Source organism: Paraburkholderia sp. PREW-6R, from assembly GCF_039621805.1.
Taxonomy (GTDB): Bacteria; Pseudomonadota; Gammaproteobacteria; order Burkholderiales; family Burkholderiaceae; genus Paraburkholderia.
Map to the genome: position 1 here is coordinate 1,723,191 of NZ_CP155073.1, position 115,343 is coordinate 1,838,533.

At 63.6% G+C, this 115,343-nt stretch carries 99 protein-coding genes (2 of these 99 cut by a window edge); 35 read left to right on the top strand and 64 right to left on the bottom strand.

Going from position 1 to position 115,343, the window contains the following annotated elements; all coding sequences use genetic code 11:
* From AAGS40_RS07455 to AAGS40_RS07485, 7 genes are all read left to right on the top strand, one after another.
* Window positions 1-28, top strand: partial view of a DUF1330 domain-containing protein gene (locus AAGS40_RS07455; protein WP_345814211.1) — the final stretch only. Its footprint begins 266 nt before the window's first position; the window shows 28 of its 294 coding nt (coding positions 267-294); its start codon lies beyond the left edge, outside the window; the stop codon is at window positions 26-28.
* 1,060 nt (window positions 29-1,088) lie between these two features.
* Window positions 1,089-1,226 (top strand): hypothetical protein, encoded by a 138-nt coding sequence (locus AAGS40_RS07460; RefSeq protein WP_345814212.1) that lies wholly within the window; start codon window positions 1,089-1,091, stop codon window positions 1,224-1,226.
* 213 nt (window positions 1,227-1,439) lie between these two features.
* Window positions 1,440-3,644, top strand: a complete 2,205-nt coding sequence (locus AAGS40_RS07465) for a cellulose biosynthesis cyclic di-GMP-binding regulatory protein BcsB (protein ID WP_345814213.1) — start codon at window positions 1,440-1,442, stop codon at window positions 3,642-3,644.
* The gene (locus AAGS40_RS07470; RefSeq protein WP_345810652.1) at window positions 3,641-5,809 is read left to right on the top strand and encodes a glycosyl transferase family protein; all 2,169 of its coding nucleotides are present in this window, start codon (window positions 3,641-3,643) and stop codon (window positions 5,807-5,809) included. The genes AAGS40_RS07465 and AAGS40_RS07470 overlap by 4 nt, the downstream gene beginning before the upstream one ends.
* A gap of 388 nt (window positions 5,810-6,197) precedes the next feature.
* Entirely contained in the window at window positions 6,198-6,782 is a 585-nt protein-coding gene (locus AAGS40_RS07475; RefSeq protein WP_345810653.1) for a DUF2760 domain-containing protein, read from the top strand.
* Complete coding sequence (locus tag AAGS40_RS07480; protein WP_345810654.1) at window positions 6,779-8,638, top strand: Hsp70 family protein; 1,860 nt, start codon at window positions 6,779-6,781, stop codon at window positions 8,636-8,638. Before AAGS40_RS07475 ends, AAGS40_RS07480 begins: the two co-directional genes overlap by 4 nt.
* Window positions 8,631-11,555 carry an Hsp70 family protein gene (locus AAGS40_RS07485; RefSeq protein ID WP_345814308.1) on the top strand — a complete coding sequence of 975 codons (2,925 nt, stop codon included), beginning with the start codon at window positions 8,631-8,633 and terminating at the stop codon, window positions 11,553-11,555. The genes AAGS40_RS07480 and AAGS40_RS07485 overlap by 8 nt, the downstream gene beginning before the upstream one ends.
* Window positions 11,556-11,657: 102 nt before the next feature.
* Here the strand turns inward: AAGS40_RS07485 and AAGS40_RS07490 are convergent, their stop codons facing one another.
* The 3 genes from AAGS40_RS07490 to AAGS40_RS07500 form a co-directional block, all read right to left on the bottom strand.
* Complete coding sequence (locus AAGS40_RS07490) at window positions 11,658-12,689, bottom strand: diguanylate cyclase (RefSeq protein ID WP_345810655.1); 1,032 nt, start codon at window positions 12,687-12,689, stop codon at window positions 11,658-11,660.
* Window positions 12,690-12,904: 215 nt separating this feature from the next.
* Window positions 12,905-13,708 carry a phosphonoacetaldehyde hydrolase gene (phnX, locus tag AAGS40_RS07495; protein WP_345810656.1) on the bottom strand — a complete coding sequence of 268 codons (804 nt, stop codon included), beginning with the start codon at window positions 13,706-13,708 and terminating at the stop codon, window positions 12,905-12,907.
* Window positions 13,709-13,731: 23 nt separating this feature from the next.
* Window positions 13,732-15,000: a 2-aminoethylphosphonate--pyruvate transaminase gene (locus AAGS40_RS07500; protein ID WP_345810657.1), complete on the bottom strand. Its 1,269-nt coding sequence runs from the start codon at window positions 14,998-15,000 to the stop codon at window positions 13,732-13,734.
* A 128-nt stretch (window positions 15,001-15,128) separates the two neighbouring features.
* Here AAGS40_RS07500 and AAGS40_RS07505 point away from each other — a divergent pair, with 128 nt between their 5' ends.
* Complete coding sequence (locus AAGS40_RS07505; RefSeq protein ID WP_345810658.1) at window positions 15,129-16,010, top strand: LysR substrate-binding domain-containing protein; 882 nt, start codon at window positions 15,129-15,131, stop codon at window positions 16,008-16,010.
* Between the two features lie 77 nt (window positions 16,011-16,087).
* Here AAGS40_RS07505 and AAGS40_RS07510 read toward each other — a convergent pair whose 3' ends face one another.
* From AAGS40_RS07510 to AAGS40_RS07525, 4 genes are all read right to left on the bottom strand, one after another.
* Complete coding sequence (locus tag AAGS40_RS07510; protein ID WP_345810659.1) at window positions 16,088-16,834, bottom strand: glucose 1-dehydrogenase; 747 nt, start codon at window positions 16,832-16,834, stop codon at window positions 16,088-16,090.
* A 294-nt stretch (window positions 16,835-17,128) separates the two neighbouring features.
* A complete protein-coding gene (locus AAGS40_RS07515) occupies window positions 17,129-17,521 on the bottom strand; it encodes a copper resistance protein CopC (protein WP_345810660.1) in 393 nt (130 codons plus the stop codon).
* A gap of 15 nt (window positions 17,522-17,536) precedes the next feature.
* A complete protein-coding gene (locus tag AAGS40_RS07520; RefSeq protein WP_345810661.1) occupies window positions 17,537-18,433 on the bottom strand; it encodes a hypothetical protein in 897 nt (298 codons plus the stop codon).
* A gap of 116 nt (window positions 18,434-18,549) precedes the next feature.
* Window positions 18,550-19,032 carry a DUF2946 domain-containing protein gene (locus AAGS40_RS07525; protein ID WP_345814310.1) on the bottom strand — a complete coding sequence of 161 codons (483 nt, stop codon included), beginning with the start codon at window positions 19,030-19,032 and terminating at the stop codon, window positions 18,550-18,552.
* A 179-nt stretch (window positions 19,033-19,211) separates the two neighbouring features.
* On the opposite strand from AAGS40_RS07525, the gene AAGS40_RS07530 reads away from it, so the two are divergent.
* On the top strand, window positions 19,212-20,549 hold the full coding sequence (locus AAGS40_RS07530; protein WP_345810662.1) for a TAXI family TRAP transporter solute-binding subunit: 1,338 nt from the start codon (window positions 19,212-19,214) through the stop codon (window positions 20,547-20,549).
* A gap of 39 nt (window positions 20,550-20,588) precedes the next feature.
* On the opposite strand, the gene AAGS40_RS07535 is transcribed toward AAGS40_RS07530, so the two are convergent.
* From AAGS40_RS07535 to AAGS40_RS07560, 6 genes are all read right to left on the bottom strand, one after another.
* Window positions 20,589-21,446: a ProQ/FinO family protein gene (locus AAGS40_RS07535; protein WP_345810663.1), complete on the bottom strand. Its 858-nt coding sequence runs from the start codon at window positions 21,444-21,446 to the stop codon at window positions 20,589-20,591.
* A 144-nt stretch (window positions 21,447-21,590) separates the two neighbouring features.
* Complete coding sequence (locus AAGS40_RS07540) at window positions 21,591-22,952, bottom strand: ATP-binding protein (RefSeq protein ID WP_345810664.1); 1,362 nt, start codon at window positions 22,950-22,952, stop codon at window positions 21,591-21,593.
* Window positions 22,952-23,611, bottom strand: a complete 660-nt coding sequence (locus AAGS40_RS07545; RefSeq protein WP_345810665.1) for a response regulator — start codon at window positions 23,609-23,611, stop codon at window positions 22,952-22,954. Before AAGS40_RS07545 ends, AAGS40_RS07540 begins: the two co-directional genes overlap by 1 nt.
* A 167-nt stretch (window positions 23,612-23,778) precedes the next feature.
* Entirely contained in the window at window positions 23,779-24,603 is an 825-nt protein-coding gene (gene hpnK, locus AAGS40_RS07550) for a hopanoid biosynthesis-associated protein HpnK (RefSeq protein ID WP_345810666.1), read from the bottom strand.
* Window positions 24,593-25,846 carry a bacteriohopanetetrol glucosamine biosynthesis glycosyltransferase HpnI gene (gene hpnI / locus AAGS40_RS07555; RefSeq protein ID WP_345810667.1) on the bottom strand — a complete coding sequence of 418 codons (1,254 nt, stop codon included), beginning with the start codon at window positions 25,844-25,846 and terminating at the stop codon, window positions 24,593-24,595. Before hpnI (AAGS40_RS07555) ends, hpnK begins: the two co-directional genes overlap by 11 nt.
* 13 nt (window positions 25,847-25,859) lie before the next feature.
* The gene (locus AAGS40_RS07560) at window positions 25,860-26,225 is read right to left on the bottom strand and encodes a hypothetical protein (RefSeq protein WP_345810668.1); all 366 of its coding nucleotides are present in this window, start codon (window positions 26,223-26,225) and stop codon (window positions 25,860-25,862) included.
* A gap of 289 nt (window positions 26,226-26,514) precedes the next feature.
* Between AAGS40_RS07560 and AAGS40_RS07565 the strand changes: the two genes are divergently transcribed.
* Window positions 26,515-27,174 (top strand): response regulator, encoded by a 660-nt coding sequence (locus AAGS40_RS07565; RefSeq protein WP_345810669.1) that lies wholly within the window; start codon window positions 26,515-26,517, stop codon window positions 27,172-27,174.
* Window positions 27,171-28,574: an ATP-binding protein gene (locus AAGS40_RS07570; protein WP_345810670.1), complete on the top strand. Its 1,404-nt coding sequence runs from the start codon at window positions 27,171-27,173 to the stop codon at window positions 28,572-28,574. Before AAGS40_RS07565 ends, AAGS40_RS07570 begins: the two co-directional genes overlap by 4 nt.
* A gap of 54 nt (window positions 28,575-28,628) precedes the next feature.
* On the opposite strand, the gene AAGS40_RS07575 is transcribed toward AAGS40_RS07570, so the two are convergent.
* The 4 genes from AAGS40_RS07575 to AAGS40_RS07590 form a co-directional block, all read right to left on the bottom strand.
* Window positions 28,629-29,660, bottom strand: coding sequence for a lysylphosphatidylglycerol synthase domain-containing protein (locus AAGS40_RS07575; RefSeq protein ID WP_345810671.1), 1,032 nt, complete (start codon window positions 29,658-29,660; stop codon window positions 28,629-28,631).
* Between the two features lie 100 nt (window positions 29,661-29,760).
* Window positions 29,761-30,921, bottom strand: coding sequence for a bacteriohopanetetrol glucosamine biosynthesis glycosyltransferase HpnI (hpnI, locus tag AAGS40_RS07580; RefSeq protein WP_345810672.1), 1,161 nt, complete (start codon window positions 30,919-30,921; stop codon window positions 29,761-29,763).
* Complete coding sequence (hpnJ, locus tag AAGS40_RS07585; protein ID WP_345810673.1) at window positions 30,918-32,339, bottom strand: hopanoid biosynthesis associated radical SAM protein HpnJ; 1,422 nt, start codon at window positions 32,337-32,339, stop codon at window positions 30,918-30,920. Before hpnJ ends, hpnI (AAGS40_RS07580) begins: the two co-directional genes overlap by 4 nt.
* 302 nt (window positions 32,340-32,641) lie before the next feature.
* Entirely contained in the window at window positions 32,642-32,845 is a 204-nt protein-coding gene (locus AAGS40_RS07590; RefSeq protein WP_144114068.1) for a cold-shock protein, read from the bottom strand.
* Window positions 32,846-33,328: 483 nt separating this feature from the next.
* On the opposite strand from AAGS40_RS07590, the gene AAGS40_RS07595 reads away from it, so the two are divergent.
* Complete coding sequence (locus AAGS40_RS07595) at window positions 33,329-34,774, top strand: NAD-dependent succinate-semialdehyde dehydrogenase (protein ID WP_345810674.1); 1,446 nt, start codon at window positions 33,329-33,331, stop codon at window positions 34,772-34,774.
* Window positions 34,775-34,881: 107 nt separating this feature from the next.
* Here the strand turns inward: AAGS40_RS07595 and kdgT are convergent, their stop codons facing one another.
* The gene (kdgT, locus tag AAGS40_RS07600; protein WP_345810675.1) at window positions 34,882-35,916 is read right to left on the bottom strand and encodes a 2-keto-3-deoxygluconate transporter; all 1,035 of its coding nucleotides are present in this window, start codon (window positions 35,914-35,916) and stop codon (window positions 34,882-34,884) included.
* Between the two features lie 871 nt (window positions 35,917-36,787).
* On the opposite strand from kdgT, the gene AAGS40_RS07605 reads away from it, so the two are divergent.
* Window positions 36,788-37,195 (top strand): hypothetical protein, encoded by a 408-nt coding sequence (locus AAGS40_RS07605; protein ID WP_345810676.1) that lies wholly within the window; start codon window positions 36,788-36,790, stop codon window positions 37,193-37,195.
* On the top strand, window positions 37,195-37,443 hold the full coding sequence (locus tag AAGS40_RS07610; RefSeq protein WP_345810677.1) for a hypothetical protein: 249 nt from the start codon (window positions 37,195-37,197) through the stop codon (window positions 37,441-37,443). The genes AAGS40_RS07605 and AAGS40_RS07610 overlap by 1 nt, the downstream gene beginning before the upstream one ends.
* Window positions 37,444-37,537: 94 nt before the next feature.
* Here the strand turns inward: AAGS40_RS07610 and AAGS40_RS07615 are convergent, their stop codons facing one another.
* The 5 genes from AAGS40_RS07615 to mprF all read right to left on the bottom strand — a co-directional run bounded on the left by AAGS40_RS07615 (window position 37,538) and on the right by mprF (window position 45,283).
* Window positions 37,538-37,789: a hypothetical protein gene (locus AAGS40_RS07615; RefSeq protein ID WP_345810678.1), complete on the bottom strand. Its 252-nt coding sequence runs from the start codon at window positions 37,787-37,789 to the stop codon at window positions 37,538-37,540.
* A 339-nt stretch (window positions 37,790-38,128) separates the two neighbouring features.
* Window positions 38,129-39,307 (bottom strand): 4-hydroxybenzoate 3-monooxygenase, encoded by a 1,179-nt coding sequence (locus AAGS40_RS07620; protein ID WP_345810679.1) that lies wholly within the window; start codon window positions 39,305-39,307, stop codon window positions 38,129-38,131.
* Between the two features lie 273 nt (window positions 39,308-39,580).
* The gene (gene ilvA, locus AAGS40_RS07625; RefSeq protein WP_345810680.1) at window positions 39,581-41,152 is read right to left on the bottom strand and encodes a threonine ammonia-lyase, biosynthetic; all 1,572 of its coding nucleotides are present in this window, start codon (window positions 41,150-41,152) and stop codon (window positions 39,581-39,583) included.
* A gap of 274 nt (window positions 41,153-41,426) precedes the next feature.
* Window positions 41,427-42,692, bottom strand: coding sequence for an AcvB/VirJ family lysyl-phosphatidylglycerol hydrolase (locus AAGS40_RS07630; RefSeq protein ID WP_345810681.1), 1,266 nt, complete (start codon window positions 42,690-42,692; stop codon window positions 41,427-41,429).
* On the bottom strand, window positions 42,689-45,283 hold the full coding sequence (mprF, locus tag AAGS40_RS07635) for a bifunctional lysylphosphatidylglycerol flippase/synthetase MprF (RefSeq protein ID WP_345810682.1): 2,595 nt from the start codon (window positions 45,281-45,283) through the stop codon (window positions 42,689-42,691). Before mprF ends, AAGS40_RS07630 begins: the two co-directional genes overlap by 4 nt.
* 499 nt (window positions 45,284-45,782) lie before the next feature.
* On the opposite strand from mprF, the gene AAGS40_RS07640 reads away from it, so the two are divergent.
* Complete coding sequence (locus AAGS40_RS07640) at window positions 45,783-45,935, top strand: hypothetical protein (protein ID WP_345814468.1); 153 nt, start codon at window positions 45,783-45,785, stop codon at window positions 45,933-45,935.
* A gap of 104 nt (window positions 45,936-46,039) precedes the next feature.
* Here the strand turns inward: AAGS40_RS07640 and AAGS40_RS07645 are convergent, their stop codons facing one another.
* Complete coding sequence (locus AAGS40_RS07645) at window positions 46,040-46,192, bottom strand: hypothetical protein (protein ID WP_345810683.1); 153 nt, start codon at window positions 46,190-46,192, stop codon at window positions 46,040-46,042.
* 227 nt (window positions 46,193-46,419) lie between these two features.
* Here AAGS40_RS07645 and AAGS40_RS07650 point away from each other — a divergent pair, with 227 nt between their 5' ends.
* Window positions 46,420-47,817, top strand: a complete 1,398-nt coding sequence (locus tag AAGS40_RS07650; RefSeq protein ID WP_345810684.1) for an MFS transporter — start codon at window positions 46,420-46,422, stop codon at window positions 47,815-47,817.
* 17 nt (window positions 47,818-47,834) lie between these two features.
* Here the strand turns inward: AAGS40_RS07650 and AAGS40_RS07655 are convergent, their stop codons facing one another.
* The 4 genes from AAGS40_RS07655 to AAGS40_RS07670 all read right to left on the bottom strand — a co-directional run bounded on the left by AAGS40_RS07655 (window position 47,835) and on the right by AAGS40_RS07670 (window position 52,566).
* Window positions 47,835-48,488 (bottom strand): glycosyltransferase, encoded by a 654-nt coding sequence (locus AAGS40_RS07655; protein WP_345810685.1) that lies wholly within the window; start codon window positions 48,486-48,488, stop codon window positions 47,835-47,837.
* Complete coding sequence (locus tag AAGS40_RS07660) at window positions 48,485-49,117, bottom strand: SAM-dependent methyltransferase (RefSeq protein WP_345810686.1); 633 nt, start codon at window positions 49,115-49,117, stop codon at window positions 48,485-48,487. The genes AAGS40_RS07655 and AAGS40_RS07660 overlap by 4 nt, the downstream gene beginning before the upstream one ends.
* A complete protein-coding gene (locus AAGS40_RS07665) occupies window positions 49,105-50,346 on the bottom strand; it encodes an acyl-CoA dehydrogenase (protein ID WP_345810687.1) in 1,242 nt (413 codons plus the stop codon). Before AAGS40_RS07665 ends, AAGS40_RS07660 begins: the two co-directional genes overlap by 13 nt.
* Window positions 50,347-50,583: 237 nt before the next feature.
* The gene (locus AAGS40_RS07670; protein ID WP_345810688.1) at window positions 50,584-52,566 is read right to left on the bottom strand and encodes a PAS domain S-box protein; all 1,983 of its coding nucleotides are present in this window, start codon (window positions 52,564-52,566) and stop codon (window positions 50,584-50,586) included.
* A gap of 143 nt (window positions 52,567-52,709) precedes the next feature.
* On the opposite strand from AAGS40_RS07670, the gene AAGS40_RS07675 reads away from it, so the two are divergent.
* Window positions 52,710-52,946: a hypothetical protein gene (locus AAGS40_RS07675; protein ID WP_345810689.1), complete on the top strand. Its 237-nt coding sequence runs from the start codon at window positions 52,710-52,712 to the stop codon at window positions 52,944-52,946.
* 146 nt (window positions 52,947-53,092) lie between these two features.
* Here AAGS40_RS07675 and AAGS40_RS07680 read toward each other — a convergent pair whose 3' ends face one another.
* Window positions 53,093-54,163 (bottom strand): NAD(P)/FAD-dependent oxidoreductase, encoded by a 1,071-nt coding sequence (locus AAGS40_RS07680; RefSeq protein ID WP_345810690.1) that lies wholly within the window; start codon window positions 54,161-54,163, stop codon window positions 53,093-53,095.
* Window positions 54,164-54,406: 243 nt separating this feature from the next.
* The gene (locus AAGS40_RS07685; RefSeq protein ID WP_345810691.1) at window positions 54,407-55,267 is read right to left on the bottom strand and encodes a LysR substrate-binding domain-containing protein; all 861 of its coding nucleotides are present in this window, start codon (window positions 55,265-55,267) and stop codon (window positions 54,407-54,409) included.
* A 180-nt stretch (window positions 55,268-55,447) separates the two neighbouring features.
* Between AAGS40_RS07685 and mdtD the strand changes: the two genes are divergently transcribed.
* Window positions 55,448-56,848, top strand: a complete 1,401-nt coding sequence (gene mdtD / locus AAGS40_RS07690) for a multidrug transporter subunit MdtD (protein ID WP_345810693.1) — start codon at window positions 55,448-55,450, stop codon at window positions 56,846-56,848.
* A 44-nt stretch (window positions 56,849-56,892) separates the two neighbouring features.
* Here the strand turns inward: mdtD and AAGS40_RS07695 are convergent, their stop codons facing one another.
* Window positions 56,893-57,663: an SDR family NAD(P)-dependent oxidoreductase gene (locus tag AAGS40_RS07695; RefSeq protein ID WP_345810694.1), complete on the bottom strand. Its 771-nt coding sequence runs from the start codon at window positions 57,661-57,663 to the stop codon at window positions 56,893-56,895.
* Window positions 57,664-57,915: 252 nt separating this feature from the next.
* Between AAGS40_RS07695 and AAGS40_RS07700 the strand changes: the two genes are divergently transcribed.
* Window positions 57,916-58,845 carry a LysR family transcriptional regulator gene (locus AAGS40_RS07700; RefSeq protein WP_345810695.1) on the top strand — a complete coding sequence of 310 codons (930 nt, stop codon included), beginning with the start codon at window positions 57,916-57,918 and terminating at the stop codon, window positions 58,843-58,845.
* Window positions 58,846-59,012: 167 nt separating this feature from the next.
* Here AAGS40_RS07700 and AAGS40_RS07705 read toward each other — a convergent pair whose 3' ends face one another.
* From AAGS40_RS07705 to AAGS40_RS07725, 5 genes are read right to left on the bottom strand one after another with little or no spacing between them, the layout of a single operon-like run.
* Complete coding sequence (locus AAGS40_RS07705; RefSeq protein WP_345810696.1) at window positions 59,013-60,458, bottom strand: amidohydrolase family protein; 1,446 nt, start codon at window positions 60,456-60,458, stop codon at window positions 59,013-59,015.
* Between the two features lie 29 nt (window positions 60,459-60,487).
* On the bottom strand, window positions 60,488-61,399 hold the full coding sequence (locus AAGS40_RS07710) for an ABC transporter permease (protein WP_345810697.1): 912 nt from the start codon (window positions 61,397-61,399) through the stop codon (window positions 60,488-60,490).
* Window positions 61,396-62,229 (bottom strand): ABC transporter ATP-binding protein, encoded by an 834-nt coding sequence (locus tag AAGS40_RS07715; RefSeq protein ID WP_345810698.1) that lies wholly within the window; start codon window positions 62,227-62,229, stop codon window positions 61,396-61,398. The genes AAGS40_RS07710 and AAGS40_RS07715 overlap by 4 nt, the downstream gene beginning before the upstream one ends.
* A 2-nt stretch (window positions 62,230-62,231) precedes the next feature.
* Window positions 62,232-63,278, bottom strand: coding sequence for an aromatic ring-hydroxylating dioxygenase subunit alpha (locus tag AAGS40_RS07720; protein ID WP_345810699.1), 1,047 nt, complete (start codon window positions 63,276-63,278; stop codon window positions 62,232-62,234).
* A 53-nt stretch (window positions 63,279-63,331) separates the two neighbouring features.
* On the bottom strand, window positions 63,332-64,354 hold the full coding sequence (locus AAGS40_RS07725; RefSeq protein WP_345810700.1) for an ABC transporter substrate-binding protein: 1,023 nt from the start codon (window positions 64,352-64,354) through the stop codon (window positions 63,332-63,334).
* A 619-nt stretch (window positions 64,355-64,973) separates the two neighbouring features.
* Here AAGS40_RS07725 and AAGS40_RS07730 point away from each other — a divergent pair.
* Together AAGS40_RS07730 and AAGS40_RS07735 are read left to right on the top strand one after the other, a co-directional pair.
* Window positions 64,974-65,153 (top strand): hypothetical protein, encoded by a 180-nt coding sequence (locus AAGS40_RS07730; protein WP_345810701.1) that lies wholly within the window; start codon window positions 64,974-64,976, stop codon window positions 65,151-65,153.
* A 246-nt stretch (window positions 65,154-65,399) separates the two neighbouring features.
* On the top strand, window positions 65,400-65,621 hold the full coding sequence (locus tag AAGS40_RS07735) for a hypothetical protein (protein WP_345810702.1): 222 nt from the start codon (window positions 65,400-65,402) through the stop codon (window positions 65,619-65,621).
* 107 nt (window positions 65,622-65,728) lie between these two features.
* Here the strand turns inward: AAGS40_RS07735 and AAGS40_RS07740 are convergent, their stop codons facing one another.
* The 11 genes from AAGS40_RS07740 to corA all read right to left on the bottom strand — a co-directional run bounded on the left by AAGS40_RS07740 (window position 65,729) and on the right by corA (window position 82,292).
* Window positions 65,729-67,444, bottom strand: coding sequence for a SpoVR family protein (locus AAGS40_RS07740; RefSeq protein WP_345810703.1), 1,716 nt, complete (start codon window positions 67,442-67,444; stop codon window positions 65,729-65,731).
* Window positions 67,441-68,712, bottom strand: coding sequence for a YeaH/YhbH family protein (locus AAGS40_RS07745; protein WP_345810704.1), 1,272 nt, complete (start codon window positions 68,710-68,712; stop codon window positions 67,441-67,443). Before AAGS40_RS07745 ends, AAGS40_RS07740 begins: the two co-directional genes overlap by 4 nt.
* Window positions 68,713-68,939: 227 nt before the next feature.
* Window positions 68,940-70,862, bottom strand: coding sequence for a PrkA family serine protein kinase (locus AAGS40_RS07750; RefSeq protein ID WP_345810705.1), 1,923 nt, complete (start codon window positions 70,860-70,862; stop codon window positions 68,940-68,942).
* Window positions 70,863-71,590: 728 nt separating this feature from the next.
* Window positions 71,591-72,352 carry a hydratase gene (locus AAGS40_RS07755; RefSeq protein ID WP_345810706.1) on the bottom strand — a complete coding sequence of 254 codons (762 nt, stop codon included), beginning with the start codon at window positions 72,350-72,352 and terminating at the stop codon, window positions 71,591-71,593.
* A 268-nt stretch (window positions 72,353-72,620) separates the two neighbouring features.
* Complete coding sequence (locus AAGS40_RS07760) at window positions 72,621-74,408, bottom strand: methyl-accepting chemotaxis protein (RefSeq protein ID WP_345810707.1); 1,788 nt, start codon at window positions 74,406-74,408, stop codon at window positions 72,621-72,623.
* 450 nt (window positions 74,409-74,858) lie between these two features.
* On the bottom strand, window positions 74,859-75,788 hold the full coding sequence (rbsK, locus tag AAGS40_RS07765) for a ribokinase (protein WP_345810708.1): 930 nt from the start codon (window positions 75,786-75,788) through the stop codon (window positions 74,859-74,861).
* A 32-nt stretch (window positions 75,789-75,820) separates the two neighbouring features.
* Entirely contained in the window at window positions 75,821-76,861 is a 1,041-nt protein-coding gene (locus AAGS40_RS07770; RefSeq protein ID WP_345810709.1) for a LacI family DNA-binding transcriptional regulator, read from the bottom strand.
* Between the two features lie 76 nt (window positions 76,862-76,937).
* A complete protein-coding gene (locus tag AAGS40_RS07775) occupies window positions 76,938-77,981 on the bottom strand; it encodes an ABC transporter permease (RefSeq protein ID WP_345810710.1) in 1,044 nt (347 codons plus the stop codon).
* Window positions 77,981-79,573: a sugar ABC transporter ATP-binding protein gene (locus AAGS40_RS07780; protein WP_345810711.1), complete on the bottom strand. Its 1,593-nt coding sequence runs from the start codon at window positions 79,571-79,573 to the stop codon at window positions 77,981-77,983. Before AAGS40_RS07780 ends, AAGS40_RS07775 begins: the two co-directional genes overlap by 1 nt.
* A gap of 330 nt (window positions 79,574-79,903) precedes the next feature.
* On the bottom strand, window positions 79,904-80,866 hold the full coding sequence (locus tag AAGS40_RS07785; RefSeq protein ID WP_345810712.1) for a sugar ABC transporter substrate-binding protein: 963 nt from the start codon (window positions 80,864-80,866) through the stop codon (window positions 79,904-79,906).
* Window positions 80,867-81,314: 448 nt separating this feature from the next.
* Window positions 81,315-82,292, bottom strand: coding sequence for a magnesium/cobalt transporter CorA (corA, locus tag AAGS40_RS07790; protein ID WP_345810713.1), 978 nt, complete (start codon window positions 82,290-82,292; stop codon window positions 81,315-81,317).
* A 375-nt stretch (window positions 82,293-82,667) separates the two neighbouring features.
* Between corA and cydX the strand changes: the two genes are divergently transcribed.
* Window positions 82,668-82,817 (top strand): cytochrome bd-I oxidase subunit CydX, encoded by a 150-nt coding sequence (gene cydX, locus AAGS40_RS07795; RefSeq protein ID WP_345814312.1) that lies wholly within the window; start codon window positions 82,668-82,670, stop codon window positions 82,815-82,817.
* Window positions 82,814-83,389 (top strand): ATP-binding protein, encoded by a 576-nt coding sequence (locus AAGS40_RS07800; RefSeq protein WP_345810714.1) that lies wholly within the window; start codon window positions 82,814-82,816, stop codon window positions 83,387-83,389. Before cydX ends, AAGS40_RS07800 begins: the two co-directional genes overlap by 4 nt.
* Window positions 83,390-83,587: 198 nt before the next feature.
* Here AAGS40_RS07800 and AAGS40_RS07805 read toward each other — a convergent pair whose 3' ends face one another.
* Window positions 83,588-84,685, bottom strand: coding sequence for a saccharopine dehydrogenase NADP-binding domain-containing protein (locus AAGS40_RS07805; RefSeq protein ID WP_345810715.1), 1,098 nt, complete (start codon window positions 84,683-84,685; stop codon window positions 83,588-83,590).
* Between the two features lie 226 nt (window positions 84,686-84,911).
* Window positions 84,912-85,370, bottom strand: coding sequence for an Lrp/AsnC family transcriptional regulator (locus tag AAGS40_RS07810; protein ID WP_345810716.1), 459 nt, complete (start codon window positions 85,368-85,370; stop codon window positions 84,912-84,914).
* Window positions 85,371-85,821: 451 nt separating this feature from the next.
* On the opposite strand from AAGS40_RS07810, the gene AAGS40_RS07815 reads away from it, so the two are divergent.
* The gene (locus tag AAGS40_RS07815) at window positions 85,822-86,337 is read left to right on the top strand and encodes a Spy/CpxP family protein refolding chaperone (RefSeq protein WP_345810717.1); all 516 of its coding nucleotides are present in this window, start codon (window positions 85,822-85,824) and stop codon (window positions 86,335-86,337) included.
* 150 nt (window positions 86,338-86,487) lie between these two features.
* On the top strand, window positions 86,488-86,925 hold the full coding sequence (locus AAGS40_RS07820; protein ID WP_345810718.1) for a PGDYG domain-containing protein: 438 nt from the start codon (window positions 86,488-86,490) through the stop codon (window positions 86,923-86,925).
* 22 nt (window positions 86,926-86,947) lie between these two features.
* On the opposite strand, the gene AAGS40_RS07825 is transcribed toward AAGS40_RS07820, so the two are convergent.
* From AAGS40_RS07825 to AAGS40_RS07860, 8 genes are all read right to left on the bottom strand, one after another.
* Entirely contained in the window at window positions 86,948-87,316 is a 369-nt protein-coding gene (locus tag AAGS40_RS07825) for a DUF3022 domain-containing protein (RefSeq protein WP_345810719.1), read from the bottom strand.
* A gap of 76 nt (window positions 87,317-87,392) precedes the next feature.
* Window positions 87,393-88,202, bottom strand: a complete 810-nt coding sequence (locus AAGS40_RS07830; protein ID WP_345810720.1) for a YhfC family intramembrane metalloprotease — start codon at window positions 88,200-88,202, stop codon at window positions 87,393-87,395.
* A 138-nt stretch (window positions 88,203-88,340) separates the two neighbouring features.
* Window positions 88,341-89,438 carry a LacI family DNA-binding transcriptional regulator gene (locus AAGS40_RS07835; RefSeq protein WP_345810721.1) on the bottom strand — a complete coding sequence of 366 codons (1,098 nt, stop codon included), beginning with the start codon at window positions 89,436-89,438 and terminating at the stop codon, window positions 88,341-88,343.
* A gap of 7 nt (window positions 89,439-89,445) precedes the next feature.
* Window positions 89,446-90,411 carry a D-glycerate dehydrogenase gene (locus AAGS40_RS07840; RefSeq protein ID WP_345810722.1) on the bottom strand — a complete coding sequence of 322 codons (966 nt, stop codon included), beginning with the start codon at window positions 90,409-90,411 and terminating at the stop codon, window positions 89,446-89,448.
* On the bottom strand, window positions 90,411-91,712 hold the full coding sequence (locus AAGS40_RS07845; protein WP_345810723.1) for an MFS transporter: 1,302 nt from the start codon (window positions 91,710-91,712) through the stop codon (window positions 90,411-90,413). The genes AAGS40_RS07840 and AAGS40_RS07845 overlap by 1 nt, the downstream gene beginning before the upstream one ends.
* A gap of 175 nt (window positions 91,713-91,887) precedes the next feature.
* Window positions 91,888-92,871, bottom strand: coding sequence for a sugar kinase (locus AAGS40_RS07850; RefSeq protein ID WP_345810724.1), 984 nt, complete (start codon window positions 92,869-92,871; stop codon window positions 91,888-91,890).
* Between the two features lie 136 nt (window positions 92,872-93,007).
* Window positions 93,008-93,781 (bottom strand): TIM barrel protein, encoded by a 774-nt coding sequence (locus tag AAGS40_RS07855; protein ID WP_345810725.1) that lies wholly within the window; start codon window positions 93,779-93,781, stop codon window positions 93,008-93,010.
* 165 nt (window positions 93,782-93,946) lie between these two features.
* Window positions 93,947-94,849: a LysR family transcriptional regulator gene (locus AAGS40_RS07860; protein ID WP_345810726.1), complete on the bottom strand. Its 903-nt coding sequence runs from the start codon at window positions 94,847-94,849 to the stop codon at window positions 93,947-93,949.
* Window positions 94,850-94,976: 127 nt separating this feature from the next.
* Here AAGS40_RS07860 and AAGS40_RS07865 point away from each other — a divergent pair, with 127 nt between their 5' ends.
* The 6 genes from AAGS40_RS07865 (at window position 94,977) to AAGS40_RS07890 (ending at window position 101,395) form a co-directional block, all read left to right on the top strand.
* Window positions 94,977-96,056, top strand: a complete 1,080-nt coding sequence (locus tag AAGS40_RS07865) for a YeiH family protein (RefSeq protein WP_345810727.1) — start codon at window positions 94,977-94,979, stop codon at window positions 96,054-96,056.
* Window positions 96,057-96,217: 161 nt separating this feature from the next.
* Window positions 96,218-96,955 (top strand): glutathione S-transferase family protein, encoded by a 738-nt coding sequence (locus AAGS40_RS07870; protein WP_345810728.1) that lies wholly within the window; start codon window positions 96,218-96,220, stop codon window positions 96,953-96,955.
* A gap of 112 nt (window positions 96,956-97,067) precedes the next feature.
* On the top strand, window positions 97,068-98,801 hold the full coding sequence (locus AAGS40_RS07875) for a ClcB-like voltage-gated chloride channel protein (RefSeq protein ID WP_345814314.1): 1,734 nt from the start codon (window positions 97,068-97,070) through the stop codon (window positions 98,799-98,801).
* Between the two features lie 290 nt (window positions 98,802-99,091).
* Entirely contained in the window at window positions 99,092-100,429 is a 1,338-nt protein-coding gene (locus tag AAGS40_RS07880; protein WP_345810729.1) for a C45 family peptidase, read from the top strand.
* A 368-nt stretch (window positions 100,430-100,797) separates the two neighbouring features.
* Window positions 100,798-101,046: a hypothetical protein gene (locus tag AAGS40_RS07885; RefSeq protein ID WP_345810730.1), complete on the top strand. Its 249-nt coding sequence runs from the start codon at window positions 100,798-100,800 to the stop codon at window positions 101,044-101,046.
* Window positions 101,047-101,164: 118 nt separating this feature from the next.
* Window positions 101,165-101,395, top strand: a complete 231-nt coding sequence (locus AAGS40_RS07890) for a DUF2795 domain-containing protein (RefSeq protein ID WP_345810731.1) — start codon at window positions 101,165-101,167, stop codon at window positions 101,393-101,395.
* Window positions 101,396-101,461: 66 nt separating this feature from the next.
* Here the strand turns inward: AAGS40_RS07890 and AAGS40_RS07895 are convergent, their stop codons facing one another.
* Complete coding sequence (locus AAGS40_RS07895) at window positions 101,462-102,541, bottom strand: LysR family transcriptional regulator (protein WP_345810732.1); 1,080 nt, start codon at window positions 102,539-102,541, stop codon at window positions 101,462-101,464.
* A gap of 262 nt (window positions 102,542-102,803) precedes the next feature.
* Here AAGS40_RS07895 and AAGS40_RS07900 point away from each other — a divergent pair, with 262 nt between their 5' ends.
* Window positions 102,804-103,016 (top strand): hypothetical protein, encoded by a 213-nt coding sequence (locus AAGS40_RS07900; RefSeq protein ID WP_345810733.1) that lies wholly within the window; start codon window positions 102,804-102,806, stop codon window positions 103,014-103,016.
* 151 nt (window positions 103,017-103,167) lie between these two features.
* Here AAGS40_RS07900 and AAGS40_RS07905 read toward each other — a convergent pair whose 3' ends face one another.
* Window positions 103,168-103,797: a TetR/AcrR family transcriptional regulator gene (locus tag AAGS40_RS07905; RefSeq protein WP_345810734.1), complete on the bottom strand. Its 630-nt coding sequence runs from the start codon at window positions 103,795-103,797 to the stop codon at window positions 103,168-103,170.
* A 237-nt stretch (window positions 103,798-104,034) separates the two neighbouring features.
* On the opposite strand from AAGS40_RS07905, the gene AAGS40_RS07910 reads away from it, so the two are divergent.
* From AAGS40_RS07910 to AAGS40_RS07920, 3 genes are read left to right on the top strand one after another with little or no spacing between them, the layout of a single operon-like run.
* On the top strand, window positions 104,035-105,165 hold the full coding sequence (locus AAGS40_RS07910) for an efflux RND transporter periplasmic adaptor subunit (RefSeq protein ID WP_345814317.1): 1,131 nt from the start codon (window positions 104,035-104,037) through the stop codon (window positions 105,163-105,165).
* A complete protein-coding gene (locus AAGS40_RS07915) occupies window positions 105,162-108,308 on the top strand; it encodes an efflux RND transporter permease subunit (RefSeq protein WP_345810735.1) in 3,147 nt (1,048 codons plus the stop codon). Before AAGS40_RS07910 ends, AAGS40_RS07915 begins: the two co-directional genes overlap by 4 nt.
* 38 nt (window positions 108,309-108,346) lie before the next feature.
* Complete coding sequence (locus AAGS40_RS07920) at window positions 108,347-109,858, top strand: efflux transporter outer membrane subunit (protein ID WP_345814319.1); 1,512 nt, start codon at window positions 108,347-108,349, stop codon at window positions 109,856-109,858.
* Window positions 109,859-110,237: 379 nt separating this feature from the next.
* Here the strand turns inward: AAGS40_RS07920 and AAGS40_RS07925 are convergent, their stop codons facing one another.
* From AAGS40_RS07925 to AAGS40_RS07945, 5 genes are all read right to left on the bottom strand, one after another.
* Window positions 110,238-111,992, bottom strand: a complete 1,755-nt coding sequence (locus AAGS40_RS07925) for a ShlB/FhaC/HecB family hemolysin secretion/activation protein (protein ID WP_345810736.1) — start codon at window positions 111,990-111,992, stop codon at window positions 110,238-110,240.
* A 408-nt stretch (window positions 111,993-112,400) separates the two neighbouring features.
* The gene (locus AAGS40_RS07930) at window positions 112,401-112,823 is read right to left on the bottom strand and encodes a hypothetical protein (RefSeq protein ID WP_345810737.1); all 423 of its coding nucleotides are present in this window, start codon (window positions 112,821-112,823) and stop codon (window positions 112,401-112,403) included.
* 265 nt (window positions 112,824-113,088) lie between these two features.
* Window positions 113,089-113,463: a hypothetical protein gene (locus AAGS40_RS07935; RefSeq protein WP_345810738.1), complete on the bottom strand. Its 375-nt coding sequence runs from the start codon at window positions 113,461-113,463 to the stop codon at window positions 113,089-113,091.
* Between the two features lie 216 nt (window positions 113,464-113,679).
* On the bottom strand, window positions 113,680-114,300 hold the full coding sequence (locus AAGS40_RS07940) for a hypothetical protein (RefSeq protein ID WP_345810739.1): 621 nt from the start codon (window positions 114,298-114,300) through the stop codon (window positions 113,680-113,682).
* A 755-nt stretch (window positions 114,301-115,055) separates the two neighbouring features.
* A protein-coding gene (locus AAGS40_RS07945; protein WP_345810740.1) for a penicillin-binding protein 1A crosses the window boundary here: on the bottom strand, window positions 115,056-115,343 show its end. Its footprint extends 2,214 nt past the window's final position; the window shows 288 of its 2,502 coding nt (coding positions 2,215-2,502); its start codon lies beyond the right edge, outside the window — the gene reads right to left on this strand; the stop codon is at window positions 115,056-115,058.

Genomic DNA, 115,343 nt, shown 5'->3' on the forward strand with positions numbered 1-115,343 from the left:
TCTGCGCATCGTGCGCGGGACGGAATAAGCGTTCTGCGACGCGGTGCGTTTTGCAGACACGAAGCCGCCGGAAACAGAGCCAGTTGATGTCATGCGTCCGTAAGCGCTTCCGGCATCAACCGTAAGTTTGCGGCGAGCTTTCAACCCGGCCAGCAACCGTGTGATTCGTCGACATCGTGAATCGATTAGCGCACGGGTCACAAGCCGGTCGGCGTGTGCGCACCGCGATTTGCCGGTTACTTGTGAATGCGTCGTTATCAACGCCCGCCCCCTTTTAATGCTTAATGCATAAAATAGCCGGGGCAGGTTGCGTCGGCCCCAGGCTTAAAATCAGCGCGCACAATCGGAGCGGACGTTGCCCATCGCTTCATTCACATGTTCCGCAAACTTGTGCCTCTAGCGTAATCAGCGTGCATATCCGTCAGAACTGATTTATCCGACCCGAGCCAGAGCGGCCGCACGACGTGTTGTTACCGCGTGCCGGCGCACAAACGCGCGTTTATGCAGTTACCCCTCGCGACTGCGGGCTTCTCTTCCCTGAGGGTCCAGAAGCGAGAGCGTCCAGAGTCGGTCTCTCATTGCCAACAAAAGCACCCCATTTAAAAAGATAATCCGCCAGTTGAACGAATCAAGCTGCCTATAGCCTATTTTTAATAATTAAATGAATGGTGTGCATGCGGCATTCATGTGTTGATGTTCATTTGATGATTAAAATGCCATCGGAATTATTAAACTAGTTCCCGATAACGATTTTCCGCAATATACAACATTCTTTTTTGTCGAATCCTGCGCAGCTGAGCGCCTTATTAAACTTGAACCGCTGGCGCCGTGAAAGCTTTCTACCAACGGACACACGTGCAGTCAGAGAGTCGCGAGAGCCGCACCGACTCCTTCGCCAGCTTAACCTTTACACAGTGACTCATTCAACGCTGACGTTCGCCGCCAACGTTCCCCGCTTATTCTGATAAAAAGCCGCGAATACATTAGACGAATAACGGCAATATATTTTTTTACAATTTTCCAGACCATTAGAAGTGGTTATGCCGTTTAAAATCCGCTGCATTGCAAATCATAAGCAGCCACGAGAAATGAATAACAATATCCGGGCGGTAGCCTATACGAGATACACGGTGAATGGCTGGACCTGGTTCGCCACGGGCGCCGCCGCGCTGATGCAAGGCGCGGCTATGCCCGCGAGTGGTGCGACGCGGCAAGCAGGCACGTAACGCTTCTCCAGCCACGCCAGCGCCGGCTCTTCCTGCTGTCAGCGTAACGAGTGCAACCCGCCCGCCTGCACGTCGCGACCCGAAGCGGCTGTTGATCGCATCACGCATGTCACGTTGCTTACGCGCGTTGCTTCCGTGCGTTGCTTCCCAGGCAGCTCAACTCGCGCCGACACCGCTTCCGCACGTCCGACACGCCACTTTCGAGAACCACATTTGACGATCCCGTTTTCCCGGCTGCGCCTGCCGCGCCATACCGTTGCGATTCTGTGCGCGTGCGGCGCGTTGCTTGCGGCGTTCGTGCCCGCCCACGCTTTCGCCGCCGACCTCGCGACGGGCTTTGCGCAATTGAATCAGGGCGTTATTGAAAGCCGCACGGTGTCGCTGAAGGAGCTCGGGCTGCTGACGAGCGTCACCCTGACCGCACCGGACACCCGCCGCGAATTCTTCCTGCCGGTGCCGGCCGATGTGCCGATTACCGACGCCACCCTGCAACTCGACGGCGCGTACGTACGCGGCGACGGCGGCCGCACGACCATGCTGCTGTCGCTCGACGGCTCGCCGGTGGTCGCGCGCTCATTCACGCAGGCCAACGGCGGCGCGTCGATGAGCGTCGGCGTCGACGGCGCGCCGCGCCCTGCGGGTTATGTGCGCATCGGGCTCGGCTTCTCGTCGGTGATCAACGACAACGTTTGTACCGACCAGACCGCGATTGGCAACGTGCTGCGCGTCGATCCGTCGACACGTCTCACCTACCGCTTCAATCCCGCCGACGTGCAGGACTTGCGCACGGCATGGAGCGCACTCCCGTACGCGCCGGTGCTGGCGATTTCCGGCCCACGCCTCGCTGCTGCAACGCTCGATACGGCGTGGCGCACCAACGCGCTGTTGCAACGCGACGGCAAGCGCCCACTGATGCAGGCGCTGCCCGCGCCCGGCGACACTGTCGAGCTCGACGGCGTTCAGGTGCCCGACGCGCTGCATGGCCTCGCGGCCTTCGACGCGCTCGCAGGCGGCGGCGCCCACAGGCTCGCGAACCCGGCCGAACTCGGCGCGCTGATCGCGCTGTCGCCGCGCGGCGTCTTCGGCCCCGACGTGGTGGTCGCGGACGAACCGATGCGCAACGCGATCAACGCCGGTGTCGACGCCCTGCGCGCACAGGTAGCGAGTGCGGACCCGCAGGCGCTTCACGCGTTCGACGCGTGGCGCGCGCGGGCCGTCACGCCGCTCGCCGCGCCGCTCGTGCGCGGTGAAGCGCGTGTCGCGCACCTCGGCGGCCGCGCGATGCTGGTGCTCGGCGACAACGAGGGTGCGGCCGTGCTTGCGCGCGGCTGGCGTCCGATCGACGTATCGAGTCGCGTAGTCGTGCATCAGATCGATCCGGCTGCGCGCACGCAAGGCGACAGGATCGCGCTCGCCGACCTCGGCGGCGAACCGCGCAGCATCGACGTGCACGATACGGCGTCCTGGGAAGCCAGCTTCGATCTGGCCGCGGCGTCCGGCAACGGTCAATTGCCCAGCGTGGTCGTGCTCGATCTCGCCGCTTCGCCGACGATCTCGAATGGCGCGGCAACCGCCACCGTCTATTTCAACGACGTGATGATCGGCGCAAAACTGTTGAACGTCGACGGCCGCCGGCAGCGCCTCGAACTGCAGATTCCGCGTTATGCGCTCGCCCGCACCAACACGCTGCGCGTGTCGTTCCGCCGTCAGCCGGATGCCGGCTGCCAGACTCGCCAGGCGTATCCGGTAGCGGTGCTGCCGGGCAGCTATCTGCAACTCGATCGGGGTACGCCTGATAACGATTTCGTCGGGATGGCCGCGCGCTATGCGTCGTCCGCGACGGTGATCGTGCCGCAGTCGTATCTCGACGACGCGCTTCACAGCGTGCCGCGTCTTGCCACGCTGACGGGTGCGGCCGGCGTCGCGCCGCTGCCCGCGCATTTCGTGGTCGCCGCAAATGGTGCGCATCCGCGGCCTGACGGCCCTTTCCTCGCCGCCGACGTTACGGTGGCCGACGAGAAAGATCACGTCGAGTTTTCGAAGGATCACCTGATGCTGACCTCGGCCGCTGGCGACAGGCTCATCGACGTATCGGGTCTCAGCAAACTCGCCGTGCTGAGCGTGGCGACCTCCGGCGAACAGGCCGGGATCGTCTATCGGTCGACGGGCGACGCCCCGACGCTGACCGACAAGCTGCAACTCGCACGCGGCGATATCGCGGTGGTGGACGCAACCGGCGTGCTCAAACAGTTCGACACCGTGCATCCCGATGATCTGAGTGCGGACGGCACGTCGAGCACGCAATGGGTCACGCAGCATTGGGTGCGCTGGGGTCTGCCCGCGTTGCTGCTCCTGCTTCTGATCGTGCTGATTCTGTCCGCGCAGCGCGCGCGTCGCAAGAACCGGGACAAGAAGTGAGTTTCGCGACGCTCAGGTGGTACGGCGGCTTCCTGCTCGCGGACTACTACCAGATACTCGAACACGTCGCGACGGTGGTCGCCGTGATCATTCTGCTGTCGAGTCTCGATGACCTGTTCATCGACGCGTGGTACTGGATCCGTCAGGCCGTGCGCCGCCTGACGATCGAGCGGCAACACCGGCCGCTCACGATTGCGCAATTGCATGCGCGCGCGGAGCAACCCATCGCGATCATGGTGCCGGCGTGGCATGAACACGACGTCATTGCTGCGATGCTGGAGGACATGGTGCGCGTGCTCGATTACCGCGCGTACACGGTGTTCGTGGGCACCTATCAGAACGACGCGGCGACGATCGCGGAAGTCGAGCGGATGCGGCTGCGTTACAAGCATCTGCACCGCGTCGAAGTCCCGCATGACGGGCCGACGTGCAAGGCGGACTGTCTGAACTGGATCGTGCAGGCAATCCTGCACTACGAGTTCGAAGCGGGCGTCGAGTTCGCCGGCGTCGTGATGCACGACAGCGAAGACGTGCTGCATCCGGTGGAACTGAAGTTCTTCAACTATCTGCTGCCGCGCAAGGACATGATCCAGTTGCCGGTCGCGTCGCTCGAACGCGAGTGGTTCGAACTGGTGGCGGGCACGTATATGGACGAGTTCGCCGAATGGCACGCGAAGGATCTGGTGGTGCGGGAGAGCCTCGCGGGCTCGGTGCCTTCAGCGGGCGTGGGCACCTGCTTCTCGCGCCGCGCGATACTCGCGCTGGTCCAACAGACGCAAAGCCAGCCCTTCAATACCGAGAGTCTCACCGAAGATTACGACGTCGGCACGCGCATCGGCAAACTCGGCATGCAGTCCATTTTTCCGCGCTTTCCGGTGCAGTTTTCGACGCGCCGCCGGGGCTGGTTCGGCCTTGGCGCGGAACGCGAGATCACCATGACGATGCCGCTGTGCGTGCGCGAGTTTTTTCCCGACACGTTGCGCACCGCGTACCGCCAGCGCGCTCGCTGGACGCTTGGCATCGGCCTGCAAGGCTGGCGCCAGACCGGCTGGAGCGGCTCGCTCGCCAACCGCTATCTGCTGCTGCGCGATCGCAAGGGCGTGGTCACGGCGTTTGTCGGCATGCTCGCGTATGTGCTGGTGGTGCAGTTTCTGCTGTTCGCAATGGCATCGTTTCTCGGCATGACACCCGATCTGTTTCCGTCGCCGTTCATCGATTCGACGTGGACGCAGTTACTGCTCGCCGCAAATTTCGTGTCGCTGGCGTTGCGCGTGCTCCAGCGCATGATCTTCACGTCGAGGCTCTATGGTTGGGAGCATGGCCTGCTGGCGGTGCCGCGCATGGTGATCAGCAACTTCATCAATTTTCTCGCGGTGTTTCGCGCATGGCGCCTCTTTCTCGTACATGTGGTGACCGGCAAGCGGCTTGCATGGGACAAAACCATGCACGACTTTCCGAGCGCCGATGGCCTGCGCAATACACGCCAGAATCTCGGCGAACTGCTGCTGTCCTGGCAGGCGATCGACGAGCAGAAACTCGAAATCGCGCTGCGTGACGAGCATGCGCGCCATGCGCCGCTCGGGCGCGTGCTGATGGCGCGTGGCTGGCTCGACGAGGAAACGCTCGCCGAGGCGATTGCATTCCAGAACGACCTGCCGCGTGGCCGCTTCGACGCCGCGCGGCTCGAAAGCGCGCTGCGCGATCTGCCGCCCGAAGTGCTGGTGCGCTATCGCACGTTGCCGCAAGGCGAGGATGTGCACGGTCACGCGCTCTTCGTCGCCGCGAGCCTGCCTGCCGACGAAGTACTCGCCACCCTGCACGAACTGACGGGCCGCACGGTGTCCGTGCATATCGTGCGGGAAAGCGAGGTGGCCGCCGGGTTGCGCGTGTTGAGCAATGCTCGCACGCTCGCCATCGCGCCGCATGACGAGGACGGGTCGACCGATCCGCTCATGACCGGCGTGCCGCTGCTCGGCGATCTGCTGATCGAAATGGGGCTCGTCACACGCGCCGCGTTCGAAGGCGCGTTGGCCGACTATCGTCCCGAGCGCGACGGACGCATCGGCGAATACATGATGTCGAAACAGGTGATTTCGCGCGACGCGTTGAACCGCGCGGTGACCGAGCAGAACCGCCTGCGCCGCGAGCACGTGGCGGGACGCTAACGCGTGTCGACCGCCGGCATGCACGACGACCCCGGCGCGAAGACTGGCTTGAACACCGCGCTCACCACCGCCAGATCACCGAGTGCGCCGCGTGTCCCCGCCAGATCGATCCTGCATGGCACGCCGTTTGCCCGCTAGAATCACCGCCTTTGCCCGCTTCGGGCGCCGCACAGGGCAAAATACGGGTTTTGAGCGCGCATCGCGCCCGCATTCCTTCCATGAGTCAGATGCTGGCGGCCGCGTTGCCGCCGGTCCGCGACCCGGCGTACCCCGCGCCTGTCATGCGATGACAGGCGGCGCGTGCGTCGGCGCGAGGACAGCTCGTCCCTGACAGATCACCTGACAGATCACCTGACAGAGCACCTGAGAGAGCACCTGAGGAGCATTTATGACCGATTCGAACCCATCCTTTGTCGGCCGGATTTCGCTGGCTGTCAGCACGTTTTTCCGCATTCTCGGCGACGGTGAATTCGCCGCCGGCGTCCTGCGTCTGCGCAACGGCACGGGCGCGCGCGTAAGCACGCCTGCGCCGGCCGCTACCCAGACACCGGCACCGGCCCCGGCACCCGCGCCGGCTCCCACGCTGAAAACGGCCAACCCGGACGCCGCATTGCAACTGCTAGGCCTCCTGCAACGCGACGCGCGCTTCATCGACTTCGTCGAAGAAGACATCAAGCGATTCAGCGACGCCGACATCGGGGCCGCCGCCCGCCTTGTTCACGAAGGCTGTCGCGCGACGCTGCGCGAGCATTTCACGATCCGCCCCGTGCGCGACGAAGCCGAAGGCAGCCGCATCACGCTGCAGGACGGCTTCGACGCGAGCGCGATCCGTCTGACCGGCAACGTGGTCGGCAAGGCGCCGTTTAGCGGCAACATCAGCCACCGCGGCTGGCGCGTGGACGATGTGCGTCTGCCGAAGCTCGCGGAAAGCCACAACGCGAAGGTGATCGCGCCGGCCGAGGTGGAGCTATGAGCGACACAAACCAGTCCCGCTATTCCATCGGCATCGATCTGGGCACCACGCATTGCGCGCTGTCCTATGTCGACACGAGCGCGAGCGACGGCGAGCAAACCGCCCAGGGTGTGCTGCCGGTCGCGCAACTCACGGGTCCCGGCGCCATCGACAGTCTCGATCTGTTGCCCTCGTTTCTGTACCTCCCCCATCCCGAAGAACTCGCACCCGGCGACCTGGTTCTGCCGTGGACCGGCGAGCGCCAGTTCGCGGTCGGCGAATTCGCCCGCAGCCGCGGCGCGGCAACGCCGATCCGGCTCGTGTCGAGCGCGAAGAGCTGGTTGTGCCATCCGGGCGTCGACCGCCGCGCGGCGATTCTGCCCAACGATGCGCCGCCCGAGGTCGCGCGCGTGTCGCCGCTCGAAAGCTCGGTGCGCTACCTGACGCATCTGCGCGAAGCATGGGACCACGCGCATCCGGACGCACCGTTTAGCGACCAGGACGTGACGGTGACCATTCCAGCGTCGTTCGATCCGGCCGCGCGTGAACTCACGGCGGAAGCCGCCGAGGCCGCCGGCTATCGCCGCATGACGCTGCTCGAAGAACCGCAGGCGGCGCTCTATAGCTGGATCCAGAAGAGCGGCGGCCAGTGGCGCAAGCAGGTCAGGGTCGGCGACATCATCCTCGTGGTGGACGTGGGCGGCGGCACGACCGACCTCTCGCTGATCGCGGTCGTGGAGCGCGAGGGCAACCTCGAACTGCACCGCGTCGCAGTTGGCGAACACATTCTGCTCGGCGGCGACAACATGGACCTCGCGCTCGCGCACGTGGTCGCACGCAAGCTCGCGGCCCAGGGCACCCAGGCCGACGCGTGGCAATTGCGCGCCCTCACCTACGCGTGCCGCTCCGCGAAAGAAACGCTGCTCAGCGATCCGTCGACGGACACCGTGCCGCTCGTCGTGCCGAGCCGCGGCTCGAAGCTGATCGGCGGCTCGATCCGCACCGAACTCACGCGCGCCGAACTGACGCAGACCATCCTCGACGGTTTCTTCCCGCAAGTGGATAGCGCCGCGCGGCCGGTGAGCCGCGCGCGTGCCGGTCTCACGCAACTCGGTTTGCCATACGCGCAGGACGCGGGCATCACGCGTCATCTGGCGGCCTTCCTCGGCCGGCAGGTCGGCGCGCTCGCCGAACTCGAAGGGCTGCGCGATATCGCGACCGCGCAGAACGCGAGCTTCCTGCATCCCACCGCCGTGCTGTTCAACGGCGGCGTGTTCAAGTCGCCGCTGCTCGTCGAGCGCATCATGGGCACGCTCAACCAGTGGCTCACGGCCGAAGGTGCGCCGCCTGCGCGTCTGCTCGAAGGCGCGGACCTCGATCTCGCCGTCGCGCGCGGGGCGGCCTATTACGGCTATGTGCGGCGCGGTCAGGGCGTGCGGATTCGCGGCGGCACCGCGCGTGCTTACTACATCGCGATCGAATCGGCGATGCCGGCCGTGCCCGGCATGGAGCCGCCCATCCAGGCGCTGTGCGTGGCGCCTTTCGGTATGGAGGAAGGCACCGAGGCCGAACTGCCCGCGCAGGAATTCGGCCTCGTGGTCGGCGAGCCGGTCCACTTCCGCTTCTTCGGATCGTCGGTGCGTCGACAGGATCAGGTGGGCACGCTGCTCGACTTCTGGGGCCCCGAGGAGTTGCAGGAACTGGAGGAGATTCAGGCGACGCTGCCGGCTTCCGGGCGCACCGCGGGCGAAGTCGTGCCGGTGAAGCTGCACGCGCGCGTGACCGAGGCGGGCACGCTGGAACTCGAAGCCGTGCCGCGCGGCACCGACGAGCGCTGGAAGGTCGAGTTCGACGTGCGCGGCAACGCGTCTGAATGAAATGAAGCGGTACAGCGTCGGCATCGATCTGGGCACCAGCAATACGGTGCTTGCGTATGCGCAGGCGGGTTCGGCTGCGGGTTCGGCGCCGGCTTCAGGCACTGAGCCATCGCAGATTCACGTGTTCGAGATCGATCAACTGGTCGGCTTCGGTGAAGTCGGCGCGCAGCCGCTGCTGCCGTCGGTGCGTTATCACGCGGCCCAGGGTGAGCTGAACGCCGATGACCTGCAACTGCCCTGGAGCCATGCGCCACGCGCAGACGACGGACCGCCGGTCGTGGTCGGCCGGCTCGCGCGCGCGCTCGGCGGCCAGGTGCCTGGGCGGCTCGTCGCCAGTGCGAAAAGCTGGCTCTCGCATGCGTCGGTGGATCGGACCGCGCCGATTCTGCCGTGGGGCGCGTCCGACGACGTGCTCAAGGTGTCGCCGGTTCAGGCGAGCGCGAGTTATCTTGCGCATGTTCGCGCCGCGTGGAACCAGCGGTTCCCGCAGGCGCTGCTCGAACATCAGGATGTGGTGCTCACGGTGCCCGCGTCGTTCGATGAAGGCGCTCGCGCGCTCACCGTCGAGGCCGCGCGCACGGCGGGACTGGCGAACCTGCGCCTGCTGGAAGAGCCGCAGGCGGCATTTTACGACTGGCTGTTTCACCACCGCGAACATCTCGCGAGCGAACTGGCGAACACGCGGCTCGTGCTGATCTGCGACGTGGGCGGCGGCACGACCGACCTTACGCTCATCCAGGTCCGGTTGCGTGAAGACGGCGAGCCGGAGCTGACGCGCATCGGCGTGGGCAACCATCTGATGCTCGGCGGCGACAACATGGATCTGGCGCTCGCGCATCGGGTCGAAGCGCGTCTGCCGGATAGCGGCAACGCGGACTCGAATTCGAACCGGAATACGCGCGCGCGTTTGTCGGCGGCAACGCTGTCGCAACTGGTGGAACGCTGCCGGGCCGCGAAGGAGCAACTACTCGGCGCGCACGCGCCCGAATCGACGTCGATCACGCTGCTCGGCGCGGGCTCAAAACTGATCGGCGGCGCGCGCTCCGTGCAGATCACGCGCGACGAAGTCGAGAAGATCATCGTCGACGGTTTTTTTCCGGCGGTGGAATCGGGCGAGCGCCCTGGCCGCCCGCGTGGCGCGATTGTCGAATTCGGTCTGCCGTATGCGTCGGACGCCGGCGTCACGCGTCATATCGCGGCCTTTCTGAGCCGCTTTGCCACGCAGGCGCGCGAGGCGCTCGCCGATGCGGATGCTGATACAGATGCCGATGCCGCGCCAAAGCCGGCCGATGCCGCAACGCTGCCGGTGCCCGACACGCTGCTGCTGAATGGCGGCGTGTTCCGTGCGCCATCGCTCACGACCCGCCTCGCCGATACGCTCGCCCGATGGCGCGGCGCACCGCTTAACGTACTGCACAACGGCAATCCCGACGTCGCGGTGGCGCGCGGCGCGGTCGCCTACAGTCTCGCGCGGGCGGGCGCAGCGCCGAAAATCGGCGGTGGCTCGCCGCGCAGCTATTTTCTCGTTCTCGACGAACCGGCCGGCGAGCCGAATGCGGAATCCGACGCCGCATCGGCACCGCGTGGCATCTGCCTTTTGCCGCGCGGCACGGAAGAAGGTCGCGAAATCCTGATTGCCGAGCGCACGTTCGCGCTGCGGCTGGGTCATCCGGTGCGTTTCCATCTGGTTTCGTCGAGCGCGGAGACCGTGTATCAGCCCGGCGAACTGGTCGAGCTGAGCGGCAGCGATTTCGTGCGCCTGCCGCCCATTGCGACGATCGTTCAGCCACGCGGCGCGAGCACCGCACGCGAAACCACTGTGCAGATCGCGACCGCGCTTACCGAGGTGGGAACGCTCGACGTCCATTGCATCGAACTCGATGATCCCACGCAACGCTGGCTGCTCGAATTCCAGTTGCGCCGCGAAGATGCACAGGTCAACTTATCAACTGACTCGAACGCTGCACGTCATCCGGGACTCGACGAAGCGATCGACCATATCGACCGTTGCTTCGGCTCGCGCGCGCAGAAGGTCGACCCGAAGGAAGTCAGGCGGCTGCGCTCGCAGCTCGAACAGCTACTGGGTCCGCGCGACACCTGGAACAGCGCGTTACTGCGCGAGCTGTTCGGCGCGTTGTGGGAGCGCGCGCGGCGTCGGCGGCGCTCGGCGGATCACGAGCGGCTCTGGCTGAACCTGGCCGGCTATTGCGTGCGCCCGGGCTTTGGCTACCCGCTCGACGAGTGGCGAGTCGAACAACTGTGGTCGCTATTCGACGACGGCATTCAGTACATTCACGACAGTCAGGTCTGGTCCGAATGGTGGACGTTGTGGCGGCGCGCTGCCGGCGGCTTGAACGAAGACGCGCAGTTGCGGGTGCTCGACGCGATGGCGTATCTGCAGAACGCCGCGCAATCGCGTCACAAGCTGCCGTTCGACGTGTCGAAAGCTGGCTTGACCGATATGACGCGGCTGCGCGCATCGCTCGAACGCATTCCGGTGGCGCGCAAGATCGAACTGGGCGAGGCGGTCCTGAACCGCCTGAAGAAACCGGGGGAAAACGCGCAAAGCTGGTGGGCCGTGGGCCGCATCGGCGCTCGGCGGCCGTTTTACGGCAGCGCGCATGGCGTGGTGCCGCCGGACGTGGCCGGTGCATGGCTGGAGACCATTCTCGCGCTCGACTGGAAAAAGGTCGATCCCGCCGCGTTCGCGGCCGTGCAGATCGCGCGCATGACGGGCGACCGTTCACGGGACCTGCCGGACGGCTTGCGGCAAAAGACGCTACGCAAACTCGAAACCGCCAACGCGCCGCGCGCGTGGATCACCATGGTCAGCGAGACTGTGGAACTCGACAATGCGGACGAAGGCCGCGTGTTCGGCGAAGCTTTGCCGGCGGGGCTCAAGTTGATTGCGGGTTAGTCGCGGGGTAGTCGCAAGTTAGTCGCAAGTTAGTCGCGGGCCAGGTGTGAGTCAGTCGCGGCTGGATGCCGGCGCGGTCGCCGCAGCGAGCGTGCCGCGTGCTCAAGCCATGGTCACCTGATTGCGGCCCGCATGTTTCGAGCGATACAGCGCCATGTCGGCGGTGGCAAAACCATCGCGGTGCGCGGGCCGCGACAACTCGTTCATACGCGTCAACGAGGCGCCCACGCTCACCGTGACCTTGCCGAGCGGCGAAGCACGGTGCTCGATCGCCAGATCTTCCACTCCCTGGCGCAGCACGTCGAGGGTATTTTCAAGCGAGCCGCGTTCCGCCTGCAGCACCAGCAGACCAAACTCCTCGCCGCCCATGCGCCCCACGACGATCCGTTCACCATCGGCGACGGTCTGCATCACCGAGGCGACCCTGCGCAGGCAGTGATCGCCGGCCTGGTGCCCGTATGTGTCGTTGTACTGCTTGAACCAGTCCACGTCGACCACGACTGAGCCCATCACGTCGCCGTCGCGCGCTTCCTTCCACCGGCGTGCAATGCTTTCCAGCAGAAAACGCCGGTTATACAGTTGTGTGAGCGGATCGATGGCGGTGGCCGTGCGCATTTTCAGATCGTTCTCGATCATCGAGCGCAGGTGATAAAACACCGCGCGCTGGCCTTCATCGAGCCGGCCCGGCGACGGGTCCATCGCGCACAGCGCACCGACCGTCTCGCCGTTCGGCGCGCGCAGCGCAATGGCCGCGTAAAACCGCACGAACGGGTGACGCTGCACCAGCATGCATTCGCCGAAGCGCACATCGTCATGCGCATCTTCGATCACGAACAGTTCGTCGTCGCGCACCGCGTAGTCCGCGAGCGAGCGCGCACGCGTGATGAGCGGCATCGACATGCCGACTTCAGCACGGTAATGCTGGTACTCCTCGTCGAGCAGTGTGATGGCCGTGATCCCCGCGCCGGTCACCGTTTTCAGGATTTTCGCCGCGTGCGTGAAGCACTCGCGCATGACCTGATCGTCGTGCAACAGCCATTCGATGACCGACGATTCGACTTCCGGTTCGCCAGTGCTGGATGGATCGACCGCCATCCGGCTGGACAAACGGTCATGGCTGTTGGCAAGGTGCACGGCTTGGTTCCCAGAATTGAGTTGCTCGTGTCAACGGCAATCAGGTGGGAAACTTGAGCGTGCGAAGGAAGATGAAAGCGCCGGCAACGCGCGAACGCGCGGCGCCCTGGCTTTTTGCAAGCCGCGCATTCATGTGGTGGTTCGCGAGGCCGTGTGAGTCACGCAACGGAATCTGTGATCAGACAAATGAACGGCCTGGACCGCCGTGCTGCCGTTCAGGGACGCTCGCCGCGCGCGAGCCGCGCCTCGATGTCGTACACCACCGGCATCAGATCGGCGACGCTGTCGATCACATAATGTGCGCCGGCTGCCTGCAACTTGTCGATCGCCGCCTGTCGCCGCCTCGCGTATTCGTCAGGCGCAAGCGCCTTGACATCGCGCTCAGCCATCCCGAACGCGTTGCCGCTGACCGAGACGCCTACCGCCCACGTGCCGCCGTTGATGCCCTCCTCGATGCCGACCTCGGTGTCGTCCACCTTGATCGCATCTCGCGCGCGCCATACGCCCAACGCCGGCAAAGTCTTGTAGATCATGTACGGCGACGGACGCCCTTCCGGCGTATCGCCCGTACACACGATACTGTCCGGCGAAAAGCCCTGCGCCGCCGCACCCGGCACGATCTCAGCCATGATTTCGCGCGTGTAACCGGTAGTCGTTCCAATCCGGATGTCGTCATGGCGCAGCGCGCTCGTCACCTGCGCGACGCCCGGGATCACCGAGCTGTAACTCGCGGCCACCGCGATGTTCTTCGGCACGAACACGTCGTAGACCGCGTCGATGTCGGCTTCGCGAGGCGCGTGGCCGTACTTGTCGGCCCACGCCTGCGCAATGCGTGGCAGCGCCATCAGTGCAGCGATATGGGGACGCTTGGCCATGCCCATCGGGCCGCGGGCCTCGTCGATCGTGATCGAAACGCCGAACTGTTCGAACGTTTCGACAAACGCGCCCATGGGCGCCAATGAACCGTAATCGACCACCGTGCCGGCCCAGTCGAAAATCACTGCTTTGACGTGTTTCATCTGATCACTCTCACAAGGTTCGGTCAGGCCGCCGCGGCTAACGCTTTGCGCTCTTCGAGCGCAGCCGCGGGCGGCGTGGCGCGTTCGACACCCATGGTTCGCAGCGCATTGGCGCAAGCCCCGACGACGCGGCGCATCACGTGTTCGTCTACCTGTCCGATACAACCGATACGGAAGCTGTCCACCACTGTCAGCTTGCCGGGATAGATGATGAAGCCCTGCTCTTTCATCAATTCATAGAAGCGCTCGAAACGGAACGACGGATGCGCCGGTGAGAAGAACGTCACGATGATCGGCGAGCGCCAGCGCGCATTCAGCAACGGCTCGAAACCCAGTTCATGCATGCCTTCGACCAGCACGTCGCGATTGTTCGCGTAGCGTGCGAGGCGGCCTGGCTGTCCGCCTTCGAGGTGATAAAGACGCAAGGCCTCGATAAATGCGGCGACCGCGTGGGTGGGCGGTGTAAAGCGCCACTGACCGGTACGGTTCATCACGTCCCACTGGTCATACACGTCGAGCGCGAGCGAATGACTGCGACCTTTCGCTTCGCGCAGCGCGCGCTTGCGGGCAATCACAAAGCCGAAACCCGGCACACCTTCAATACATTTATTCGCCGACGAGACGAAGGCCTCGCACACGATCTCGCGCACGTCGAGCGGCGCCGCGCCGAATGCGCTCATCGAATCGATCAGCAGCTTGCGGCCTTTCTTCGCGGTCGCGGCGGCAATTTCTTCGATCGGATTCAGGATCCCTGAACTGGTCTCGCAGTGCACGGCGACCACGTGAGTCACGCGCGGATCAGCGTCGAGCATCTGCTCCACTTCGGCGCCGCGCGGCGGCAGATAGTCGCCCTTGTCGAGCACGGTGCAGGCGCGCCCCAGATAACCGAGCGTGGTGGCAATGCGTTTGCCGTACGCGCCGTTGGCGAGCACCAGCGCATGGCCGTCGCGTGGAATCAGACTGCCGAGCATCGCTTCCACGCAATAGCTGCCGCTGCCTTGCAGCGGCACACAGTCGTACTCACCCGCCGTGTCGCCCGCGATTTCCAGCAGGCTGCTGCGCAACTGCGCTGTCATCGCGCGGAAGTCGCCGTCCCATGAGCCCCAGTCACGCAGCATCGCCTGTTTGGTCGAAACCGCCGTCGTCAGCGGACCGGGCGTCAGCAGATACGGTTCGCGTCGATGGTCATGCCCAGCTCGGTGCTGAGGTTCGTTCTCGCGTTCGTGGGCATCCGGCGCTGCGCAGGTCGTGCCGCTGGACATTGTCGGGCGTTGCTCGAGCATGCTTGCCATGTTCGGACTCTCCGGTATTGGTGTTGCACTGATCAGTACAGTACCGAATGCCTGTCCATCGGTAAAATCGATATAATCGATGCCGGCATCGCAAAAACTTATACCTCGAACGCACACATGGGGCATACGTGCAATATGCGCAATTAAGGGCTTTTCACGCGGTCGCGGAACACGGCGGATTTTCGAAGGCGGCGCAGGCGTTATCGCTGACGCAACCCGCGGTGTCGGACCACGTGCGGCGGCTGGAGCAGGATTACGGCGTCAAACTGTTCGAACGCGGACCGCGCGGCGTCGAAACCACGGAACTCGGGCTGCGTCTTTTCAGCGTGACGCGCCACATGCTCAGTTGCGAGCGCGACGCGCGGCAACTGCTCGAATCGGCGGGCGGCCTCGAATCCGGCTCGCTGTCGCTGGTGGCGGACGCGCCCGATCTCGCGGTGGCGCTGATCGGCGCGTTTCGCAAACTACATCCGGGGATTGTCGTCACGCTGTCCATCGCCAATGCGGCGGACTGCATGCAGCGCGTGTTGTCGAGTGCGGTCGACGCCGCGATCACCGCCGCCCCCCAGGTGCATAGCCGGCTGGTAGCGCGCGTGCTGCGGCGCGATCCGCTGGTCGCCATGGTGCCGGCCAGCTCCCCGCTGTCGAAAAAACGCAAGCTGAGCTACGCGGAACTCGTTCAGCAGCCGATGATTTTCCGCGAGCCGCAGTCGGTCACCCAGCAACTGCTCGAAATCGAACTGGTGCGCGAGTCGTTGCAGGTGGAGCCGGTCATGTACGTGGACGGACGCGAGGCGCTCGAAGAAGCGGTCGCGCAGGGAATGGGCGTGGGGGTGATCGCGCGCGCCGAATTCAACGCGTCGCGGCGGATCAGAATGATCCCACTGCACGACTGTCAGGTGCAGATGATCGAATCGTTGACACGGCTTGCCGAGCGGCCGGGATCGAACCTGCTGGATGCATTGTTCGCGGTCCACGTGCCGGGTACGGCGGCGCAGACCGCGCCATAGCTGAAGGTCACAATCAGGCGGCCCGACACATGCAATGCCGGGCCTCTTGTGCTGTTGCTCTCTATGCGTCGGGTCGACTAGCGCGCGCCGCCGCTTGCGATCAGACTTTCGCCAGTCAGCCAGCGTGCGTCGTCGGATGCGAGGAACGTGACGACATCGGCGATTTCGTCAGGCTGGCCGATACGGCCAAGCGGTGTCGTGCTGACCGCCCATGCTTCCAGATCCGAGCCCATGATGCCGGCGGTGTGCGTGCCTTCGGTTGCGACCATGCCGGGGTTCACCGAGTTGACGCGAATCTTCCGCGGGCCGAGCTCACGCGCAAGCACGCCGGTAATGCCGTCCACCGCGCCCTTGGTCGCGGTATAGACCGCGCTGCCCGGAGGCGTGATGCGGCTCACCACCGAACTGATGTTGACGATGCTCGCGCCTTCGCCCATCCGTTTGACAGCGGCCTGCGTGGTCAGCAGCAGCCCCAGCACGTTGACGTTGAAGTGCTTGTGGAAATGCTCTTCGGTGATCTCTTCGATCGGCGCGAATTCATAGACGCCCGAATTGTTCACGAGAATATCGAGGCGGCCAAACGTTTCCACCGCCGCATCAATAATGCGTTGCGCGTCCGTGGCTTTCGACACATCGCCGCCCACCGCCACGGCCTTGCCGCCGCCCGCCGTGATCGCGGCGACGACTTCGTCCGCACCTGCCTTGCTCGACGCATAGTTCACCACCACCGACGCGCCCTGCGCGGCCAGCGCTTTTGCGATCGCCGCGCCGATGCCCTTCGATCCGCCAGTGACGACTGCGACTTTACCTGTGAGCTTGCTCATGTTCGTGTCCTTTAGATGGGTTTCGCGCCGACGGCTGCCCGCGACGATTCGCAGCGGCCGTCAATGAAACGGGTCATGCACTGGCGCTGTCACTGGACACAATGTAGGCATGCCGGCGGCAGGGATAAAGCGGCTGACCGCGAATAGATACGTCGGATCCGCCGAACAATCAGAAATGACGCGTTGCTGCAGCCGTGACGGGCGTAACCGGGCCGCGTCTCGCCGCGGAAACTGCGCGGCCGGATCGAGCCGCGCGTCATGAACCGGGGCGAAAACGCGACCCGTATCCCGACGCTACTTCACGTTGAACGTGTAATCGCCATGCGTGCGATGACCGTCCGACGCTACCGCGACCCAGTGCACCGTGTACCGCCCCGCGCCCAACGACGGCAACGCTACGGTCATTTCGGCTGGCTGCTTGGCGTCCACCGCCGACTTCGCCGTGTTGACCTGTCTGCCGCCGGCATCGCTCACGTTCAGTGAACTGAACGCCGGTTCGAGCGGCCCGTCGAACAGGATGCGGACCTCGGCGGGCGACGCCACCGTGGCTCCGGCGCCCGGTTCCTGTTTTTGCGGAAACACGTGTGCGAAGGCCGCGCCGGCAATCGTCAATCCCGCGATCAGTGCGGCGCATCTGGCTGCCACGCTCGACGGGCGTAGAGCGTGTCTGTCGATTGAATTTTTCATCAGCTTTCTCCTGCGTTACTGGAACAACGGTTTGCCGATCGTGTTCGGCGCAACGTCGTCAAAGAAAATATGCGCCTGGACCAGAATGCCGACATGCGAGCCGCTCGCGTGGTTGACTGGAATCTGCGCTTCCACGCCGAACTGTCCGTAACGGTTGATCCAGATAAAGCCCGGGTTGACCGTGCCGGTAGTCTGCCCCTGGCTGCGTGAGAGCGGAATCTCCACCAGAGGAATGAGATTCGCGAACGGCTGCGGCAGACCCGCGTCATGCACGTGCTGCTGCAGATACGGCAGGCTGTACTGCACCGTGAAGCCGTAGTTGAACGCGTTCGGCTGCCCGGCGCCGGTCGTCAGCGCGGGGCCCGCTTCCGCCGTGATCGCGACAGGGCGCAGATACGCCAGCGCGTCCGGCAGGTCGCCCATCCCTTTGCCCGCGTAGATCGTCGGCGAAATCGTCGAGAAGTTGTCGGCGATCGCGCGGCTGCCCGTGCCGCCGATTTCGGCGTCCACACCGATCGACGTCATGAACTCGTGCGCGTCGTTCACATACAGCAGATATTTCAGGCCGACGCCAAAGTTGTCGAAGCCACGCGCCGTGGGATTGTTCTGCATCACATAAGCACCGTCGACGGAAACCGCGAGGCGCGGCGTAATCAGCTTGTCGTACTCGAAGTCAAAGGTATTGATGCTCTGGTCGCCGCTATCGCCCGGCACGCGCTGGTGGCCGTATTCGAGGTTGGCTTCGTCGCCGACGCCGGGATCGTCGACTGCCATCGTCGACGGAAAGACGCGGTCGCCCGCGATCGCGTGCGCGTGGGCGAGCGACGGCGCACCGAGCAACGCGCCGATCGTGGCCGCGACGAGCGGCGCAGCGCGCAGCAGGCTTTCGCTGCGCTTAAGGGAAGTCTGCATGGTCCATCCTGTTTCATAGGTCGTGGCAATGCCGGCGCGCGCGTCCACACGGACGCGCGCCCATAGCCGCGATGCGTGTCACGCATCGCGCGGCAATGACTGGTTTCGAACTCGATTCAGGCGATGAAAGGCGGGGCGCGCGGTTGCGCGGAGGTCAGCGGCTCGGCGCGGCGAACGCTCTCGAAGCGCGTCGCGACGGTGTGTTCGAGCGCGCGGATGGTGATGACAAAGCGCGCCGCGACGCTCGGCATCACGGGCAGATGCGCAAGCAGGCTGCAGTACCCACAGGCGTCGCCATCGGGCATCGCGGTTTGAGAGCCTGGGTGGGTGTGATGGCCTCGATCGGCACGAGGGATGCCGGAGTCGTCGGGTGGGTCAGATACGGGCGGCGCCTCGTCCACTGATGCTGCTTCCTGCATCGAAGGCATCGAGTCCATTGACGACATCGAACTCATCGACGGCATGTCGCAATGCTCGCCGGCCAGGGCGGCGCATGCATGGAGCGCGGCGAGCGTATGCGAGATCGTCGGCGCGAGCGTGGCCATCAGGATCGCGAACAACCCTAGCCAACTGCCGATCTTCCTGTGGAAACGACTCACGCTGCGCCCGCCGAACCGATGAGAAAAGCCGACGCGAATTATGCCATGCAGGACCGGCGTTTTTCGTACGACAGGTCCGACGTGTTCGCGGGCCGCGCCGTCAATAGAGCAAACTGCCAGAAGCAAGCCGGCGCGCGACAGTGGACAATGCGTGATCCAGCGTCCCGTACGGAGGGTTCATGAAAGCGCAGCGCCCGCGGCCCCCGCACTTCCCGGACGACGCCGCTCACGTGGAGTGGCGCGATCACACGCTGCTGTATGTCGCGGTGGCGGCCCTGATCGTGCTGGGGGTGACGCTGATCGTGTGGATAATCGATCCGGCGCCGCCCAGAACGATCACGATGAGTGCCGGACCGCACGACAGCTCGTTTCTGGTCGCAGCCGAACAATACAAGCGGATCCTGGCCCACAACGGCATCACGCTGAACGTGCTCGAATCCGACGGCTCGGTGCAGAATCTGAAGCGGCTGCTCGACCCCGCCCAACACGTCGACATCGCGTTCGTGCAGGGCGGCGTGGCCGACGGTCTCGACACTTCGACATTGATGTCGCTTGGCAGCGTGTTCTATGTGCCGGTGGTGGTGTTCTATCGCGGCACGGGACTCACCGAGCTGTCCCAGCTCGAAGGCAAACGGATCGCGGTGGGCCGCGAAGGCAGCGGCACACGTCAACTCGCGCTCAAGCTACTCGACGCCAATGGCATTGCGCCTGGTGGCACGACCACGCTGCTGCCGAGCGACGGACTGCAGGCCGCCACGCAGCTCGTCACGGGCGAGGCGGACGCCGCTATCCTGAGCGGCGATTCGGCTACGCGCGGCCTGATGTTGCGCGTACTCCGCGTGCCGGGCATCTCCGTGATGAATTTCGACGAGGCCCGCGCCTACACGCGCCTTTTCCCCTATCTGGACGAGATCGACCTGCCGCCTGGGGTACTGGATCTGCGGCACAGGATTCCACCCGACACCATCCACCTCGTCAGCCCGACTGTCGAACTGGTGGCTCGTGCGAATCTGCATCCGGCTATCTCCGATCTGCTGATCGAAGCTGCCCAGGAAGTGCACGGCTTGCCTGGTCTGCTGCAGCGGGCCGGCGAGTTTCCGAGCCCGGTTGCGCGGGACTACCAGATTAGCGAGGACGCGCAACGCTACTACAAGACCGGGAAGAGTTTCCTGTACCGGACGCTGCCGTTCTGGGTGGCGAGCATCGGCGATCGCGTGCTGGTGCTGCTGCTGCCGATGGCGGTGCTGCTGTTCCCGGCGATGCGGCTCATTCCGGCACTGTACCGCTGGCGTGTGCGCTCCCGCATCTACCGCTATTACGGCGCGCTGATCGCAATCGAGCGCGGCGCGCTCGCCGATTCGACCGCCGAGGAGCGCAAGCGGCTATTCGAAGAGCTGGACCAGATCGAGGCTTCGTTGAACCAGCTGCGAATGCCGCTGGCGTATGCCGACGCGTTCTACGTGCTGCGCGAACACGTCGGCTTCGTGCGCAGCCGGCTGGAAGCCGGTGCGGCCTGACGCCCGCCGCCCCTCGCGGGTGGCCGGGGTGTACGGGTGTCAGGCGTCGGAAGACGGCGCCGATTGGCCGGCGGAGGTGCCATCCGATTCCGCTAGCGTCTCCGCGTTCGCCGCCACGACCTGCGGAGCTGCTGCTGCGTCGCCTTGCGGTTGTGGGGAAGTGTCGGCCGCAGCGTTGTTTTTTGCGTTGGTCTCTGCGTTGGCCGCAGCATTCGCCGGGGCAGCGTCAGCCGCCGCAGGAGCCGCCGCCGGGGCCGCCACATTGGCCGCCGACGTGTCGGCGGACGGCGCCGTTCCCGTTGCACCTGCCGCGGCGGCAGCGGCCTTCTGCGCGCTCCTGCCGGCGCGGTGCGCCTGCAGCCGTTGTGCGCCGGCGGCTTCCTGCGCGGTGACCGTGCCCGCCGCCGCACCCGTCAGATCGACGCGTGCAGCGCCTTCCACGAGGCTTTTCCAGTAGCGGCTGCCACGGCACCAGGTCTTGATCGCGTCGCGCAACTCGGCTTCGCTCAGCGACAGATCTTTCGAGTGGACGACCAGGTCTTCGAAAATGCCGACCTTCAGCGGCAGCTTGGGCGCCGGATTCTTCGGGAACGCGTTCGGAAAGCGCTTTTGCAGCCTGCCGATCGATTTCACCACCGGGTCAACGGGCTTTGCATCCGCCGGCTTCGCTTCCGCCGGTTTCGCCTGCGCGGCGGCGGCCTGCTGGCGAGGCGCACCCTGCTGCGCCTGCGCGTTGCGGCCGCCGGGCGCGCCTTCGCGGCGCGGCGGCCCGGGCTTGCGGGCAGGCCTCGCGCCCGGCTTGCTGCCGGACTTCGCAGCCGGCTTGGCGGCAGGCGCAGCTTCGGCGCGTGCCGCGGCCAGTTGCTTCTTCAGTTCAGCGAGTTGTTCGAAACCCATAGCGCACAATCGATCGAGAAAGTCGAGATTGTAGCAGCGTGCGGCGACGTGCTCGTGACGAGGCTGTGACGCAGGCTGCGCGCGGCTCACCGCCCTTTCCGACGGCTGCGTTTGAACTGCCCGTTTTACACCTGCCCACGCCGCTCAGCGCAGTACCGCCGCTACATCCATTTCGCAGGCTGCCAGTCCTGACACGGACACGCACAAGCCTGGCCGGTCAGTGTTATTACGCAATTCGATCTGGAGTCGATGCCGCTCGGCAATCCGCGCGACGATCGCGAGCCCAAGGCCGCTGCCCTCGCCCCGCGCCTGTTCGCCGCGATAGAAGCGGTCGAAAACCCGCCCCAGCTCCGCAACCGGGATGCCGGCACCGCTGTCCACCACGTCGAAACCCACGTGATCGCCGGTACGCTTCAGAATCACGTCGACGCGGCCGCCGCGCGGCGTGTGGCGGATCGCGTTATTGATCAGGTTGTCCAGCAGAACGCTCATGCCGTGCGGCTCCGCGAGCACGGCGTAAGGATCGCTCTCCGAGCGCGCATTTTCGCATTCGAGCCCGAGGTCGATGTCCTTCGTCTCCGCCAGCAGCGACAGATCGCCCACTGCCTGCTCGCCGATCCGGCGCAGGCTCGTCGGCACCCTTGGCGCCACAGCCTGGGCGTCTTCGCGGGCGAGCGTCAGGAGTTGCTGCACGAGATGGATGGCGCGGTTCACGCGCCCTTCCACGCGCTCGAGTGTCTGCCGTTCGCCCTTGAGCGAACCGTCGCGCGAGGCCGCCTGGATCTGCAGCTTGAGCGCCGCGAGCGGCGAGCGCAGTTCGTGCGCGGCATCGGCAATGAACGTGCGTTGCGCCTGCGACGCCGTGTGCAGCCGCTGCAACAGGTCGTTGAGCGCCTCCACGAGCGGCCTGATTTCAACGGGGACGGTGCCGTCCAGCCGCAACGGTTCGAGCGAATCGAACGAACGGGTGGACAACGCGCGCGACAGGGCCCCGATCGGCGCCAGCCCACGCGCCACCACCAGCAGCACCAGAATGAACGTGACCGGCACCAGCAGTGCGAGCGGCCACAGCGTATGCAACGCGAGTTGCAACGCCAGGTCCTCGCGCACGGAAATGGGCTGCGCCACCTGCACATAGCGCCCCGGCTGCTGCACGCCGAAAGTACGCCAGTGACTTTCGCCGCGCTCGACCGTGTCGAAGCCCGGCGGCTGCCGCGTGAGAAACGGCGCGCGCACCGACCGGTAGGCAATGTTGCCGGCATGATCCCAGATCTCGATGACGACGCGGTCGTCCGCGAGGCCGCCCAGGTCCGGATCACGGTGCTCCCCGTCGCCGGCGCCCGTCAGGTTCGACGGCAAGGACAGCGCGATCGTCCGCAATTCATAGTCGAAGAGTTCGCTGGCTTCCTGGCGCGCGGTGTGGAAGATCGCGAAACCGGCCACGGCCGCCGCAGCCGTCAGCCCGAAAATCAGCCAGCCGAGCACCCAGCGGCGGATCGACGTCATCAGCACCTCTTGAGCCGGTAGCCCACGCCGCGCACGGTGACCACCTGATCCGCGCCGATCTTGCGCCGCAGGCTATGCACGTGGACCTCGATCGTATTGCTGCCCACTTCCTCGCCCCAGCCGTACAGCTTCTCTTCGAGTTCAGCCTTCGTGAACACACGCGTGGGCTCTTCGATCAACGCCTGCAGCAGCGCGAACTCGCGTGGCACGAGGGGCAGCACCGTGCCGGCCTTGGCGACTTCATGCGCGGCGGGGTTGAGCGAGAGCTCGCCATGCGTGTAGACGGGTTGCTTTTGCCCCGTGCGCCGCCGCAGGAGCGCGCGCACGCGTGCCGCCAGTTCGTCGAGGTCGAACGGTTTGATCAGGTAGTCGTCGGCGCCGGCGTCCAGTCCGCGAATCCGCTCGTCGATCGCGTCGCGCGCGGTCAGGATGATGACGGGCGCACCGTCCCCGCTCCTGCGGTACGCGTTGAGCACGGCAATGCCGTCTTTCTTCGGCAAGCCGAGATCGAGCAGCACGAGGTCGTACACGCCGTTGCCCAGCGACAGTTCCGCCGCGCGGCCGTCGTTGGCCCAGTCGATCGCGTAGCCGGCCCGGCGCATCGCGCCGAGGACGGTCTCCGCGATCATGTCGTCGTCTTCGACGAGTAGCAGCCGCATTGCTTAACCCCTCACCTGATTTTTTACGCATTGTCAGGCGAAACAGCTTAACGCGCCCTTATGGATCGCGCGAACCTCGCTGTGCGCGACGCCTCGGCATGGCACGCGAAGGCTTACTCCGCGGATTTGCGTTTCCAAAGCGGCGCTTGCGCTCGGCGAGCGCTCGCCTAGCCGCCCAGTACGTCGGTGAATCCTCCGAGCCTCAGGCCCGCTGCACGGATCGCGTTTGCGACCTTCGCCGACATGAGCGCCCGCAGCTCGTCATCGTGCCGGTATTCGCGCATGCCATCGCTCAGTGCGCGGTCTCCGGCCACGGCCGGGTGGCAGTAAATTTCGCCGACGCCCGGCGGCAAGCCCGCGAGCGCCGCCAGCCAGGCGGCCTCATCCATCCGGCCGCTGCCGGCGATGCCCACCACATAGTCGTTATGTGCGATGCCGGCGCGCTTCAGGCTCGCGCGCACATGCGCAAGCCAGGGCCGCAACCAGAACGGTGCGCCTGCTTCGAAGGGCAGCCGCATCGCCTTCATTCCGTACTCGCGGCCAATATCCAGAATCAGCGCGAGCACCGTGGGATGCAGATGAAAATGCTTGTGCGTGTTGACGTGATCGAGAGCCAGCCCGGTTCTTGCAAAGGCGTCGAACTGTGCGCGGATTTCATACGCGAGTTGCTTGCGCACCTGCGGCAGGAAGAAAAACCTCACGCCGTCGCGCACCATGTTGTCGCCGAAACGGCCGTGCGCGTCGACCAGGGCGGCGATGTCGTGCGACGGCGTCACCGCGTCGCCGTCCGCGAGCACCAGATGCAGACCCACGCGAAGTTGCGGCATCGTGCGCGCCCGCGCCACGGCGTCGCTCGCGGCCGGCGCGCCGATCATCAGGCTCGCCGCGGTCAGCACGCCGCCACGATGCGCGCGTTCCACTGCCATATTCACCCGCGGGTGCAGGCCAAAATCGTCGGCGGTCACGATCAGCGCGCGCGGCCTAACGTCCATCCGACGTCTCCATGACTTCCATTGCCTCCAGCACGTCCACGACGTTAAGCGCACCGTTATGCGAGCCCGACGTTTGCACGGGCATACGGGCGCCGCGCCACACCACGTGCGAGCCGAACGCGGCTGCACACCACTGCAGCGCCAGCAACGCATCACGCAGCGGCACGAGCGGCAGATCGCGCCAGAACGTGCGTTCGTGCCTCGCGGCACGCCAGTGCAGCAACAGCCGCGCCGCGCATCCCACCACCGTGCTGGCTGTACTCAGCGCGACCGGCGACGCCCAGCCGTGCGGATGCACGATGCCCGCGAGCCACGCGCCAGCGAGCAGCCACGGCGACGTGAACGTGACGAACAGGAACGCGAACCCCGCGGGATTCAGCGAGCGGATCGTGCGCAGCCAGCGCGTTTCGCGCTGCCACAGCGCGGCAAACGTCGGCTCGATGACGTCGGTCGCTACCATCACGCGCGACAATACTGTTCGCAGTCCCAACGTGCGCACGTGTTCGGCGAGCCAGTAGTCGTCGGCGAGACAGTTTTTTAGCGCCGCGAAACCGCCAATACGGTCGAGCGTGGCCCGGCGCAGCGCCAGCGTCGCGCCGAATCCGAAGCGTCGCGAGCCGGCCGCGTGCGCGACACGCACTGACGGCGCAAACCACTCGTTGATGAAAAGCGCGCCCACGCGCGGCCAGAATCCGCCGACGCCTTGCGCCACATAGAGACAGGTGACCACGCCCACCTGCGGATCGGCGAGCGGCGCGGCTACGGTGTCCAGATAATCCGGCTCGACGGCAATGTCGCTGTCCGCGATCACGATCACGTCATGCCGCGCGCGCCCGGCCATGTTGATCAGATTGCTGACTTTCAGATTGCTGCCGTGCACACGCGTGTCGATGGCGAGTTCGATATCGTGTCGCGGAAAGGCGGCCTGCAGGCGGCGCACCACGGCAACCGCCGGGTCGTCGGGCGACGACACACCGAGCACGAGCTGGAAATGGCCGTGCCGCTGGTAACAGAAAGTGCGCAGGTTTTCATAGAGACGCGGCTCGACGCCGCACAGCGGCTTGAGCACACTGACCCCTACTTTTGCGAACGCAGGCGCGGTGCGGTGCGGCGCGGTGCGCGCACCATCGCGGCGCGCCGCGAAAAACGGCATGGCGAGCGCCGCCAGGGTCGCGTACAGCGATGCGCCGGCACATCCGGCGAGCAGGACCCATTGGCACAGTGTCAATGTGTGCGCCGCCATCGTCCGGTGTCCGTCAGTGCTCGGCCAGCACGAACGGCCTGCGCGTGAAGCGCAGGTGAAGAATGACGAGCCAGCGGCGCGGACAGTCCGCGCCGACGGCGATGGCGGCCGGCTGGACGGCGTACGCGCCGTGCGACAGCGGCGTGGCATGGCGGCTTTGCATCGCAAGCGCGAACGCCGCGTGCGCAAATCGACGCACCGCGACGACGCTGCTCACGATCACCACGACTGCGAGCACGCGAAACGGGGCGGTAACGAAAGTGGCCTGGGAAACCGGCGAGACCAGCAATGCGACGCACGCCACCGCTTCGGCGGCCATGGCCGTGAACGAGGCAACCATCAGGTGCGCCCGCAGCATGTCGACAGTGGCTGGCTTCATCGTGGGGTCTCGTGATCCGGCAGGCGTGCGGCGCGCCCGAACGTGCATACAGGCGAGCCCTCGCGCTTTGCGTGATTCGTCAGCACAATCCGTCGACATGACCGGCCGACGCATTGCGCGAGCGTCATCCAATGAAGGGCGATGTTATCGATCCAAGCTGAAGGAAACCTTAAGCTTTGGAGCGTATAAAGCGAGGGGTGAACAGGATGGTAAAAGCACGGGATGGCGAGGACCATTGGTGCGAAAAGTGCCACACGTCATACGTTAAAAGGTAAAGGAAGGTCTGCTCATGCGTGTATTGCTCGTAGAAGACGACGACCTGATCGGCAATGGAGTCGAAGCCGGTTTGCGTCAGGCCGGTTTCACCGTCGACTGGACCCGGGACGGCCACAAGGCCGGGCTCGCGCTCGACACCACGCGCTACGCGCTGGTGGTGCTCGACCTCGGTCTGCCTCGCATCTCCGGCATGGACCTGCTCCGGCGTCTGCGCGGCGCGGGCAAGGACGTGCCGGTGCTCGTGCTCACGGCCAAAGGCACGGTCGGCGATCGTGTGACGGGTCTCGAGGCCGGCGCCGACGACTATCTCGGCAAGCCATTCGATCTGACCGAACTGATTGCACGCTGCCGCGCGCTGCTCAGACGCTCGCATGGGCGCAGCGTTGAAGTGATCCGCTACCGGAATCTGACGGTCAATCCGGCGGCGCAAACCGTCGAACTGGACAACGTTCGCGTGCCGCTCACGTCGCGCGAGTGGGCGGTTCTGATTCAACTTCTGACCCATCTGGGCGTGCCGCAGTCGCGTGCGCGCCTCGAGGAGAGCCTGTATGGCTGGCAGGAGGAAATCGAAAGCAACGCGATCGAGGTGCACGTGTCCAATCTGCGCAAGAAACTCGGCGCGAGTTTGATCCGGACCGTGCGCAACATCGGTTACGTGGTGGAAAAAGAATGACGTCCGCGTCCATTCGCCAGCGGCTCGTGCTGCTCGTGCTCGCGAGCATCGTGCTGATCTGGGGCATCGCGCTGATGTCGAGTTATCGTCAGGCCACGCGCGAAGTCGGCGAGTGGGAGGAAGCGCGCCTCGCGGAACTCGCACAGATTCTCGCGCTGCTCGATGAGCGCAATCTGACCACCCTCGCCAATGCGCGCATTGACGTACGGGAAGAAGAAAAAGGCGGCGAAGTGGGCGCGAACGACGCCGACGACGACGATTCGTTGCCGCGCGACGCGCTCTTCCAGGTGCGCGACCGGCACGGCGACGTGCTGGCCGGCAGTCCGCAGTTACGTGCGCTCGGCGCATGGAATCTGCCTCTGCCCGCGCAAAGCGGCGCGGAAGACATGACGCTGGGCAGCCAGATTTATCACACATTCACGCTGCGCAGTCCGTCGCCCGGCAACACCGTGCGCGTGTTCGAACTGGCCAACACGCGCAGCGACCTGGTCAGCGGCGTCGCGAGCCGGATCGCGCGGCCTACGCTGATCGCGCTGCCGGTGCTGGCGTTGCTGGTCTGGTTTGCAATCGGCTGGAGTCTGGCCCCGTTACGCACGCTCTCCGGCGCGATTCGCTCGCGCGACATCCACCGGCTCGAACCGGTCGACATCGGCCGCGCGCCGACCGAGGTGCGCCCGCTCGTGGACGCGATCAATGCGCTGCTATCGCGCCTCGTGCATTCACTGGAGCGCGAGCGCGCTTTTACCACCGACGCCGCGCATGAACTGAAAACGCCGCTGGCCGCGATCAAGGTGCAGGCGCAAGTCGCACTCGCGGAACCGGACAGGTCGTTGCAACGTCTCGCGATGGAACGCGTCGTGCAGGGGGTCGACCGGAGCGCGCGGCTTGCCGAGCAACTGCTGCTGCTTGCACGGCTGGACACGCAGGAAAAGATGGCTACGGCGCCGCTCAAACCGGCGGCGGTCGCCAAAGATGCGTTGCTCGCGACCGCCGGCAACGCGCAGCAGAAGGACATCCGCGTGACGCTGTCGGGCGACCCGCAGGCGCAGATCGACGCTGAGCCCGTGCTGATGGGCATCCTGCTCGACAATCTGCTCGATAACGCGATCAAGTACGGGCGGGTGGGCGGCAACGTCGAAGTCGACGTACGGCAGGCGGGCGACGAGGTGCACCTGATCGTACGAGACGATGGCCCAGGCGTCGCGGCAGACGACCTTGACCGGCTGACCCATCGCTTCTTTCGCGCGACCGGCAATCAGGCCACCGGCAGCGGGCTCGGTCTTTCGATCGTCGCCCGGATTGCCGAGCATTTTGGCGCGAGCCTGCGGCTCACCGGCGGCGACGACGCTCGCGGCCTCACGGTTCGGGTGTCGTTTCCCGCGCATGCAGCCACGCTTTGAGCGGAGACTGATGGTCCGATGGGGACGGCCAGCGACCGCCTGCCGGCCGACGCCTCATTCAGCGACACTCGCCCGCTCGGTCCGCGCCGTCCGCTTACGCTTGTCCGCCTGCCCTGACGCGTCGCGTCTCGCGAATTCCGCGAACTGCCACGCAAGCAGCCCGGGCAAAAAGATCAGCAGGTCGCGGATGCGGCGTGCGCCGGCGAGTGCAAGACAGATCGACGGATCGAGCCCTAATGCGCCGCCAATCAGGATAAAACCGCCCTCCTGCACGCCAAGGCCGCCCGGAACAAAAAACGCGGCGCTACTGATCGCCTGAATCAACGATTCGATGACGACGGCTTCGACGAGCGTGACACGCGCACCGAGGAAAAAGAGCGCAATCCAGATTTCGAGCGACGTGAGGAAACACTGCAACGGTTGCCAGAAAAACAGATACCGCAACACGACGAGGCGCCTGCGCCAGATTACTCTGATCGACTGATCGATCTGCGCGGACTGGCCGACCAGCGTCGCGAGTTTGCCGCTCGTCATGCGATTGAGCGCGCGCATGCTGCGCTCAAATGGGCTCGCATGCTGTACGAGCGCAAACAGCACGAGGAGAGGCGCGAGTACGACGACGCCCCACGCGAGCTGGGACGCCACGCGCAGCGTGCCGGAATGCGCATGGGCGAACAGGAAGCCGATGCCCACCATCGTGAATAGCAGCTGGCTGATGACGGTGAGCTGCATGTCCACGATGAGGCTGCCGACCGCCGTGGAGCCCCGCACGCCCCAACGCCTGAGCATGCGGAACGACACGACCTCGCCACCGATCCGCGCAACCGGCAGCATGCAGTTCACCGATTCGCGCACCCACACCAGATGGAGCATTTTTGCAACAGAAGGCCGGTTCGCGCCGCGAATCAGCGAGCGCCAGTCGCACGCGTTGGCGAGCATCGGCAACACATGCGCGAGCGCCGCCAGCAACAGCCCCATCCCCGCTGTGCGCAATGCGCCGAGCACCGCGACAGGATTGTCGCGACACACCAGCCATAGCGACACCAGCAAGCCGGCGAGCGCGGCCAGGCGCCCAAGGTGTTTCATGACGCCCACCCCGGTGTGCGTGGCACGACGTTGCCGGCGCATGCGCCGACTGTTCCTATCCCATGCCGAGTCGTTGCCGGCTCGCTTCCTGCGTCATTCATCATTCGTCCTGCGCCACCGACAGCAGCCCGTCGCCGTCCACCTTGAAACTGAATCCGCGCCAGATGACTCGCGAGGACCAGAAGCTCGCCACGAAGATCGCAAAGGACACGATATCCCATAAAGGCAGCAGCCATAAATCGCGATGCGGCTGGCGCAACGCGCGATCGGAGATCAGCTTCAGGGTGAGGCGCGCGCACATGGCGACGAACGCGAGGCCGCCTGCCCACGGCGCACCTCCCGAAAACACGAGTGCAAGTAGCGCAAACGCGAGCGGATAAATGAGCGCGGAGCCGAGATGGCCGAGCGGATCGATCCTCCGGATCGTACGGCTCCAGCGCAACTCGTGCGCGATCAGTTGCGTCGCACTGGATTCGACGCACGCATGTGAAATGTGAAATGGCGGGATCACCACTTTTTCGCCGATCATCCGCACGGCTTCGCCAATGGCATGATCTTCCGCGAGGTGCCGTACGAACGGCGTAAAGCCGCCGATTTTTTCAAGCGTATCGCGCCGCATTGCAATCGTCTGCCCGAAACATGGGCGTGCGAGACCCAGCGCGAGGCCGATCACCACGCCAGGAAGAAACTGGTAGTTGGTGGCCTTCGCCGACAGACGCGGCCAGAATCCGGGATCGGGTTGTCCGCGATACACGCAGGTGACAAGCCCCACGTTCGGCTTCTGCAACTCGCCGATCACATTGCGCAGGTAGTCGGGGCCGACGCTCACGTCGCTGTCCGCGAACACGAGCACGTCGTGTTGCGCGTGAGGCAGCATGTTCAGTATGTTGCTGATCTTGCGGTTCGGTCCGTACAGACGCGCATCGGCCACCACGGTGATGTGCGCTTGCGGATGAAGCTGGCGCAGATCCTCGACGGCCTGCAACGCAGGGTCCGCGCAGTCGTGAACTCCGAACAGGAATTGCACCGTTCCTGGGTAGTCCTGCTGACAGAAACTGGACAGATTGCGCAGCAGCGCCCATTCGTCGCCGTGCAGCGGTTTGACGATGGTGACGGCCGGAAAGCTGCTCGGTTCCGACACTTCCCGGGCGAAAAACCGGCCCATGAGCGCGCTGGCGAGCACCGTATAAGCCACACCCAAAACCGCACTTGCCGCACACGCACCGGTCAGCGTGACGGCGAGCAGGTGCGCGGCGCTCACGCCTCGTGCGCGCGCAAGAAGCGGAAGAATTCGACACCTTCGCGCAGGCGCCGCTTCATCATTTCCCAGCTGGTCAGCATTTCGCGCAGGATTTCCCAGATCTTCGACGGACGGAAATAGAAGCGCTTATAGAAGTTTTCGAGCTGATGATAGATCTCGTCGCGCGACAGGTGCGGATAGCCGATCGCCGCGAGCTGGACGCCCTCCTTGCTGACGAGATTGATGACCTTGTTCTCTTCGAGCCAGCCGTTCTCCACCGCCTGGTTGTAGAGCGTCGTGCCCGGATACGGCGCGGCCAGCGAGACCTGAATGGTGTGCGGGTTGATTTCTTTCGCGTATTCGATCGTCTTCTGGATCGTGTCCTGTGTCTCGCCTGGCAGGCCGAGAATGAACGTGCCATGAATCTTGATGCCGAGTTTTCGGCAGTCTTCGCTGAAACGCCGCGCGATGTCGGTACGCAAGCCTTTTTTGATGTTCAGCAGGATCTGGTCGTCGCCGGACTCGTAGCCCACGAGCAACAGCCGCAGCCCGTTTTCCTTCATGATCTTCAGCGTTGCGTAGGGCACGTTCGCTTTCGCATTGCACGACCACGTCACACCCAGTTTGCCCAGTCCGCGGGCGATCTCCTCCACACGCGGCTTGAAGTCGGTGAAGGTGTCGTCGTCGAACATGATCTCCTTGACTTCGGGCATGTTGTCGCGAATCCACTTCACTTCTGCCAGCACGTTTTCCACCGATCGTGTGCGATAGCGGTGGCCGCCCACCGTCTGCGGCCACAGGCAGAACGTACAGCGCGAACGGCAACCGCGCCCGGTATAGATCGAGACGTACGGATGCTTCAGGTAGCCGATGAAGTAGTTGTCGATCTTCAGATCGCGCTGGTACACCGGCGCGACGAACGGCAACTCATCCATGTTTTCGAGGATGGGACGCGCTTCGTTGTGCTCGATCGATCCGTCGGCCGCGCGATAGCTCAGACCTTTGATCTGCGCGAACGGCACACCGCCGGCCACTTCCTGACAGGTGAAATCGAACTCTTCGCGGCAGACGAAATCGATCGCGTCGCTGGCGGTCAGCGAATTGTGCGGGTCGACCGCGACCTTGGCGCCGACCATCCCGATCAGCAGCGAGGGTTTGCGCTTTTTCAGGTCTTCGGCGAACAGCGCGTCAGTCGGGAATGACGGCGTGCTGGTATGAATGATCACGAGTTCGTACTGCACGGCGATGTCAAGCGTCGCCTCGACCGACCGACCGTCGGCGGGCGCGTCGAGCACGCGGCTGTCAGGCACGAGTGCGGCGGGCTGCGCGAGCCATGTGGGATACCAGAACGAACGGACCTCACGCTTGGCCTGATAGCGTGAACCCGCGCCGCCGTCAAAACCGTCGTACGACGGCGCCTGTAAGAACAGCGTTTTCATAGACACTCCAGCAGGCCGTATCGGCGCTATTCGCTCCCTGTCCGAGAGCGATCGGAATCGTGCCCGCATCACGGCTTGCGGACTCGATTGAACGCGCAAATACTACGGAGCAAAGCTGAAGGAAACCTTAAGCAAAGATAGCCCTTACCGATAACGGCTCCGTCGCCAGAGACGGCCCTTGCTGCATCCTCAGTAATCCTGATAGCAGTGGGCAGGCAGCCCACCGTGCGGCCGCTTCTCTACTTTGGCCGGTTGGCCGGGCGGCCGCCGCGCACTCAGGCCGGGTGCGCGGCGGGCTCGCTTCACGCGGGCTTGATATCCGCAGCCTGCTTGCCTTTCGGTCCCTGCTTGATTTCAAAGCTGACCTTCTGGTTTTCCTGCAGCGACTTGAATCCCTCGGAGCGAATCTCCGAGAAGTGGGCGAAGAGATCTTCGCCGCCGTCGTCGGGGGTGATGAAGCCGAAGCCTTTTGCGTCGTTGAACCACTTCACTGTACCGGTTGGCATGTTGATCCTCGTAGGCATCTGGGTTGATTGACGTGCAGTCGCCGGATGGGACGGGTCCGGGCCGCTGCACCCGTAAGCGCCTGTGCCGGCGCCCGCTTCCGGCGTCTCGGACGCAGCCCGCAACCGGGGCGCCGTTCCGGCGAGGATTCCGGCGCCTGCTGCTGCCGTTTGACTCTACGCCTCTTTGCGCCGCACTGCTTCCGGTCTTTTTGCGCGCCGCCCCGCCCGTCCATCGCTGGCAACGGTCCAGCGTGCCAACGAAGGCGGCAATTCGCAGGCTCCGCAGCGTGGCGGCCGACTGCGCGGACCCCGGTGCGAATCGCCGTGATCGGATAAGATGATTGATTCCGACAGTCCTTTCCCGGCTGCACTGATGCGGCGTGTCGAACCGGCGTTCGAGCTTCCCAGTCCGAAGCCGCGCGAATCGCCGCAGGCGGCATCGTCGCCGCGCAGCCTATCGTTTTTCTCCTACAGGAATCCAGCATGGCCACTTCGAGCTATACCGATACCCGTCTTCTGATCAATGGTGAGTGGTGCGACGCCGCAAGCGGCAAGACCCTCGACGTGCTGAATCCGGCCACCGGCAAGCCCATCGGCAAGGTGGCGCACGCCGGCATCGCCGACCTGGACCGCGCGCTCGAGGCCGCGCAGCGTGGCTTTGCCGCGTGGCGCAAGATTCCGGCTAACGAGCGTGCCGCCACCATGCGCAAGGCCGCCGAGCTGGTACGCGAACGCGCGTCCGACATCGCCCGGCTGATGACGCAGGAACAGGGCAAACCCTTTGCCGAGGCACGCATCGAGATGCTGTCCGCAGCGGACATCATCGAGTGGTTCGCCGACGAGGGCCGCCGCGTGTATGGCCGCATCGTGCCGCCGCGCAACCTCAATGCGCCGCAGATGGTGCTGAAGGAACCGATTGGTCCGGTTGCGGCATTCACGCCGTGGAATTTCCCGGTCAACCAGGTAGTGCGCAAGCTGAGCGCGGCGCTCGCGAGCGGCTGCTCGTTCCTCGTCAAGGCGCCCGAGGAAACCCCGGCGTCGCCGGCCGCGCTGCTGCAGGCCTTCGTCGAGGCGGGCGTGCCCGCCGGTACGGTGGGCCTCGTGTTCGGCGATCCGGCTGAAATCTCGAGCTACCTGATCCCGCACCCGGTGATCCGCAAGGTCACGTTCACCGGTTCCACACCGGTCGGCAAGCAACTGGCGGCGCTGGCCGGCCAGCACATGAAGCGCGCCACGATGGAACTGGGCGGTCATGCGCCGGTGATCGTCGCGGAAGACGCCGACGTGGCGCTCGCCGTGAAAGCGGCCGGCGCGGCGAAGTTCCGCAATGCGGGCCAGGTCTGCATTTCGCCCACGCGCTTTCTCGTGCACAACAGCCTGCGCGAGGAATTCGCGGCTGCGCTCGTCAAGCACGCCGAGAGCCTCAAGCTGGGCGACGGCCTGGAAGAAGGCACCACGCTCGGCCCGCTCGCCAATGCGCGCCGTCTGACGGCCATGAGCAAGGTGCTCGACGACGCACGCAAAACCGGTGCGAAGATCGAAACGGGCGGTGAACGTGTCGGTTCGGAAGGCAATTTCTTCGCGCCGACGGTGCTGACCAACGTGTCGCTCGAAGCTGACATCTTCAACAACGAGCCGTTCGGCCCGGTCGCGGCGATCCGTGGTTTCGACAACCTGGAAGACGCGATCGCGGAAGCCAACCGTCTGCCGTATGGCCTCGCAGGCTACGCGTTCACGAAGTCGTTCAGGAACGTGCATCTGCTGTCGCAGCAACTCGAAGTGGGCATGCTGTGGATCAACCAGCCGGCCACGCCGACCCCGGAAATGCCGTTCGGCGGCGTGAAAGATTCGGGCTACGGCTCGGAGGGCGGACCGGAAGCGCTGGAAGCCTATCTCGTCACGAAGTCGGTGACGGTGATGGCGGTCTAAGGCGACCAACAAGGCGGCGGTCCGTGACCGCCGCCTTCCACGGCTTGCTCACGCTATCAAGCGCGCTTTGCCCACTTCCCGCCGACTTCCCGCTCACTCCCCGCCCATCACACGTGTGCATCGCGTTGCTCGCCGATCGGCGGCGGGGCGTTCGCCGCGACAAACGCTTCGCGCGCTCCCTGCACGGTCCCTTCGCGCGCATGAACCCGCCGTACCCACAGCGCAGTCAGAATCGGCACGAGAATCGCGGTGACGAGACAGGCGGCGGCCACCATGGCCGTCGCGGCCGGCACCATCGGTTTGAAGCTCGGAATCATCTCGCCGATGATCGCGGGATTCGCCACCGCCGCGCCCGCCGTTGACGAAGCGGCCAACCCCGCCGCGCCGTTGCCGCCGGCAAGCCATCGGTCTGCGAGGATCAGCGGAATGCCGGTCACGACGATCACCGCGAAGCCCAGCATGATTCCCGGAATACCGCTCGTCGCGATCACATGCAGGTCGATGCCGTTTCCGAGCGCAAAGCCAAAGAACGGGATCAGCGGATGCACGCAGCGTCCGAAGAAATCGCGCAGTTCGCTATCGATATTGCCAAGTGCAAAGCCGATCAGAAACGGCAGCACCGCGCCGACGAAAAGCCGCGGCTCGAAGAACGCCACGCCAGCCGCGCCGAGAATGATCATGCTGACGAGCGGCCCGGATTCGATCGACATCAGCACGAACGCGCCGGCCTCCTCCTTGCTGCCGTACTGCTGCATCACGGCGGCGTAGAGACCGCCGTTGGTCATGTCCATCGAGGTCGTGATCGCCAGCACTGAAAGTCCCGCGAAGAGGCCGCCCTTGATCCCGTCGATGGGAATGAAGTGCGACGCGATCAGCGTGACGATCCAGGCTACCGCCATTTTGGTCACGAGCAGCGTGCCGGATTTGCGCAGCACGGCGCCCGTTGCCCGGAGATCGATTGTCGCGCCCATGCAGAAAAACCACACCGCGAGAATCGGCACAGTGCCGGTAATCAGGCCGTTCGAAAACGATCCGAGATACTTCCCCGCGCCGGGCGCGAATGTGTGAACACAGGCGCCCAGCAGCAGCGGCACCAGCATCAGGCCGCCTGGAACGCGGTCGATGGCCTTCTTGAGCTTCATGCCTCCTCCATGGACCTGGCGTCCAGTTATCGGGGGCAAACACCCAGAGTCGTCGTCCCGTTCTGCAGTCGGGCTGCTCCCTTTCGGCGCAATATAGCATCGCATCCCGGAACGCTGTTCCGCCTTTCGGTGATTCTCGCGTCATCGTTTACCCGGCAGCGAAATGGGCTTCCTTGCGAGGTCTTGTCGCGCCGTGCAGCAGTTTTGCGGGACCGCGTTCGAAACTGGCATGCTGCGCTACTGTCACGCAGGCAATGTTCGATGACGCTGGTTTGACGCTGGTGTCGTCTGAGCAGTCGGTCGGGATAAATGCTGAAACCGCCTGGATGATTGTTCTTTCGGCGCGACGAACAATGACAAACGTAAGCGCGTTAGCCCAGTCTGCAACCGAATGTATCCACGCAGCATCAAGAGCGCGCGATTTGCATTGAAGCGGCGCGACCCGGACTGATAGCGCGCGCCGTGCACGGTCCGTCGCTTTCAGCTGCGCTTGTACGCGGCTTTTTCCATTGTCCGCTCAACAGCTTGGCGGCGACTTGCACGCCAGCGCCCCTGTCGATCTCACTCCTGCGCCCCGTTCCTGTCCGAGCATTTGAACTGCATGCGGATGTCGCTCGATCGACACGTCCTGTTACACACAAACACACCGGTAATGCGGCCGCTCAGTAAAGTTCGATCACGAAAAAACAGGGAGTCGCATCATGAAAAGAATCTTTGCGTTGATCGTTCTTGCCGCCACGCTCGGCAGTGCGTTGGGCGGTTGTATCGTGGTCCCGGAAGGCGGCGGCTATCACGATCACTATCACGAGCACTACTGATCACGACCATCAGCATCGATGTCCACATTCACTCGCATCATCCGGAAAAAAACATGAACACAGCACTGAAATCACGAAAGCGGTGGCTCGCGACCGCGCTGGTTGGCGGGTTGGCCATTGGCGCGTCATCGGCTGCGTTCGCTCATGTCGATGTCGGTGTGAACATCGGCGTGCCGGGGGTCGCGTACGCACCTGAGCCGGTGTACGCACCGCCGCCACCGGTCGTGTATGCGCCGCCGCCCGACGCGTATGCTGCGCCGCCGGTGGTGTATGCGCCTCCTCCGGCGCCGGTGGTGGTCGTCAGGCCGGGCTGGTATGGCGAGCGTTACTACGATGGGCACCGCTACTGGGAGCGGCGCGAATGGGAAGCGCGTCGTCACGACCGCGATTGGCATGATGGACGCGACTGGCGGGATGCGCGTGGGCCAAACGGTGACTGGCACGGTCACGGCGGCTACTGATGCTGCGCAGCGATCCACGACGCGTGACGGTGCAGGTCGGCGCCACGCTTGTGTGCGCCGAATACAGCGAACAGACCGGGCAACTCTGTTTGCGTCAGAATGGCACGCTGCTTCGTGAGTGGTTTCCACCTCACTCGTGGATCGCCATTGCGTCAGCCGCGGGTGCGCGCCATTGGGGCACACGGCCAACCGATGATGACCTGATGGCTTTGCTGCGCAATGAACTCACGCTGCTGCGCATGTCGTGACGCGGCACTTTCCGCATCGCTGCTTTGACTTCGTAAAAGCGGCAAAAGCGCGTGACTTCCATTCACGAAGTCACGCGCTTCTGTTTTTCAACGTTTAACGCACGTTGCGAACAGGCGGCGAGTAGGAACTGACCGTTGTGTCGCTTCCTGAACCTGCCTGCCACGAACCATGGCTACCCGAGCCATAGCCGCTGTTATTGGTCTGGGTTGCGTCCTGCTGACCGGCGGCCTGGACCTGCGTGGCTTGAGGGTCCTGCGAAACCGGTTGATTCGACGCCTGTGCGAATGATGCGATCGGCGCGCCAAGCGCCACGACGATTGCAACTGCCTGAATGAACGACTTCATGAAACCACCTCCAGAGAGTGTCTTTATGAGGCTGCGAACTGATGCGCTCGTTCAGCCATGAACCCAGTGTAGGCGTGCAATCGATCGGGATAAATCCGGTAATCCTGAATTCACTGTTGCTGTTCAAACGACAATGGAAAAACCCGATATTGCAAGGGTTTTTGCATTCGGTCACCAGACGTTCATCTGTTTCGTGACAGCAGAAAAGGTCGACGCGCACCGCAGTGCACGCGTGGTCGGTCGACAGACCAGAGTAGCGGAGTGCTTCGTTGTTTCAGGCATTCGCTATCGCTGAAACGGTCATTCAGCGATAGCGCCATGTTGCTCAAGCTGTCCGGGTCAAGCCTGAGCGACAGCTACGCCGACGTAATTTTCCGCCATGGCGGTAGCGGCTGCTTTCGACGTCGTCACGTATTCGAGTTCGGCGACCTGCAACTGCTGCTCGAAGGGCGATGCACCTTCCAGACGGTGCATCATGCTCGTCATCCAGTACGAAAAGTGTTCGGCGCGCCAGATGCGACGCAGCGCAGTTTCGCTGTAGCGATCGAGCAGGTCCGTGCGATTGTCGACGTAAAACGCGTTGAGAGCCTGGGTCAGCACACGCACGTCAGCCACCGCGAGATTCATGCCTTTCGCGCCCGTGGGCGGGACGATATGCGCGGCATCGCCCGCCAGAAACAGGCGGCCATGCTGCATGGTGGCCGACACGAAACTGCGCATGCCGACAATGTTCTTCTGGAATATCTTTCCGTCGACAATTTTCTGTCCGTCCTGCGAATCAACGCGCGCGTGGAGTTCAGCCCAGATCCTGTCGTCGGACCAATTGTCGACGGACTCTTTCGGGTCGCACTGAAGGTACATGCGTTGCACGTTCGGCGAGCGCGTGCTGATCAGCGCAAATCCGCGTTCATGCCGTGCATAAATCAATTCATCAGACGACGGCGGCGCTTCACACAGGATACCGAACCATCCAAACGGATAGACGCGTTCGAAATCCTTGCGTAACGCCTGTGGAATCGACGCGCGCGAAATGCCCTGCGAGCCGTCGCAGCCGACGATGAAATCGCACTGCAATTCATGTTCGTGATCTTCGTGACAATAGCGGATCGAGGGCGCACGGGTATCGATGCCGTGCAGCGACGTTTCTGACACGCCGAAGCGCAGTTTGCCGTCGGCCGCGATGCGCGCGGCGACGAGATCCTTGATGACCTCGTGCTGCGCGTAGACGGTAATCGAATGCCCCGTCAGTCCTGTCAGATCGATGCGACGGCGCTTGCCTTCGAAAGCCAGTTCAAAACCGTGATGCAACGCGCCTTCCGCTTTCATTCGCGCGCCCACGCCCGCTTCGGTCAGCAGATCCATCGTGCCCTGTTCGAGCACACCGGCACGTATCGTGGATTCGATCTGTTCGCGGGTACGCGACTCGAGCACGACGGAATCGATGCCGCGCAAGTGAAGGAGGTGGGAAAGTAGCAGGCCCGCAGGCCCTGCACCGACGATGCCAACTTGGGTGCGCATGAGGTGTCTCCTGAATGCAGCGTTAATTTGCATGCAGTGTGACAACCCCACGCGTTATCAGGCAACGCGATAGCGCGGATAGCCTGTATCGCATTTAGAAATACAGACAGCAGGTACCGACTGACTCCAAGCAGCAGGGAGTGGCCCCGAAGGCCCGCGCCGCTTGAGTTTGCGACAAACGCGGCAGCGTCAGGACAATCGATGCGCGCTCGAGCGCCTCAAGGTAAACCCCGAGCGGGAGCGGGCCTCACGAACTCTATCAAAACGGCTCGATCAGCCGAGAAAAAGCCGATACACCGGGTTCTGCGTCTCTTCCCAGTTCGGGTAACCCAGCGTCGCGAGGAAGCGGTCGAACTCGCGGTTTTCGCTCTCCGGCACCTGGATGCCGACGAGAATCGAACTGTAGTCCGCGCCCTGGTTACGGTAATGGAACAGGCTGATATTCCAGTTCGGCGCCATCGACTTCAGGAATTTCATCAGCGCGCCGGGCCGCTCGGGAAACTCGAAACGGAACAGGCGTTCGTCGCGGGCGAGCGGCGAGCGCCCACCCACCATGTAGCGGATGTGCTGCTTCGAAAGTTCGTCGAACGTCAGATCGACGGTCGCGAAATCGTGCGCCTCGAACGCACCCGCAATCTGCGCCGATTCGCTGCGATTCCTGATCTGCACGCCAACGAAGATATGGGCGGAGTGCGCATCGGCAATACGGTAGTTGAATTCGGTGACGCTGCGCGTGCCGACCAGTTCGCAGAAGCGCCGGAAACTGCCGCGCTCTTCGGGAATCGTCACCGCGAACACGGCCTCGCGTGCTTCGCCCACTTCGGCGCGTTCGGCGACGAAACGCATGCGGTCGAAGTTCATGTTCGCGCCGGAGGTGATCGCGATCAGCGTCTGGTTCTCGATGCCTTCGCGTTCGGCATACTGCTTCGCACCGGCGACAGCCAGCGAGCCGGCGGGCTCCAGCACGCTGCGCGTGTCCTGAAACACGTCCTTGATCGCTGCGCACAGTGCGTCCGTATTCACGAGCAGCACGTCGTCGAGATACTCGCTGCACAGGCGGAAGGTTTCCTCGCCGACGAGCTTGACCGCCGTGCCATCCGAGAACAGACCGACCTCATTGAGCGTGACGCGCTCGCCCGCTTTCAACGACGCGGCCATCGCGCACGAATCGTCGGTCTGCACGCCGATCACCCTGATCTCGGGACGCACCGATTTCACATACGCCGCCACGCCCGCCGCGAGACCGCCGCCGCCGATCGGCACGAAGATCGCGTGGATCGGCCCCTGATGCTGGCTGAGAATCTCCATCGCCACCGTGCCCTGTCCCGCGATCACGTACGGATCGTCGAACGGATGCACGAAAGTCAGGCCGCGCTCTTCCTGCAGTTCCAGTGCGTGTGCGTAAGCGTCGCTGAACGACTCGCCGGCCTGCACCACTTCGACAGTCGGGCCGCCATGCGCGCGCACCGCATCCACCTTGACCTGGGGCGTCGTCACCGGCACGACGATGATCGCCCGCACACCTAATTTGGCCGCCGACAGCGCGACGCCCTGCGCATGATTGCCCGCCGACGCAGTGATCACGCCGCGCCCGAGCGCTTCGGCCGACATATGCGCCATCTTGTTGTACGCGCCGCGCACCTTGAACGAGAACACCGGCTGGTTGTCCTCACGCTTCAGATAGACCGGGTTACGCAGACGCGCCGACAGGTTCGGCGCGTGTTCGAGCTCGGTTTCTCGCGCCACGTCGTAGACACGCGCGGTGAGGGTTTTCTTCAGGTAGTCGTGACGCAGGGCGACGCTGTCGGCAGCTTCGTGCGTCTCTTCGATCTGGGTGAACGGCAAGGCAGGCTCCAGTGCGGCAAGTGAGTTCAGCAAAGAGAATTCGCCAGGAGGCAGGCTTGGCGGACATAAAAAAACCCGCCTCGTGGGGCGGGTTTTCGTGTCGCTGCTATCAGACGTGCGCTAACCCACCATTCGATGAATGGTGCTAATAATCAGCGCAATACGGATGTCGAGGCAGTTCATGTCAGCGATCTTCGTTGACTTGGCGTGTGTTGTCAATCCCTGCGTAAGTCGCTGCATCGTTCGAAAACGATGCGTCGGCACATACGCTGCATTAATCGCGCGCCCCGCTATTCTTGCGGAATGCGCTCAAAATGCGTTGTTCCAGCGCGTTGTAATCGCCGCCGAAATGGTGGTCGCCCGAAGTGCGGATCACCTGAATGCCCGTCTGCGTCAACGCCGGACACAACGTGTCCTTTTCGTTTTCGCCGTAAAAGCACTGGACGATCGAAGGCGGCAGTCGCGTGAGCTCCGGCTTCACCTTCAACGCGTTGTCACTCGCCGGCATCCCAAGCCAGCCGCCCACGCGGATCTGGAAATCGGCGTCCGGAGCGAAGCCAAGCAACGCGATCAGCGAGACCTTCTCGCGCTGCGCTTCGGGCAAGCGGTTATACGCGAACGGCATCACGTCGGCGCCAAACGAATAGCCGACGAGCGCAATGTGCTGCGCGTGCCACCGCGAACCATATGTCTGCATCACGCGGGAGAGATCGCGACTGGTCTGCGCGGGCGGTTTTTCGCTCCAGAAATAGCGCAGGCTGTCCCAACCGATCACCGAAACGCCGTCTTTCTGCAACGCCTGCGCGATCGTCTTGTCGAGATCGCGCCAGCCGCCGTCGCCGGAAATCACGATCGCCATCAGGCCGTTCGGATGCGCGGCCGGTAATTCGATCAAGGGCAGATCGGACACGTCGTCATCGGCCGTGGCAACCGCTTGCAGATGCGGCGTCACCAGGTTCACGAGGCGTGCGCGATCGGCGCTACCCGTCACCGCCTTTTCGACGAAACCGGGCACCTTGTCGCGAATGATGGTCGGATCCGGCGGGCACGGTTCGAAGCGCGCATCCAGCGTGTGCTCGGCATCCACCGACACCGCGCCGGCAATCGTGTTCGACGGCGCCTGTTCGAGCACGTGCATCGCGAGTGTCGCGCCCTGCCCGGTTCCCGCGACGATCGGCGCGAAATAATGACTCGATTGCGACTGACGTTCGAGTTGATGGCTCAACGCTTCAGCGTCGCCCACCAGCTGGTGACAGCTTTCTTTTCTGGCCGCGAGGTTCGTCGCATAGCGTGCGGTGTCCACGCCGACTGTCAATGCGCCGGCCTTCGCGAGCGCGTCGGCGCTTTGCTGATCGGCGGCGCTCCAGCCGCTAGCCTGGGAATACAGCACGACGAAGCCGCGCAGCGGGCCGACCGGCTGCGTGACCGTGACTTCGCCATAACGGCCGCCCGACACGGTGGTCGATGCCGCGTGGGCGCCCATGCTGCCAGCCACGACACCCGCCGCCATGGCGAGCCTGAGAAACGAATACAAGGTCATGAACGCCGGCCTCCTGCCAGCAACGACAGATCCGCGAGCGTGAAGAACACACCGACCGAGCCGGACGCCGCAAGATAGCGCGGCTCCCAATGCGGCTGGAACTTGCTCTTGAAAGCACGCAGGCCGCGGAAGTTATAGAAGCGCCCGCCAAAGCGCCACACGATGCCCGCAAAGCGATGCCAGCGCGACGCGAGCGGCGTCGGCTGCATGCCGGAAAGCGGCGCAATGCCGAGGCTGAGCGAGCGGAAACCGGCCTGTTTCAGATGCAGCGCGAGCTGCGTGAACAGATACTCCATCGCATACGGAGACGCGCTTTCCACGTGACGCATCACGCCGACGGTCGCCTCCGTATTCAGGTCGGTCGTCATGAATGTGACGAATGCGACCGGCTCGCCGTTCTGCCGCACGAGCATCACGGATTGCGCGGCCAGATATTCGTCATTGAACGCGGCGACCGAAAAGCTTTTCTCGCGCGCGTCGCGGCTGTCGAGCCAGCCGTCGGAAATCACGCGCAGCGTTTCGAGCGACGCGGGCACGTTCGCCTGGTCGATCACTTCGACCGTGAAGCCGTCGCGCTCGCCACGCTTGAGCGCATAACGCAGATGCGCGCGGTGCGAACCCTTGAGATCGAAGTCGTCGAGCACGACGTGCGCTTCCTCGCCGAGCTTCATGAGTGTCAGCCCCGCGTCGAGATAAAGCGGCAACGCATTCGCACGTACCTGATAGAACGCCGCGCGGCCACCGTGCGCGTGAGCGAGTGCGACGAACTTGCCGATGAGCGCCGGCCATTCTTCACGCGGACCCACCGGATCGTGCAACGCGGCCCATGTGCGGCCGTTTTTTGCATACATCAGGAAAGCACGGCGTGATTCGGAAAACAGAAAACTCTTGTCGCCCATGAGCGCGAGGCCCGCGTCGCTGCGCTCCTGCGCGCGTACGATGCGGGCGGCGTCGTGAAGATCTTCCGGCGCGGGCTTGACGAAGCGGCCTGCGGCGGGACGCAGCAATTGCCAGAACGAGAAAGTCGCGGCAAAGAGACTCGCGGCCAGCGTCGCGCGCAGCGCACGCGGTGCACGCTCGTCAAAGGCGAATTGCCACCACAGGTCGCGCGTATAGGGCACGTCGCGAAAAGCAAACAGCATCACCCAGACAGCGAGCATCAGCACCATTGCGATCGAAACCAGCCAACCTGCCGTGAATCGCTCTGCAAACAGCGACGAGTGCCGGTTAAAGCGCTGGCGCGTGGCAAGCAGCAATACGATCAGCGTGCCGAGCACACCCGCTTCGACGAACGCGAGGCCTTTAGTGAGTGAAAGCGCGAGGCTCAGCACCGCGAGCAGCAGTGTCATCCACCACGCGGCGTCCAGCCGCCGCAGCAGACCGCGCGCGACGAACAGCAGCAACACGCCGAGCACGCTGCATAGCATCTGCGAACTTTCGAGCACCCACAGCGGCAGCACATCGCGCAGGATATGGATGCGTTGCCAGAACGCGGGCGTCGCGCTCGAAATCACCAGCATGCCGCCCACCACGAACGTGACGAGACTCAGGAAAAGCGGCGCGAGCTTCCAGGCGCTCGCCGCATGCCGCAGCGGCAGGCGGCTTTTCAGCGCACGTCCTTCGAAACCGGCCAGCAACGCCGCCGACACGATCAACGGGACACCGAAGTAAATCGCACGATACGCTAGCAGCGCGGCAACCATCAGATGCGTCTGCACGCTGCCGTTCAGCGTGAACACCATCGCTGCCTCGAACACGCCGACGCCACCCGGCGTGTGCCCGATCATGCCAAGCAGCATGGCCGCGGCATACACCGTGATGAAGCTCAGGAAGTTCACCTGCGCGTGCGGCAACAGCGCCCACAGCGCGAGGCCTGCTGCGACGACGTCGAGCACGGCAAGCGCCACTTGCGCGAGCAGATCGCGGCGCGCCGGAATATCGAATGCGAGCCACTGCCAGCGCGTGCGAACCGCGCGCGTTTCGCGACGGCACGCAGCGGCCACGAGGGCGAGCGCCGCAAGCACGGCCGCGCCGCTCCAGCGCAGCACGACAGGCGTGAGATGCAACATGGGCGAAAGCGTGGCGGCGAGACATACCATGCCGAGCGCCGTCATGAATACCAATGCGAGCGCCAGCGACACGCTCGTGAACACCGTCATGCGGCCAATCTGCGCGGGCGTGACGCCTGTCACACCATACACGCGCGCGCGCACCGCGCCGCCCGTGAGCGCGCCGAAACCGGTGGCGTTGCCCAGTGCGGTGCCGGCAGTGGCGCCTACCCACAACGCGACGCGCGGCACGGCTGTGCCGAGGTAGCGCAGACCCACGGCGTCGCGGCCTACCAGCGCAACATAACTGAGCGCGGTTGCGCCGAGCGCAGCGCTCCATTCACTCAGGCTCAGCGCGCGCAACTGACGTATCACCGAACGGTAGTCGACGGTCTTCGACAGATGTTGCAGGACCACCAGCAGCAATCCGCAAATCACCAACGCGAGCAGCGGCGAGAGAATTCCCCGGCTGCCGAGCGCTTTCGACGCACGGTCGAACAACGCACCGGATCGGTCGAATGTCTTCTTGTATCGATGGAACATGGTTAATGCAGGCTCTGCCTCACGCTGTCGCAACGACAGCGTGTCTGTCGAGGCGTCGCCTTGCTTGGGCGATTACAAAGGGATAACGGCAAAGCGTCGAAAAGGTTGACAGCGTAAGGCGTTCGACGGGTTTAACCTGGAAGCGAATCGGAGAGCCCATGTAAAAGCGGCGGCGGTCGTTGCGTCAACAACCAAATTGGGGCGTACGTTTTCGGATGTGACCGCATGATCATGGTCTGCATCGCGGACAAACGCGCGTATCGAGCGAGCGTCGGCTGGCTGTTGTTTCAAAAAGGGCTGAAGTTTAAACGCTAAAGGCGGCGTGTGGACGAACATTCGTCATCACTCGGACGCACGTTGCCCTTTGCGCGAATCCGTAAAAAAGACCGTTTTGAACGCCAAACCGTTCAAGCTTTCCGAATCACGTGCCGTAATCGAGTGCAACAGGCGGCGAGATGCGTCTCCCGTGCAACGTGAAGTCAGTACTTGAAGGAGAACGATGATGGCAGAGCAGGACTGGGTGATGGCAGGCGTGTATCTGGTGGGACTGGTTTCTTTCACACTGCTGATGAGCGCGTTGTCGATGCGCGCGACGATGCGCGCTGAACGCGCGACAGTATCGCGTTCGCGGCCGCGGATGGTACGCGACTAAGCGCATCCAAACGCAAAGGGCGGAGCGTTTGGCGCCCCGCCCTCGTTCTTGCACAACACGCGCGGTCCATGTGACCGCGTGGCCTGCCTGCTCCGCTTCCAGACTTACTGCGGACGGCGATGCGCTTCAGCAATAACGGCACAGTTTTGCAGATGCAAGTTCAGTGCGTGCAGCGCCAGTGCGCGCAGTTTGCCGAAAAACGTGGTGTGGGTGGCGACGGTGGCACGGGTGCTAGCGGTGTTCGATGCAGTGTTCACGACAGACTCCTGTATAGGGTTTGTACCTAGGCAATAACCCGATTATAGACGCCTTATACCGCACTGCAACAAAAAAATAATAGAAAGTCGTCATTCGAGCGGACCCCGCATGTCCGCGTAGGAGGCGCAAAAAGGGCGAGATCGTATGCTTCGCTATTAACAAAGCGCACCGTACAGGTGCAATAATGGCCCTTTTGCCTGCGACCGTCCGCCGCAGATCCGCCTTCATGCCTGCCGTCCAGAAAGCTCTGATTGCGCCCCTTATCGTCGCCTGCGCGATGTTCATGGAGGCCGTCGATGCGAATGTGATCGTGACCGCGCTGCCGTCCATGGCGCGCGACTTCGGGCGCGATCCGGTCACGCTGAAAATCGCGGTCACGAGCTACGTGCTGGGCCTTGGCGTGTTCATTCCGGTCTGTGGCTGGCTCGCCGACCGGTTTGGTGCGCGCACCGTTTTCCGCACGGCAATCGGCATTTTCGTGGCCGGTTCGCTACTGTGCGCGGCTTCCGGCTCGCTTGCCACGTTCACGTTGGCGCGTTTCGTCCAGGGCGTAGGCGGCGCGATGATGGTTCCGGTCGGCCGGATCATCATCTTTCGCGTGGTGCACAAATCCGACTTCATTCGCGCGATGAACTACCTGAGTGTGCCCGCCATGCTTGGCCCCGCGGCCGGCCCGTTGTTAGGCGGGTTCATCACCACCTATCTGCACTGGCGGCTGATTTTCTTCATCAACGTGCCGATCGGCATTCTCGGCATCTATCTGACCAACCGTCATATCGCCAATACGCGTGAGCCCGACCCCGGTCCGCTCGACTGGATCGGCTTTTTCCTTTCGGCCGCGGGCGCGGTGCTGTTGCTGCTCGGTCTTTCGCTGGTCGGTGGAGAGCTGATCTCAAACGGCAAAGCGTTCAGCATGTGCGCGTGCGGCGCCCTGCTGCTGCTGATCTATGTCGCGTACGCGAAGCGTGTGCCGCTTCCGTTGCTCGACCTGCGCTTCTTCAAGGTGCCGACCTTCCAGGCAAGTGTGCTGGGCGGTTCGCTGTTCCGGATCGGCCTGGGTGCGCTGCCCTTCCTGCTGCCGCTGCTGCTGCAGGAGGGCCACGGCATGAGCGCGTTCCAGTCCGGGCTGATCACCTGCGCATCGGCGTTCGGCGGGATGTTCATGCGCACGGTGGCCTCGCGCGTGTTGCATCGCTTTGGCTTTCGCTCCGTGCTGGCGGTCAACGCGGCGCTGTCGGGGGTGTCGATTGCGGCGTGCGGGCTATTTTTTCCCGGCACGCCGACGTGGATCATCTGGGTCGTCGTGCTGCTAGGCGGCTTTTTTCCGGCGCTTCAGTTTACGAGCCTCAACTCGCTGACCTACGCGGAAATCGCGAGCCGCGACGTGGGTCGCGCAACGAGCCTCGGCAGCGTCGTGCAACAGATGTCATTGGGGCTTGGCGTGACCGTCGGCGGTATCGTGCTGCAGATCGCGCGCTCGCTCAATGGTCATCCGAGCATCATGTGGTCGGATTTCTGGCCGGCATTTCTCGTGGTGGGCTTGTGCTCGTTCGCATCGATCCCCGTCACGCTGCGTTTGCCGCATCGTGCAGGCGAAGAGATTTCCCGCGGCGGCCGCGGCTGAATTCAGCCGCCGCATGGTCAACCGCTCGCCCACGCAACCAGTGTATCGCCGAAACCGCCACGCGCGCGCGCAGCAGCCCGCGCGCTGGTAATCACGCGCGGTGCCGCGCTCCACGCAATGCGCGCGCCAATCGCGATCAACCTGTCGACAAGCGCGACGTCCTCACTGCACTTGAGCGGCGGAAAGCCGCCCGCGCGCCGGTACGCATCCGCCGACACGCCGAGATTCGCGCCGTGGATGTGACGGTGGCCGTCGGCATCGACGTAGGTTTTGCGAAAGTACTCGCGCACGCTAAGCGGATGCTGCGTCCAGTCGTCGACGGCAATCGAGCCGCACACCGCATCGGCACCGAGCGACAGCTGCGCGACGAGCCAGCCTGGCGAAACGCGGCTGTCAGCGTCGGTGAACGCAAGCCAGCGCGCGCCTTCGGCGAGCAGCAGATCCGCGCCTGTCGCCCGTGCAATGCCGACGTTGCGCGCTTTCAGATTCAGGGTCTCGACCCCATACGCACGCGCGATCGCACCGCTGAAGTCGTCGCATGCATCGAGTACGACCACGATGCGCACGGTTTCTCCCGCGAGATCCTCGTGGCGCGACGCTTCGATCAACGCCGCGAGACACGGCGCGAGCAGCGCCTCTTCGTTATGGGCAGGTACGATCACGCCGATCATAGAAGCCCCTCGCGTTGCGCAACCGAACGGGCGTCGCGCGACCACACGTCGATCAGCAGATCGGCGTCGTCGTGATGCGCGAGACGCGTCAGGCCGCAGCGCGCATCGAAAAGCGCATGCGCGGTGTCGGCAGATTCGAGCGCTTCGGCGAAAGGCCTGCGCCAGTGACAGGCGAGCAGCGTGCCGTCCGTCGTGAGCGACGCCGCAATGCGCGCGGCCAGTGTTTCGAGCGCGGCCGCGTCGAGGTAATACGCGAATTCGCTGATCACGATCAGATCGAACGGCCCCGCCTCCGTCGGCCACTCCTGCGGCACCGTGCGCCGTTCCACGCGGACATGCGATGCGTCGGCCACCCGCTCACGCGCCAGTTGCACCGCGCGCTCATGCAGATCGGCGGCCAGCAGAATGTCGCAACGTTTCGCGAGTTCGGCCGTCAGTTCGCCATTCGCGCAGCCGGGCTCGAATGCATTGCGATAGCGCGGACGCGGCAGCAGTGCGAGCGTCAATGCGCGCTTGCGGCTTTCATACCAGCCTTCCCGCAGATTCCACGGGTCGTCGGACTGTTTGTAGAGTTCGTCGAAATAAGCAGCCGGCGAATCGATGTCGGCGCGTCGGGTCAGAGCGTCCATGGCGTGCCTCCCGTTGGCGAACCTGCATTGACGATGTCCGCAGCGTGCGGGTCGGAGGCGGACTCGCGGCCTGCGGCGACAATGGATTCTCCTAGCGCGGCCAGGTCGCGTTCCGCGTGGCTCTGCCGTAGAAACACGGGCAGATCGGCAAGCGCGCGCGCAAAACGTGCATCGCGGCACAACGGCCCCGCACCGAGTGTGCGGGTGGCGTGCTGCATCACGGCCGTGGCGGCCTCTTCCACCACGAGCCGCGCACGCATCGCCTCGCGCTGCGCATTGGCAAGCGGGTTCGCGTCAATCTGCGCGGCCGTTTCGCGCAACACCGCTGCGGCGCCGGCGAGCGCAACTTCAACTGCGCCAAGATGCGCGAGTCGATGCGGGTCCGCGCGTTGTATCGACGCGTCGCGCAACATCCGGCCGATCTGTGCGGCTGCCCCATACCAGCAGGCGGCGATGCCGGCGCCACCCTGCCAGAAGCCCGGACGGCGCACATAGTCGTGCGCCTCTCCCACGAGCGTCGCATGCGCATGGTCGAACGTGATGTCCGCGCTGGCCGTCGCCTGCATGCCGACCGCCTGCCACTTCGACGCGTCGACGGAGATAGACGGCTGATCCATCGACACGGCGGCCAGCACGGGCTCGTCGTCGAGCCATACGGTGACGAGCGCATGGGTGACTACTCCCGCGCCCGAGCACCAGGCTTTCGTACCGGTCAGATCAAGGAGACCGTCATTGCTTCGTCCTCCTATCCTGTTTGCCTGAACGCGCGCGTCGGGCGGCTCCGCGGCCCACGTGGCCCAGCGGCTGCCTGCCGGCGGCGTGGGGCCATGCAATTCGGCGAGGATCGCGAGCGCGTCGGTGTGACCTTCGAACAGCTTCACAAGACCAAGGTCACAAGCGGCGACGCGCGCCAACACCCGCCAGCGCAGCAATGTCTGGCCATGGCCTGGCAGCGGTAAAGCCGGCGCGCGATCAAAACCACGCTCAACCAGATTCCGAAGGACGTCACCGAGTGCGAGCGGATCGTTGGCGTCAAAACGCGTGGCGCGCAGCAATGCTTCCAGCGTGCCGTATCCGGTTGCGGGGTCCCCATCGGGATGGGAAGCGCGCGCGCCAGTCGCCGCGCTCTCCATGTTGCGTGCCTTCGCAAGCGAATCGCGATCGACGGCGCGACCGGTTTGCGGGGGCCGCGCGTGAGCGCTGGCCGGACGATCACGCGTATCGAGCATCGTGCCTCCCTGTAGCAGTGCGAGCTAAGTCTGTTTATTCGGCTGGCTGCAAAATAAGGTTTCTGCGGCCCATGACGAGAAACAGCAAGCAGCGTGCCTTATCGCACGACGGCTCGCAGACTCTGAAACCCGGAAGGGGAAACAACGACGCAACGCGCCGGAATCGGCGCGCTTCGAATCATCTGAACGTAACGAGGTGGGGAAAGGATCGCGCAGGCGCTCTCCCGACCCGTGGCGTTAATCGCCGCCGCGGGCGCTGCGCAGCGCCTGGACCTGCGCAAGCAGCGTGTCGAACTGCGACAGTTCGACCGGCTTCACAAGATGCGCATCAAAGCCGGCGTCACGGGTGCGCTGACGGTCGCTATCCTGGCCAAAGCCGGTCATCGCGGCATACAGGGTGTTCACCAGTTCAGGCATTTCGCGCAACGCCGCGATCGTTGCGTAGCCATCCATTTTCGGCATCGCAATGTCGATCACCGCAAAATGCGGTACGAAGCGCGGCGCCATATGAACCGCCTGTTCGCCTTCGTACGCGATTCGCACTTCGTGACCCTTCAGTTCCAGCAGCATGGCAAGACTGTCGGCCGAGTCGCGGTTATCGTCGACGAGCAGAATGCGCAGCGGCGCAACTTCACCCGCACTCTCCGACGACTCGGGCTGCGCTCCTGCTTTGCCGCTCGCCGACACCCCTGCCAGCGGCAGACTGAGCGTGAACACGCTGCCGCGCCCCGGCCCCTCGCTGCTCGCGATGATGCTGCCGCCATGCATGTCGATCAGCGACTTGCAAAGCGTGAGTCCAATGCCCAGTCCGCCCTCGCCGGCATTCACACTGCTCTTTTCCTGCGCAAAGAGTTCGAAAATCGAATCGAGCGCGCGCACCGGAATGCCACAACCGGAGTCGCGCACTTCCAGCACGGCCATCGTGCAATGGATGCTGCCGTTGACTTCGATCCGGCTGTTCAGCGGCGAGAACTTGGATGCGTTATGCAGCAGGTTTTGCAGCACCTGCACGAGACGCACCATGTCGCCGCGCACGATCACCGGCTCGGCCGGCATGGACGATATGACCTGCTGGCCGTGCGCGTCAGTAAAGGGGCGCGCCGCTTCAATACCGCGCGCTACCAGCTCGCCCAGATCGACCGGCGCGAAGCGCAGCTCCACCTTGTCCGACATGATCCGGCCGACGTCGAGCAGATCGTCGACGAGCCGCGTTAGATGCGTCACCTGCCGGTCGATCATGTCGCGCGAGCGGGCTACCGTCGGACTTACCCCTGTTTCCAGCCGCAGCGCGCCCACCGCGTTGCGAACCGGCGCAAGCGGATTGCGCAACTCGTGCGCGAGCGTTGCGAGGAAGCGCCGCATGCTCTCGCCCGAGCGCTCCAGTTCTTCCCGCTGACGCCGCTCGGTCAGATCGCGCGTGACTTTCGCAAAACCCCGCAGTCTGTTTGTTTCGTCATACACCGCGGTGAGGTTCACGTTGGCCCAGAAGGCCGTACCGTCCTTGCGCACGCGCCAGCCTTCCTCTTCGACATGGCCAAGCTGACGGGCAATCGCGAGTTCCCGCGCCGGTTTGCCGGCGGCTGCCTCCTCGGGTAGATAGAACGTGGAAAAGTGCCGTCCAATAATGTCCTCGCGAGGATAGCCCTTGATGCGCTCCGCGCCCGCATTCCAGCTAACCACGTAGCCTTCCGGATCCAGCATGAAGATCGCGTAGTCCTTCACGCTGTGCACGAGCAGACGAAAGCGCTCCTCGCTTTGCCGCAGCGCTTCGAGGTATTCGCGTTGCGCGGTCAGATCGCGCGTGATCTTCGCGAATCCGGTAAGCACGCCGGCGCTGTTGCGAATGGCCGTGATCACCACGTTCGACCAGAACATCGTGCCGTCCTTGCGCACGCGCCAGCCTTCGTCCTCGAAACGGCCCGTGAGCGACGCCTGCTGCAGTTCATAAGCAGGCCAGCCGCGCGCGTTCGCTTCTTCCGTATAAAAACGTGAAAAATGTTGTCCGATGATTTCGTGTTCTGCGTAACCATTCAGCTTTTGCGCACCGGCATTCCAGCTGACGATGCAGCCGTGTGGGTCGAGCAGAAAGATCGCATAGTCCTCGATTGCCTGGACGAGGTCGCCGTAGTTGACTTCGACCGGCACGGGTTTTCCGGCCACCTCCAGCGCAGCGCTGGAGTCGTGGCTCTGAGCGGCGGGTGAAACTGCTAGCTGATTCATGATGATGACGGATGAGGATCAAGTCAAAGCATACACCGGCCGCAGACCACCGCTTCGCATCCCGCACTTTGTCCGGCGGAGCCGGTCGGGCCCCGGAATTGCTACTGTGGCAAATGCGTCAATCATTAAAACAGGAGCTCCAATTGAAACGCGTATTCACTAGCTTGTCCCTCGCGGCGCTGCTCGCCTTTGTCCATACGGCCGCGCAGGCAGAAGGCTGCACCAAGGGTGCGGCGGTTGGCGGCGTCACCGGCCATGTTGCGGGCGACCACGGCGTCGCAGGCGCCGCAGCGGGATGCGCCATTGGCCATCACGAGGCCAAGAAGAAGGACAAGGCGGCCAGCGCCGCCGCAGCGGCGAGTGGAACGGCAGGCAAATAACCGGTTGTAAAAAAGCCCGGCAGTGACGCGACCGTCACTGCCGGGCTTTTGTTTTGTCGGACGTGGTGAGCAAGTCGAGCAGTTGAACACCAACTCCAGGTCAAGCCGAGGCCGCACCGCAAGACTATGCAGGCATGGGAACGCGATCAGCCCGCCGCGCCCACTTTCTCCGCGAGCTTCGCGTCATAGCTGGAATGAACGTGCACCCGTTTCCTGTCCGGATACGCGTAGGTGTACGCCTTGCGCAGCGCGAGCGACGCCTCATGGAAGCCGGACAGAATCAGCTTCTGTTTGTTCGGATAATTGGCGATGTCGCCGACCGCGAAAATCCCCTGCCGCGAACTTTCGTAAAAAGATGTGTCGACGTCGACCCGGCCGCCATGAATCGCGAGCCCCCATTGCGCGATCGGGCCGAGATCCGCCACGAGTCCATACAACACCACCAGATGCTCCGCATCGCGTTGCGTTTCCCCTTCGACATGACGCAACGTGATCGACTTCAACACGCCGCCCTCCTCGGCGAGCGCTGAAATCGCGCCGACGATAAAGTCCATTTCGCCCGCTGCGACCGCGCGCTGCATCAGTTCGACACTCGAATCCGCTGCGCTGAATCCCTTGCGCCGATGGACCAGCGTCACGCGTCGCGCGACCTTGCGCAGCGCCAGTGCCCAGTCGAGCGCCGAGTCGCCGCCGCCGGCCACCACCACGTTTTTGTCCGCGAAATCGGCGAGACGCTGCACGCTGTAATGCACGTGCCGCGATTCGAGCGGCACCGCCTCGGCCAGCGCCAGCTTTTGCGGCACGAATGCGCCATTGCCGGCCGCCAGAAGAATGGACGCGACGTCGAACACGAGGCCGCGATCGGTACGCACCGTCCAGCGCCCGTCGTCGCGCTGCTCGACCGACTCGACGCGTTGTTCCAGATGAATCGGCACGTCGAACGGTTTGCATTGCGCGAGCAGTCGGTCCACCAGTTCTCGCGCAGTGCACGAGGGTATCGCGGGAATGTCGTAGATCGGCTTGTCGGGATAGAGCTCGATGCACTGGCCGCCCACCTTGCCGAGCACATCGACGATCTGGCACGAGAGGCCGATCACGCCCGCTTCGAACGCGGCGAAAAGGCCGACAGGTCCGGCGCCGACGATCAGGACGTCGGAGCGCACGGGTGAACCGGAGGGGTCGGCACCGGCGTGTGCTGCGGGGTTGGCGGCTGTCATGTTGCGATCTCATTGAATACGTGAGTAGCCCACCATACACAAGCGCCGCGCACTGGGCAACGATGCCATTACATCGCGTAAGGACGATCCGTTCCCGCGCGCAATCGCGCCGAGACCAGATTCAGCTCCATGAATTGATCTGGAGTCCGATTCATCCTGTCGGGTCGCATAAAATCGCTTATGGCCACCGAACCTGCCAGACCTACTCAAGCCGCGCCACGGCATGACAACCTCGCGCGGCACTCACTCACCGATCCATGAACCACGCAGATCGCTGTCGTGCAGCAGTTGCAGCAGCGTTCCCGCGGGGCGGCTGAGCCGCCGGGCCGCCAGCGCGATGAATTCCACCGACGGCAACGCCGGCAGACTCGCCGCATTCACGGGCGGCGCAAGGCCGCGCGCGCTCAGATATTGCGGCCTCACCGTCACACCGAGGCCGCCGCGCGCCGCCGCGATGCAACCCGCGTGACTGCTGCTCGTGCACACCAGTTGCCAGCTGAAACCCGCTTCGGCCAGCGCATCCAGCACGACGGCGCGCGTCACGCTCGGTTCGGCGACCAGAATCAGCGGCAAAGGCTGGCTCAGATCGACGAGCGTGCCGGGACGTGCGAGCCATTCCAGCCTCCCCGTGAAAAGCGGCACGCCGCGCCGGTCGCCAAGCCGCCTCTTGCCGACCAGCAGATCGATCGTCCCTGCGTTCAGCAATTCATAGAGCTTGCCGGTCATGCCGATGGTGATTTCGAGTTCCACATCGGGATGGGCATCGCGAAACGCCGCGAGCACCGTGGGCAGCGGGCCGAGCGCGACGTCGTCGGACGAGCCCAGACGCACGCGCCCCTTCAGACGCGGTGCGCGAAACTGCGACTCCGCGCGGGCGAGCGCCTGGAGGATCACGCTTGCATGGGCGAGCATCGCCTCGCCGTCCGCCGTCAACGCGAGCGAATGGGTGTCCCGCACGAACAGGCGCCGTCCAACGCTTTCCTCGAGCCGCCGCACGTGTTCGCTGACGCTCGACTGCGTGAGGTCGAGCCGCCGCCCCGCCTCCGTGAAGCTGTGGCAGGCGGCGACGGTCGTGAAGGTCTTGAGCCAGATCGGATTAAGCATAAAGGCATTGTCGCGCCGGTCATCGCCAATGTCGATAACAGTCAACGCAGCTAGCGGGGTTCCCGATTGACGTGGATGTCAATATGATGACGAAATCCCCATGGATTTGCACGATGTCCGGCCAGAGCGCCGGGCGACATTTGGCTTATAAGGTTTTCCGGCCTCCCGGGCCTTCATCACATGACCAAGGATTCCTCCCAGACCGCGCTGTTGTGGATCGTCGCCGCAGGCTTCTTCATGCAGTCGCTCGACACGACGATCGTCAACACCGCGCTGCCTTCCATCGCAAAGAGCCTGCACGTCGCGCCGCTCGCGATGCAACCGGTGGTCGTCGCCTACACGTTGACCATGGCCATGCTCACGCCCGCGTCCGGCTGGCTGGCCGACCGCTTCGGCACGCGGCGCGTGTATTTCGTCGCGATACTCGTGTTCGTGCTCGGCTCGATCTGCTGCGCGAGCGCGCATACCCTCGGGCAACTGGTGATGGCGCGCGTGCTGCAAGGCGTCGGCGGTTCGATGCTGCTGCCCATTGGCCGCCTCGCCGTGCTGCGCAGCGTGCCGGGCGACCAGTATGTGTCCGCACTCGCCTTTATTTCGGTTGCCGGCCAGTTGGGGCCGATTGCCGGGCCCACGCTCGGCGGCTGGTTCGTCCAGGCCGTCACGTGGCACTGGATTTTTCTGATCAACGTGCCGATCGGCGCGCTCGGTCTCTATGCGGTGCAGCGCTTTCTGCCGTCGCATGGCGAGACCCAGGCGCCGCCGTTCGATCTCGTCGGCTGCGGGCTGCTGTCGCTGTGCATGATCGCGTTCTCACTCGCGGTCGACGCGCCGGTCGCCACGCATCGCGCGGCGTGGTCGGCGGGATTGTTCGCGCTCGCCGTCGTGACCGCGCTGGCCTACATTCCGCACGCCCGGCGCCGCGCCAATCCGCTCTTCAAACTGTCGTTGTTCAGCGAGCCGAACTTTAGCGTCGGGCTGATCGGCAACCTCGTGTGCCGCGTCGGTTCGAGCGCGGTGCCGTTTCTCGTGCCGCTGCTCCTGCAACTGCAACTGGGTTACTCGCCGCTGCATTCGGGCCTGATGATGCTGCCCGCGGCGCTGGCCGGCACCGTCGCCAAACGCTGGATCGCGCCGCTCGTGCGACGCTATGGCTACGACACGTTCCTGCTCGTCAACACGATCATCGTGGGCTCGGCGATCGTCGCGTTCGCGCTGATCACGCGCGGCACGCCGCTGATCGTCGAAGCCGGGATTCTCGCCGTGTTCGGCGCTGCCAATTCCATGCAGTTTGCTGCCATGAACAGCGTCACGCTCAAAGGCCTTTCCCACGAAGACGCAGGCAGCGGCAACAGCCTCTTTTCGATGGTGCAGATGCTGGCGATCGGGCTTGGCGTGTCGATCGGCGGCGGTCTCGTGAATCTCTTTTCGGCACAGGGGGGATCGACCGCGCTCGGTTTCCGGCTGAGCTTCGTCTGTGTCGGCGTGATCACGCTGGTGTCCGCGTGGATCTTCCGCCATCTCGATGAAGCACCTGGCGCGCGGCCGGTGCGCGCGCAGGCGACACAGGGCGCGGGCCACTGAAGCGCGACGGCGCCGCCGCCGCGCGAGGCCGCCAAGCGTGTGCGTCAATCCCGCAGCCGCACACCCGAAAAGTTCTCGCACGCCTGGATCAGACGCTCCTGCACGGCGTCGTCGCGCACCGCAGGGTGCGTCTCGCGCGGCTGCATGTGATAGAAGTATTCGCCGCTCACCGTGGCGGTGTCGTCGCTCGCAGCCAGCCACACCTGGGTCTTTGGCGCGGCCTGCAGGTCGTCCGGCGCACCCGGGCCGCCCATTTTCGTTGCGACCCAGCCTGGCTCCACGGCATTTGACGAAACCTGCGGCCAGCGGCGCGCGATTGCGAACGCCAGCAGCGCGTCGTGCAGCTTCGAGTCGGAGTAAGCCGCCGTGCCGCGCCACGGACGGCGCTCCCATGCCAGATCATCCAGACTCGCGTCGCCGCTGCGGTGCAGACCCGAACTGAGGTAGACCAGGCGCTTGGGCTTCTCCATCAATGCGGTCAGTATGTACGGCGCGAGCGTGTTGACCGCGAACACGTGCGGCAGCCCATCGACGGTGGCGACACGGCGCGGCTCCTGATAACCGACCGCCGCGTTATGGATCACCGCATCGAAAGGCCCTGAGCGGTTGGCCTCCTCCGCCAACGCGACGGTGGCCTGAATGCTCGCCAGATCGCCGGCCAATGCGGCTTCGGCCTGCGGCACCGCTTCGAGCGCCTCTGCGGCGCGCGCCGCGTTGCGTGCATGCAAAACCACCTGGTGTCCGGCGTCCACGAGCAGGCGCGCGGCCATCTGGCCCAAACCGTCGGCGGAACCGGTAATGAAGATACGAGACATCGATACGCTCCCAATGAACTGTCGAGATATGCCCGGCGCATAACAGAGAATCGCGTTCCATCGTACATCGGGCGAATGGATCGAGCTTAGCGCGTGAGCACATGCTGACGCGAGAGCGTGGCTGTCATTCCACTCATGACAAACAATCATTCATCGGCTAGATCAGATGGCATCGCCCGGCGCTCGCGCGTGAATTCAAACGGTGTTTCGCGTTAGCATGTCGTGCGTGAACGCATAACAAAGGAAGAACACATGCCTTTTGACGAGCGCATGCTGAACGGGATGGGGGTGTTGACGGCTATCGTCGACTGCGGCAGTTTCGCGGCCGCTGGCGAAGCCCTCGACATGTCGCAATCCGGGGTAAGCCGTTCTGTCGCGCGACTCGAAGCGCGGCTGGGTATCCGCCTGTTCGACCGCACCACGCGTTCGGTCACGCTGACCGACGAGGGGCGGCGCTTCTACGAACAGATTGTGCCGCTCCTGGGCGGTCTGGAAGAAGCCGCGGCCTCCGCGGCCAAAGGGGCGACTGCCGTTCGTGGCCGTTTGCGCGTGAACATGGACCCGTTCTTTTCACGTCTCGTGCTGGGACCGAGGCTCGGCGGCTTCGTGGACAAGCACCCCGATCTGCAGCTCGAACTGATCACGCGAGACCAGCTGGGCGACATGGTCGGAGAGGGTTTCGACCTCGCCATCCGTTTTGGCGAACCGCCGGTGTCCACGCTGATCGCGCGCAAGCTGCTCGATACGCGCATTCTCACCGTCGCTGCGCCTTCGTATCTGAAGCGTCACGGCCGCCCCGCGAGTCCCAACGAACTCGAAGGCAGCAGGCACGTGTGCATCAAGTTTCGCGATCCGCTCACGGGTTATCCGTTCAGTTGGGAATTCCATCGGGGCCGCAAGAAAATCGTGATCGCGCCGCAAGGCCGTCTGACGGTCAACGACGTCGGTACGCTGCATAGCGTTTGCACTGCAGGCCAGGGTATCGCGCAGATTCTTTCGCTCGGCGCGGAACCGCTGCTCGCGAGCGGCAAACTGGTCGAACTGTTCCCGGATTGGGGTGACGAGGTCTATCCGCTGTATGCGCTCTATCCGTCGCGGCATTATCCGCCGGCCAAGGTGCGCGCTTTCTATGATTTCATCGTGTCGCTGACAGGCAGTGCGCCGCGCGAAGCGGCGGCCTGACGCATCGGCGCGACGCGTCATAGCTCCGGCTCGGTTCGGAAAGTTAAGAGACTTGAAAGACCGCCAGTCAATGTGTCTTCTTCACGTTGCGCTGTTTAACAGACGCGCTCAAGCGGTGATTTGTCAGTCGCCGGCGCGCGGTCTCCCGTGCGCCGCCGGGTCCGCAATCAAGCCGCTTCGCTCAGCAGTTCGCGAACTGCGTCGCGAGACTCGCGCGCCAGCTGTTTCAGATCGACCCCGTCGATCTGGTCGTCGCTGACGATACGTTTGCCCGCGCAGAAGAGCGCCGCGACGGACGGCCTGCCGCCCGACGCCACCGGTCCGATGGCCGGATCGTGCAAGCCGAAGTAACGCGGATCGTCGAGCCGGTACACGGCGATGTCCGCCGCCAGACCCACGGCGATTCTGCCGACCTCGTTCAGGCCCATGATGCGCGCGCCGCCCGCTGTCCCCCAGTGAATCACGTCGGCCACGCTCGCCGCACTCGCGCCGCCTTCGAAGCTGCCGCCGCGATAGGTCGGCTGCGCCAGCATGCCGCCGCGTGCGCGTTGCGCGAGCCACGTCATGTGGACTTCGGAAATCATGTCGGCGGCTTCATTCGACGCTGCCCCGTCCACGCCGATCGACACCGGCACGCCCGCGTCGGCCATCGCCCGCACCGGGCAAATGCCGCTGCCCAGCCGGCCATTGCTCTGCGGACAATGCGCGACGCCGGTGCCCGTTTGCGCGAGCAGCGCGATTTCGTCGGCGTCCACCTTGACGAGATGCGCGTACCAGACGTCGCTGCCAAGCCAGTCGTGCTCGCCGCAAAACGCCACCGGCGACTGCCCGTGCATGGCCTGCGCGCTGTCCTGATAGCTGACCGTCTCCGACAGATGACTATGCAGACGCAAGCCGAGCCGTCGCGCGGCCGCGGCGGTGGCGCGCATCTCGGCCGGCGAAATCGAGTAAAGCACCGTGGTCGGCGCCATCACGACACGCCGCATCGCGCGCGGCGACGCATCGTGCCACCCGGACGCCAGCCGTTCGACGTCGGCGACATAGGCATCGAGCGATTCAGGGCGAAGCGCGGTGGGCAGTTCGGCTTCGAGCTGGCGCGTTTGCGTCGCGCCGCCGCGCAGCAGCACGAAGCGCATGCCGAGCTTGTCCGCTTCGTCGAACAGGATCGCGGAGCTGTCGAACGGCATGTTCGGGTAGTACAGATAATTGTGATCGGCGACGGTCGCGCAGCCCGAGCGCGCCAGTTCCACGAGACCAATGCGAGCCGCGAGCCGGAAGCGTCGCTCGTCGAAAAGCGCGCGAAACCGGTACGGCGTGGCAGCGAGCCACGGTGTGAGCGTCGCGTCGAGACCGGCCGTGTCGCCTTTGAGCAGCGACTGGAACAGGTGATGATGAGTATTGACCCATGCCGGATAGACGACGCAGTCGGTGGCGTCGACGACCTGTTCGCCCGGCCGTGGGGTCAATGTGCCGATCGCGTCGATCGTATCGCCGACGATGCGAATGTCGGGACCGTTCACGCGTGCGGGATCATCGGCGGAACCGCAGCCGCCTGTGATGATTGCCGCGGCGTTGCGGATTAGCGTGGAAGATGTCGTGTGTTCTGAGGTCATAGGTTGTGCGCGCAAGGATCGGGAAAGCATCAGAGTTGGCTGTCGTGCCAGCCGCGCAAACCGATGCGCGAGACCCACGCCGTGATCGCGAACAGGACGACGCCTGTCACGGTAATCAGCAGCAACGCCGCGAAAAGCCGCGGGATGTTCAGCTGGAAACCCGCCTGCAGGATCTGGTATGCGAGCCCCGCGCCACTGCCGCCCGTGCCGGCGACGAATTCCGCGACCACCGCGCCGATCAGCGACAGTCCGCTCGAAATACGCAGGCCGCCGAAGAAATACGGCAGCGCGCTCGGTATGCGCAAACGGGTCAGCGTCTGCCAGCGCGTCGCGCGATTGATCCTGAAGAGATTGATCAGGCCGGGATTGACGCTGCGCAAACCGAGCGCCGTGTTCGAGATGATCGGGAACAACGCGACGAGCGTCGCGCACAACACCAGCGCGACGGTCATGTCCTTCACCCAGATGATGATGAGCGGCGCAATCGCAACGACCGGCGTGACCTGCAACAGGATCGCGTACGGAAAGAGGCTCGCTTCGATCAACGGGCTCTGCACGAACAGCAGCGCGATCACCACACCCAGAGCCGTCGCGAGCGCGAACGCGAGCAACGTGATCTTGAGCGTCGCGAGCAGGCTGCCGAATAGCAAAGGCGCGTCCTGCAGCAGTTCACCGACGATCGCCACCGGCGACGGCACCAGATAGGCCGGCACTTTCATCAGCACGCACCAGCCCTGCCACGCTGCCAGCACGATCAGACCCACCACCCACGGCGCGATCGCCTTCGTCACGCCGGGCCGCTGCAGCCACGGCTCGCGGGTTCGCTGGGTCGCGCGGGTTGGCCGGCTTGACGCATTGGATATGACAGCAGCCGGCTCGCGTGCTGCGGCTGCCTGACCGTTGAATTGAGCCGTATGACCCGCAAGGACTTCGCCTGTCATGATTGCACTCCTGTTTCTTCGTTCGCAAACGACGCGCGATGCGCATCGGTGATCAGCTCCGACAGCGTCCTGCAGTCGCGCATGAACGGTTCGCTGACACGAAACGCGTCGTCGCGTTCGAGCGGTCCGTCGATCGGCACTTCGGCGATCACGCGTCCGGGCCGCGCCTGCATCACCACCACGCGGCTCGACAGATACACCGCCTCGTAAATGCTGTGCGTGACGAACACCACCGTGATGCCGCGCCGCTGCCAGAGCGCACGCAGATCGCCGTCGAGCCGGTTGCGCGTGAACTCGTCGAGTGCGCCGAACGGTTCGTCGAGCAACAGCAGATCCGGCTCGGTGACGAGCGCCCGCGCCAGCGACGCACGCATCTGCATGCCGCCGGACAACTCGCGCGGCAGTACGTTGCCAAACTTCGCGAGGCCGACGCCGTCGAGCGCCTCGGCAACGCGGGCGTCCGCTTCGCGGCGCGGCACGCGGGCAAGATCGAGCGGCAGTCTCACGTTTTCCGCGACCGTCGCCCATGGCATCAGCGTGGCCTCCTGAAACACCATCGACATGCGCCGCCCGTTCGAACCGACGGTATCGAACGGCTGGCCCCACCAGCGCAGATGACCGTGCGTCGGCGTTTCGATGCCGGCAAACATCTTCAGCAACGTGCTTTTTCCGCAACCGGATGGACCGAGCAGCGAGATGAACTCGCCGGGTTCAATTGCGAGCCGCACGTCTTCGAGCGCGACCGTGCCGTTCGGATAGCATTTGTCCACGCGCTGCACCGACAGCAACGGCGCGCTCGAACCCGGCACTGCAGTCTGATTGGCCAGCATGGTCACTCCTGCGCGTGAATAGGGATGATGTCGCGAAATACTTCGGACTCGCCATGATCGTTCAGCAGCTTGAGCAACATGCGCCGCATCAGCAGGCCCGGCTGGTCCGATTCCATATGGCACTCCTGCTGACGCCGCACGTCGATGCATGCATCGTAGTCAGTGGCTTCGAGAATGTCGCGGTCTTCGTCGGTGATCGGGCGATCCCAGTCGATCAGCTCCTGCGTCGAGCACGCGTCTTCGGTGTCGTTGCGATAGAGCCATTGCGACAGCATCAGCGTGCGGTCGTCGATCGGCGTTGCACAGTTATAGATGATGTGGTGAATGCCGCTTGCCGGATACACGCAGCCAAACCGGCGCGCGAATGGCATGAACCAGCGGTTCACCAGATGACGCTCGGTCACCTCTTCCTGCGTGCCGGTGATCCGGTAGCTCGCCGGCGGGTTGCGTACGGGCACATGCGTCTCGGCTTCAAAACCCCATTCGTGCGGACGGAATTCGTAGCTGGACGGCTTCGGGTTGTCGAACAGACCGAAGTTGCCCTTGTGCACGAAGCTGAAGTGAGAATTGTCGAACGAGTTTTCCATCATGCGCAGCGGGCTCGTTTCCCAACGCTCGTAAAACTGCAGAATGCGGCGGTAGCCGGGCGCACCGTCTTCGGGAAACTCGGGGATCGGCTGCAGCGGGTCGTCGAGCGCCACCCACGCGTAACCGTAGCGCTCCTCGCAGTGATAGGACGGCACGACCGCGCGCGACGGAATCGCGCCGTCCTTGTTCTGCGGAATCTTCACGCATTGGCCCGAGCAGTCGTAGGTCCAGCCGTGGTAGCCGCACGCGATATTGCCGTCGCTGTCCACGAAGCCCTTCGAGAGCTTCGCCGTACGGTGGCAGCAGCGATCGCGCAGCGCATGCGGCTTGCCGCTCGCGCCCTTCCATAACACGATCGGTTCGCCGAGCAGCGTGAACGGCTGCGGGCCGGCTTCGAGCTGCGTCATCGGCATGATGGCGTACCAGAAACGGCGCAGGACTTTTTGTCGGGTGACCAGCATGAGGTGCTCCTTTTTCAAGCGTATTCGGGGTGCTTTCAGCGACGACAGCGCGCTTACGGCATCACCTTCGCGTTCTGGATGAATTGCAGCGTGTAGGCCGCGTGGTAGTCGGTGGCGGGCTTGAGCAGCTTCGCGTCCACCATGTAGTCGAAGGTCTTTTTCCAGCGCGCATCCGTCATCGTGCCGATGCCCTCGCTTGCCGCGTCGCCGCCGGTGACGAGCTTGAGCTTTTTCAGTTGCGCGACACCGTACGCAAGTTGTCCGTCGCTCATCTGCGGGTTGTCTTTCTTGATCAACGCGTTGCCCGGAGCAGGATCGTTCAGGTAGCTCTTCCAGCCTTCCATCGACGCCTTCACGAAACGCGCGACCACTTCCGGCCGGTTTTTCATCGTGTCGCGCATCGTGACGATCGTCGTGTTGTACGGCGGATAGCCGTCATCGGCGAACAGGAAGAAATGCGCGTTGACGTGGGCCTGTTCGGCCTGGTACGTTTCCGACGACGGATACGCCTGCATCGCCACGTTCGGATCGGCGAAGAACGGCTGCAGGTTGAATGTATAGGGGCGCGCCTGTGCTTCCGTATAGCCATACTTCGCCTTGAGCCACGGCCACCATGTCGTGCGGCCCGAGCCAGCCACGAGGATCGTCTTGTTCTTCAGGCCCGCGAGACTCGTCACGTCGGCGTGGGTCATCATGCCTTGCGGGTCGTACTGGAATGCAGCGGCAACAGTCGTTACCGGAATGCCGGCCTCGACGCTCGACAGCACCTGGAAGTCGTACCCGAGCAGAAAGTCCGCCTGGCCGCCGGCGAGCAGCTGCATGCCGTTGACCTGCGGGCCGCCCATTCTGATCGTGACGTCGAGCCCGTACTTCTTGTAGATGCCCGTTGCGACGGCCTGATAAAAGCCACCATGTTCGGCCTGCGCGTACCAGCTCGTCAGCAGCGTAACGTGATCGTCGGCGTGAACGAGCGGCGCGGCGAGCGCGAGGCCGGCGAGCGCAGCCGCGGTGACTGCCCGCGCGAGAAACAGGCGGCCGGCCACGGCAACGCGGGAAAGAAGAGGCGAAACACGCATGAGTGAACTCCGTGTGAACGTGGGGGAAAGGGCGAAAGGCTGGAAAGGCGGCAAGGAACGGACGATGACGGGTCCGCGCGCCTCGGCCGCCATCGCGTGATCGCGTGAATGCGCACGCAACGGCAATGGCGAAGCGACGCGCAGGCGCATGGGCGCAGACGCAGGTGTGCCATCGCGTGTGATCGCGAAAACGCATGACAGTCGGGTGAACATCTGGGGCAACTGCATCGCACGCTCCTTGTTGGCGAAACCGGACGGTTTCGTTCAAACGCCGAATCTGTTTCGACGTGGGCGCACGATGCGCCCCAAGAGCAATGCCCCACGGTGACCGGCATGGTGATGCCGGCTCGCTAGCCGCTTCTACTCTGCGTGAGCGTTAAGCGAATGTCGTGCCAACGTGGACAGAATGGGCACGCTAAGGCCGCGGGGCGGGCCTCACAGTCACCGTGCGTTGTTTGCGACTTGCACGGCCATCGCACTGACTCGACGCGTGCTGGCACTGCGCGCGTGCATTCACGATGCGCCAGAGCCCAAAGGTTGTGCGTAAGAAGTCATCGCAAGGTGCTGCCGGGCCTGCGCCTTGCTGCTTCGCTCAGGTCATCCCAACCAGGAGCCAGCAATGAGCGACACCAACGCACAACCGAAGAGCGAGCCGACCGACCTCGAACATCCGCAACCCGCGGTGCATAGCGACAACGAAAAAAGCAAATTGCCCGAGCGCAGCGATGAAGGACGCAATCAGTCGCCTGCGGATCAGCCCGGCAAAAAACCCGGCGAGGACGAGCCGCCGGTCGGTTGAAGAAGGCGCGAGCCTTCAGGCGGCTTTGCTATACGTTCTCGCAAAGCCGCATACGCTTTTTCCTCTTCTCGTCCTTTCGCCTTTTTTCGCCTCTGTGCTTATATTCCACGCCCAGCGTGCAGCCTGGCCTATCCTCAGATTCTACTAAGCATCTTCTGCTTAACATCTTCCGATTTGTTGCTTGGTCCGACAGCCTCCGGTGACTAGGATGGAGTCGAAGCGCCAACAGACCGGAGGGAATGCACGATGTCGGACAGTGCCTGTTTCAAGCCCCGTGTCATCGAACCCGTTGCCGTCAACCAGCCGGAAGGATTGGGGCTCGCCGTGGAGTTGTGGCTTGCCCAGCCTGTCGACGGCATCGCCGGACGCGCGGTTCAGATCCATCTGCGCGGCGACGCAAAAATGGAGCAGGCCGAAGCGCTACGCGACCTGTTGCACGCATTGGGGACGGAGATCGTGGTGGCATGACCGTTGGCGGCCATGGTGATCTGGCCTTTCCTGCCATTCATTTGAAAAAGCCAGCTCGAAAGCTGGCTTTTTCTCGCTGAGCGAACCCTGGCAAGCTTCTGCAAGCGTCAAACCCGCACCGCCGGCGGCACGTACCTGCACTCATAGCGCTTCCTGACCGTGCCGTTTTCGTCGACGCTTTCGAGGAACACGTCGAACTGCCACAACCGCGCCATGTGCTTGAGCACTTCGTCGCTATCCGACGACAGATGCCGGTTGTCACTCATGAAGTGCCGCAACGTCAGGCTCCGGTCGCCGCGTGTATTGACGGCCCACACCTGGATATTCGGCTCGCGGTGATGCATATCGTACTGCCGTGACAATGCCTGACGCACATACCGGTATCCGCTGTCGTCGTGAATGGCGGAGACTTCGAGCGCGTCCCGCATGTCGTCGTCGAGCACCGAAAAAAGGCGCATTTCACGGATCATGTGCGGCGACAGATACTGCGCGACGAAACTCTCGTCCTTGAAATTGCGCATGGCGTAGTGCAACGCGGGCAGCCACGGACTACCGGCGAGTTCCGGGAACCACTTGCGGTCTTCTTCCGTGGGCGCCTCGCAGATGCGGCGAATGTCGCTCATCATCGAGAAACCGAGCGCGTACGGGTTGATCCCGCTGTAATATGGCTTGGTGACTGGCGGCTGGTAGACCACATTGCTGTGCGAATGGAGGAACTCCATCATGAAGCCGTCTTCCAGCTTGCCCTGGTTGTACATTGTGTTGAGCAACGTGTAATGCCAGAACGTGGCCCAACCTTCGTTCATCACCTGGGTTTGCCGCTGCGGATAGAAATATTGCCCGACCTTGCGCACGATGCGGATGACTTCCCGCTCCCACGGCTCAAGCAGCGGCGCGTTTTTCTCCGCGAAATACAGCAGATTTTCCTGCGGCTCCGGCGGATAACGCTCCTCGATTTCCTCTGGCAGCGGCGTGTGCCGGGTGGGCAATGTGCGCCACAATTCGTTGACCTGCGATTGCAGATACGCCTCGCGCTCACGGCGCGCGGCGAATTCCTTTTCGAGCGACAGCTTCTGCGGACGTTTGTAACGGTCCACACCGTAATTCATCAGCGCATGGCATGAATCGAGCAGCTCCTCGACGCGGTCCAGACCAAAGCGCTCCTCGCATTCGGCGATGTAATTCTTCGCGTAGACGAGATAGTCGATGATCGCGTGCGCATCCGTCCACAGCTTGAACAGATAGTTGCCCTTGAAAAACGAATTGTGCCCGTACGCCGCGTGCGCGATGACGAGCGCCTGCATCGTCATCGTATTCTCTTCCATCAGGTAGGCGATGCAAGGATTCGAGTTGATGACGATCTCATACGCCAGCCCCATTTGCCCGCGACGGTAGCTTTTTTCGGTGGAGAGAAAGTGTTTGCCGAACGACCAGTGACGGTAGTTCACCGGCATGCCGACGGACGCGTAAGCGTCCATCATCTGTTCGGCGCTGATGAGTTCGAGCTGGATTGGATACACGTCGAGTTCATACTGCTCCGCCACGCGGGCAATATGCGAGTCGTACTCTTCGATCAATTCAAAAGTCCAGTCGGACGGACACGGCAGAGGCCTTCTATCGGCTACGTTCATACGGACTTCCCTTTGCCCCTCAGTGGGCGTTCCGGTGTGTCCCCGCGCTGCAGCGCTGTCGACTGCTCCGGCGGCGGCGGACCCGACTGCGTCCGCCCCGGCCTCGGCATGCCCCGACTCACGCTGCGGCACGCCTGTCCCACGCTCCGGCGGATAGCCGCGCGCTTCGTTGTGCAGGTGCTCAGACGTCATGAATTGGCCGCCTGCTTTTCGAACAACTCGCGAAACACCGGATAGATGTCAGCCGCGGTTTCCACTTTCTTCATCGCCATATGCGGCTGGCTCAGCGCCAGCTGTGCATATTCGAGCCACAGGTTCTGCTCTTCGGGCGTGACCTGAATATACGCAAAATAGCGCACCTTCTCCAGGATGTCATCATGCAGGATCTTGCGGCACTTCGGCGAGTCGTCGGTCCAATTATCGCCGTCGGACGCCTGCGCGCCGTAAATGTTCCATTCGGTTGGCGAATAACGCTCGTCCATGACCTTCTGCATCAACTCCAGCGCACTCGATACGACCGTGCCGCCGCTTTCAGTGGAGTGGAAGAACGTGTCTTCGTCCACTTCCTCGGCGCGCGTGTGGTGACGGATGAACACCACTTCGATTTTCTCGTAGTTACGTTTGAGAAACAGATACAGCAGGATGAAAAACCGCTTGGCGAGGTCTTTGCGCTGTTCGTCCATGGAACCGGATACATCCATCAGACAGAACATCACGGCCTGGCTGGACGGCGTGGGCTGCTTCACACGATTCACGTAGCGCAGATCGAACGGATCGATGAACGGAATACGCCAGATGCGGCCGCGCAAATGGTGGATTTCCTCTTCGAGCAGTTTGATCTCTTCGCGACGGTCGTCGTGATCGTCTTTCATCACCTCCAGTTGCCGTTCCATCTCGCGCAACTGGTTCACGAGCGGCGCGCCGAGTGCGATTCGCCGGCCGAGCGCACTGCGCAGCGAGCGGACCACGTCGATATTGTTCGGCGTGCCTTCAGCGGCCCAACCTGCACGGATACTTTTCCATGTGGGCACGGCCATCAGGTGAGTCTTGACGAGACGCGGCAGTTCGAGATCGTCGAAGAAGTACTGCATGAATTCTTCGCGGCTCAACTCGAACACGAAGTCGTCCTGACCGTCGCCTTCGTTGCTGGCCTGATTGCCACCGCCGCCACCGCCGCCACCTTGCGGGCGCTGGATCTTGTCGCCGCGAATGTAGTCGGAATTGCCAGGATGCACCATTTCCCGCTTGCCGCCCGGGCCATGACGGAACGACGGCTCCGCAATGTCCTTGCGCGGGATCGTGATGCTCTGGGTGTTCTGGATGTCTTTGATGCTCCGGTCGCGGACCGCGTCCGAGACGGCGCGACGAATGTAGTTCTTAACGCGACGCAAAAAACGCTCGCGATTGGCAATGCTCTTGTTCTTGCCTGCTAACCTGCGGTCGATAATTTGATGAAGCACGCCCGGTCTCCCGTGTCGACCAGAGTCAGCGCCTTTATGCTCACTCTGATCCCGTGCAGAGCATACGGTCGGAGAAAGTGCACTAGCGCTTCTTCCTTCCCTACGACTGCACTGATATTTCCGGTGCGCGAGACACATGCCGCATGTGCAGCCATGCTATGTCCATGCGGCTTGCGCCTCGCAGGGTGCTCGCGCGGTCGGACCGCGCGAGCGGCACGCAGTGCGGATCATGACGACTTGCGCACGCGCAGATACCAGTCACACAGCAAGCGCACCTGCTTCGGCGTGTAGCCCTTCGTCACCATGCGATTGACGAAGTCTTCGTGCTTGCGCTGTTCCTCCGCCGAACCCTTGGCATTGAACGAAATCACCGGCAACAGTTCCTCCGTGTTCGAGAACATCTTCTTTTCGATCACGACGCGCAGCTTCTCGTAGCTGATCCACGCGGGATTCTTCCCCGCATTCGCAGCACGCGCACGCAGCACGAAGTTCACGATCTCGTTGCGGAAGTCCTTCGGATTGCTGATCCCGGCCGGCTTCTCGATCTTCTCCAGCTCCGCATTCAGCGCAGCGCGGTCGAAGCTCTCGCCCGTGTCGTGGTCACGGAATTCCTGGTCCTGGATCCAGAAGTCCGCGTACGTCACATAGCGATCGAAGATGTTCTGACCGTATTCCGAATACGACTCGAGATACGCGGTCTGAATCTCCTTGCCGATGAATTCGGCATAGCGCGAAGCGAGCACGTCCTTGATGAACGACAGATACTTCTGCTCGGTTTCCGGCGGGAATTGCTCGCGTTCGATCTGCTGTTCGAGCACATACATCAGATGCACCGGATTGGCCGCGACTTCCGTCGTATCGAAATTGAACACGCGCGAAAGAATCTTGAACGCGAAACGGGTCGACACGCCGGTCATCCCTTCATCCACGCCGGCGAAATCACGATACTCCTGATACGACTTGGCTTTCGGATCGGTGTCCTTCAGATTCTCGCCGTCGTACACCTGCATCTTCGAGAAGAGGCTCGAATTCTCCGGCTCCTGCAAACGCGTGAGCACGGACATCTGCGCCATCATCTTCAGCGTGCCCGGCGCGCACACCGCATTCGCGAGCGACGAATTGCGCAGCAGCTTTTCGTAGATCTTGATTTCCTCGCCGTAGCGCAGGCAATACGGCACCTTCACCACGAAGATCCGGTCGAGCAGTGCTTCGTTGTTGCGGTTGTTGCGAAAGGCCTTCCACTCCGACTCGTTCGAGTGCGCGAGAATCACACCGTCGAACGGAATCGCGCCGAAGCCTTCCGTACCCTTGAAGTTGCCTTCCTGAGTCGCGGTGAGCAGCGGGTGCAAGACCTTGATTGGCGCCTTGAACATTTCCACGAATTCGAGCAGGCCCTGATTGGCCAGACACAGGCCGCCGGAATAGCTGTAGGCGTCTGCGTCGTCCTGCGCGTACTGTTCGAGCTTACGGATGTCGACCTTGCCAACCAGCGACGAGATGTCCTGATTGTTCTCGTCGCCCGGCTCGGTTTTCGCAATACCGATCTGGCGCAGAATCGACGGGTAGCGGCGCACCACGCGGAACTTGCGGATATCGCCGTTGTATTCGTGCAGCCGCTTGACTGCCCACGGGCTGAGGATGCTTTTCAGGTAGCGGCGCGGGATGCCGTACTGCTCTTCGAGAATCGGGCCGTCTTCCTCATAGTCGAACAGACCGAGAGGCGACTCGTTCACTGGCGAGCCCTTGATCGCGTAGAACGGCACGCGCTCCATGAGCTGCTTCAGACGTTCCGCAATCGACGACTTGCCGCCGCCAACCGGGCCCAGCAGATACAGAATCTGTTTCTTTTCTTCGAGCCCCTGGGCCGAGTGCCGGAAGTAGGCGACCACCTGCTCGATCACCTCCTCCATTCCGTAGAACTCACGGAATGCGGGGTATACCTTGATGACCTTGTTAGCAAAAATTCTCGACATACGCGGATCGTTGCGAGTGTCGATCTGTTCCGGCTCCCCGATCGCCGTCAACATGCGTTCGCCAGCCGTGGCGTACGCGGCGGGATTGTCTTTGCAGAGCGCGAGGTACTCCTCAAGCGAGAGCTCATCCTCTCGCGTTTTTTCGAAGCGGGTCGCGAAACTGCTGTAGATATCCATGCTACCTCCTCGCCGAAGTCTAGACCGATGTCGTGCGCGGCGCGCTATTCGGAAACGACATCGCTCGAATTCATCCTAAACCCTTTTAAATTTTTTTTCACGAACTACGTTGCGAAAATCGCGCCGTACCCGCCTCCCGATATTTCCTCACTTGGAAACAGCCTTTCGACCACATACAATCTTGCGCTCGTGTACAGACCTCGTCGCATTCGCCCGCATGCGTGCTTCGTTGCAAAAAGCGTGGACGTACCCCGTATTTTTGTTTCCCCGCTTTCCCCTACAACGCATCGCGCGCATGTCACGTCTACACGTCGGCACGACTGTTACATGTTTTATTCACCTGCCAATGAAGCCCGTTCATATGCAAACAACCCATCTGCATATCGCGCCCGAATGGTGGTCGAACCGGCTGCTTTGCCCGCATAACCCCTTCGTCGTGACGTGAGCCGTTTTGTTCCGCGGCAGCCCGGTAACACTCAACGATTCCTTCGGCCATGCGGTATCAAGCACACTCACCCGCTGCCAGCGCGGCGTATTAACCGCGTCATCAACATGGTCGGCTGGCGCGTTGCTGATGCGTGTTTATTCGTGCTCCATGGTTATACGGTCAGCGCGTTGCCGCAGATGCGAAAAAAATAAAACGGCTGCCGAAAGGCAGCCGTTCAGATCGAGCGTCGTAATCTGCGGTAACAGCGCGACGAATGTGACAGCGGTCAGGCTGACAGCGGTCAGGTCAGTTCCAATTCCACTTCCCCAAGACCGTCGATATGGCCATGCACCCTGCCCGCTTTGTCCACGATGTGCGCACCGACGTATGAACCAGTGGTGATCGTCCACTCCGGCTCGATCGTGATACCCATTGCCGCACAGTGGTTGACGAACCACACCAGCAACTCGCGCGGATCGCCCGCCGGGTTGCCGGTAGCCTCTGGCACCAGCGACTCGCCGTTGAAAGTCAGTTCCAGTTCGGGCGACACGAAGTCAAAACCCCGTGCAAGACCGGCGTAGGCCACTGCGTGCCCGGTAACGAGCGCGCCGTTGTTCTGCGCGTCGGCCAGCTGCGCGAGCGGAGCGACGTTGGGCCATTTGCTGAAACGGCTGTCGACGATCTCGATAGCCGGCAGCACCAGACCCACTCTCGACAGCACTTCGTCGCGCGCGTACGCGCGCCCGCGCGGCTCGATCGCCTCCGAGAAGCGGAACGCGATCTCCAGCTCGACCAGTACGCGAAAAAAGGCGTGATGCGGCACGCGCGCGGGCGAAGGCAGCACGAGCGACGCAGGAATCGGCGCGCCCGACGCGGCCCCGCCGGGGGCCTTCGCGCCGATCTTCCACGCGCCGGTAGACTCGCCGAGGCCCGCTACGACCGCCTGCTGGATTGCATAGGCGGTCGCGGCGTCGGGCGGCAGGCTGTCGGGTGCGGGCTCTTCGATCGGGCGATGCTGCCGGCGTGCTTCGACGAGGCGTGTCGCGAGGTCGTGTGGCGTCATGTCGGTCCTTTAGGGCTGGCGCGGTGGGAGTAGGGTTGCACATGCATTCACGGATGCGCACATCAATGTACCGGATCATGGCGCCCGCCAGGGTTTGGGCGCGCTCACAAACGTGACTTAATGCGCACACGATGAAAAAAGACCGCGAATGCTGACGCAATCACGGTCTTTTGTACGTTAGACGATCCCAGGCCAACGCGCCCGTCACTCTGACGCGCGTCCCTGGAATGAATGTTGCGGCGCGTGCTGCGACTGCGGTGCCATCCGATCAGAACGTTTCCCAATCCTGATCGCCGCCTGCCGCCGCGGCCACGACCGTTTTCGCAGACGCGCGGGCCGGTGCGTGCTGCACCGCCTCCACTGCCGGCGTGGAAGGCACTTTCGCCGCGCCCGTGGCTGCCGCAGTCGGCAGCGTGGACGATGGCGCGCCGGCCGACACCTTGCGTGCGACCGTCGACCGGGCAGGCGCGGATACGCGCTTCGGCGCGATGCTCACCGGCGCGCTATAGCCGTTTTCGTCGAGCTGGAACACCGCCACGGCGGTACGCAGCTTGCCCGCCTGATCTTCCAGTGACGAAGCCGCTGCCGCCGCCTCTTCGACCAGTGCAGCGTTTTGCTGGGTCACTTCATCCATTTGCGTGACGGCGCGTGCCACCTGATCGATGCCGCTGCTCTGCTCTTCCGAGGCCGCCGCAATTTCGCCCATGATGTCAGTCACGCGCTGCACCGCGCCGATGATCTCGGTCATCGTGCGGCCCGCTTCGTCGACGAGCGCGGAGCCCGACTGCACGCGTTCCACCGACGTGTCGATCAGCTCCTTGATTTCCTTGGCCGCCGCCGACGAGCGCTGCGCAAGGCTGCGCACTTCGCCCGCGACGACCGCGAAGCCGCGCCCTTCCTCGCCGGCGCGCGCCGCTTCGACGGCCGCGTTCAGGGCCAGAATATTGGTCTGGAACGCAATCCCTTCGATGATCGAAATGATGTCCGCAATCTTCGCCGAACTCTGGTTGATGTCGCCCATCGTGCCGACTACCTGACCGACCACGGCGCTGCCCTTGTTGGCAATTTCCGACGCATTGGCCGCAAGCGAGCTGGCCTGGCGCGCGTTCTCGGCGTTCTGTTTGACCGTGCCGGTCAGCTCTTCCATGCTCGACGCGGTTTCCTGCAATGCCGACGCCTGCTCTTCGGTGCGCGACGACAGGTCGATATTGCCGGCCGCGATCTGGCGGGTCGCCGTCGCGATCGATTCGCTGCCGCTGCGCACCGTGCGAACGGTTTGCGTCAGGCTGCGCTGCATTTTCGCTATGCCGTCCAGCAGCAGGCCCATTTCGTCGCGAGAGTTCACCACGACCGGGCGACGCAGGTCGCCTGCGGAAATCGCTTCGAAATGACCGAGCGCCTCGTCAAGCGGACGGGCAATGGCGCGGCTCAGCGCGAGATACGACAGTGCTGCGGCGAGCACGCCGAGCGCAAGTGCGCCGAAACTCACCAGACGAAAGGTTTCGAAGCTGCTCTGCGCCGACTCGTAACCCTGCTGGGCCGAGTCGAACTGGAACTTACGCAGCGCATCGTCCGCCGCCGCAAGCGCGTTGTAGCTGGCCTGCAGGCGCTTTGCGCCTTCCACGAGCGTAGCCTGGTCGTTCGCGCCGATAGAGGCGGCGAACGCGTCCATCTGCTGGTGCAGTGCTTCGCGACGTGCAACGACGTCCTGCGCGAGGCGATCTTCGGTCGCGTCGCGCGGCAGGTCCATGTATTTCTTCCACCACAGGTCCGACGTCGCGCGCATCGCGCGGGCGCGTTCGAGCGTCGGCGCGGATTCGGGAGTGCCGACCATGAAGGCTGCGCGGTCGAGCGCAAGACGTTCGCGCGCGGCAAACAATTCCGCGTTGCCGATGTCGACCGCGCTCGGCATCTGATTGGTATAGGTGTCCTGATAGGCGTTGTTAGAGCGGCTCATGCCGACCAGTCCGAACCCACCAATAGCGACCAGCAGCGCGGCAAGAAAAGCCATCGTGAGGCCGATGCGCGCTTTGATCGTGATGCCTTTCTTCAACATGCTGATTCCTGTGCTTTGACAAAATGAGAGGCTGCAACGCAGCGCCAGGTAGCGTGTGGCGTCGGCGTGCCGGACGCTTTGACTGCGCCGCCTGAATATCTTCGTTTACGGCACCCGAAACGCATACTTGAAGGATTATTCAGGTATGAAGAAAGACGTTGTAAGGAGATGGTGCAGAGTTGTACGCGCGCGCAGCGCACCGGATGGCGGGATTCAGACCGTTCGTTTCGCGATGGGTCGGCTGGAGCAGAAGTAGGCGCAACGGGCATGAAGCGCGGGATGGAACCGGGCGCGGAACCCGGGCACGCGTGCGGGCATAAACCCGGCATTTGACGCGCGTCGGCAAGCCACCGCGGGTGGCCCCGCAAAAAGAATGCGTCGACGGAAACAGGAATCGCGGCGTGTCGCGCAACAGGAGTCGCCGAGCACGAACAACGCCGCGTTGTGGAATCAGGCTGACGTATTCAGCTCGGCCCGGGTCGGAATCGAGGGCTGCGCACCGGCGCGCGTGACCGAAATCGCCGCCGCCCGCTGCGCGAAGCGGATCGCCGACTCGATATCGGCGCCTTGCGCGAGTTGCGCCGCGAAGCCGCCGATGAATGTGTCGCCCGCCGCAGTCGTATCGACCGCTTTCACCTTTGGCGCGTCATACAGCGACGCGGGCGCCTGTTCAAGCGCCGCATAGACTCCACGTGAACCGAGCGTGACCAGCACGTTGCGCGCGCCGGCCTTTCGCAGCGCCTGCGCCGCGCGGGCTGCGTCTTCAGGCGAATCGACGGGCAGGCCGGTCAGTGTCGCCGCTTCGAGCTCGTTCGGAATCAGATAGTCGACGAGGGGCAGCCAGTCGGCCGGCAGCGGACCGGTTGCGGGCGCCGGATTCAGGATCACGGTTTTGCCGAGCCGGCGCGCTGCCGCCAATGCCGCGTGCACGCTTGCGGGCGGCGTTTCGAGCTGGCAGATCACGACGTCGGCGGCGGCGATCGCGGCCTCGTGGCGCGCCACCGTGTCCGGCGTCACCTCGCCGTTGCTGCCCGCGACGATCACGATCGCATTCTGACTGCTGTCATCGACGACGATCAGCGCCACGCCCGTCGACTCCTTGCCGGTCTCGACTGCCGCGCAGTCGATGCCTTCCGCTTCGAGGCCCGCACGTAACTGCTCGCCGTTGCCGTCGGCGCCCACGCAGCCGATCATCGACACCTGCGCGCCGAGCCTCGCGGCCGCGACCGCCTGATTGCCGCCCTTGCCGCCCGCGACCTGGGCGAACGTATGGCCGGCGAGCGTTTCGCCCGGCTGCGGCAGACGTGGCGCGCGCGTCACGAGGTCCATATTCAGACTGCCGATCACCGTCACGCGGCCATGTGTTTCCAGACTTGCCAAACTTTTTCTCCTTATTCCGCGCCAGCAGCCCGTCAGGCCGCCAGATCGCGCCGGGCCGCACCGGCCCATGTTGCCGTTGATTCGCGTACGATCAGCCGCGGCGACACGACACGGCGGCGCCCCGGCGCGCGAACATTGCCCGACGACGTGCCGGCGATGCGCTCGATCAGCGTCTGCGCGGCCATGTCGCCCAGCGCGCGCACCGATTGCCCGACCGTGGAAAGCGCCGGATACGTGAAGCGTCCCAGTTCGATGTCGTCGAAACCGATGATCGAACAGTCGCGCGGCACGCTGATATTGCGCTCCGCCGCCGCACGCAATGCGCCGATGCCCATCATGTCGTTGCCGGCAAAGATTGCCGACGGCTTGATCGTGTCGAACAGTTGAGCCGCCGCGCGGTAACCGCCCGTGCCCGAAAAATCGCTTTCCACGATCGCGTCGGGCGGAATGTCGATGCCGCGCTCGGTCATCGCGCGAATGAAACCGTGGACCCGCATCGCGCTCACAGCCGTCTGAACCGGCCCGGTGATGCAGCCGATTCGCACGTGCCCGAGTTCCAGAAGATGACGGGTGGCGAGGTAGCCGCCCTTCTCGTGGTCGATCTGCACCAGATCGGCGCTCAGTCCTTCGATGTTGCGGTCCACGATGACCAGCGGCTCGCGGGCATCGGCGAGCGTCTGCGCGAGCACGGCGTCGTCGCCGGCAGATGCGACGATCAGGCCGTCTATGCGCTTTTCCTGCAGCACACGTAAATAGTTACGCTGCTTCGCGGGGTCGTCGTCGGAATTGCAGAAGAACACGCAATAGCCGTTGCGCGAGCAACCATCCTCGATGCCGCGCGCGAGCTCCGCGAAGTACGGGTTCGTGCTGTTCGGCACGACGAGGCCGATCGTGGCGGTCGCCTTCGCCTTGAGCGATCGCGCCACCGCCGACGGCACGTAGTGAAGCTGACGGATCGCGTGCTCGACCTTCGCGCGCACGTCGGCCGACACGGGCCGCGAGTTGTTCACCACGTGCGAAACCGTCGTGAACGACACGCCTGCCACGGCAGCCACATCTTTGATCGTCGCCATAACCTGTTGCTCTCCTGCCTGTTTTTCCCGCCGCCCGCGCCACCTGGCGACGGGCCGACACCTTGCCGCGCCCTTGTCAGGCGCGCTTGCGGCGGCTGCGGTACGTGTCCAGCACCACCGCCACCACGATCACCGCGCCTGTAATCATGCGCTTGGTCGGTTCGTTCGCGCCGATCTGCGCAAGACCCGCCGCCAGCACCGAGATGATCAACACGCCGAAAAACGTGCTGATCACCGAGCCGCGCCCACCCATCAGACTCGTGCCGCCAATCACCACCGCTGCGATCACCTGCAGCTCCATCCCCACGCCCGCGTTCGGGTCGGCCGCTTCCAGACGCGAAATCTGGAATAGCGCGGCAAGACCGGCGAGCGCGCCCATCAGCGCGAACACGATGATCTTGTACGGGCGCGGATTGACGCCCGCGAGCCGCACCGCTTCCTCGTTCGTGCCGATGCCAACCAGGTAGCGGCCGAACACCGTGCGCGTGAGCACCAGCTGCGCGATCACCATCACCGCGACGGCGATCAGGAACGCCGGCGAGATGCCGAGCGCGAGCGGGTTCGACAGAAAATCGAACGCGTCGCCGATGTACGCCGTGCGCGAATTGGTCATCTGATAGGCCATGCCGCGCGCCGCTTCCAGCACACCGAGCGACACGATGAACGACGGAATCCGCCAGCCCACCGTGACCGAGCCGGTGATCGTGCCGGTCAGCGCCGCCGCGGCCACCCCGAGCAGGGCCGACGGAAACGGGCCCCAGCCCCATTTCAGCGCGGCGACGCTCACCACCGACGCGCCGAGCGCCAGCACCGAGCCGACGGACAGATCGATTCCGGCGATGATCAGCACGAACGTCATGCCCACCGACATCACCACCAGATCCGGGATCTGATTGGCGATCGTGCTGAACGTGTCGTACGTCAGAAAGTGCGAACTCAGCAGCGAGAACAGCACGATCATGGCCAGCAACGCGCCCGCCAGACCCAGGTAATTCGAAAAGCCCAGCCGTGTGCCGGCCGGTTTGCCGCTCGCGATCGGCGCGGACGGGTCGGCGGCCGGTGTCACGCCCGCGGCGCCCTGCTTGCTGCCCGATGCTTCACGCAACGATTGATCTGTCATCACACACTCCCTGCTTCACTGGTGTCGGGGGCGTGCAGCAACGCTTCGCGGTTGCGGTAGCCGGCGAAAGCCGCGGCCAGCAACGCATCCTGCGACCAGCCGTCGCGTTCAAACACCCCCGTCATGCTCCCCGCCGACATCACGCCGATCCGGTCGCAGATCAGCATCAGTTCACGCAGGTCGCTCGACACCACGACGAGCGCGCGCCCTTCACGAGCGAGCGCACCCATCAAGCCATAAATATCGAACTTCGCGCCGACGTCGATGCCGCGCGTGGGTTCGTCGAATAACAATACCTGGCAGTCGCGCGCCAGCCAGCGGCCGATCACCACCTTCTGCTGGTTGCCGCCCGACAGCTCGCCGACGATCTGCCCCGGTCCCGAACTGCGGATGCGCATGGCGTCCATCTGTTTTTGCGCGAGCGCGTTTTCACGCTTCGCGTCGACGATGCCATGGCGCGCCACGCTGCCGATGTTTCCCAGCGACACGTTCGCGGCGATCGGCTGCGGCAGCAGCAGACCTTCGCCTTTGCGGTCCTCGGTGATCAGCGCGATCCCTTCGCGTACCGCATCCGTGGGCGAGCCGATCTGCACCGGCGTAGGCGGCGCGCCCGGCGCCCTTGCGAGCGACACGGTGCCGCTGTCCTTCTGGTCCGCACCGTAAATCAGCCGCATCAACTCCGTGCGCCCCGCGCCGATCAGCCCACTGATACCGAAGATCTCGCCGGCGCGGACTTCGAACGACACGTTGCGCACCACCTTGCCGCGCGTGAGCCCCTCCACTTTCAGAAGCGGCGCGCCGATGTTGCGCACGCCCAGATCGATCTGTTCGCCGAGTTCGCGGCCCACCATCCACGTGACGATCTCGTCGCTCGTGAGGTTGGCCATCGCGTCGACGTGCACCAGCCGGCCGTCGCGCAGCACCGCGATCTGCTCCGCCACCCGCGCCAGCTCCTCGAGCCGGTGCGAGATATAGATCAGCGCGACGCCCCGCGCCTTTAACCGGTCGATCTGCTCGAACAGCAGGTCGACTTCGCGCGCGGTCAGCATCGCGGTCGGTTCATCGAGGATCAGCACGCGGCAGTCGTCGATCAGATTGCGTGCGATCTCCACCATCTGCTGATGGCCGATCCCGAGTTCGCCGACCAGCGTGTCGGGATCGATCGCGTCGAGCCCGACTTGCGCCATCGCCCGCCGCGCGTCCTCGCGCAGCTTGCGGCGGTCAATCCAGCCGAAGCCGAACGCGCCGGCATGCGGCAGCCGGTTCAGGAACAGGTTTTCCGCCACCGATAACGTCGGCAGCAGATTCAGCTCCTGCATCACCATGCGCACGCCGAGCGTTTCGGCCTCGGTACGGCTTGCCGGCGCATAAGGCGCTCCGGCGAGGCGCATCGTGCCCGTAGTCGGCTCGACGAGCCCACCGATGATCTTGGACAACGTGCTCTTGCCCGCGCCGTTTTCGCCCGTGAGCGCCAGTACTTCGCCGGCACGCAGCGACAGCGAAACGTCGGCGAGCACCGGTTCTGCATAAGTCTTGCCGACGCCGCTGACAGACAGCACGGCAGTCGAGGCGTCGTGGTCGTTTGAATCCATTGCAATCCTGGTTCCGTGACGTCCGGCCGGCGTTCGGCTCGCTGCAATGCGCTCGCCCGAAAGCCGCCGTTCGTTGCCACGTGTGATGCCGGCCCCGCGCGGAACAAGGCGCGGGCTCCAAGGGCCACTCACTTGCCGTCGCGCGACCGCCGTCATGACGCATATCACTGGACTTAACGGCGGCGCGGCGGGTTTCTTGAGCGTTTATTGAATTCGCGCGGACTCGCGAAGCACTTTGGTGCGTACGTGCCGGCTCAGATCCCTACCACCGGCACGTGCATCAGGCTCGATTTCCGCATGCGAAGGCTCATGCCTGCACGACTGACGACCTTATTTGGTCACCAGATCGCACGGCGTTTCCACCACGCCCGACAACTCCGACTGCTTCTTGTGCTCGTTGAGCGCCTTCAGCGCGGTGTCGATGCCGAAGACGGCCTGCTTCGCCGCGTACTGGTCGGCGGTGGCGAGCACACGGCCGTCCTTCAGCATGGGCTTGATCGCGTTGATGTTGTCGTAGCCGACCACGTAGACCTTACCCTGCTTGCCGGCGGCGCGCACGGCCGACACCGCGCCGATCGCCATGTTGTCGTTGCCGGCGAGCAGTGCCTTCAGGTTCGGGTATTCGTTGAGCATGGCGGACGCTACCGCGTTGCCCTTGTCGATTTCCCAATCGCCGGATTGCACCGATACCACCTTGGCGCCCGCGGTCTGCATGGCGGCCTTGAAGCCGGCGGTACGCTGCTGGGCGTTGGTCGTCGTCGAAACGCCTTCGATGATGCCGACCTCGTCGCCCGGCTTCAGCTTTTTCGCGAGATAGTCGCCGACCTTCTGCGCGCCCTTCGCGTTGTCCGGGCCGACGAACGGTACGTTCAGATCTTTCGACTTGAGCACGTCCGGGTCGAGCCGGTTGTCGATATTCACGACGATGATGCCCGCGTCCACTGCCTTCTTCACGACCGGCACGAGCGCCTTCGAATCAGCCGGCGCGAGCACGATCGCATCGACCTTCGAGACGATCATCTGCTCGACGATGCGGATCTGGTTCGCGGTATCGGTTTCGTCCTTGATACCGTTGGTGATCAGGTCGAACTGCGCGGGGTTGTGTTTCTGATAGTCCTTCGCGCCGTTTTCCATGGTGAGGAAAAACTCGTTCGCGAGCGACTTCATCACGAGCGCGACCTTCGGCTTGTGGGCCGGGGCGGTCTGCGCATAAGCGGAGGAAAACGGCAGGGCTGCGGTAGCGGTGGCAAGAACAGCGGCCGCCAGAATGCGGCGGCGAAGGCGATGGTTCATGCATATCTCCAGGTTTCTCGAGCTCGAAAACGAGCCGTATTTTTAGTGGCGCGCAAACGTTTGCGAGGCCTATTCTCAGCGCAATCTGTTCAAAGTGTCAACGAATTGCCGTGTTGCAGTGCACCGCCGCGCACAAAATGCGGCGAGATCATGGCGACTGGCAATCGCTTGTTCGAAGCGGCGGCCTTGTTTCGAGGCGCGTCGGCAGGCAGCGTGTGGCAAGGGTTCCTCGCTCGGTCCGTGCATGGCGGATAGCCCGCTGCTGCAAGATCGGCAGTCAGCGGGCCGCCTATGCTGGACTGTTATTGCGCGCGCTGCAAGCAGGAACAACTCGGAGAACGATACGCACCCAACATCCACACACGGACGACGCACTGAAAAGCGAACAAGGATTCGTGGCGTGAGCGACGCGCCCTGGCCGCACACAGGCCGTCGCGCCTCGCCGCTCCTATAGCCAGCCCGCCCTGCGAAAGCGCCAGTAGAGGATGAGATCCACCGTGAGCATCACGGCAAGGCAAACCGGGTAGCCGTACTTATAGTGCAGCTCCGGAATGCTTTGAAAGTTCATGCCGTAGATGCCCGCAATCATGGTTGGGACCGCGAACAGGGCGGCGAACGAACCGAGCCGCTTGGTCACTTCACTCTCGGCTAGCGAAATCATCCCGAGGTTGACCTGAACCGCGGTCACGACCATTTCACGCCGCCCGTCGATGATGCGCACGATCCGGTCCAGGTGATCGTACACGTCGCGGAAATACGCCTGCATGCCTTCGCAAACGCTTGGAATGCGGCCGCCAGTCAGCTTGCTGATCGCCTCCTGCAACGGCGCAATATGATGCTGCAGGATCACGAGGCGTCGTTTGAGCGAATACAGATCCTGGATGATCGCGCGCGACGCCGCGGAGTTGTTGCGGTCGAAAATACGGTCTTCGAGCGCCTCGATCTCCGTATTCATCGACTCGATCACCGGGAAATAGCGATCGACAATATCGTCGGCGAGCGCGTAGAGCACGAACGCGGCGCCTTCCTTGAGCAGTTGTGGCTCGCGTTCACAGCGAGCGCGCACGTTCTGAAAGCCGGCTCGTGTGCCACGGCGCACCGAGAGCACATAGTTGTTGCCCACGAACACGTCGACTTCGCCGATCAGCAGTTCGCCGTGTTCGTCCTGTTCGACTGTGTGCATCACGGCGAAGAGCGAATCGCCATACTCCTCGATCTTCGGACGCTGGTGACCGAACTGCGCGTCTTCGATTGCCAGATCGTGCAGGCCGAACTCCTGTTTCATCACGGCCAGTTCGTCTGGCTCGGGGTCTTTCAGCGCGACCCAGACGAAGCATTCGGGCCGCGCCACGTAATCGCTGATAGCGTCGATATGAATGTCTGCCAGCTTCCGACCGTCCTGATAGGCGGCGCAATTAATCAGCATATTGGATAACCCTGGAACGGAAAACAGACCGAACGGCGCCGCGAAAAGCGTAAGCCCTTTGTCAGATCTGCAATGGATGTCACCGCAAGAATCGCCATGTTAAGTGCTCTGCGTGAACGCCATGTATCCAATTGTTAAAGACCGGCCTTCAACGCCGCGCGAACAGCGATGATGCACTGCTGGGCCAAATTCGCGCCGTCCATGTCCAGCGATCGCGCGTTGATACAGTGCAGTCCTTCTTCGCCTTGAGACAGGCAGCCCATCATGGCGACCCGCATTGCGGCCGGCACCACGGCCAAATGGCGACTTGCGCAGCACCCCGATCTTCTTCATGATCGTCGCAAGGCAACCGGACCCACCATCGAGGAAATAGCTATGTGGTACTTCACATGGATTCTGGGCATTGGCGTGGCGCTGGGATTCGGCATCATCAACGTGATGTGGCTGGAGGCGAATGGCACGTTCGCGCGTGACCCGCAACGCGCCGGCACACCGTCCGCCACGAAAGCGGACGCGCGCTCGTGACACATCTGGTTTTTTTCTGTGGTCACGCGGGAACCGGCAAGACCACGCTCGCCCGAAGAATGATCGGCCCGCTTATGCGATCGAGCGCCGCGCCGTTCTGTCTGCTGGACAAAGACATCTTGTACGGCGGCTACAGTTCGGCTGCGATGACCCTGTTGACCGGCGACCCATACGACCGCGACAGCCCGCTCTTTCTCGACCATCTGCGCGACCCGGAGTATCGCGGCCTGATCGACACCGCGCGCGATAACCTCGAACTCGGCGTGAGCGCGATCGTGGTTGCGCCGCTGTCACGAGAAGTACGCGAGCGGCGTCTGTTCGATCACGCGTGGCTGGGTGTCGGCGCTGACGTCACGTCGCGGGTGGTGTGGGTGCATACGTCCGAAGAGACGGCGCACCGGCGCATCGTCGAACGCGGCAATCCGAACGACGCGTACAAACTCGCGCACTGGGACGATTACCGGAAACGCCGCTTCGTGCCGGCTGGCGACATGGCCGCCGACCTGCTGATGTTCGACAACACCGCGCCGGCATCGCAGGATTATGAAGCGCTGCTTGCAGGTATTTTATGAAGCGGCGTTCGCACGCAGGCTGACGCTGAGGGCAGCCTGCGTGCCCGGAGCGCCGCCTTCGGCGCCCGCTCGCGCCGGGTTCACGCAGTGAGACCCGCCAGTGAGACCCGCCAGCCCGAGCCGGCTCGACTACGACAGCCAGGCGTGCAGGGCATAGAGCCGCCCGGATCGCACGCGTTGCCAGCACCGCCGCACCGCCTATACGGTCGCCATGGCGTTCAGCGTCTGCCCTTCGTACAACTGCCCGAAGCGGTTCGCCAGAAAGTCTTGCAGCGACACCTGCTCCTGCCGCACGAAACCCTTTTGCGGCAGCTTGCGCTCGCGAAACAGGTCGAGCACCGCGCACATCGCACCGGCCGTCGTGATCTGGATCGCGCTCATCGGCACGCCGCACACCGTCTTTGCGAAGATTTTGCGGGTGAAGACTTCCTGCACCAGCTGGCCGTCGCGCATCCCGCTCACGGTGATGAAGACGAGCACCACGTCCTGCGCCGTCGACGGCACCGAACGGCGCATGATGCTCTTTAGCGTGTCACGGTCGCTCGAAAGACGCAGATCCTCCAGCAGGAATTGCATCAGGTTGCGATGCCCCGGATAACGAACCGACTTGTAGTCAAGCGATTCGACACGCCCCGACAGCGTCTCGCACAACGTGCCCAGCCCGCCCGACGTGTTGAAGGCTTCGTACTCGGTGCCGTCGAGTGAAAAGTGCTCGAGGCCTTCCAGCGGCTGCACCCATTGCGTGCGGCTGTCGCGGATCGCCTCGCACGGTTGGCAGTACTCGTTGATCAATCCGTCGACGCTCCATGTCAGGTTGTACTTCAGCGCATTAGTCGGGAATTCAGGCAGTGCGCCCACGCGCATCTTGACGTCGCGGATTTCGGTGAAGCGGTTTGCCAGCTCATGCGCGGCAATGCCGATGAACCCTGGCGCCAGACCGCATTGCGGCATGAATGCATGATCGGCGTCGTCGGCGATCGCACGGATCGCGTGAGTGGCCCGCACGTCCTCGGTCAGGTCGAAGTAATGCACGCCCGCTCTTTTAGCGGCCGACGCCACGTTCACCGCAAGGTAGTAAGGCAGCGCGTTCACCAGTGCGTCGAAGCCCTGCATCGCGCCGCGCAGCGCGGCGGCGTCGGCGGAATCCACGCGACGGGTCGAGATACCTTGAGCGGCGAGCTTGTCGAGCGCGTGCTGGTCGCGGTCGAATGCGACGACCTCGTAGTCGCCGGTTTCACGCAGCATATGCGCGATGGTGTGACCGATCAGGCCTGCGCCAACGATGGCTACTTTCATGAGCTTTTTCTCCTGTTATCCGTGTGCCGTTCTCGGCCAGGCCTGCGCGGCGTCAGACGCAGCGCAGGCCAGGGGCCGAACCCTTGAGCCACAGTCTAGGGAGAAGCAAAAACAGTTCATACGCGCAATGTGCTGCGCATTGACCATCAAACTCGACGTTTTGACGAAGCGATTCGTCGATATGACCAAACGTTGTTAAAACGGCGTAAAAATCCGTGTGAGGCGGTCAGCTCATTCCACGGTCGATCTTGCGCGCGAGAATGATCGACGTCGTGGTGCGCTCCACGCCTTCGAGTCCGCCGATCTGGTCGAGCAGATCGTTCAGACGATCGGGCGAATCCGCGCGCAGCCAGGCCACGTAATCGAACTCGCCGCTCACCGCGCACAGCATCTGCACCTCGGGCATTTTGCCCAGACGCTTCTGGACGGCGGGGCCGTGCTTCGGCGCGATGATGATTCCGACATACGCCTGGATGCTCGAATCGAGCACGTCCTGCCCAAGCCGCACGCTATAGCCTGCGATCACCTGACTGCGTTCGAGCCGCGCAATCCGTGCGATCACGGTGGTACGCGCCACGTCGAGCTGACGGGCAAGATTGGCGACGCTTTCGCGGGCGTTGGCTTGCAACAGCGCAACGAGGTTGCGGTCGAGTTCGTCGAGCTGGTCGAGGCGCGGTGGTCTCATCGAAGTGGCGTAGAGGTGGCGTAAAGGTGACGAGAAGTAGCGTAGAAGTGCCGTAGCAATGGATCGGTGCAAAGCACGCGATTGCGCAGGATTATCGCGCGAGTTCCACGTGCTGCGTTGACCAACCGGCCTCTTTCACGACAACGTGATATACGTGAACCCGCGTTATGCACTGCTGGCCACCCTGGCCGCCGTCTTGCGCGAAGCGAGCGGACCACCGTAAAGCACTACTGCGAAAGCTTCCGTGCCATAAATGTAAGCACCGGCTATTTCGCGATCGTTTCGGTTGTAAGCGTTTGTCGCATACCGGCCGCATCGCCCGGAGATCGTGATACTAATAGCGGCGACGGCAATCTAGGCATCCGGCTGTCGTGCGTCGACCCGATCGATGCGCAACCGGCCGCTCGCCTTGAACGCCTTGTCCCAATTCGAACAGACATCAGGAGTTTCGATGAAAAAAGCACTGGTAATGCTGGCCTCCGCAGTCGCGATGAGCGGCGCATTCGCACAAGCTTCCGCGCCTGCCGCGGCACCGGCAAGCGCCTCCGCGCCGGCGTCCGGCAAGGCTGGCCACGAGCGCAATGTCGAAGACCGCATCGCCTATCTCCACTCGCAACTGAAGATCACCCCGGCACAGGAAACGCAATGGAACGCGTTTGCCGACGTGATGCGCAGCAACGGCCAGACGATGGGCGAACTGTTCCAGCAACGGCGCGCCGCGGCCAACTTGTCCGCGCTCGACGACATGAAGCAATACGCGACGATCGCGCAAGCGCACGCTGACGGCATGAAGAAGCTGGTCGACGCATTCGATCCGCTGTACAACAGCTTCTCGCCTGAACAGAAGAAGCTCGCTGACGCAACCTTCCATCAGCCGGGCGGTTCTGGCGGTCCCCGTCACCATGGCAAAGGCAGGATCGGCAAGGTTTCGCCGGCGCCTGCGAGCGACGCATCGGCCAGTCAGTAAGCATCTCGCATGACTGGCGTGCTGCGCCAATGCGGCGCACCTCGGCAGTAAGGCCTTCGAGAGGTTCGCTCATGCTTCTGGCATGATGGCGGCTTGGCGGCGTCAGGCTTCGGGCCGGCGCCGCATCCGCTCATTACCCACGGCCGCTTCATGACTGAACTGAAAAATCTCGACCTGAGTCAGGATGCTGACGCGCAACGCGTCGTCAAGAACGAAACGGTGAGCGTGGCTTTCGCCGCCGCCGCCGGCGAGTTGATGAGCCTCGAAGGCCCGAACCGCTATGCCCCCGGCGACGCACTGATCACCGGATCGACAGGCGAGCGCTGGGTCGTCTCCCGCGCGCGCTTCGACGCCAAGTACCTGCCCGTGGATCCCGCACTCGCGCATGGCGAGCCCGGCGCGTATCGCAACCGCCCTGCCGTCGTGCTCGCCAAACAGATGCACCAGGCGTTTTCGCTCGCCCGCTCCGCGGAAGGCGGCGACGTGCTGCGCGGCGCGGCCGGCGACTGGATCATGCAGTACGCGCCCGGTGACTATGGCGTCGTGCAAGCCGCACGGTTTGCCAAGGTCTACCGGCGCGCGGACTGAAGCGCGCCGCGTCGATCGGCATCTACGCGAATTCATCTCCCAGATCCACGGTGACGTCGCGCGGCACCGCCTCGCCGTTCGCATACTGCTCTTCGAGCGAGCCGATGCTCGCCTCCACATACGCACGCAATACCGCGAAACTGCGGCCGCGCAAGCGCGCCGGCAGTGCGCGATAACGGGCCCACGCGGCTGGCGAAATTACCACCGTCATCACGATCCGGCGCGCTGCTGCGCCGAAACGCATCGCGACCCAGTGAATCGCCAACGCCGGCGTATCGCCCTCTTCCGGCGCCCGCTGGATGAACTGCGTCTGCTCGGGAAAGAGATCGCTGATGACGCGCGCCAGTTCCTCGAATTCGGGACTCGCGCAATCGTATTGGTAAGCTTCCATGATGTCTGCCGAAAGGTTCAAGCAAAGAGATGTGCGCGCCGCAGCGCATGAATGACTGCTCGACGCGGCGTCGCCGTCAGGCCGCCACGACTGGCCGGCGAACCGTCCTGACCAGCAGCCCCGCGACGATCAGCGCGCCGATCGCGTACACGCCATCCACCGCCACGAGCGGCACGAGCTGCGCCTGAAAGAGCGCGGCCGGCACATCCACCGCCGCGTGCAGCACGATTGCGAGCGGCAGGATCGCGCGCCAACCCGCACGCACGCCGCGCCACATCAGCACCGACAGCCCGATCTGGAACACCAGCGCGGCCACGCGCTCCAGCGCGAAGATGCCTGCGGTCTGCGGCGTGAGACTCGCGAGGATCAGGTGAATACGCATCACGGACTCGGTCGGCAGATTGCTGAGGTAGCCGTCAAGCTGGCCGCGATTCTCAAAAATCGCGAACAGAATCCATTGAATCTGGACGAGCACGCCGACCAGCCACGCCTCCGCGCCGCCGTGCCCAAGGCCGTACGTCAACGCGGTGCCGTCGTTCAGGCCGCCGGTCAGCGCGGGCTTCGTGCTCGCACGCCTGAACAGCAGACGCATACCGATGAAGCGCCCGACTTCTTCGCAAATGCCCGCGGCGAGCGCGCCGTAAATCACGAACGCGACGGGGTTCGACAGAAATTCGGCCGTGGCTGCGTTCCGATGCAACACGTAATCATTGAGCGCGCGTTCGATCACCATGGCGAACAGCGCGAATACGGCAATGCCGGTAATGGCGTCGCGCGGATTCAGATGGAGCGGCCTGCGCAGGCGGCGGTAGATCAGAAAAGGTAAAGCGGCGACCAGCAGCGTCGCGAGGGCGAGGCTCGACAGGGTAATCGGTGCAACAACCATGAGTTTCCTTGCGATGACCGGCGCGCAACCGCTGCGCGCCGCAGCCCGAATGATCGCAGATCGGCGCAAACTCAGCGCGACCATGCGCAACTGAATTCAACGATGCGCGAATCCGGGCTGCGCTGCAAGAAAGCGCCATCAACGGGAAGTGGATGCCCGCACGATCAGTTCACCCGGCAGCAGGTAATCGCGCGCGCTCGTCTGAACGCCTTCGATACGCTCATGCAGCAGCTCGACCGCGCGATAGCCGATCTCATAGGTCGGCTGGCGGATGGTCGTGACGCCGGTCAATTCGGCCCACTCCGGGTCGTCGATGGAAAGAAGCGCGACGCGCGTTTGCCAGTCGTCGCCATAACGCGCTTTCAGATGCAGTGCGAGACACAGCGCGACCGGCGCATTCGCCGCGAACAATGCGACAGGGCGCGCCTTTGGGGCCGTGTCGGCGCCGGCGTGACGGGCTGCATCGGCGGGCGCGCGAGGCGTCGCGTCGATCGTACGATCCAGCGTGCAAAGGCTGCGCTCGACCTCGCGAGGGTCGGCAAGATCGAGCACCAGCGTACGACCGCGCGCCATACCGCCGCCAGTCTGCGCGCTCATGACCTCGCGAAACGCCGTCTCTCGCACTTGCCGCGAACTTACCTGCTCGAACGGCTGAACGACAAACCAGATCTCGTCGAAGCCGGCATCAAGCAGATGCCGCGTGCCCAGCTCCGCCGCCGCGCGGTTGTCGAGCCCGACCATGTCGGCGGTGAGCCCGTCGACGGAACGATCCACGAGCACCGCCGGAATACCGCCGCCGCCCACCGGCCGCAGCGTTTCCTCGCGCACGCCCAGCGCGTTGACGATCACGCCTTCCACGCGATACGTGGTGAGCAGTTGCAGATAGCGCCGCTCCATCTCGACTTCGTTCGCCGCGTGACAAATCAGCGGCATCAGCCCGAGGGCGTGACAGGCCGCTTCCACGCCTTGCAGCACTTCCACGGTGTACGGATTCGTCAGGTCGGCGAGCAGCATGCCGATCAGACGGTTGCGGCCGCGCTTGAGCCCGCGCGCCATCTGGTTCGGCTGGTAGTCGAGTCGCTCGATCGCCGCCTCGATCCGCGCGCGCAATTCCGGCGACAGCACGCTCGTCTCGCCGTTCAGATAGCGCGAGATGCTGGTCTTGCCAGTGCCGGCTTCGCGCGCGACGTCGGTGATCGTGGCGCGGCGCCGGGCAGCAAGCGGCGTCGAACTCATGACGTCCTCACTTGCGCAGGACCTCACGATTGACGATATTGTTCGACAACGTGCCGTCGAGCGCGGCGACCAGATTCTCCGCTGCGTTGCGCGCCATCGCATGGCGGGTTTCATGCGTTGCCGAGCCGATGTGCGGCAGCGCGACCACGTTCGCCATCCCGAGCAGCGGCGAGTCGGCCGGCAGCGGTTCGGTTTCGAAGACGTCCAGACCCGCGCCGTGGATCGTGCCGTCGCGCAACGCTTCGATCAGCGCCTGTTCGTTCACCGTCGCGCCGCGCGACGCGTTGATCAGGATCGCGCTTCTCTTCATGGCCTGAAGTTCGGCCGCGCCGATCATATGCCTCGTTTGCGGCGTGAGCGGCACTTGCAGGCAGACGAAATCGGCCGTGGCGAGCAATTCGGACAATTCGACGCGGCGTGCGCCATACGCCTGTTCCGCTTGCGGATTCGGGCTGCGGTTCGTGTACAGCACGGTCATGTTGAAACCCAGCGCCGCGCGCCGCGCGACCGCACCGCCAATCCGCCCCAGGCCGACGATGCCGAGCGTCTTGCCCTGCACGTCGACGCCAAAGTGCGACGGCCCGATGCTTTCCTTCCACTCGCCCGCCTTCACCCAGTCCGCGAGTTCGACCACGCGCCGCGCGGACGCGAGAATGAGTGCGAAAACCGTGTCGGCGGTGGATTCGGTAAGCACGTCGGGCGTGTGTGCGAGCACAATGCCGCGGCGCGTGAGGTCGTCCACGTCGAACTGATCGAAGCCGACCGAAATCGTGGACAACGCTTTTAGCCGGCTCGCGCCTTCGAGCATGGCCGGCGTGATCTTCACGCTCGAACCGATGCCGCCGTCGGCCTCTTTCAACGCGGCGACGAACGCGTCGTGCTGGGTGGGATCGACCTGCACCACCTCCGCGTGTTGCTGCAGATAAGCGAGCACGTCATCGGGCAGCGGCTTCCATGCGACGATCTTTTTCATCAGCCAATTTTCCTTGCAACGGTGGGATGGGCACGCTCGCGTTGCTCCGCGGCTTCGGGCTGCGGTTGCGCCTTGACCATCAGCGTGAGGATCACGGAGGCGATCAGCGCCACGCTCATGAACGCGTAGGACGCCGCCGGCGAGCCTGTCGCGCCGTTCAGATAGCCGACCACGTACGAGCCCACGAACGAACCGAGTGCACCCATGCTGTTGATCAGCGCCATCGCACCGCCTGCCACATTCTTCGGTAAAAGCTCGGGCACGATCGCGAAGAACGGACCATACGGCGCGTACATGGCCGCGCCCGCGATCACGAGCAACGCATACGACAGCCAGAAATGCGACGAGCCGAGCGCATACGACGCCGCGAACGCCACTGCGCCGATCAGCAGAAACGGCCACACGAACAGTCTGCGGCGATTGAGTTTATCGGATGCCCACGAAGCGGCAAGCATCGCAATCGTCGCGGCCAGATAGGGCAGCGCCGACAGCCAGCCCGTTTCGACCATGCCGAGCGTGGAGCCGTTCTTCAGAATGGACGGCAGCCAGAGCACAAAGCCATACACGCCGATGCTCCAGCAGAAGTACTGCGCGCACAGTTTGATCACCGCGGGCGTGCGGAACGCTTCGCTATAGTTGCGCACCGGCTTGATCGTGGCCTGCTCGGCGCGCAGCGTATTGGCGAGATCGTCCTTCTGCTCACGCGTGAGCCAGGCAACCTGCTGCGGCTTGTCCTGCACGATGAACCACCAGCACACGGCCCACACGACGGCGGGTATGCCCTCGGCAATGAACATGTGCCGCCAGCCGAACGAATGCACGAGATAGCCCGACACGACCGACATCCAGAGGACCGTCACCGGATTGCCGAGAATCAGGAACGTGTTGGCGCGCGAGCGCTCGCTCTTCGTGAACCAGTTGCTGATGAAGATCAGCATGGCGGGCATCACGGCCGCTTCGACCACGCCGAGCACGAAGCGGATCACCATCAGCGACGGAATATTGCTCACCATGCCGGTCAGCGCCGCGCAACCGCCCCACAGAATGAGACTCCAGAACACGAGCTTCTTGACGCTGCGGCGTTCAGCGTAAATCGCACCCGGAATCTGAAAAAAGAAATAGCCGAGGAAAAACAGCGCGCCGATCAGCGACGACAATCCCTTGCTGATCCCGAGGTCCTGATTGATGCCGGCCGCCGACGCGAAACCGAAGTTTGCTCGGTCGAGATAAGCCAGGCTGTAGGTGATGAATACGATCGGCATGATCGTCCACCAGCGGCGAATCGCAAGCGATGAGGTCATGGGTGTCTCCTTTTACGGCGTCCCGAAACAGTGATGGAGGTCCTGAGGCGCCGTTCGAGCGCTCTTGCTGTTATTGCGGCACGACTGCGACACGACTGCGACACGATTACGGCACGGCCCGTCGGAAAGCGGCTCGTGGCGCGCCGCCTGGAGCACGCGGCTCATAGCGCGCAATTCATGCCATGCTCGCGACCCGAGGTGCGTCGCCCTTTTCGAGCGCGTCCAGTTCGGCGCGGCTCGGCAAGCCTTCCGAATCGCCGATGACCTGAATCGCCAGCGCGCCGATCCGGTTACCGCGCGCAACCGCTTGCGGCAGCGACTTGCCTTCGAGCAGCGCGCTTATCACGCCGACCGCGAAACCATCGCCCGCGCCGACCGTGTCCACCACGTTCGTCACCGGCTGGCCGGCAATTACGGCGGCGTCTTCCGCGGTGCGAAAGTAGGCGCCCTGTGCGCCGAGCTTGACGATCACACCCCGCGCGCCGCGCTCCAGATAGAAGCGCGCGATCTCGTCGGGCTGTGTGTATCCCGTGAGGATTTCGCCTTCGCCGATGCCGGGCAGCACCCAGTCAGCCAGCTCCGCAAGCGCGTTCAAACCTTCGACCATTGCGGCGCGCGACGGCCACAGCGTCGGCCGCAGGTTCGGGTCGAACGAAATGGTCTTGCCGGCCGCGCGCATTTCCCGCGCGAGGTGAAACGCCAGCTCACGCGAACTTGCCGAAATCGCGGGCGCCACACCGGTGAGGTGCAGGTGACGCGCCGACAGCACGTAATTGGCTACGTAGTCGTCGCGCGACAGGTGGCTCGCCGCCGAACCTTTGCGGAAGTATTCGACCGCGGGATCGCTGCCGTCGTCGTTCTTCGACTTGAGCTGGAAGCCGGTGGGAAATCGATCGTCGGTGATCACGCAGCGCTGGTCGATGCCCTCCTGGGTGAGCGTGTCGCGCACGTACTGGCCGAACGAGTCGTTGCCGACACGGCTCACGTAACCCACGTTGAAGCCGAGCCGCGACAGGCCGATCGCGACGTTCAGATCCGCGCCTGCGATCCGCTTCGTGAACTGGCCGACCCTCGCCAGCGCGCCGGTTTCGGCGGCGACGAACATGGCCATCGCTTCACCGTACGTAATCACATCGAGTGCTGCGGATGGGGTGCTCATGCCTCGCTCCTTTGTTCCATTGATGCCCGGCCTTCGCGTGGCGTCTTGCGCGCCGCGTCCCGGCCTTTCTTTGCATGCGCTCATCGCGCCTGCGTCGTTGTCGATGCTGCTTTTTCTCTCAGGTTCTACCTGCCGCTTACGCGGCGGCAAGCCATGCAACGTAATGCGCCGCGTCCGCATCGATATGCTGTGGATCGAACGGAAACTCGATGCCGCGCGGCACATGGCGCGGCAGGTTATCGAGCAGCGCGGCAAACTGCGCGTCGTCGGCGGCCGGGGCAACCGGAAAACGGCGTGCGCCCTCGCCTACCGTCGTCTTGCAGTGAATGTAATCGACGTGCGCAGCGAGCGGCCTCGCAGCTTCCAGCGGCACCACGTCGCGCCACGCCCAGTTACCGGTATCGAAAGTCATGCCGAGCAGGTCGGCGCGGTTTTCACGCGCCAGCGCATCGAACAGGCCGACGAACTGCGCGAGCGAACCGCCTTCGGCCTGCTGCCCGTTTTCGACGACGAGCCGCACGCTCGCGCAACGCATATGATCCGCGATGACGGCGGCGCCGGCATCGCCCGCGAAGCCGCCCAGTTGCAGCTTCACGAAGCGCGCACCCAACGCGGTCGCTTCGTCGACGGACAGGCGCAATGCGTCCGCGTCGACTGTGCCCTGCGAGGTGTAGAGCGACGCCGGCGTCGAATAGACCGACCACATGCCCAGCTCGGCCATGCGTGCGCCCAGCGCGCGCAGCGCCTGCGGCGTAGCGTCGGCTTCGCTCGCAAAAAGTTCGCGACGCACTTCGAAACCCGCCGCACCCGCGCGCCGGCTTGCTTCGGCCCACGTCAGATGGCCATGCGTGCGCACGGCGTCCACACCGAAGGCGCTCGCGACGATCACCACGTCTACTGCATCAGCCATAGCCAGTCTGGTCCTTTACACGCCGCGGCCGGTACTTGGAACCGGTTCCAACCACATATTTAAAAAAAGCGCCCAAGCGCTTCCAATGCATGGATAGTGCGCGGAGCACCCGTCACACACCATAGTGGAAATCCCTAGGCATCGGTTCGGAACGATACGGAACTGTCAGTCCTCTTCGACCAGACAAAGCGCCAGAAACCGCTCGACCACACGCGAAGGCGCGCTGGCATGCGGCACGAGGATCGATAGCCGCCGCGTAAGCGGCTCGGGACTCAGCGTGAGCAGGCATAGTGCGCCGTCCTCGTGACGCATCGACATGGCGGAGACGAAACCGATGCCCATACCGGCGCGCACCGCCTCTTTCACGCCCTCCACACCGGCGATTTCCAGCGCGACGCGCATGGGCGCTGCGGCTCGCGCAAACGCACGTTCGACAATCTGCCGCACGCCGGACCCCGCCTCGCGCAGCACTAGCGGACAGTCGGCAAGCGCGGCAAGCCGCACCTGCCCGTCGCCCGATCGCGCTTCGGCGGCCTGCGCGAGCGGATGCGCACGCGGCAGGATCGCCACGATCTCGTCTTCACGCCAGGGATGCACGGCGGTATCGGGCGGCAGATTGGAGCCGACCGGTCCTTCGATCATCGCGATATCCACCTCGCCCAGCGCGCCGACGATTTCCGCGGTGTTGCCGTCCGCGGTATGAACCGCGACCTCCGGGTAACGGCGGTGAAAGTCGGCGATCAGATACGGCAGCAGATAGCTCGCGGGAGTCGTGCTCGCGCCAATCCGCAGCGTGCCTTGCTCGACGCCGCGCAGCGCGTCGCGGTAGGCATGCGCCTGGCGGTAAGTGTCGCGCAGCCGCGTGGCGTAACTCGCGAGTCGCTCGCCGGCGGGCGTCAGACGCACGCCGCGGCCGTCGCGCTGATAGAGCGGCTCGCCGAATTCATCCTGCAGCTGCCGCAACTGGCCGGACACCGCCGGCTGCGACAGGTGCAAGGCGAGCGCGGCGCGACTGATGTTGCGATGCTCGGCGACGGTCGCGAAAGTTATCAGTTGGTCCGGGGTCATGCCGTCCAAGTATCAGATGAGGCGATATATCTCATTCTAAATCATGATTTTATATATCGATATATCTAATTTAGGATTAGCCCGTTCGCATCGCACCGATTCGTGTCAGTCAATCAGGGGCCGCTTCATGTCTACCGCTCGTCTTTCCGCTCCCGCCACACCCGCGTTGTCCACGCGCGGCCAGCTCAACGGCGTGCTGTTCGTCGCGCTCTTTGCCGCCGCCGTCACGCGCATCGCATCGATTCCGGCCGTCGCCGGCTTGGGCCTGAGCCCGTTGATCGTGGGGATCGTGGCCGGCGCCCTGTACGGCAATGCATTGCGCGACGGCATGCCCGCCAGTTGGGCAGCCGGCGTCAACTTCTCGGCGCGCAAGCTGTTGCGCATCGCGGTCGCGTTCTTTGGATTGCGTGTGAGTCTTCAGGAAATCGCGCAGGTCGGTCTGCCGGGGCTTGCGGAATCCGTGCTGATCGTCGTCAGTACACTCGTGATCGGCACATGGGCAGGCATGAAAATCATGAAGCTCGACCGCGACACCGCGCTGCTGACCGCTGCCGGCAGCGCGATCTGCGGCGCCGCCGCCGTGCTCGCGTTCGAATCGACGCTGCAATCGAAACCGCACAAGAGCGCCATGGCCGTGGGCAGCGTGGTGCTGTTCGGCACGCTGTCCATGTTCGTGTACCCGGTACTGTTCAAGGCGGGCTGGCTGCATCTGGACACGGTCGGCGCGGGGCTTTTCTTCGGCGGCACGATTCACGAAGTCGCGCAGGTGGTCGGCGCGGCGAGCAACGTGAGCCCGGAAGCGACGCACATCGCCACCATCGTCAAGATGACCCGCGTCATGCTGCTGGTGCCCGTGCTGCTCGCAGTCGGCCTGTGGGTGAACCGCCCGGCGCGCGGTGCACGGCCCGAAGCCCAACGCGTGTCGCAAACGCCGCGCAAGCTGGCGATTCCGTGGTTCGCGCTCGGCTTCCTCGCTTTCGTCGTGATCAACTCGCTGCACGTTTTGCCGGCCTCCGCGACCAGCACGCTTAACATGCTCGACACCTTCGCACTGACGATGGCGATGACCGCGCTCGGCATCGAAACACGCATCGACCAGATCCGTCAGGCTGGACCGCGTGCACTGACCACGGGTTTGATCCTGTACGTGTGGCTGGTTGCAGGTGGGCTGGGAATCACATGGGCCGTCCAACGTCTGTTCGGCTAGGCCGCCCTTGCCCGCGCCTGCGCCCGCGCGTTTGCCCCGCCCCGCCGCGTGCGGGGTTTTGCGCATTCTGGATCCCTATCCGGGCAGCTCGCACGGCATACTGGCTGCTGACGCCAACACTCGTTCAACTGCAACGAGGCAACCGCAATGAGGATCGATCGATGAGCCTGGAACTTTATTACTGGGACGGCTTGCAGGGCCGCGGCGAGTTCGTGCGGCTCGCACTGGAAGAAGCCGGCGCGGACTACGTCGAGGTGGCGCGCGGCGACGCGTCGGCAGGACTCGGCACGAACGCGATGCTGGCCGTGATGAAGAGCACGGACGAGCCGTATCCGCCCTTTGCGCCGCCGTTCCTGAAAGACGGCGACCTGGTCATTGCGCAGACCGCCAACATCCTGTTCTATCTCGGCCCGCGGCTGGGTCTCGCGCCATCGGTGGAAAGCCTGCGTTACGTCGCCAACGGTCTGCAGCTGACAATCGCCGACGTGGTCACCGAGGCGCACGACACGCACCACCCGATCGCAAGCAGCCTGTACTACGAAGACCAGAAAGACGCCGCGAAAACGCGCGCACATGACTTTATCGACAACCGGATTCCGAAGTTCATGGACTATTTCGAGCGCGTGCTGAAGCAGAATCCGGCCGGCGATACTTATCTGGTGGGTGACTCGCTCACTTATGTCGATCTTTCGATGTTCCAGTTGATCGACGGTCTGCTGTACGCTTTTCCGCGCGCGTTGAAGCGGTTCGGCGAACATTACCCGCGACTCGCGGCGCTGCACGACGCGGTGATGCAGCGGCCACGAATCGCAGCGTATCTGCAATCTGACCGGCGCATCGAACACAACGAGTCCTGCATATTCCGGCACTACCCGGCACTCGATAAGGCGGCCGCTTGAACCGCCCGCGTTTGTCGCATTCACCGAACGTTGCGTGCGCGCCGGTTATGGCGAGCGCGCGGCTGACTGCGTGCGCCTGCCTGTCTCAACCCTCACGCCCCGCCCTGCCAACGTGCTTTCATTCCTGCTGAAGCTGCGCACCCGCGCGCAAGACCTGTTCCGTCTTTCCGACGCCCATACCATGCTGGTCTGGTCGGTCGTGGTCGGCATAGCGGGCGCTTTCGCGACGATTGCTTTTCGCGAGGGCATCGCGCTGCTGCAGACCGCGGCGGTTGGCAAGGCGGGAAGCTTCGTCGAAATGGCGCGGGCTCTTCCGTGGACCGTGCGGATCTGGCTGCCCGCGGCGGGCGGCCTGATCGCCGGATTGTTTCTGCTGATCGCGCAGCGTCACGCGGAGAAATGCACGCATATCGACTACATGGAAGCGGTCGCGATCGGTGACGGCGTCGTACCCGTGAAGCTGAGCTTCTGGCGCAGCGTGTCGTCGCTCTTCACGATATCGAGCGGCGGCTCGATCGGCCGTGAGGGGCCGATGGTGCAGCTCGCGGCGCTCGCCGGTTCGCTGATCGGGCGCTGGGTGCATTTCGATCCGGCGCGCCTGCGGCTGCTGGTCGCATGCGGCGCGGCGGCAGGCATCACGTCCGCGTATAGCGCGCCGATTGCCGGCGCGTTTTTTGTCACGGAAATCGTGCTTGGCTCGATCGCGATGGAAAGCTTCGGGCCGGTCGTGGTCGCCGCGGTGGTCGCCAATATCACGATGCGCGAGTTCGCCGGTTACAAGCCGCCGTATGAAATGCCGGTGTTTCCGCCCGTCGCCGGTGTCGAAGTGCTGCTGTTTGTCGCGCTCGGCGCGCTGTGCGGCGCGGCCGCGCCGCAGTTTTTGCGCATGCTGGATTTCTCGAAAGCCAACTTCCGCAAGCTGCCGTTGCCGTTGCCGTTGCGGCTCGCGCTCGGCGGCCTCGTGGTCGGCGTGCTGTCGGTCTGGACGCCCGAGGTGTGGGGCAACGGCTATAGCGTCGTCAACGCGATCCTGCATTCGCCGTGGACCTGGAGCGCGCTCGTCCTCGTGCTCGTATTCAAGCTCGTCGCAACGGCGGCGACCACCGGTTCCGGCGCGGTCGGCGGGGTGTTCACGCCGACGCTCTTCGTCGGCGCGGTAGTCGGCTCGCTGTTTGGGCAAGCCATGCACGCGCTGTGGCCGCATGGCACGTCTGCGCCGTTCGCCTATGCGATGGTCGGCATGGGCGCGTTTCTGGCCGGCGCCACGCAAGCGCCGCTCATGGCGATTCTGATGATCTTCGAGATGACGCTCAGCTATCAGGTGGTGCTGCCGCTGATGCTCTCGTGTGTAGTCGCCTATTTCGTCTCGCGGGCGATCGGCAAGACATCGATGTACGAGATCACGTTGCGTCGTAATGAAGCGGAACAGGAGCGCTCGCGGCTGCGCGCCACGCAGATGCGCGAGCTGATCCGGCCCGCTGAAACCGTCGTGCCGCCCAATGCAAGCGTCGCCGACATGACGCGTGTGTTTCTCGAATACCCGGTCAAGTATCTGTACGTCGCCAATGAATCCGGCGCGTTTCTCGGCGTGGTTGCGTTAAAGGACATCACGTCCGACCTGCTCGACAAACGCGACACGTCCACCAAAACGGCAGCGGACTATCTGCAGCCGCACTTCGACGTGCTTACCCCGGACATGCCGCTTGCCGTCGCGTTGCAGCACTTCATGGCGTTTCAGGGCGAACGGCTGCCAGTAGTGGAAAGCGCGGCGCATCCGAAGCTCGCGGGCGTCGTGTACAAGACGTCGTTGCTGGATGCGTATTTCCGTATGAACCCAACGCGTTAAACGCTCACTCTTCCGCATGCGCCGCGCGTGGTCCTTGAAGGTCGTGGGCCACTCCGACACGGCGCTCGCGCATAGTTTGAGACAACCCGCTGCGACACGTGCAAACGCGGCCAGACACCCTACAATGGTTAAACGCTGTGGGCACTGTGATGTACGGTCTTCACACGTCACGCTGACTCACTTTTGTTGAGCAGCGGTGCCTGATTCGAGCAGCGGTGCCTGATGCAGGCCGAAGGCGCAAGCAGACGTAAGCAGGCGCAAGCAGACGCAAGCATTTGACTGGAGCGACCATGAGCGAACCTTCCCTCGATGCCGTGCGCCGCGACGAAGCGGGCTGGATCTTCGTGCATGTCGAAGGCGAACCGTACGATCGCGGCGAGCAGCATGGCCAGCTACTTGCCACTGAAATCCATAACGCGATTCGCACTGCCCGTTATCTCGCGAAGTGGGACACCGGTGAGGAATTCGACACATTCATCAACGCCGCGGTCGCCCAGTTCGCGAACAGACTCGACACCGAATTCGCCGATGAAATTCAGGGCATCGCCGACGGCGCGAAGCTGCCGTTCGCCGAAGTGCTGGCGTGGAACGGCTACATGGATTTGCTACAAAGCTGGTGGCCGACCCACGCGGCGCAGCAGAAGCCGGAGTTGGGCCTCAAGCCGTGGCGCGGGCGCCGAGGGCATCATTGCAGCGCATTCATCGCAACCGGCGACGCCACGCGCGACGGCCGCATCGTCATGGCGCATAACTCGTGGGACCGCTACGCGGCGGGCGACGCGTTCAACGTCGTATTCGACATCGTGCCGGACAAGGGCAATCGCATCCTGATGCAAGGTTTGCCGGGCTGCATTTCGAGTCTCACCGATTTCTGGGTGACGTCCGGCGGCCTGATGGTGACAGAGACGACGATTTCCAACTTCGTCGGCTACAACGCGGCCGGCTCGCCCGAGTTTTACCGCTCCCGGCGTGCGTCGCAGTACGCGAACAGCATCGGCGAATGGTGTGAGATGTTTGCCGTAGGCAACAACGGCGGCTACGCGAATAGCTGGCTACTCGGCGACACGAAGACCGGCGAGATCGCACGCTATGAACTCGGGCTGCATTACTCCGGTTTCGAAAGCACGAAAAACGGTTTTTACAGCGGCTACAACACGGCGACCGATCTGAAGATCCGCAACCAGGAGTGCCTCGGCGAGGGCGAAGATTACACGGACGTGCGCAAGAACGGCGCGCGGCGCCTGCGCTTCATGCAACTGGAGGAACTGCATCGCGGAAAGATCGATGTGGAACTCGCGAAGCAGATGATCGCGGACCATCACGACGTCTATCTCGATCGCGAGGACAATCCCTGCTCACGCACCATCTGCGGACATCTGGAACTGGACGACGCGCGCTTCGGCGGGACCGACCACGGACCGTTCAATCCGTGGGGCGCGAACGACGGCAAGGTGGTGGACAGCGATATGGCACGTGAAATGGCCTTCACCGCGCGCTGGGGACATCCCTGCGGGCGCCCGTTCGACGCGCAGTCGTTCATGAAGCGCCATCCGCAGTGGAACTGGTTGAACGGCTACATGCAGGATCGGCCTTCGTGGCCCTGGACGCGTTTCGACGTGCTGCGGTAGCCGGTGATTGGCGTGGAACCACGCGGACCATTCTTCCGCGCAAGTTGATTGCGACTGATGTCTACGCTTGCGGCCAACGAAGCTGACGCCTCCGGCCAATAAGCATCGCCTCGCCCGCTTTCATCGCTGCAATTCATGCGACGAACGCCCGTTCGCGACATGGACGGCGGTTTGGGGCCACCATCGGCAAATTGCAATTCGGTTTTGCAGCAAATGGCCGGGCATGACGGATTTTTGCCAACTAACATGGTAAAGACGCCCGAGTCCGCTGTGAGAAACCCGCGCGTAGCTTGCGCCATCCTTTCGACGCGGGGAGGGCACAGCGCTTGCTCTACTGTTAGCGCCGCATGAGCTTAGGAGGTCGGGCGATGAAAACCTCGACACTGTTGACTATGGTGACGCTGTCCGCTTCGTGTTTCGCCGCGCCGGTGCATACCGCGCCGGACGGCACGAGTGCGAGCAGTCTCGCCGAACGCGCCGATGCCGCGCCTGTTGCGCCGGCCGCACCGGACGTGGCCGCCGCTGACAGTCCGCAACAATGGCAGCATATTGCGCTGCCGAAGTCGCGCCATCTCGACCGAAGCTTCATTGGGCAGCACGAACATTTGCAGACGTAAGAGCGGCCATTCGCCCGCCGCTTCGACTTCCCGCTTTTCCGGCACGTCGCCTTGCACATGGCCGCCCTGTCCGGGCTGCGCCACGATTCCCGTTAATTCTATTGTCAGGAGCGTTTGCATGACCGCATCGGGTATCCCCGGCGAATCGATCGACCTTCAGATCGCCGACGTTCTGGGCGAAGTCTCCTTCCCGGCAAACAAGGACGCGCTAGTGAACGCCGCGCGCGACGCGGGCGCAAGTAACGAAGTGCTGTCCATGCTGGACGGCCTGCCCGAGCAGGATTACGCCGATGTGGACTCGGTCACGCGCCTCGTCGGCGGCAGTTTTGGGCCCGGCGTAAGCGGATAAGCGGTTAAGCGGATGGGCGGCGTGACGTGTTCGCGGCGATCTTGCTGGCTTGCCCCGCTTGAGTCGTCAGAGTAGCGACGGTGCCTGAGCGCCCATCTGCGCATTCCGGTGAACACGCCGCGCACTCTCGCGCGTCGGCTCCTCTTCCAAGGTCCCTTCCGGCAGCAGCACTTCCGGCACCAGCGGCATGCTGGCGCGGTTCAGCACGACCGGCGCAGCCGTCGATGTAATGGCACGAGCGTGCCGCGCGGAGTGGCTGGCCGGCTGAAAGTGCTCGACGAGGTGATCGATAAATGTGCGGACTTTGGCGGGCAGATGCAGGCGGCTCGGATAGGCGATCGTCACCTCGATTGGCGGCAACCTGTAGTCTTCGAGCAAGGACACGAGCCGTCCAGCGGCGAGATCGCGGCCGATCAGATAGCTCGGCAGAATCGCCACGCCCATGCCGAGCAACGCAAACTGCCGCAGCATTTCCGCATTGTTCGACGCGATCGCATTGGCCGGCCGCACGCGCGTTTCGCCCGCCGGTCCGGTGAACACGCGCTCTTCGCCGCCCTGCTCCGCCGGGCGACTCAGGCATGGATGATCCAGCAGATCTTCGGGCCGCATCGGCGTGCCGTGCTGCTCCAGGTACGCAGGCGTTGCGCAGACGACGCTGTGTCCTGTCGTCAGCCGGCGCGTAACGATGCTTGCGCTGCGCGTGGATCGCGCAACGAAAATGCCGACGTCATACCCTTCTTCGACCAGATCCACGTGCCGGTCCGCGAGCGTGACATCGGGCACCACGTCCGGATAACGCGCGGCGTATGACTGCACGACCGGCGCCAGACTATGCAGTCCGAACACCACGGGCGCGACGATCCGCAATGTGCCGACCGGCTCGTGATTTCGCGCGACGACCATCTGCTCGACGCCTTCCAGGTCTTCGAGAATGTGACGCACGCGCTCCAGATAGGTTGAACCGGACTCGGTCAGCGAAAGGCGCCGCGTAGTGCGATTGAGCAAACGCACGCCGAGCCGGGCTTCCAGATCGGCCACATGACGCGTGACCACGGCGGTGGAGAGATCCAGCGCGCCGGCCGCCCCGACGAAACTGCCGAGATCGGCGACCTTGACGAAAACGCGCATCGACTGCAACTGGTTCATGGAACGACTCCTGCCTCGTAAGCCGGGCCGGCGCAGCGCTGCCGCCTCTATCGACCCGCGCGGCAACGCGCACACGGGTTTGCCCAATGCTCCGATTGTATCGATCCGATCATGTCCCAACCCTGACCCAGACATGACATTCGCGTCAGGATTGCCGCAGCCGGATGCGGCCTTCGCGCCACATCTGCCAAAAACATGAGCAGGTGGCTAGGTATAAACCCTTATAAGCTGGTAAGATAGCGTCCGAAAGGAATTAATCGCTATGACACATCGTTTCCAGCTCCTCGAAAAAATCGCGTTCTCACTGGTGTGCTGGTCGGCGGCCGCCTGTTCGGCGTTCATCGCCTACGAGCGTTGCCCGGATATCAAGGTCGTGCTGCACGTTGGTGAAAAGGTCTTGCGCGACAGCGGCCAGTACGCGTACGTCTGCACGACGCCAGCCGCCGACGCCTGCGCGCAAATGCCGACCAACTGACTTATCCGGGCAATCTCACGCTTGCCGGTCGTCTGGCGGCGTTCATCCAGCCCGTCACTGTGGTGTGACGCGGTCCGGCGAGGCGCCGCTGCGTCGTACGTCAATCGGGCGGCGTCTTCGAGCGCTGATCTCTTATTCCAGCGCTTGGCATTCACTCCTGAGCACTGACGTTGCGCCCGAACACGACCCGCGCAAAAAACCCCGCCAGGACCGTTTCGACCATTTCCGACGGCGCATTTTGCGGATCGATCGCGTAGAAAAACTGCACGCCGTCGCACAGACCCATCAGCCCCATCGCCAGCGTTTGCGCGGGCAGCAGCAGCGGCGTGCCGACGCGCTCGGAAAATTCGTGAATGTACGCGGCGAGCTGCTCGAGCTTCTCACGCATGAACGCGTTGAAACGTAGACGGAAACGCCCGTCGCGCACGGCCAGAAGCTTCGCCTCGACCCACAGCAGGAAACACTTGTTCTCACGGTGCATGTTGCTGTAATAGCGCAGCACCCGCTCTTCCATTTCGTCGCGCGACGTGGCGTTATCGAAAATCGCGCGCAGCTCTGCCTGCATGACTTCATGGTCGCGCCGCAGTAGTTCGAGGAACAGCTCGCTCTTGCTGCGAAAGTTCGAATAGAACGCGCCGCGCGTGTAACCGGCCGCCCCGGCGATATCTTCCACACTCGCCGCGACAAACCCTTTCTTCATAAATAACGCTTGCGCAGCGTCGAGCAGACGCTCGCGCGTCTGGTCTTTACTCTGCTCGCGTGTCAGTCGTTGCCGTTTCATGGGCGCCAGTCTAGCACCGAAAAGAATTCGCATTCACCTCGACATTCAAATACAGGTGTGTATTAGAATGCAGAACATCATTCGAAGTCGGCTGCGTATGCCATTTTCATAAGTGGCACCGCGTCTTTGCCGGCAAGCCTTGCCGCTTGCCGTGTTCGTCCGCTGTCTCCAATTGGGGTGAATGTGAAGCTTCCCGGTTCATCCGCATCGTCGAAGGTGCGTCCGCAAGATCAACGTCTGGGTGCGAAGCTCTGGCAGCGTCGGGCGGCCGCGGTTGTCGTCACGGCCGGCGTCATTGCGCTTGCGGCATGCTCGAAGAAGGAAGCCCCTGCGCCCGCGGCACGCCCCGTCGTGGCCATCGCCGTGCAGCCGGACGGCAGCGCCGCGCAAACGGCGTCGCTGCCCGGCGAAGTGCAGGCGCGCTATGCAACTCCGCTATCGTTCCGCGTCGGCGGCAAGATCATCGAGCGGCGCGTGCGTCTGGGCGACGTCGTGAAAAACGGCCAGATCGTCGCCCGCCTCGATCCGGCCGATGCGCAAAAAAACGCCGCCAGCGCTCAGGCGCAGCTTGCCGCCGCCGAGCACGGTCTGGTATTTGCGAAACAGCAGCTCGATCGCGATCAGGCCCAGGCCCAAGAAAACCTGATTGCACCCGCGCAACTCGAACAGACCACGAACGCGTACGCGTCGGCCGCCGCACAGCGCGACCAGGCCGCGCAGCAAGCGGCGCTGTCGAGAGACCAGTTGCAGTACACCACGCTCGTTGCCGATCACGCCGGCGTCATTACCGCGGAAAACGCCGACACCGGGCAAAACGTGTCGGCAGGCCAGGCCGTGTACAACCTCGCATGGACCGGCGACATCGACGTGGTGTGCGACGTGCCGGAAAGCGCGTTGCCCGCGCTTGCCGTCGGACAGGCCGCGAAGGTATCGCTCGCGGCGCTGCCGGGCCGCACGTTCACGGCGCGCGTGCGTGAACTGTCGCCGGCCGCCGATCCGCAAAGCCGCACCTACCGCGCGAAACTCACGCTCGACAATACAGGCCCGGACGTACGGCTCGGTATGACAGCCGACATTGCGTTTTCGCCGTCGAATACGGCGGGCGCGAGTCAGACCCGCTCGTTCACCCTTCCCGCTACCGCGCTCTTTCACGACGGCGCGCAGCCGGCCGTCTGGGTCGTGCGGCCCGCCGACAATGCGCTCGAACTGCGCCGCGTCAGCGTCACGCGCTACAACGAACGCACCATCGTGGTCGGCGCGGGGCTTCACGAAGGCGAGCGCGTCGTGCTGCAAGGCGTGCATACGGTCACGGCCGGCGAGAAAGTCCAGGTGGTCGCGCCGCTGCATCCCGAGGATTTCGCTTCATGAGCACAGCACATGAAGAGGGGCGCTTTAACCTGTCCGCGTGGGCGTTGCGCCACCAGGCGCTGGTCGTTTTCCTGATCGCGCTCGCTACCGCATTCGGCATCCTCGCCTACACACGGCTTGCACAATCGGAAGACCCGCCCTTCACGTTCCGGGTCATGGTGATCCGCACCTTCTGGCCCGGCGCCACCGCGCGCCAGGTGCAGGAGCAGGTAACGGATCGCATCGGCCGCAAATTGCAGGAGACGCCGGCCGTCGATTTCGTGCGCAGCTACTCGCGCCCTGGCGAGTCGCTGATGTTCTTTTCGATGAAAGACTCGGCTTCCGTCAAGGATGTGCCGGAAACCTGGTATCAGGTGCGCAAGAAGGTGGGCGATATCGCGGCAACGCTGCCGCAGGGCATTCAGGGCCCGTTCTTCAACGACGAGTTCGGCGACGTCTATACGAACATCTATACGCTCGAAGGCGACGGCTTCTCCGCCGCGCAACTGCACGACTATGCCGACCAGTTGCGCACCGTGCTGCTGCGCGTGCCGGGCGTTGGCAAGGTCGACTATTTCGGCGACCCGGATCAGCACATCTACATCGAAATCGCCAATACGCAACTCACACGTCTGGGCATCTCGCCGCAACAACTCGGACAGGCGATCAATTCGCAGAACGACGTATCGCAGGCAGGCACGTTGACCACTTACGACGACCGCGTTTTCGTGCGTCCTACTGGCCAGTTCGGGAGTGTCGACGATCTCGCCAACACGTTGATCCGCATCAACAACCGCTCGTTCCGCCTCGGCGACATCGCGACGATCCTGCGCGGCTACGACGATCCGGTCGCCACGCAGATGCGTTCCGGCGGCAAGGCGGTGCTCGGCATCGGCGTGACGATGCAGCCTGGCGGCGACGTGATCCAGCTCGGCAAGGCGCTCGATCAGAACATGGTGAAGCTGCGCGCCGCGCTGCCGGCCGGCTTGCAACTGGTCGAAGTGTCGAGCATGCCGAACGCGGTCGCGCATTCGGTCGACGACTTCCTCGAAGCCGTCGCCGAAGCGGTCGCGATCGTGCTGGTTGTAAGCTTGCTGTCGCTGGGTTTTCGCACCGGCATGGTGGTCGTGATCTCGATTCCGGTGGTGCTCGCGGTCACCGCGTTATGCATGTATCTGTTCGATATCGGCCTGCACAAGGTGTCGCTCGGCACGCTGGTGCTCGCGCTCGGCCTGCTCGTCGACGACGCGATCATTGCCGTCGAAATGATGGCGGTGAAGCTGGAGCAAGGCTGGAATCGCACGCGCGCCGCGGCGTTCGCGTACACCAGCACCGCATTTCCGATGCTGACGGGCACGCTCGTCACCGTGTCGGGTTTCCTGCCGATCGCACTCGCCCGCTCGAGCACCGGTGAATACACACGCTCCATTTTCGAAGTGTCGGCGATCGCGCTGCTCGCATCGTGGCTCGCCGCCGTGGTGCTGATTCCGCTGCTCGGCTATCACCTGCTGCCGGAGCGCAAGCGCGAACAGCACGAAGCGCATTTGCCCGACGACCACGAGCACGACATCTACGACACGCGCTTCTACCGGCGGTTGCGCGGCTGGATCGGCTGGTGCATCGAGCGGCGCTTCGTGGTGCTGATCATTACCGTGCTGCTGTTCCTGCTGGCCATGGCGGGCTTCACGCTGGTGCCGCAGCAGTTCTTCCCGAGTTCGGATCGCCCGGAACTGCTGGTGGACGTGCGCCTGCCTGAAGGCGCGTCGTTCGAAGCGACGTTGCGCGAGGCCGAGCGCCTCGAAACGGCGATCCACGGACGGCCCGAGATCGATCACACCGTCGACTTCGTCGGCACGGGCGCGCCGCGCTTCTACCTGCCGCTCGACCAGCAGTTGCCGCAGCCGAATTTCGCGCAGTTTGTGATTACGGCGAAGTCGGTCAAGGATCGCGACAAGCTCGCGCAGTGGCTCGAACCCGAGTTGCGTAATCACTTTCCGGCCATTCGCACGCGCCTGTCGCGCCTCGAAAACGGTCCGCCGGTCGGCTACCCGGTGCAGTTTCGCGTGAGCGGCGACGACATCGCGACGGTCCGTTCAATCGCCGAGCGCGTTGCCGCCACCATGCGTGCGGACCGCGGGACGAGCAACGTGCAGTTCGACTGGGACGAGCCCGCCGAGCGTTCGGTGCGTTTCGAGGTCGACCAGAAAAAGGCGCGCGAACTGGGCGTGAGCTCGGCGGACATTTCGAGCTTCCTCGCGATGACGCTCTCCGGCTACACGGTCACCCAATACCGCGAACGCGACAAGCTCATTAGCGTCGATCTGCGCGCACCGAAAGCGGAGCGCGTCGACCCTGCCCGTCTCGTCACGCTGGCCATGCCGACGCCGAACGGCGCGGTGCCGCTCGGCACGCTCGGCCATCTGCGCAACGACCTCGAATACGGCGTGATCTGGGAACGCGACCGGCAACCGACCATTACCGTGCAGTCGGATGTTGCGCCGGGCGCGCAAGGGATCGACGTCACGCATTCGGTCGACAACGCGCTGAGTCGGATTCGCGCGACGCTGCCCGTCGGTTACCGCATCGAAATAGGCGGCTCGGTCGAGGAAAGCGGCAAGGGACAGACCTCGATCAACGCGCAGATGCCGATCATGATTATCGCCGTGCTGACTCTTCTGATGATCCAGCTGCAAAGCTTCGCCCGCGTGCTGATGGTGGTGCTGACCGCGCCGCTCGGCCTGATTGGCGTCGTGCTCACGCTGCTGCTGTTCGGTCAGCCGTTCGGCTTTGTCGCGATGCTCGGCGTGATCGCAATGTTCGGCATCATCATGCGCAATTCGGTCATTCTGGTCGATCAGATCGAGCAGGACATCGCGGCGGGCCACCGGCGTTTCGATGCGATCGTCGGCGCGACGGTAAGGCGTTTCCGGCCGATCACGCTGACCGCGGCGGCCGCCGTGCTCGCGCTGATTCCGCTGCTGCGGTCGAACTTTTTCGGCCCGATGGCCACCGCGCTGATGGGCGGCATCACGAGCGCGACCGTCCTCACACTGTTTTATCTGCCTGCGCTGTACGCCACGTCTTTCCGGGTGCGTAACGACGAGCGGAACGAGCGCGAGCCGCGAGCGCCCGGCGGGTCCGGCGCGTCGCATACGGGGAATTAGCCATGATGACTTTCTCCTGTCCCGGTTCGTTGCGCGTCATGAAGCCGACCGGTCTCGCAGCGGGCATCGCGCTCGCCCTCGCCGGCTGCTCGTTCGGCCCGAATGGCGCGCCGCCCGCGATGCCGCAGCCGTCGCATTACGGCGTCGAAGCGCAACCGTCGCAGACCGTGGTCGCGCAAGGCGTCGCGCAACAGTTCGTGGTGGGCGCGAAACCGGTGCCGCAATGGTGGAAGCTGTATCAGTCCGACGCGCTCAATGCGCTGGTCGACGAAGGCTTGCGCAATAGCCCGACACTCGCTGCTACCGACAGAAGTCTCGCCGCCGCGCGTGAGCAATTGCGCGCGCAGATCGGCAGCTCGCTGTTGCCCACCATCGACGCGGGCGGCCAGGCGACCCGCAATCGCGCGCTGGCAATTCCCGAGATCGGCACCAACACGTTCTTGTACAACGTGTTCGCCGGCCAGTTAGAAGCGCGCTATACGTTCGATCTGTTCGGCGCGGCGCGGCTTGCCGATGCCGCGCTTGCCGCCCGCGTGAATGTGCAGGCGTACCAGTTCGACGCCGCGCGTCGCGCGCTGGCCGCCAACATCGTCACCGCCGCGATCACGAGTGCCGCGTTGCATGCGCAGATCGACACCACCACGCGCCTCGTGACGATCGCCGACGATCAGGCGCGCGACACGCAACGCCGATATGCGCTGGGCGCGGTCTCGCATGCCGACCAGTTGAGCGCGTGGCAAAGTGCGGCGAGTCTGTCGGCGAGTTTGCCGGGACTCAGGCAGCAATGGCTGAACTCGCGCCATGCGTTGGCCGTGCTGCTCGGCCGCACGCCCGATGCCGCGCCCGACGATCTCGCTCTCGCGCAACTGCATGTGCCCGATCAGGTGCCGGTCGTGGTGCCTTCCGAATTACTGCGTTCGCGCCCGGACATCCAGGCCGCCGACGCCGCACTCAAAGCGGCTGCGGCCGACGTCGGCGTGGCGACGGCACAGATGTTCCCCAGCCTGTCGCTCAGTGCGTCAATGGGTCAAGGCGGATTCAGCTGGCCGGTGGCGCTGTCGGGCGCCGGCGCGATCTGGAGCATCGGCGCGTCGCTGTCACAGCCGATCTTTCACGGCGGCGCGCTGTTCGCACAACGGCGCGCGGCCCTCGCCACCTACGACGCCACGGTTTTCCAGTACAAACAAACGGTGCTGAGCGCATTCGAGAACGTCGCCGATACGCTCGCCGCGCTCGAACACGATGCGCAGGCGCTGGACGCCGCGAGCATCGCCGCGCGCTCTGCGCAAGGCGTTTTCGAGGACACCGCCGGGCGTTACCGGCTCGGCGCCGTGCCGATTGCGGCCGCGCGCTCGAGCGAGCAGCAGTACCGCAACGCGCAGCTCGACGAGATCCGCTATACCAGTGCGCGTCTGACCGATACGGCGACGCTCTTTCAGGCGATGGGGAATCCGCCTGTTGAATCGGCCAGCCCGGCGACGCGCGCCGCAGACACGGCGACGACGGTTCCAGGGGCGAGTTCCGATGCCGGTCAAGGACACTCCAACTAGCTCGGGGATGCCGTTGGGCGTCGCGCGTACTTATCCCCAGTTTTTGTTCACAAAGCTGTGGACAAATCACACCCTGTGATAACCAGCCCCGCTACATCAACCCTTCCGGGCGGCGTTTGGAGAAAATTGCTTTCCCCTCGCGCCCTTAGACATCCATTCCCCCATGTTTCCCCACACGCTGCGGTGCGGCGAACCTTCGTCCTCTTACAGCAGGACGGTCCTATATCTCAGACATGCGTCTCGTTTGGGATTCAAGCTAACGGCGACCCTTGGTGCGGTCTAGCGAGACAAGTGACTTGTCTAAAGTCTGAACAGATGAGTGGTCGATGCTGCGGTGCATGTCGGATGGGCAACGGTCCCCGCGTTCCCCCACGGCACGCTAGAACTGCGCCGTCGCCTGCACTCCCACCGTCACACTCGAAGTCGGAAACCCGCTGGGTTTGTAGACCGGCGTCCCAACGAACAGGTCATAGGTGATACCGACGAAGCGGGAAGGCAGACCACCGCGGATACCGATCACCGCGCCCGCCAGTTGTGTCCCGGCCAGAAACGCGGTGTTCGGCCCAAACACGCGCCCATAGTCGAGACCGGCATACAGCGCCTGTCCCGTCTCGCCGATGGGCCGTTGCAACTCGTTGCGCCAGTAGATGCCCTTTTCTGCCGCCGGCATGGTTTCGCCGTCGAAGCCCCGCACCGTGTAACGGCTGCCGATGGTCAGGTCGTCCAGATAGAACAGCGTGTCGTTAGTGAACTGCGCGTGAACGGTCGTCATGTAGCGCAAGCTCTGTTGCGCGACCGCGAACGGCACTGACAGGTTCGCATCCAGAACCGCCATGTGGTAACGGTATGTGGGACCGTCGGGGTACGGATCAGGCGTCGCGCCCAGCCCGCCAATCCCCTGACGGTACGCAAGCGTGCCGTCGAACTGCGACACGCCAACGTAGTGCCGGTCGGTCAGGCCCGCTTCGATGAACGTGTTGTTGCGCCGCTGCTGCGGTATGGCTGTGTCATCAATGAAGCTCTCACCGAAACGCTTCGATAGCTGGAACTCCACGCCGAATACATCGCTCTGGCTGCGGCTCAGTACGCGCGCGAGCCTCAGTGCGGCTGTCTGCGAGTTACCACTGGACACGAACGTCTGGTTCACGCTCGCAATGTTCTGGTAGTAGGCGTTCGTGTTGCCAGACAGCGTGGCCGTCCAGTATCCCCACGGCAGCGAGTACGAACCGTTGAAGCCGTGCGAGCCGAGCGCCTTGTTGCCGAACGACAGGTCCTGATTTGCGCCGGCTGTGAGAATATCGTTGAGTCCCAGCGGATTGTCGATGCCAAGGCTCACGTTGCCCTGCCACTTGCCGGTCGCATCCGTACCCGAGTTGTCAACCGATGCGAGCAGGCTCCAAGGTTTCGCGCGCTTCACGCTCACCACGACATCGCTTTCGCCGGGAGTATTGGTCGGCTCGATCTTCATGTCCACGTCCTGCGACGCGACGCGCTTCATCTGCTCCAGGCCCTGTTCAAGGTCGCGCAGGTCCAGCAGGTCGCCGTCGCGGGCGGGGAATGCAGATTTAAGGGTGCCTTGTGTCTCAGCGCCCGCAAAACGGAGCTGGTGGATGACGCCAGGAACGAGCGCAAGCGCCAGCATGCCGCTGGACAGGTCCTGCTGCGGGACGAGTACGCGCGTTGTGACATAGCCACGGCTCAGGATGGCCTGCTGCAGCCCCTTCGTGAGCGTGTCAATGCCGGGCTTGCCGATGCATTGGCCCCTATAGTGATCGAGCCACTCGCGCGCAAAGGCGAACGGGTCCAGTGATAGCGCCGACGCGCCCGTGCTGCGCACGGCAGCGGGCAGCGTTGTTGGGACATCGAGCGCGAATTTGCCGATGCGGAAGCATGGTGTTTCGACCGGCAGCAGCGGATAGCCCACGAACGTTGGGAGGGTCGAACGCACGGCGGGAGCCTGCACGATTGCGTCGCGCTGCTGTGCGTCACGCTGCTGCTGGATCTGCTGGTTCTGCCCGGCGTTGGCCCGTGCGGCGGCGGCTTCATCGGCCGGCGTCGGCGCATGCTGCGCGTTCGACGCGAGCGATACCAGGGCTGTGAGCGGCAGCGCCGCTAGCCTCTTTTGAATTTTCATCAATTTAAATTGTTCCGACTACTTCCGTGCGCGCGAACGCTCGACTCGATCGGCGAACGCAACCCCTAATCGACACAGCCCAACTCCCGGAACCAAGACCGTCAGGTCGGGCTCATGCGTGCCAAACGCGCCGAATCCCAATACAACAAGCGACATTAGCGCTACGGTAGTAGGTTGCGTTGCGCGGGTGTCGCTAGTGCAGCAACGACCGTGTTGATGAGGAATATGCCAGTAGCAATACGCCAGACCAGGCCTGCACAGCGATTCAGGCACCGAGCCAGCAAGGCGTACTCGACGGTCAAACAAAGTATGTTGACGACCGCTTATTTGGTCGTCGAAACGCGTCGCGTTGTTGAGGCTTTGCCGGTTGAACCGAACAGCAGACGTCCATGGCGTCATACTCACGACTCAAGAGTGAGAATATGCTTTGACAGATTTACACCCTCTCAATACAGAAACAATGCCCGCAAAGCAAAGGCACCCTGTCAATACCGGGCTTGGGCCGGGTTGAGCAACCATTGTCAGAACGACCATGCCAAAGTTAGTGAGAAATGTCCCCAATGCGATGCGCCAGACCAGTTTTGTGGGTCGGCGCAAGCACCGTGCTAACAGGCAGTAGACGACGGCAAAGGCGAGAACCATGACGACTGCGTTGACCGTTCCTGAAAGACGTTGCATCGCTGTTGCCTGCTGCGGAAACGGGATAGGAGCGCCACCCGTCGCCAACATAACCGCAGCGACCACCTGGAGCACCGCCAAAATATAGAGCGCGACCTGCGCGACAGCGAACTTGTCTTCACTGACAAAAGCGGTAGATTGCAACTCGGTCATTTCTCCCCCCCTGAATTATTGTTTTCGTCCTTGACCTCGTAGCTCTTGCGCGCCTTCTTGTAGCTGTTGTCGAACGGCTTGATATGCAACATTCGCGCCCTGCAAGTCATACCACCGACGGCGGCGACGCCAAATCCAAACAATACCGGTATGACGCTCCAACGTGATGAGGGAGCGCATTTAAGGGAGCTGAACATAATGGTCAGGCCAACTACGAATAGCATTACGCTTGTCGCCCATGTCAAATTTCCATCCTCGATGCACTTCATTTGTTTCCTCCACCATTTACAAACCGATTCCATTCGAAATTGGTAAATCCTTGGATAGCCTTAGCCCAGCTACCATCGTTGAACTGATTGGCAGCCTCGCTTACTGCCGGTGTCAGCCCGGGGTAAAGTCCTGAAATAGCCCCCGCGACAATTCCAGTGGTACCGCTCTCCAGATACTGACCAACGTTGGGCTTCGCGAGTTGAGCCACGGCATCCGCACCCAAGCCAGTAACTGTCGCCCCAAATGCGATCATGTCGAATACAGGTATGGAAGGCGATGGCACAGACGCAGCGGCAGCGGCCACCGATCCAATCCGCCCTGCGTTAGTCGAGATCATCGACGCGGTATTGGCTGGGCTTGTTGCTTTCAATGCTCCTTTTGTTCGGCAGCACTTTGATGCCTTAACGCTCTCAGTTCCTTGACCAATTGATAAGTAATTCCACTAAAAAAGATCAGGAACAGTGGTATCCCGACCAGTAGAATCTTCCAATCCGAGCCCTTGGCAATAGAAACCATCACTACAAACACCATCATGGCACCGAGCGATAGATAAGCCTTTATAAATCGGACCACAACTCGTCGCGTCTCATTTCGCATCATTTTTTTTGCTGGCTCTGGTGGTTTTGAATGTAGTTTTGCAGCGGCCCGGCCATTCCCTGAATGAGTTGATTTGCAAACGATCCCAATGCGCCTGGCAACACCGCATTAACATAAGTCCCCGCGCCGGCCATCCGACAGCCAATCCGCCAGACAGATCGGGATTGCTGCCCGTCATACCGGCCGCACCAAACGCGCCCACACCCGCGACCGCCGCGTTATATCCGTTGGCCACAATCCTTTCAGCGGTTCCCATTCCTGAGACCGCCGAGCCGCTGATCGCAAGCGGGTAACTCAGCCCGCCGACCACTCCGGCAATGTACGAATTTGTGAAGCTCGGTCGATCCTTCGACAAACCAGCGTAATAGCTGTACGCGCTACCGGAGTAATCAAGTCCGCCAGCCAACATCGCAGCAGTCACGGCTTCTGGCCCGATGAGCGTCAGCGCGGCCGCTGGCGCGCCGTAAGCGCCCATCGTCTGTATATTTGCCGCCGCTGCATCAGCATTTGTACCGTGCGCTTGAATGGCCGCGTTCAATGTTGCTTCATTGCATGGTCCAGTTCCAGCACACACTTGCGACACAAGATCCTTCGGTTTCTTGTCGGGCATATCACGTTCACCTGATCGAGGCCGTTGTGCGTCTGAATGACGGACGGCGCATGCTCGCCACCGGCGACGATCTGTGCATCCGATAGCGACGGCAGCGCGCCTGCCACTACAGGCGCCGCCAACACGTACCGCCGCAGCAAAAAGATCACACGTCGTAATTCTCGACGGCTCGACGCGGTCTCACATCCCCGCTTGCCTGCTGCCGTGGCGAATTCCTCGACGGCGAGCCCCATTTCCCTCAGCCGGCTGTCTCTCAGCCTGTTTGTGTTCCGGTTCATTCTTGTGATTCGTATTACGGATGACTAACGATCCGTAAATTAGCGGATATTACATGAACTGAATGTCAACAATTTGCAAAAATTGGCAGCGCTGCAACGTTTGTGAAGATTCGGATTAGTCTGATCGAGGAGTGCCCCGTGCTCGATATAGCTGCGGGCCGCCCGACAGAAAGGCACATGCACGACACGCAAGGGCGCCACGCCGTACCGCTCACGTCGGGAAACACAGTGTCAGGGGGAATGGACGACGCGCGGCCGTGTTCTGGGAAAGCGTCCCGTCAAATAGGACGTTCGATGAAGATAGCGCGGGCGTGAATAGAACACACGACGCGTAGCGGACGCATGTGCTCGCCCGGTCGGGCCGCGTCGCAATCAGCACGGAGCGCTCACTGTCGTATCGCGCCCCGCACTCTCAGAAAATTTAAGACATCTCCGTCCCGAAGCCGCGACAAGAGCGGCCCGGCACACGACATTGCGTCACGGTTTGTTCGATTCGAACAGGTCCATGATCTGTTTCTTCTCGTTCGACGACACGCTCGGCGGCGGCACGACCGGCGGCGTCATTCCAGCGGGGCCGACACCGCCCACGGCGTCGCTCGCGCCGGCAGTGGGATTCGCCGAATCGAGACCGATGCTGGCGACGAACCCATTGCCCGGGGTCATGTCCGTGTAAAACAATTCGCCGTCGACACTCGTCACCCCGTCGGGCTGCGGGGGCTCGCTTTGCGGCACGCCGCGCAGCGCGCGCTGCATGTACTCGACCCA

Excerpts from the sequence above, each read along its gene's own strand:
- AAGS40_RS07460 (WP_345814212.1), top strand. The coding sequence starts at position 1,089 with ATGAATAACAATATCCGGGCGGTAGCCTATACGAGATACACGGTGAAT.
- AAGS40_RS07475 (WP_345810653.1), top strand. The coding sequence starts at position 6,198 with ATGACCGATTCGAACCCATCCTTTGTCGGCCGGATTTCGCTGGCTGTC.
- AAGS40_RS07480 (WP_345810654.1), top strand. The coding sequence starts at position 6,779 with ATGAGCGACACAAACCAGTCCCGCTATTCCATCGGCATCGATCTGGGC.
- phnX (WP_345810656.1), bottom strand. The coding sequence starts at position 13,708 with ATGAAACACGTCAAAGCAGTGATTTTCGACTGGGCCGGCACGGTGGTC.
- AAGS40_RS07500 (WP_345810657.1), bottom strand. The coding sequence starts at position 15,000 with ATGGCAAGCATGCTCGAGCAACGCCCGACAATGTCCAGCGGCACGACC.
- AAGS40_RS07510 (WP_345810659.1), bottom strand. The coding sequence starts at position 16,834 with ATGAGCAAGCTCACAGGTAAAGTCGCAGTCGTCACTGGCGGATCGAAG.
- AAGS40_RS07515 (WP_345810660.1), bottom strand. The coding sequence starts at position 17,521 with ATGAAAAATTCAATCGACAGACACGCTCTACGCCCGTCGAGCGTGGCA.
- AAGS40_RS07520 (WP_345810661.1), bottom strand. The coding sequence starts at position 18,433 with ATGCAGACTTCCCTTAAGCGCAGCGAAAGCCTGCTGCGCGCTGCGCCG.
- AAGS40_RS07530 (WP_345810662.1), top strand. The coding sequence starts at position 19,212 with ATGAAAGCGCAGCGCCCGCGGCCCCCGCACTTCCCGGACGACGCCGCT.
- AAGS40_RS07535 (WP_345810663.1), bottom strand. The coding sequence starts at position 21,446 with ATGGGTTTCGAACAACTCGCTGAACTGAAGAAGCAACTGGCCGCGGCA.
- AAGS40_RS07540 (WP_345810664.1), bottom strand. The coding sequence starts at position 22,952 with ATGACGTCGATCCGCCGCTGGGTGCTCGGCTGGCTGATTTTCGGGCTG.
- AAGS40_RS07545 (WP_345810665.1), bottom strand. The coding sequence starts at position 23,611 with ATGCGGCTGCTACTCGTCGAAGACGACGACATGATCGCGGAGACCGTC.
- hpnK (WP_345810666.1), bottom strand. The coding sequence starts at position 24,603 with ATGGACGTTAGGCCGCGCGCGCTGATCGTGACCGCCGACGATTTTGGC.
- hpnI (WP_345810667.1), bottom strand. The coding sequence starts at position 25,846 with ATGGCGGCGCACACATTGACACTGTGCCAATGGGTCCTGCTCGCCGGA.
- AAGS40_RS07560 (WP_345810668.1), bottom strand. The coding sequence starts at position 26,225 with ATGAAGCCAGCCACTGTCGACATGCTGCGGGCGCACCTGATGGTTGCC.
- AAGS40_RS07565 (WP_345810669.1), top strand. The coding sequence starts at position 26,515 with ATGCGTGTATTGCTCGTAGAAGACGACGACCTGATCGGCAATGGAGTC.
- AAGS40_RS07570 (WP_345810670.1), top strand. The coding sequence starts at position 27,171 with ATGACGTCCGCGTCCATTCGCCAGCGGCTCGTGCTGCTCGTGCTCGCG.
- AAGS40_RS07575 (WP_345810671.1), bottom strand. The coding sequence starts at position 29,660 with ATGAAACACCTTGGGCGCCTGGCCGCGCTCGCCGGCTTGCTGGTGTCG.
- hpnJ (WP_345810673.1), bottom strand. The coding sequence starts at position 32,339 with ATGAAAACGCTGTTCTTACAGGCGCCGTCGTACGACGGTTTTGACGGC.
- AAGS40_RS07590 (WP_144114068.1), bottom strand. The coding sequence starts at position 32,845 with ATGCCAACCGGTACAGTGAAGTGGTTCAACGACGCAAAAGGCTTCGGC.
- AAGS40_RS07595 (WP_345810674.1), top strand. The coding sequence starts at position 33,329 with ATGGCCACTTCGAGCTATACCGATACCCGTCTTCTGATCAATGGTGAG.
- kdgT (WP_345810675.1), bottom strand. The coding sequence starts at position 35,916 with ATGAAGCTCAAGAAGGCCATCGACCGCGTTCCAGGCGGCCTGATGCTG.
- AAGS40_RS07605 (WP_345810676.1), top strand. The coding sequence starts at position 36,788 with ATGAACACAGCACTGAAATCACGAAAGCGGTGGCTCGCGACCGCGCTG.
- AAGS40_RS07610 (WP_345810677.1), top strand. The coding sequence starts at position 37,195 with ATGCTGCGCAGCGATCCACGACGCGTGACGGTGCAGGTCGGCGCCACG.
- AAGS40_RS07615 (WP_345810678.1), bottom strand. The coding sequence starts at position 37,789 with ATGAAGTCGTTCATTCAGGCAGTTGCAATCGTCGTGGCGCTTGGCGCG.
- AAGS40_RS07620 (WP_345810679.1), bottom strand. The coding sequence starts at position 39,307 with ATGCGCACCCAAGTTGGCATCGTCGGTGCAGGGCCTGCGGGCCTGCTA.
- AAGS40_RS07630 (WP_345810681.1), bottom strand. The coding sequence starts at position 42,692 with ATGACCTTGTATTCGTTTCTCAGGCTCGCCATGGCGGCGGGTGTCGTG.
- mprF (WP_345810682.1), bottom strand. The coding sequence starts at position 45,283 with ATGTTCCATCGATACAAGAAGACATTCGACCGATCCGGTGCGTTGTTC.
- AAGS40_RS07640 (WP_345814468.1), top strand. The coding sequence starts at position 45,783 with ATGATGGCAGAGCAGGACTGGGTGATGGCAGGCGTGTATCTGGTGGGA.
- AAGS40_RS07650 (WP_345810684.1), top strand. The coding sequence starts at position 46,420 with ATGCCTGCCGTCCAGAAAGCTCTGATTGCGCCCCTTATCGTCGCCTGC.
- AAGS40_RS07655 (WP_345810685.1), bottom strand. The coding sequence starts at position 48,488 with ATGATCGGCGTGATCGTACCTGCCCATAACGAAGAGGCGCTGCTCGCG.
- AAGS40_RS07660 (WP_345810686.1), bottom strand. The coding sequence starts at position 49,117 with ATGGACGCTCTGACCCGACGCGCCGACATCGATTCGCCGGCTGCTTAT.
- AAGS40_RS07665 (WP_345810687.1), bottom strand. The coding sequence starts at position 50,346 with ATGCTCGATACGCGTGATCGTCCGGCCAGCGCTCACGCGCGGCCCCCG.
- AAGS40_RS07670 (WP_345810688.1), bottom strand. The coding sequence starts at position 52,566 with ATGAATCAGCTAGCAGTTTCACCCGCCGCTCAGAGCCACGACTCCAGC.
- AAGS40_RS07680 (WP_345810690.1), bottom strand. The coding sequence starts at position 54,163 with ATGACAGCCGCCAACCCCGCAGCACACGCCGGTGCCGACCCCTCCGGT.
- AAGS40_RS07685 (WP_345810691.1), bottom strand. The coding sequence starts at position 55,267 with ATGCTTAATCCGATCTGGCTCAAGACCTTCACGACCGTCGCCGCCTGC.
- mdtD (WP_345810693.1), top strand. The coding sequence starts at position 55,448 with ATGACCAAGGATTCCTCCCAGACCGCGCTGTTGTGGATCGTCGCCGCA.
- AAGS40_RS07695 (WP_345810694.1), bottom strand. The coding sequence starts at position 57,663 with ATGTCTCGTATCTTCATTACCGGTTCCGCCGACGGTTTGGGCCAGATG.
- AAGS40_RS07700 (WP_345810695.1), top strand. The coding sequence starts at position 57,916 with ATGCCTTTTGACGAGCGCATGCTGAACGGGATGGGGGTGTTGACGGCT.
- AAGS40_RS07705 (WP_345810696.1), bottom strand. The coding sequence starts at position 60,458 with ATGACCTCAGAACACACGACATCTTCCACGCTAATCCGCAACGCCGCG.
- AAGS40_RS07710 (WP_345810697.1), bottom strand. The coding sequence starts at position 61,399 with ATGACAGGCGAAGTCCTTGCGGGTCATACGGCTCAATTCAACGGTCAG.
- AAGS40_RS07715 (WP_345810698.1), bottom strand. The coding sequence starts at position 62,229 with ATGCTGGCCAATCAGACTGCAGTGCCGGGTTCGAGCGCGCCGTTGCTG.
- AAGS40_RS07720 (WP_345810699.1), bottom strand. The coding sequence starts at position 63,278 with ATGCTGGTCACCCGACAAAAAGTCCTGCGCCGTTTCTGGTACGCCATC.
- AAGS40_RS07725 (WP_345810700.1), bottom strand. The coding sequence starts at position 64,354 with ATGCGTGTTTCGCCTCTTCTTTCCCGCGTTGCCGTGGCCGGCCGCCTG.
- AAGS40_RS07730 (WP_345810701.1), top strand. The coding sequence starts at position 64,974 with ATGAGCGACACCAACGCACAACCGAAGAGCGAGCCGACCGACCTCGAA.
- AAGS40_RS07735 (WP_345810702.1), top strand. The coding sequence starts at position 65,400 with ATGTCGGACAGTGCCTGTTTCAAGCCCCGTGTCATCGAACCCGTTGCC.
- AAGS40_RS07740 (WP_345810703.1), bottom strand. The coding sequence starts at position 67,444 with ATGACGTCTGAGCACCTGCACAACGAAGCGCGCGGCTATCCGCCGGAG.
- AAGS40_RS07750 (WP_345810705.1), bottom strand. The coding sequence starts at position 70,862 with ATGGATATCTACAGCAGTTTCGCGACCCGCTTCGAAAAAACGCGAGAG.
- AAGS40_RS07755 (WP_345810706.1), bottom strand. The coding sequence starts at position 72,352 with ATGACGCCACACGACCTCGCGACACGCCTCGTCGAAGCACGCCGGCAG.
- AAGS40_RS07760 (WP_345810707.1), bottom strand. The coding sequence starts at position 74,408 with ATGTTGAAGAAAGGCATCACGATCAAAGCGCGCATCGGCCTCACGATG.
- AAGS40_RS07770 (WP_345810709.1), bottom strand. The coding sequence starts at position 76,861 with ATGGCGACGATCAAAGATGTGGCTGCCGTGGCAGGCGTGTCGTTCACG.
- AAGS40_RS07775 (WP_345810710.1), bottom strand. The coding sequence starts at position 77,981 with ATGACAGATCAATCGTTGCGTGAAGCATCGGGCAGCAAGCAGGGCGCC.
- AAGS40_RS07780 (WP_345810711.1), bottom strand. The coding sequence starts at position 79,573 with ATGGATTCAAACGACCACGACGCCTCGACTGCCGTGCTGTCTGTCAGC.
- AAGS40_RS07785 (WP_345810712.1), bottom strand. The coding sequence starts at position 80,866 with ATGAACCATCGCCTTCGCCGCCGCATTCTGGCGGCCGCTGTTCTTGCC.
- corA (WP_345810713.1), bottom strand. The coding sequence starts at position 82,292 with ATGCTGATTAATTGCGCCGCCTATCAGGACGGTCGGAAGCTGGCAGAC.
- cydX (WP_345814312.1), top strand. The coding sequence starts at position 82,668 with ATGTGGTACTTCACATGGATTCTGGGCATTGGCGTGGCGCTGGGATTC.
- AAGS40_RS07805 (WP_345810715.1), bottom strand. The coding sequence starts at position 84,685 with ATGAAAGTAGCCATCGTTGGCGCAGGCCTGATCGGTCACACCATCGCG.
- AAGS40_RS07810 (WP_345810716.1), bottom strand. The coding sequence starts at position 85,370 with ATGAGACCACCGCGCCTCGACCAGCTCGACGAACTCGACCGCAACCTC.
- AAGS40_RS07815 (WP_345810717.1), top strand. The coding sequence starts at position 85,822 with ATGAAAAAAGCACTGGTAATGCTGGCCTCCGCAGTCGCGATGAGCGGC.
- AAGS40_RS07820 (WP_345810718.1), top strand. The coding sequence starts at position 86,488 with ATGACTGAACTGAAAAATCTCGACCTGAGTCAGGATGCTGACGCGCAA.
- AAGS40_RS07825 (WP_345810719.1), bottom strand. The coding sequence starts at position 87,316 with ATGGAAGCTTACCAATACGATTGCGCGAGTCCCGAATTCGAGGAACTG.
- AAGS40_RS07830 (WP_345810720.1), bottom strand. The coding sequence starts at position 88,202 with ATGGTTGTTGCACCGATTACCCTGTCGAGCCTCGCCCTCGCGACGCTG.
- AAGS40_RS07835 (WP_345810721.1), bottom strand. The coding sequence starts at position 89,438 with ATGAGTTCGACGCCGCTTGCTGCCCGGCGCCGCGCCACGATCACCGAC.
- AAGS40_RS07840 (WP_345810722.1), bottom strand. The coding sequence starts at position 90,411 with ATGAAAAAGATCGTCGCATGGAAGCCGCTGCCCGATGACGTGCTCGCT.
- AAGS40_RS07845 (WP_345810723.1), bottom strand. The coding sequence starts at position 91,712 with ATGACCTCATCGCTTGCGATTCGCCGCTGGTGGACGATCATGCCGATC.
- AAGS40_RS07850 (WP_345810724.1), bottom strand. The coding sequence starts at position 92,871 with ATGAGCACCCCATCCGCAGCACTCGATGTGATTACGTACGGTGAAGCG.
- AAGS40_RS07855 (WP_345810725.1), bottom strand. The coding sequence starts at position 93,781 with ATGGCTGATGCAGTAGACGTGGTGATCGTCGCGAGCGCCTTCGGTGTG.
- AAGS40_RS07860 (WP_345810726.1), bottom strand. The coding sequence starts at position 94,849 with ATGACCCCGGACCAACTGATAACTTTCGCGACCGTCGCCGAGCATCGC.
- AAGS40_RS07865 (WP_345810727.1), top strand. The coding sequence starts at position 94,977 with ATGTCTACCGCTCGTCTTTCCGCTCCCGCCACACCCGCGTTGTCCACG.
- AAGS40_RS07870 (WP_345810728.1), top strand. The coding sequence starts at position 96,218 with ATGAGCCTGGAACTTTATTACTGGGACGGCTTGCAGGGCCGCGGCGAG.
- AAGS40_RS07880 (WP_345810729.1), top strand. The coding sequence starts at position 99,092 with ATGAGCGAACCTTCCCTCGATGCCGTGCGCCGCGACGAAGCGGGCTGG.
- AAGS40_RS07885 (WP_345810730.1), top strand. The coding sequence starts at position 100,798 with ATGAAAACCTCGACACTGTTGACTATGGTGACGCTGTCCGCTTCGTGT.
- AAGS40_RS07890 (WP_345810731.1), top strand. The coding sequence starts at position 101,165 with ATGACCGCATCGGGTATCCCCGGCGAATCGATCGACCTTCAGATCGCC.
- AAGS40_RS07895 (WP_345810732.1), bottom strand. The coding sequence starts at position 102,541 with ATGAACCAGTTGCAGTCGATGCGCGTTTTCGTCAAGGTCGCCGATCTC.
- AAGS40_RS07900 (WP_345810733.1), top strand. The coding sequence starts at position 102,804 with ATGACACATCGTTTCCAGCTCCTCGAAAAAATCGCGTTCTCACTGGTG.
- AAGS40_RS07905 (WP_345810734.1), bottom strand. The coding sequence starts at position 103,797 with ATGAAACGGCAACGACTGACACGCGAGCAGAGTAAAGACCAGACGCGC.
- AAGS40_RS07915 (WP_345810735.1), top strand. The coding sequence starts at position 105,162 with ATGAGCACAGCACATGAAGAGGGGCGCTTTAACCTGTCCGCGTGGGCG.
- AAGS40_RS07920 (WP_345814319.1), top strand. The coding sequence starts at position 108,347 with ATGAAGCCGACCGGTCTCGCAGCGGGCATCGCGCTCGCCCTCGCCGGC.
- AAGS40_RS07925 (WP_345810736.1), bottom strand. The coding sequence starts at position 111,992 with ATGAAAATTCAAAAGAGGCTAGCGGCGCTGCCGCTCACAGCCCTGGTA.
- AAGS40_RS07930 (WP_345810737.1), bottom strand. The coding sequence starts at position 112,823 with ATGACCGAGTTGCAATCTACCGCTTTTGTCAGTGAAGACAAGTTCGCT.
- AAGS40_RS07940 (WP_345810739.1), bottom strand. The coding sequence starts at position 114,300 with ATGCCCGACAAGAAACCGAAGGATCTTGTGTCGCAAGTGTGTGCTGGA.